General features: G+C 42.2%; 104 protein-coding genes (2 of these 104 cut by a window edge). 56 read left to right on the top strand and 48 right to left on the bottom strand.

Going from position 1 to position 115,343, the window contains the following annotated elements; translation table 11 throughout:
* Together HPE63_RS14435 and HPE63_RS14430 are read right to left on the bottom strand one after the other, a co-directional pair.
* On the bottom strand, positions 1 to 84 hold the beginning of the coding sequence (locus HPE63_RS14435) for an AAA family ATPase (RefSeq protein ID WP_188314999.1). Its footprint begins 1,341 nt before the window's first position; the window shows 84 of its 1,425 coding nt (coding positions 1-84); it begins with the start codon at positions 82 to 84; the stop codon falls past the left edge of the window.
* A gap of 175 nt (positions 85 to 259) precedes the next feature.
* Complete coding sequence (locus HPE63_RS14430; protein ID WP_188314998.1) at positions 260 to 874, bottom strand: N-acetylmuramoyl-L-alanine amidase family protein; 615 nt, start codon at positions 872 to 874, stop codon at positions 260 to 262.
* A 190-nt stretch (positions 875 to 1,064) separates the two neighbouring features.
* Here HPE63_RS14430 and HPE63_RS14425 point away from each other — a divergent pair, with 190 nt between their 5' ends.
* The 8 genes from HPE63_RS14425 to HPE63_RS14390 all read left to right on the top strand — a co-directional run bounded on the left by HPE63_RS14425 (position 1,065) and on the right by HPE63_RS14390 (position 7,951).
* Positions 1,065 to 1,352 carry a hypothetical protein gene (locus HPE63_RS14425; RefSeq protein ID WP_138658712.1) on the top strand — a complete coding sequence of 96 codons (288 nt, stop codon included), beginning with the start codon at positions 1,065 to 1,067 and terminating at the stop codon, positions 1,350 to 1,352.
* The gene (locus HPE63_RS14420; protein ID WP_188314997.1) at positions 1,352 to 1,645 is read left to right on the top strand and encodes a hypothetical protein; all 294 of its coding nucleotides are present in this window, start codon (positions 1,352 to 1,354) and stop codon (positions 1,643 to 1,645) included. Before HPE63_RS14425 ends, HPE63_RS14420 begins: the two co-directional genes overlap by 1 nt.
* Entirely contained in the window at positions 1,623 to 4,031 is a 2,409-nt protein-coding gene (locus HPE63_RS14415) for a TraG family conjugative transposon ATPase (RefSeq protein ID WP_188314996.1), read from the top strand. Before HPE63_RS14420 ends, HPE63_RS14415 begins: the two co-directional genes overlap by 23 nt.
* A 67-nt stretch (positions 4,032 to 4,098) precedes the next feature.
* Complete coding sequence (locus tag HPE63_RS14410; RefSeq protein ID WP_188314995.1) at positions 4,099 to 4,686, top strand: conjugal transfer protein; 588 nt, start codon at positions 4,099 to 4,101, stop codon at positions 4,684 to 4,686.
* Between the two features lie 2 nt (positions 4,687 to 4,688).
* Positions 4,689 to 5,531, top strand: a complete 843-nt coding sequence (locus HPE63_RS14405) for a hypothetical protein (protein ID WP_188314994.1) — start codon at positions 4,689 to 4,691, stop codon at positions 5,529 to 5,531.
* A 22-nt stretch (positions 5,532 to 5,553) separates the two neighbouring features.
* Positions 5,554 to 6,168, top strand: a complete 615-nt coding sequence (locus HPE63_RS14400) for a conjugal transfer protein TraK (RefSeq protein WP_188314993.1) — start codon at positions 5,554 to 5,556, stop codon at positions 6,166 to 6,168.
* 23 nt (positions 6,169 to 6,191) lie between these two features.
* Positions 6,192 to 7,130 carry a conjugative transposon protein TraM gene (gene traM / locus HPE63_RS14395; RefSeq protein WP_188314992.1) on the top strand — a complete coding sequence of 313 codons (939 nt, stop codon included), beginning with the start codon at positions 6,192 to 6,194 and terminating at the stop codon, positions 7,128 to 7,130.
* Positions 7,127 to 7,951, top strand: a complete 825-nt coding sequence (locus HPE63_RS14390) for a DUF4138 domain-containing protein (protein WP_188314991.1) — start codon at positions 7,127 to 7,129, stop codon at positions 7,949 to 7,951. The genes traM and HPE63_RS14390 overlap by 4 nt, the downstream gene beginning before the upstream one ends.
* Positions 7,952 to 7,966: 15 nt before the next feature.
* Here HPE63_RS14390 and HPE63_RS14385 read toward each other — a convergent pair whose 3' ends face one another.
* Entirely contained in the window at positions 7,967 to 8,740 is a 774-nt protein-coding gene (locus HPE63_RS14385; protein WP_188314990.1) for an SOS response-associated peptidase, read from the bottom strand.
* Positions 8,741 to 8,854: 114 nt separating this feature from the next.
* Here HPE63_RS14385 and HPE63_RS14380 point away from each other — a divergent pair, with 114 nt between their 5' ends.
* The 9 genes from HPE63_RS14380 to istB all read left to right on the top strand — a co-directional run bounded on the left by HPE63_RS14380 (position 8,855) and on the right by istB (position 17,131).
* Positions 8,855 to 9,121 carry a hypothetical protein gene (locus HPE63_RS14380; protein ID WP_188314989.1) on the top strand — a complete coding sequence of 89 codons (267 nt, stop codon included), beginning with the start codon at positions 8,855 to 8,857 and terminating at the stop codon, positions 9,119 to 9,121.
* The gene (locus tag HPE63_RS14375) at positions 9,118 to 9,456 is read left to right on the top strand and encodes a hypothetical protein (RefSeq protein ID WP_188314988.1); all 339 of its coding nucleotides are present in this window, start codon (positions 9,118 to 9,120) and stop codon (positions 9,454 to 9,456) included. Before HPE63_RS14380 ends, HPE63_RS14375 begins: the two co-directional genes overlap by 4 nt.
* Positions 9,457 to 9,646: 190 nt before the next feature.
* The gene (locus HPE63_RS14370; RefSeq protein ID WP_188314987.1) at positions 9,647 to 11,692 is read left to right on the top strand and encodes a GNAT family N-acetyltransferase; all 2,046 of its coding nucleotides are present in this window, start codon (positions 9,647 to 9,649) and stop codon (positions 11,690 to 11,692) included.
* Positions 11,685 to 12,104, top strand: coding sequence for an ASCH domain-containing protein (locus HPE63_RS14365; protein WP_188314986.1), 420 nt, complete (start codon positions 11,685 to 11,687; stop codon positions 12,102 to 12,104). The genes HPE63_RS14370 and HPE63_RS14365 overlap by 8 nt, the downstream gene beginning before the upstream one ends.
* A 21-nt stretch (positions 12,105 to 12,125) precedes the next feature.
* Positions 12,126 to 12,866 (top strand): cyclodeaminase/cyclohydrolase family protein, encoded by a 741-nt coding sequence (locus HPE63_RS14360; protein WP_188314985.1) that lies wholly within the window; start codon positions 12,126 to 12,128, stop codon positions 12,864 to 12,866.
* A gap of 18 nt (positions 12,867 to 12,884) precedes the next feature.
* Positions 12,885 to 13,331, top strand: a complete 447-nt coding sequence (locus tag HPE63_RS14355) for a hypothetical protein (RefSeq protein WP_188314984.1) — start codon at positions 12,885 to 12,887, stop codon at positions 13,329 to 13,331.
* A 10-nt stretch (positions 13,332 to 13,341) separates the two neighbouring features.
* The gene (locus HPE63_RS14350) at positions 13,342 to 14,097 is read left to right on the top strand and encodes an HNH endonuclease (protein WP_188314983.1); all 756 of its coding nucleotides are present in this window, start codon (positions 13,342 to 13,344) and stop codon (positions 14,095 to 14,097) included.
* Positions 14,098 to 14,815: 718 nt separating this feature from the next.
* The gene (istA, locus tag HPE63_RS14345) at positions 14,816 to 16,369 is read left to right on the top strand and encodes an IS21 family transposase (RefSeq protein WP_188314982.1); all 1,554 of its coding nucleotides are present in this window, start codon (positions 14,816 to 14,818) and stop codon (positions 16,367 to 16,369) included.
* A gap of 24 nt (positions 16,370 to 16,393) precedes the next feature.
* A complete protein-coding gene (istB, locus tag HPE63_RS14340; RefSeq protein WP_188315282.1) occupies positions 16,394 to 17,131 on the top strand; it encodes an IS21-like element helper ATPase IstB in 738 nt (245 codons plus the stop codon).
* Positions 17,132 to 17,139: 8 nt separating this feature from the next.
* Here istB and HPE63_RS14335 read toward each other — a convergent pair whose 3' ends face one another.
* From HPE63_RS14335 to HPE63_RS14305, 7 genes are all read right to left on the bottom strand, one after another.
* Entirely contained in the window at positions 17,140 to 17,682 is a 543-nt protein-coding gene (locus HPE63_RS14335) for a hypothetical protein (protein WP_188314981.1), read from the bottom strand.
* A 109-nt stretch (positions 17,683 to 17,791) separates the two neighbouring features.
* On the bottom strand, positions 17,792 to 19,384 hold the full coding sequence (locus HPE63_RS14330; RefSeq protein ID WP_188314980.1) for a type IV secretory system conjugative DNA transfer family protein: 1,593 nt from the start codon (positions 19,382 to 19,384) through the stop codon (positions 17,792 to 17,794).
* 9 nt (positions 19,385 to 19,393) lie between these two features.
* Entirely contained in the window at positions 19,394 to 20,413 is a 1,020-nt protein-coding gene (gene mobB, locus HPE63_RS14325; protein ID WP_188314979.1) for a MobB family relaxase, read from the bottom strand.
* 1 nt (position 20,414) lies between these two features.
* Entirely contained in the window at positions 20,415 to 20,984 is a 570-nt protein-coding gene (locus HPE63_RS14320) for a BfmA/BtgA family mobilization protein (protein WP_188314978.1), read from the bottom strand.
* Positions 20,985 to 21,363: 379 nt separating this feature from the next.
* Entirely contained in the window at positions 21,364 to 21,582 is a 219-nt protein-coding gene (locus HPE63_RS14315) for a hypothetical protein (RefSeq protein ID WP_188314977.1), read from the bottom strand.
* An 11-nt stretch (positions 21,583 to 21,593) separates the two neighbouring features.
* Positions 21,594 to 22,043, bottom strand: coding sequence for a JAB domain-containing protein (locus HPE63_RS14310; protein ID WP_188314976.1), 450 nt, complete (start codon positions 22,041 to 22,043; stop codon positions 21,594 to 21,596).
* An 87-nt stretch (positions 22,044 to 22,130) separates the two neighbouring features.
* Entirely contained in the window at positions 22,131 to 22,484 is a 354-nt protein-coding gene (locus tag HPE63_RS14305; protein WP_188315281.1) for a single-stranded DNA-binding protein, read from the bottom strand.
* Positions 22,485 to 23,127: 643 nt separating this feature from the next.
* Here HPE63_RS14305 and HPE63_RS14300 point away from each other — a divergent pair.
* Genes HPE63_RS14300 through HPE63_RS18535 form a run of 3 tightly spaced genes read left to right on the top strand, consistent with a single transcriptional unit; the run spans position 23,128 to position 24,309 of the window.
* Positions 23,128 to 23,511: an ArsR/SmtB family transcription factor gene (locus HPE63_RS14300; RefSeq protein ID WP_188314975.1), complete on the top strand. Its 384-nt coding sequence runs from the start codon at positions 23,128 to 23,130 to the stop codon at positions 23,509 to 23,511.
* Entirely contained in the window at positions 23,504 to 24,103 is a 600-nt protein-coding gene (gene merTP / locus HPE63_RS14295; RefSeq protein ID WP_188314974.1) for a mercuric transport protein MerTP, read from the top strand. Before HPE63_RS14300 ends, merTP begins: the two co-directional genes overlap by 8 nt.
* Complete coding sequence (locus tag HPE63_RS18535) at positions 24,100 to 24,309, top strand: DpnI domain-containing protein (protein WP_223198178.1); 210 nt, start codon at positions 24,100 to 24,102, stop codon at positions 24,307 to 24,309. The genes merTP and HPE63_RS18535 overlap by 4 nt, the downstream gene beginning before the upstream one ends.
* Positions 24,310 to 24,388: 79 nt before the next feature.
* Here HPE63_RS18535 and HPE63_RS14290 read toward each other — a convergent pair whose 3' ends face one another.
* The 11 genes from HPE63_RS14290 to HPE63_RS14240 form a co-directional block, all read right to left on the bottom strand.
* Positions 24,389 to 25,378 (bottom strand): transposase, encoded by a 990-nt coding sequence (locus HPE63_RS14290; RefSeq protein WP_188314973.1) that lies wholly within the window; start codon positions 25,376 to 25,378, stop codon positions 24,389 to 24,391.
* Between the two features lie 970 nt (positions 25,379 to 26,348).
* Complete coding sequence (locus tag HPE63_RS14285; protein ID WP_188314972.1) at positions 26,349 to 28,547, bottom strand: xanthine dehydrogenase family protein molybdopterin-binding subunit; 2,199 nt, start codon at positions 28,545 to 28,547, stop codon at positions 26,349 to 26,351.
* Between the two features lie 30 nt (positions 28,548 to 28,577).
* Positions 28,578 to 29,042, bottom strand: coding sequence for a (2Fe-2S)-binding protein (locus tag HPE63_RS14280; protein ID WP_188314971.1), 465 nt, complete (start codon positions 29,040 to 29,042; stop codon positions 28,578 to 28,580).
* Positions 29,043 to 29,159: 117 nt separating this feature from the next.
* The gene (locus HPE63_RS18530) at positions 29,160 to 29,678 is read right to left on the bottom strand and encodes a putative quinol monooxygenase (protein ID WP_223198177.1); all 519 of its coding nucleotides are present in this window, start codon (positions 29,676 to 29,678) and stop codon (positions 29,160 to 29,162) included.
* Positions 29,645 to 30,259, bottom strand: a complete 615-nt coding sequence (locus HPE63_RS14270; RefSeq protein WP_188314970.1) for a flavodoxin family protein — start codon at positions 30,257 to 30,259, stop codon at positions 29,645 to 29,647. Before HPE63_RS14270 ends, HPE63_RS18530 begins: the two co-directional genes overlap by 34 nt.
* Positions 30,256 to 31,176: an alpha/beta hydrolase gene (locus tag HPE63_RS14265; RefSeq protein WP_188314969.1), complete on the bottom strand. Its 921-nt coding sequence runs from the start codon at positions 31,174 to 31,176 to the stop codon at positions 30,256 to 30,258. The genes HPE63_RS14270 and HPE63_RS14265 overlap by 4 nt, the downstream gene beginning before the upstream one ends.
* 17 nt (positions 31,177 to 31,193) lie before the next feature.
* Positions 31,194 to 33,353 (bottom strand): outer membrane protein assembly factor BamB family protein, encoded by a 2,160-nt coding sequence (locus HPE63_RS14260; RefSeq protein WP_188314968.1) that lies wholly within the window; start codon positions 33,351 to 33,353, stop codon positions 31,194 to 31,196.
* A gap of 57 nt (positions 33,354 to 33,410) precedes the next feature.
* Entirely contained in the window at positions 33,411 to 34,265 is an 855-nt protein-coding gene (locus HPE63_RS14255) for a DUF4440 domain-containing protein (protein WP_223198176.1), read from the bottom strand.
* 31 nt (positions 34,266 to 34,296) lie between these two features.
* Positions 34,297 to 35,073, bottom strand: coding sequence for a hypothetical protein (locus HPE63_RS14250; protein ID WP_188314967.1), 777 nt, complete (start codon positions 35,071 to 35,073; stop codon positions 34,297 to 34,299).
* A 2-nt stretch (positions 35,074 to 35,075) separates the two neighbouring features.
* Positions 35,076 to 35,489 carry a nuclear transport factor 2 family protein gene (locus HPE63_RS14245; RefSeq protein WP_188314966.1) on the bottom strand — a complete coding sequence of 138 codons (414 nt, stop codon included), beginning with the start codon at positions 35,487 to 35,489 and terminating at the stop codon, positions 35,076 to 35,078.
* A gap of 2 nt (positions 35,490 to 35,491) precedes the next feature.
* Positions 35,492 to 36,418: an MBL fold metallo-hydrolase gene (locus HPE63_RS14240; RefSeq protein ID WP_223198175.1), complete on the bottom strand. Its 927-nt coding sequence runs from the start codon at positions 36,416 to 36,418 to the stop codon at positions 35,492 to 35,494.
* A 174-nt stretch (positions 36,419 to 36,592) separates the two neighbouring features.
* On the opposite strand from HPE63_RS14240, the gene HPE63_RS14235 reads away from it, so the two are divergent.
* Positions 36,593 to 37,504 carry a helix-turn-helix domain-containing protein gene (locus HPE63_RS14235; protein ID WP_188314965.1) on the top strand — a complete coding sequence of 304 codons (912 nt, stop codon included), beginning with the start codon at positions 36,593 to 36,595 and terminating at the stop codon, positions 37,502 to 37,504.
* A gap of 4 nt (positions 37,505 to 37,508) precedes the next feature.
* Entirely contained in the window at positions 37,509 to 37,865 is a 357-nt protein-coding gene (locus tag HPE63_RS14230) for an iron chaperone (protein ID WP_188314964.1), read from the top strand.
* 20 nt (positions 37,866 to 37,885) lie between these two features.
* On the opposite strand, the gene HPE63_RS14225 is transcribed toward HPE63_RS14230, so the two are convergent.
* The 3 genes from HPE63_RS14225 to HPE63_RS14215 all read right to left on the bottom strand — a co-directional run bounded on the left by HPE63_RS14225 (position 37,886) and on the right by HPE63_RS14215 (position 40,228).
* Entirely contained in the window at positions 37,886 to 38,854 is a 969-nt protein-coding gene (locus tag HPE63_RS14225; protein ID WP_188314963.1) for a zinc-binding alcohol dehydrogenase family protein, read from the bottom strand.
* Positions 38,851 to 39,546, bottom strand: coding sequence for a LamG domain-containing protein (locus HPE63_RS14220; RefSeq protein ID WP_188314962.1), 696 nt, complete (start codon positions 39,544 to 39,546; stop codon positions 38,851 to 38,853). The genes HPE63_RS14225 and HPE63_RS14220 overlap by 4 nt, the downstream gene beginning before the upstream one ends.
* A gap of 97 nt (positions 39,547 to 39,643) precedes the next feature.
* Positions 39,644 to 40,228 carry a Crp/Fnr family transcriptional regulator gene (locus HPE63_RS14215; protein WP_188314961.1) on the bottom strand — a complete coding sequence of 195 codons (585 nt, stop codon included), beginning with the start codon at positions 40,226 to 40,228 and terminating at the stop codon, positions 39,644 to 39,646.
* A 669-nt stretch (positions 40,229 to 40,897) separates the two neighbouring features.
* Here HPE63_RS14215 and HPE63_RS14210 point away from each other — a divergent pair.
* The 7 genes from HPE63_RS14210 to glgB all read left to right on the top strand — a co-directional run bounded on the left by HPE63_RS14210 (position 40,898) and on the right by glgB (position 52,023).
* Positions 40,898 to 41,923, top strand: coding sequence for a LacI family DNA-binding transcriptional regulator (locus tag HPE63_RS14210; protein WP_188314960.1), 1,026 nt, complete (start codon positions 40,898 to 40,900; stop codon positions 41,921 to 41,923).
* 118 nt (positions 41,924 to 42,041) lie between these two features.
* Entirely contained in the window at positions 42,042 to 43,559 is a 1,518-nt protein-coding gene (locus tag HPE63_RS14205; protein WP_188314959.1) for an MFS transporter, read from the top strand.
* Between the two features lie 36 nt (positions 43,560 to 43,595).
* The gene (locus HPE63_RS14200) at positions 43,596 to 45,077 is read left to right on the top strand and encodes an alpha-amylase family glycosyl hydrolase (RefSeq protein WP_188314958.1); all 1,482 of its coding nucleotides are present in this window, start codon (positions 43,596 to 43,598) and stop codon (positions 45,075 to 45,077) included.
* Between the two features lie 84 nt (positions 45,078 to 45,161).
* Positions 45,162 to 46,472, top strand: coding sequence for an alpha-amylase family glycosyl hydrolase (locus HPE63_RS14195; protein ID WP_188314957.1), 1,311 nt, complete (start codon positions 45,162 to 45,164; stop codon positions 46,470 to 46,472).
* Between the two features lie 77 nt (positions 46,473 to 46,549).
* Positions 46,550 to 48,487, top strand: coding sequence for an alpha-1,4-glucan--maltose-1-phosphate maltosyltransferase (locus tag HPE63_RS14190; RefSeq protein ID WP_188314956.1), 1,938 nt, complete (start codon positions 46,550 to 46,552; stop codon positions 48,485 to 48,487).
* Positions 48,488 to 48,489: 2 nt separating this feature from the next.
* Entirely contained in the window at positions 48,490 to 50,124 is a 1,635-nt protein-coding gene (locus HPE63_RS14185) for a maltokinase N-terminal cap-like domain-containing protein (protein WP_188314955.1), read from the top strand.
* A gap of 3 nt (positions 50,125 to 50,127) precedes the next feature.
* On the top strand, positions 50,128 to 52,023 hold the full coding sequence (gene glgB, locus HPE63_RS14180) for a 1,4-alpha-glucan branching protein GlgB (RefSeq protein ID WP_188314954.1): 1,896 nt from the start codon (positions 50,128 to 50,130) through the stop codon (positions 52,021 to 52,023).
* A 260-nt stretch (positions 52,024 to 52,283) separates the two neighbouring features.
* Here glgB and HPE63_RS14175 read toward each other — a convergent pair whose 3' ends face one another.
* The 6 genes from HPE63_RS14175 to HPE63_RS14150 form a co-directional block, all read right to left on the bottom strand.
* Positions 52,284 to 53,804, bottom strand: coding sequence for a TolB family protein (locus HPE63_RS14175; protein WP_188314953.1), 1,521 nt, complete (start codon positions 53,802 to 53,804; stop codon positions 52,284 to 52,286).
* 165 nt (positions 53,805 to 53,969) lie between these two features.
* A complete protein-coding gene (locus HPE63_RS14170; protein WP_223198174.1) occupies positions 53,970 to 56,174 on the bottom strand; it encodes an alpha-glucuronidase family glycosyl hydrolase in 2,205 nt (734 codons plus the stop codon).
* Positions 56,175 to 56,429: 255 nt separating this feature from the next.
* On the bottom strand, positions 56,430 to 58,844 hold the full coding sequence (locus HPE63_RS14165; protein WP_188314952.1) for a TonB-dependent receptor domain-containing protein: 2,415 nt from the start codon (positions 58,842 to 58,844) through the stop codon (positions 56,430 to 56,432).
* 343 nt (positions 58,845 to 59,187) lie between these two features.
* On the bottom strand, positions 59,188 to 59,859 hold the full coding sequence (locus tag HPE63_RS14160; RefSeq protein ID WP_188314951.1) for an O-methyltransferase: 672 nt from the start codon (positions 59,857 to 59,859) through the stop codon (positions 59,188 to 59,190).
* A gap of 38 nt (positions 59,860 to 59,897) precedes the next feature.
* Positions 59,898 to 60,407 carry a hypothetical protein gene (locus HPE63_RS14155; RefSeq protein WP_188314950.1) on the bottom strand — a complete coding sequence of 170 codons (510 nt, stop codon included), beginning with the start codon at positions 60,405 to 60,407 and terminating at the stop codon, positions 59,898 to 59,900.
* A gap of 206 nt (positions 60,408 to 60,613) precedes the next feature.
* Complete coding sequence (locus HPE63_RS14150; RefSeq protein WP_188314949.1) at positions 60,614 to 61,174, bottom strand: YceI family protein; 561 nt, start codon at positions 61,172 to 61,174, stop codon at positions 60,614 to 60,616.
* A gap of 427 nt (positions 61,175 to 61,601) precedes the next feature.
* Here HPE63_RS14150 and HPE63_RS14145 point away from each other — a divergent pair, with 427 nt between their 5' ends.
* The 3 genes from HPE63_RS14145 (at position 61,602) to HPE63_RS14135 (ending at position 65,863) form a co-directional block, all read left to right on the top strand.
* Positions 61,602 to 63,476: a glycoside hydrolase family 3 protein gene (locus HPE63_RS14145; protein ID WP_188314948.1), complete on the top strand. Its 1,875-nt coding sequence runs from the start codon at positions 61,602 to 61,604 to the stop codon at positions 63,474 to 63,476.
* Positions 63,477 to 63,551: 75 nt separating this feature from the next.
* Positions 63,552 to 64,670, top strand: a complete 1,119-nt coding sequence (locus HPE63_RS14140) for a hypothetical protein (RefSeq protein ID WP_188314947.1) — start codon at positions 63,552 to 63,554, stop codon at positions 64,668 to 64,670.
* The gene (locus HPE63_RS14135; protein WP_188314946.1) at positions 64,574 to 65,863 is read left to right on the top strand and encodes a glycoside hydrolase family 113; all 1,290 of its coding nucleotides are present in this window, start codon (positions 64,574 to 64,576) and stop codon (positions 65,861 to 65,863) included. The genes HPE63_RS14140 and HPE63_RS14135 overlap by 97 nt, the downstream gene beginning before the upstream one ends.
* A gap of 27 nt (positions 65,864 to 65,890) precedes the next feature.
* On the opposite strand, the gene HPE63_RS14130 is transcribed toward HPE63_RS14135, so the two are convergent.
* From HPE63_RS14130 to HPE63_RS14105, 6 genes are all read right to left on the bottom strand, one after another.
* Positions 65,891 to 66,403 carry a heme-binding domain-containing protein gene (locus tag HPE63_RS14130; protein ID WP_188314945.1) on the bottom strand — a complete coding sequence of 171 codons (513 nt, stop codon included), beginning with the start codon at positions 66,401 to 66,403 and terminating at the stop codon, positions 65,891 to 65,893.
* Between the two features lie 126 nt (positions 66,404 to 66,529).
* Complete coding sequence (locus HPE63_RS14125; RefSeq protein ID WP_188314944.1) at positions 66,530 to 67,726, bottom strand: DUF3500 domain-containing protein; 1,197 nt, start codon at positions 67,724 to 67,726, stop codon at positions 66,530 to 66,532.
* Between the two features lie 50 nt (positions 67,727 to 67,776).
* Positions 67,777 to 68,052 carry a hypothetical protein gene (locus HPE63_RS14120; protein ID WP_188314943.1) on the bottom strand — a complete coding sequence of 92 codons (276 nt, stop codon included), beginning with the start codon at positions 68,050 to 68,052 and terminating at the stop codon, positions 67,777 to 67,779.
* Positions 68,053 to 68,075: 23 nt separating this feature from the next.
* Entirely contained in the window at positions 68,076 to 69,695 is a 1,620-nt protein-coding gene (locus HPE63_RS14115) for a carboxylesterase/lipase family protein (RefSeq protein ID WP_188314942.1), read from the bottom strand.
* A gap of 158 nt (positions 69,696 to 69,853) precedes the next feature.
* The gene (locus HPE63_RS14110) at positions 69,854 to 70,765 is read right to left on the bottom strand and encodes a sugar phosphate isomerase/epimerase family protein (RefSeq protein ID WP_188314941.1); all 912 of its coding nucleotides are present in this window, start codon (positions 70,763 to 70,765) and stop codon (positions 69,854 to 69,856) included.
* A 66-nt stretch (positions 70,766 to 70,831) separates the two neighbouring features.
* On the bottom strand, positions 70,832 to 71,533 hold the full coding sequence (locus tag HPE63_RS14105) for an NUDIX hydrolase (RefSeq protein WP_188314940.1): 702 nt from the start codon (positions 71,531 to 71,533) through the stop codon (positions 70,832 to 70,834).
* A 141-nt stretch (positions 71,534 to 71,674) separates the two neighbouring features.
* Here HPE63_RS14105 and HPE63_RS14100 point away from each other — a divergent pair, with 141 nt between their 5' ends.
* From HPE63_RS14100 to HPE63_RS14065, 8 genes are all read left to right on the top strand, one after another.
* A complete protein-coding gene (locus HPE63_RS14100; protein WP_188314939.1) occupies positions 71,675 to 73,303 on the top strand; it encodes a carboxylesterase/lipase family protein in 1,629 nt (542 codons plus the stop codon).
* Positions 73,304 to 73,343: 40 nt separating this feature from the next.
* Positions 73,344 to 74,855: a DUF1593 domain-containing protein gene (locus HPE63_RS14095; RefSeq protein ID WP_188314938.1), complete on the top strand. Its 1,512-nt coding sequence runs from the start codon at positions 73,344 to 73,346 to the stop codon at positions 74,853 to 74,855.
* Between the two features lie 26 nt (positions 74,856 to 74,881).
* Entirely contained in the window at positions 74,882 to 76,867 is a 1,986-nt protein-coding gene (locus HPE63_RS14090) for an alpha-L-arabinofuranosidase C-terminal domain-containing protein (protein WP_188315276.1), read from the top strand.
* An 877-nt stretch (positions 76,868 to 77,744) separates the two neighbouring features.
* Complete coding sequence (locus tag HPE63_RS14085) at positions 77,745 to 78,797, top strand: CaiB/BaiF CoA transferase family protein (RefSeq protein WP_223198173.1); 1,053 nt, start codon at positions 77,745 to 77,747, stop codon at positions 78,795 to 78,797.
* A 142-nt stretch (positions 78,798 to 78,939) separates the two neighbouring features.
* Positions 78,940 to 80,082, top strand: a complete 1,143-nt coding sequence (locus HPE63_RS14080) for a saccharopine dehydrogenase family protein (protein ID WP_188314937.1) — start codon at positions 78,940 to 78,942, stop codon at positions 80,080 to 80,082.
* Between the two features lie 97 nt (positions 80,083 to 80,179).
* The gene (locus tag HPE63_RS14075; protein WP_188314936.1) at positions 80,180 to 80,494 is read left to right on the top strand and encodes a hypothetical protein; all 315 of its coding nucleotides are present in this window, start codon (positions 80,180 to 80,182) and stop codon (positions 80,492 to 80,494) included.
* A 226-nt stretch (positions 80,495 to 80,720) separates the two neighbouring features.
* Positions 80,721 to 81,344, top strand: coding sequence for a TetR/AcrR family transcriptional regulator (locus tag HPE63_RS14070; RefSeq protein ID WP_188314935.1), 624 nt, complete (start codon positions 80,721 to 80,723; stop codon positions 81,342 to 81,344).
* A 12-nt stretch (positions 81,345 to 81,356) separates the two neighbouring features.
* Positions 81,357 to 83,543, top strand: a complete 2,187-nt coding sequence (locus tag HPE63_RS14065; protein ID WP_188314934.1) for a beta-N-acetylhexosaminidase — start codon at positions 81,357 to 81,359, stop codon at positions 83,541 to 83,543.
* Positions 83,544 to 83,706: 163 nt separating this feature from the next.
* Here HPE63_RS14065 and HPE63_RS14060 read toward each other — a convergent pair whose 3' ends face one another.
* From HPE63_RS14060 to HPE63_RS14020, 9 genes are all read right to left on the bottom strand, one after another.
* Positions 83,707 to 84,603, bottom strand: a complete 897-nt coding sequence (locus HPE63_RS14060) for an alpha/beta hydrolase (protein WP_188314933.1) — start codon at positions 84,601 to 84,603, stop codon at positions 83,707 to 83,709.
* Positions 84,604 to 84,711: 108 nt separating this feature from the next.
* The gene (locus HPE63_RS14055; protein ID WP_188314932.1) at positions 84,712 to 85,158 is read right to left on the bottom strand and encodes a nuclear transport factor 2 family protein; all 447 of its coding nucleotides are present in this window, start codon (positions 85,156 to 85,158) and stop codon (positions 84,712 to 84,714) included.
* Between the two features lie 14 nt (positions 85,159 to 85,172).
* A complete protein-coding gene (locus HPE63_RS14050; protein WP_188314931.1) occupies positions 85,173 to 85,601 on the bottom strand; it encodes a putative quinol monooxygenase in 429 nt (142 codons plus the stop codon).
* 12 nt (positions 85,602 to 85,613) lie between these two features.
* Positions 85,614 to 86,681 carry an alpha/beta hydrolase gene (locus tag HPE63_RS14045; protein ID WP_188314930.1) on the bottom strand — a complete coding sequence of 356 codons (1,068 nt, stop codon included), beginning with the start codon at positions 86,679 to 86,681 and terminating at the stop codon, positions 85,614 to 85,616.
* Between the two features lie 48 nt (positions 86,682 to 86,729).
* A complete protein-coding gene (locus tag HPE63_RS14040; RefSeq protein ID WP_188314929.1) occupies positions 86,730 to 87,218 on the bottom strand; it encodes a cupin domain-containing protein in 489 nt (162 codons plus the stop codon).
* A gap of 15 nt (positions 87,219 to 87,233) precedes the next feature.
* Positions 87,234 to 87,959 carry a carboxymuconolactone decarboxylase family protein gene (locus tag HPE63_RS14035; RefSeq protein WP_188314928.1) on the bottom strand — a complete coding sequence of 242 codons (726 nt, stop codon included), beginning with the start codon at positions 87,957 to 87,959 and terminating at the stop codon, positions 87,234 to 87,236.
* A gap of 57 nt (positions 87,960 to 88,016) precedes the next feature.
* Positions 88,017 to 88,778 (bottom strand): hypothetical protein, encoded by a 762-nt coding sequence (locus HPE63_RS14030; protein ID WP_188314927.1) that lies wholly within the window; start codon positions 88,776 to 88,778, stop codon positions 88,017 to 88,019.
* Position 88,779: 1 nt separating this feature from the next.
* Positions 88,780 to 89,679 carry an MBL fold metallo-hydrolase gene (locus HPE63_RS14025; protein WP_223198172.1) on the bottom strand — a complete coding sequence of 300 codons (900 nt, stop codon included), beginning with the start codon at positions 89,677 to 89,679 and terminating at the stop codon, positions 88,780 to 88,782.
* A 60-nt stretch (positions 89,680 to 89,739) separates the two neighbouring features.
* Complete coding sequence (locus tag HPE63_RS14020) at positions 89,740 to 91,932, bottom strand: DUF5916 domain-containing protein (protein ID WP_188314926.1); 2,193 nt, start codon at positions 91,930 to 91,932, stop codon at positions 89,740 to 89,742.
* 176 nt (positions 91,933 to 92,108) lie between these two features.
* On the opposite strand from HPE63_RS14020, the gene HPE63_RS14015 reads away from it, so the two are divergent.
* The 3 genes from HPE63_RS14015 to HPE63_RS14005 all read left to right on the top strand — a co-directional run bounded on the left by HPE63_RS14015 (position 92,109) and on the right by HPE63_RS14005 (position 95,024).
* Positions 92,109 to 93,020, top strand: a complete 912-nt coding sequence (locus HPE63_RS14015; protein WP_188314925.1) for a helix-turn-helix domain-containing protein — start codon at positions 92,109 to 92,111, stop codon at positions 93,018 to 93,020.
* Between the two features lie 101 nt (positions 93,021 to 93,121).
* Positions 93,122 to 94,234: an adenylate/guanylate cyclase domain-containing protein gene (locus tag HPE63_RS14010; RefSeq protein WP_188314924.1), complete on the top strand. Its 1,113-nt coding sequence runs from the start codon at positions 93,122 to 93,124 to the stop codon at positions 94,232 to 94,234.
* A gap of 64 nt (positions 94,235 to 94,298) precedes the next feature.
* Complete coding sequence (locus HPE63_RS14005; protein WP_188314923.1) at positions 94,299 to 95,024, top strand: NAD(P)-dependent oxidoreductase; 726 nt, start codon at positions 94,299 to 94,301, stop codon at positions 95,022 to 95,024.
* 63 nt (positions 95,025 to 95,087) lie between these two features.
* On the opposite strand, the gene HPE63_RS14000 is transcribed toward HPE63_RS14005, so the two are convergent.
* On the bottom strand, positions 95,088 to 95,525 hold the full coding sequence (locus tag HPE63_RS14000; RefSeq protein WP_188314922.1) for a hypothetical protein: 438 nt from the start codon (positions 95,523 to 95,525) through the stop codon (positions 95,088 to 95,090).
* Between the two features lie 336 nt (positions 95,526 to 95,861).
* Between HPE63_RS14000 and HPE63_RS13995 the strand changes: the two genes are divergently transcribed.
* The 8 genes from HPE63_RS13995 to HPE63_RS13960 all read left to right on the top strand — a co-directional run bounded on the left by HPE63_RS13995 (position 95,862) and on the right by HPE63_RS13960 (position 105,721).
* Positions 95,862 to 96,647 (top strand): DUF6090 family protein, encoded by a 786-nt coding sequence (locus HPE63_RS13995; RefSeq protein ID WP_188314921.1) that lies wholly within the window; start codon positions 95,862 to 95,864, stop codon positions 96,645 to 96,647.
* Between the two features lie 353 nt (positions 96,648 to 97,000).
* A complete protein-coding gene (locus HPE63_RS13990; protein ID WP_188314920.1) occupies positions 97,001 to 98,344 on the top strand; it encodes a Gfo/Idh/MocA family protein in 1,344 nt (447 codons plus the stop codon).
* 54 nt (positions 98,345 to 98,398) lie between these two features.
* Positions 98,399 to 99,220, top strand: coding sequence for an SDR family oxidoreductase (locus HPE63_RS13985; RefSeq protein WP_188314919.1), 822 nt, complete (start codon positions 98,399 to 98,401; stop codon positions 99,218 to 99,220).
* A 30-nt stretch (positions 99,221 to 99,250) separates the two neighbouring features.
* The gene (gene uxuA / locus HPE63_RS13980) at positions 99,251 to 100,429 is read left to right on the top strand and encodes a mannonate dehydratase (RefSeq protein WP_223198171.1); all 1,179 of its coding nucleotides are present in this window, start codon (positions 99,251 to 99,253) and stop codon (positions 100,427 to 100,429) included.
* Between the two features lie 373 nt (positions 100,430 to 100,802).
* Positions 100,803 to 102,122 carry a sugar porter family MFS transporter gene (locus HPE63_RS13975; RefSeq protein ID WP_394355023.1) on the top strand — a complete coding sequence of 440 codons (1,320 nt, stop codon included), beginning with the start codon at positions 100,803 to 100,805 and terminating at the stop codon, positions 102,120 to 102,122.
* A gap of 6 nt (positions 102,123 to 102,128) precedes the next feature.
* Entirely contained in the window at positions 102,129 to 103,661 is a 1,533-nt protein-coding gene (locus tag HPE63_RS13970) for a glycoside hydrolase family 32 protein (protein WP_188314916.1), read from the top strand.
* A 67-nt stretch (positions 103,662 to 103,728) separates the two neighbouring features.
* On the top strand, positions 103,729 to 104,586 hold the full coding sequence (gene rfbD, locus HPE63_RS13965) for a dTDP-4-dehydrorhamnose reductase (protein ID WP_188314915.1): 858 nt from the start codon (positions 103,729 to 103,731) through the stop codon (positions 104,584 to 104,586).
* 304 nt (positions 104,587 to 104,890) lie between these two features.
* The gene (locus HPE63_RS13960) at positions 104,891 to 105,721 is read left to right on the top strand and encodes a DMT family transporter (RefSeq protein ID WP_262890214.1); all 831 of its coding nucleotides are present in this window, start codon (positions 104,891 to 104,893) and stop codon (positions 105,719 to 105,721) included.
* A 196-nt stretch (positions 105,722 to 105,917) separates the two neighbouring features.
* Here HPE63_RS13960 and HPE63_RS13955 read toward each other — a convergent pair whose 3' ends face one another.
* The gene (locus HPE63_RS13955) at positions 105,918 to 109,646 is read right to left on the bottom strand and encodes a beta-galactosidase small subunit-related protein (RefSeq protein ID WP_188314914.1); all 3,729 of its coding nucleotides are present in this window, start codon (positions 109,644 to 109,646) and stop codon (positions 105,918 to 105,920) included.
* Between the two features lie 275 nt (positions 109,647 to 109,921).
* On the opposite strand from HPE63_RS13955, the gene HPE63_RS13950 reads away from it, so the two are divergent.
* The 5 genes from HPE63_RS13950 to HPE63_RS13930 all read left to right on the top strand — a co-directional run bounded on the left by HPE63_RS13950 (position 109,922) and on the right by HPE63_RS13930 (position 115,217).
* Positions 109,922 to 110,644: an NUDIX hydrolase gene (locus tag HPE63_RS13950; RefSeq protein ID WP_188314913.1), complete on the top strand. Its 723-nt coding sequence runs from the start codon at positions 109,922 to 109,924 to the stop codon at positions 110,642 to 110,644.
* Positions 110,645 to 110,759: 115 nt separating this feature from the next.
* Positions 110,760 to 111,581 (top strand): sugar phosphate isomerase/epimerase family protein, encoded by an 822-nt coding sequence (locus HPE63_RS13945; protein WP_223198192.1) that lies wholly within the window; start codon positions 110,760 to 110,762, stop codon positions 111,579 to 111,581.
* Positions 111,582 to 111,608: 27 nt separating this feature from the next.
* Entirely contained in the window at positions 111,609 to 113,936 is a 2,328-nt protein-coding gene (locus HPE63_RS13940) for a glycoside hydrolase family 3 protein (protein ID WP_188314911.1), read from the top strand.
* A gap of 60 nt (positions 113,937 to 113,996) precedes the next feature.
* A complete protein-coding gene (locus tag HPE63_RS13935) occupies positions 113,997 to 114,491 on the top strand; it encodes a heme-binding domain-containing protein (protein WP_188314910.1) in 495 nt (164 codons plus the stop codon).
* A 216-nt stretch (positions 114,492 to 114,707) separates the two neighbouring features.
* A complete protein-coding gene (locus HPE63_RS13930) occupies positions 114,708 to 115,217 on the top strand; it encodes a PepSY domain-containing protein (protein ID WP_188314909.1) in 510 nt (169 codons plus the stop codon).
* A gap of 83 nt (positions 115,218 to 115,300) precedes the next feature.
* On the opposite strand, the gene HPE63_RS13925 is transcribed toward HPE63_RS13930, so the two are convergent.
* Positions 115,301 to 115,343, bottom strand: the end of a protein-coding gene (locus HPE63_RS13925) for a hypothetical protein (protein ID WP_188314908.1). 644 nt of this gene lie beyond the right edge of the window; only the last 43 of its 687 coding nucleotides appear in the window; its start codon lies beyond the right edge, outside the window; its stop codon occupies positions 115,301 to 115,303.

Raw genomic sequence — 115,343 nt, 5'->3', positions numbered from 1 at the left:
AACCACGATAAGCTCAGGCCGACTGCTTTTTAGTGCACCTTCCAGTATTTTTTTTTCACTTTCCCTACCTATTAGCTTTCCCATATAATTTCTATATCTGGCCAAATCTTGAAAAAAAACATAGTTTTGGCCACTTATAAATTTACAAACTTTGTTTCACATATTTTCTAATGAGCATGGAAACCTCTTTGCATACAACTAGAACAACACTCCCAATACTTTTTACAACCTCAAATAATAGCTCTTTCATAATCTTGATTTAAATGGACATTAATATGGATAAGGCCAATGCCTTCCTGTTTTGGCTGTCTTTTAAATAGTAGGACTCACTTGAATTGGACAAATACCCAAGCTCTAATAGAAGCGCAGGACAGTGCTCTTTTGTTTCCCTTAAAACCTGAAAATTGCCCTTCTTGGGTTTTTTAGTCATAAAGCCCAGATTTTGATTTAGCTCATTCAAAATTGTTTGGGCGTACATTTCGGATGGTTCATTATTATAATAGGTATAAATCTCTATACCTTGTATGTTAGTATCATTTATATGATTACAATGCAGAGAAATAAAAACATCAGGCTTTAGATGTTTGACGAGCTTGGTTCTATCGGTCAATGAAATCAAGGTATCCTTTCTCCTTGTCAAATAGATATCATATTTGGATTCAAGTAAAATTTTGTTCCATACTTTCATCTGCTGGACAATGTCTAGAACGACATCCTTCTCTTGAAGTCCATCTTCCGAAACTGTACCGGAATCAGTACCTCCATGTCCTGCATCGAGAACAACCACCTTTCGTCCCGCAGTTAATGTCTGCCCGATTGTGTTGTTGTTGCTCAACATCAATAGACATATAAAGAAGATTATAGGCACTCTCATCGATTCATGATTTTCAGATTCTTCATTGAGCAATATTCAACGAATCTTCCAAAACCATAAACTTCCATCAAAAATTAACGCTATTCCTAGTTAATTTTTAGGAATCCTTCGGTAAAAAGTTCATTCCACTTCTACATTTCATAATAATTAATCACAGGCCGAAAATGTTTCGACCTTAAAATTATCAGTTATGGAAAAAGCTAAAAGTCTAACGCTGGCATTCCTGTTTATGAGCCTTGCCAGTTACGCTCAGGTCGGTGGAATCGAAGATTCCGTAAACGATGTATCGGATACCATCCGTGCCATCTTTCCCATTATCCTTGGGGTCATCTTTCTCATAGGTTTCCTATTTAATGCGGGTCACTTCTTCGGTGAAAACGCCGACCTCAAAAAGGGCATTACAAGGGTACTGGTATTCGTGCTTATAGCTGGTGCCGTAGTCGGCATCTTTACCTATCTCATTTCAATAGTCGTGTAATGAGAAGCTATGAGGTTTACCGGAACATCCGCAAAGGGGCATTGATATGGGGTCTGCCCATATCGCTCTTTGCCCTTTTGATGGTGTCCGTCGTAGCCTCGCTGTTGGTCATTATTTTCTCTTTCAGCTTGATCATGGTGCTCTCGCTTTTCATTTGGAACGCTGGCCTCTTTATAGCTCTAAATAAAATGAACAGCAGCACTCAGCTTTTCAATATCAGAAAAGTATTCCCTAAAAGTATCAGTAATAAAAAAGACAATATCCTGAACCATGTCGAAGATCAATATCTCTAAATATCATCCCATAGCGGACATCAAAGATCATCTGTTGTTCTGTAACAACGGGAATGTGGTGGCTTGCTATAAGGTAGAGCTACCTGAGATCTATTCCCTTTCGGAAAAGGATTTTGAGGACCTTCATAGCAATTGGTTCCAGGCAATGAAATCCTTACCCGTTGGAACTGTTGTTCATAAACAGGACATTTATTTCAAAAAATCCTTCACTTCGGAAAACCTACCCAATAACACGTTTCTATCGAGGGCCACGCACGATTACTTTAAAGGAAGGGAGCATATGGAACACCAAGGGTATCTCTTCTTTACCCTTACCAAGAACAAACAGCTCAACAACTCAAAATATGTCAACCCCTTTCGTAAAGCGGATGCGAAGATTCCCGAAGTGCTGCAAGAAAATCTGCAGCGTTTCAAAGCGGCTGTGAACGATTCGGTTTCCTTTATCAATAATGGACGAAAGGTGTCGCTGATACCGATGAGGAGCCAAGAAATCGTATCAATGAGTTCGGATTATTTCAATGGCTATAACTACGGTTTCGATACGGCCATCGAATTGGGTAGAAAAGACATCCAAATAGGGGAGAACCATTTCGATGTGCTTACCGTGAACAGTGAAAGCTGTTTTGGCGAGAAAGTACAGACCAGTAAGATAAACGAACGTTTTACCTCGGATGATTTCAGTTTCCATCAAGGTTTTATAGATGGACTTGGGCTTTCCCTAAACGAAAACCATGTAGTCAACCAGATTATCTATCTCGATGACAAACAAAAATGGCGAAAGCTATTGGATAAGAAAATCGAGGAACTCAATAAGAGTTCCAATTTTGGTTCACAGAACAAGGTCATCCTTAAGAAAATCCAACACATTCAAGAGCAGATCAATACCGATGATAACTCCCGAATCATTCGCGGACACCTAAATGTCATCTACTGGCACCGCGAGGCGCGGAACCTAGAAAAAATTGCTTCACAAATTAAGACGGAGTTTAAGGAACTTGATATCGTTCCTTATTATCCTAGTAGCGAAGAACGAAAAAACTATTTCCTGAATAGTTATTGCTGTTTCGCTTCCAACTTTTCGAACGAAGACCTCTACGTGACCGATTTGAAGCATGCCTTGTGTTTGCTAATAAACAATACGAATTATCAATCAGATAAAACAGGAATCATATTCAACGATCGTGAACATAATATTCCCGTTTTGAAAGATGTTTGGGATGAAAAGAAGAAGCGTATCAAGGCTCGGAACTTTGCCATTTTCGCACCTACTGGGGAGGGAAAGTCCTTTTTGGCGAATAACATCCTCCGTCAATATTTTGAAATGGATGTCCGTCTGGTCATCATCGATTTAGGGGGTTCGTATACCAAGTTCGCACAGTTATACCCCGAGCAGTATACTGTTCTGCGTTATGAGAGCGGAAAGAACTTAGGTATCAACCCCTTTTATATCTCGGATGTAAACGATATAAGTCCAGAGCGTTTGGAAGATCTTTCCGTCTTTCTGTTCGAACTACTTGCATCGGACTTGAAAGTGACCAAAGCACAATCGGTATCGCTAAAAAAGATTCTTCAACATTATTACAAAACTGTTTCCGAAGCCCATTCCTTGGAGAGTTTTTATGGATTTATAAGGAATAATAGAGAGCAACTTTTGGAGACCCTTGGTATCGACAAGGCGTATTTCAACATTACCAATTTCTTGCACATCCTCTCGGAATATGTGGAAGGCGGATTGTATAGTTTCCTCTTTGAGATGAGCGAAGACCAATCCTATAAGATAGAGGACAAGCGATTGATCGTCTTCGAACTGGACGAGGTCAAGGACAACAAGGAAATCCTGTCCGTTATGCTAAAACTTATCAAAACGGCAATCCAAAGAACCATTTGGCGCAATAAGGAAGAAAAGGGAATCATCCTTTTCGATGAGTTCGCTAAGCAACTGAAATTTCCGAACGTATTGGAAAGTGTAGAGTTCTACTATCAAGCCATCCGAAAGCAGGAAGGTGCAATTGGCATTATTTTACAGTCGATCAACCAACTTCCTGATAATTCCACATCCGCAAGTATACTAGAGAACACACAGGTCATTTACAGCCTTAACAATGAGAAGGGTTATGATGAATTGATAAAGCGGCTCAACCTTTCGAGCCACGACCTGAACCAATTAAAATCCATTAAGAACGACCTTACTGGTGAACGCAAATACACCGAAATGTTCATCAAGATCGGAAAGGAGAGTAACATCTTCCGATTGGAAGTACCGCCAGAAGTATTCGCGGCCTACCTGACCGACGGCTCCGACAACGAGGCCATAATGGCGCTTTATAAGGAGGAAGACAATATGGAAATAGCTATCAGGCGGTTCTTGGAACGCAAAGCCGCATAGCATAAATAATGAATGTTGAATCAGATGACCAAAGCCATAAGCTTTGTCATCACAATACCCAGAAATCATGAAAATAGAAATCAAGAAAATACTTTTAACGACATCCCTAATCTTGGCTTTATCAATGCCCAGCTGTGCCACGGCTCAGGGAATACCTGTTTATGACAATGTGAACTTCATCTCATTTGTCAAACAACTGTTGGAAGCTGGAAAACAGACCGCCAATATCATCAAGACGGTCAAATTCCTGAAAAAGCAGAAAGAGAACATCGAAAAGGTCAGCGCGGCAATTGAAAAACTAAAGGCAGTGCAAGAACTCATCCGCAATAACAAACGACTTTATGATACGGTGCAGGGAGATTTAAGGGATATTCTTAATTCACCGCATATAAGGGCGGATGAAGTGGAGCGGATATCGACATCGTTCAATGCCATCTTAGATCAAGCTACGGAGGATTTGGAGTTCATAAACGAAATCCTGTCCAGCGACCATTTGAAGTTGACGGATGGGGAACGCATGCGGGCCATCCGTGCACATCAACAGGAGTCCAAGGGAATGGTGACCGAAATCGAGCGTAAGACTGAGCGGTATCGTGACATCATCGCCTTTCGTGAAATGCAGGACAAGATCAATAATAGGAAAACCAATTACTAAAGATGGAACTCATGATTTCCTTGAGCATAGGACTTGAATACGTGGACGCTGTCTTTGAGACGATCAAGGGCACCGACTTTTCTACCTATACCATTCGTGGTATCAAGGTCTTGGCCGTGCTGTTCTTTTTGGTCAACATCCTCAAAAAATACAATGAAGGAGTTGCCGATAAGGAAGGATATTCATGGGGACTATCCCCAAGGGATCTCGCCAAGAATTTTGTAATCGTCCTACTGGTCATATTCTCAACGCAGATCCTGGGCTTTTTCGATGGTATTTTAGTGGCTATCGAAGGACAGTATCGCGATACGGCTCCGGCCCTTATTCCTTTGCAATTGCAGGAAATACCTATCGAAGAGGATGTTGGTGCTTTCGATGCGGCCAAGAAAGCTTGGGCCTTATTATACGAAGCTTTGATCACTCCGGTATTCGGGATAAAGATGTTCAGCTTTTTCATCGGATTGATCCTATGGATGATCGATTTGTTCATTTACCCCTTGTTCTTGGCAGAGCGATATTTCCTATTAGGAATCATGCAGGCCTTTTTTCCCTTGGTCATCAGTTTGGCGGTTTTTGAGAAATTCAGAACTATGGCCTATACCTTTTTCAAATTGTATGCTGCGGTCTACATGCTCGTACCTGCTTTTTTCCTGGTAAACATTTTCGTGAACCAATTGTATTCGGAAATAAACGCCAATTTCTGGACGAACCTTTGGGGAGGGCCAACGGACAACAATACCATCAAAATTTTAGTAGAAGCCGCGACCATTGGGTTTATCGTCTTCCTAAAATTCAAACTATATAAAAGGGCGACCACTTTCACCCTAAGATTGTTCACAGCCTGATAAGGGCGATAAATAAGATGATATGAAACTACCGTATAAGAACATTTATGATGTACTTAAATTGAACCGATATGTGACGATTATAGTAACTGTTACAGCACTTTTATCAAGCGTATTTTCAGGGGTGATGGTATTCAATATGTACCAAAAAGCCATGGATAGTGCCTTTGCCGTGAATACGGATGGTTCCGTTATTCCCCTGAAGCTGGTATCCCAAAAGGAAAACCTTCAAGTAGAGGCATTGTCCCATTTGCAACTGTTCCATGAATACTTCTACGGTATCGATGACAGTAACTATGAAAGCAATTTGGAGAAAGCCCTTTGGCTGGGAAACAGCACGGTGGACAATGTCTATCGGCAGAAAAAGGCCGATGGTGTTTATAATAGAATTCTGCAATACTCCCTTGTGCAAAAAGTGCTGAACGTTGAATCACAAGTGGATTTGAGGGCTGAACCCTATCGTTTTAAAACAATTACAGTTTTCGAGATAAACAGGGGGTCTGTTATCGACCGCTATGAAATGGTCTCAACAGGAGAACTTATTACGGTAGACCGAAACTATCCCAAGAACACCCACGGGCTACTCATTACGGACTACTTCGAGAGTTCCTTGAAGAAAGTGAAGGACGAAGATTAGGATGAACTTAAGAAATATGAATTATGAAATTCGATAAAAAGAAAATAGTGTTCCTGTCCGTATTAGGAGTAGTCATCCTATTCATAGTTGGATATTCAATTGTTGTTTTGGGCGGGGATAATGAAGATACCGATATCCTGCAACAGACTTTGGTTCCGGAACTTGAAGAGGGAGTAGAAATGTACGCTTCAAAAAAAGTGGCCGTCGATGCCATTAAGGAGGAAAGGGAACGGATTGCCCCCAGCATTTATGACGAACGTTTCTTGGATGAATCGGGAATATACGATGAAGACCTTTTGGAAAAAAAGAAACAGCGTATCGTGGATAGTATATACCGAATCGGTCGTATAGATTACTCCCAAGATTCTACAGCTTCGGGAACCCGAAAACCATTACGTAAAAAGCGAAGAAAGAAAAGTGAGGTAATCGATACAAAAGACACTATTTCGCCATTGAAGGCAATGGGTCTGGAGCATCAATTGTTCTTTGCGGTCAGTCCACAAGTTTTGGCGGACGGCACCGGTGAGTCTTTGGTAGTCGAGATCGATGGAGAGCAGACCATAAGGGTAAATGACCGATTGCAAATGCGGGTAACCGAAAACACTACTATCCAAGGTTTGGAAATCGAAAAAAATACATTGCTCTACGGAATCGTAAAGTTCCGGCCCAATCGGGTCATCTTGACTGTGGAAAACATCGAGGGAATACCTCTGAAGCTCAAGGCTTATGATAATGCCGATGGATTGGAAGGCATTTATATACGAAACAGTTTTCGGGGCGATGTCTTCAACGAGGTCTTGGGCGATGCGATTTCTGAATTCAATATTCCTGGCGTCCCTGATGTTTCAGGGGCGGTCAATACTGGGGTAAGTGGAGTAAAAAAAGTATTCCAACGCAATAACCGTAACGTTAGGGTGACGGTCAACAATAATTACAAACTCATTTTAAAACCGAAGTTATGAGACATACATTCTTGATTTTTCTTTTATCTATTTTGGGTAATATCACGTTTGCCCAAGAGCCTCAACAATTGGATACCATTTATGCCAATGAAAAAATGAACCTAGCACTTTTCTTCCCTGCGAACATACGTCAGGGAATCGTCGGGGCAAATAACTATGTCTTCAGTTACAATCGGGAACGCGCACAACCTTTGGGCCTTTTAAAGGCAACCAAGGGAAAACAAAGTAATCTTCTTGTGGTTACCACAGATGGTAAGGTATATTCATACATCATCAAGTATGCCGATTCATTGAAGGAACTGAACCGTTTTGTATCCTTTTCAGAAAGTATCGGACATGAACATCAAAGGGAGTCTCTTGTAATTCGTGATACGCTAAAACAGGATTCCAATTTGATTGTACACAAACAGTATCCAAAAGCGTTTTTGGAAAAATCATCAAAAGCAATGCTCAAACAACCAGAGCGTAAGAAAATTATAAAGCGAAAAGAAGGTATGTCATTGGCCATCAAGAATTTGGTTTATTTCGAGGACTTGGTCTTTATGCAGTTTGAAATCAAGAACGAATCGGGTATTGATTTTGATATTGATTATCTGAAAGTAGGGATGGTCATCGGTAATGAAAAACGCAGAGCTTCATATCAATCCGTACCGCTTAAGCCTCAATATGTTTATAAAATGCCTGACAAAACTAGGCATGCGGAGACTTCAAGGTTTGTTTATGTACTACCGAAATTTACTTTGGGGGACAATGAAAAGTTACAACTAAGTCTCAAAGAGTTGAAAGGGAATCGGGAATTGATACTAAGAAGAAGATTGTAAGTAAATAGAACGGAATCAAAAATCGATTGCCAACTCTTCGTACACAACCTTCTCGATAATGTCAGGTCTATCACTTTCGGCCTTATGTAGGTCCTTGCTTATGGGCCATGTCTTAAATTCAAAGTCGGGCAGGTCGTTGTCCAGAATATCGATTAGGTCATCTTTGTCCAGGTCATCCTCTAGCCAGTATTCAGCTTCGCCGTCTTCAAGTACTACAGGCCTTCTATAATCTCCATATTTGTTACTGGGTTGATTATGTATGTCTTCGAACAAAGGGGTAGCCTTTTTGGTAAAAATAGAGAAAGTGACCATTTTATCTTTGGTAACATTATAAATACCTGCAAGGTTCATAGGTTTGTCTTTTATTCTTCTAAAGTAGAACGGAACCTTAAAAGGTTTTCCTTTGACCTTTACCGGAGTGGTATGTGGCTCGAAAAAACCATCAACGGGAATTATGCATCGCTTGGTAAAAACATTGTCGCCGTACATGTAATGATGGAATACATCTTCAGACCTGAGATTTAGTCCACCGTAGGCCCCACGGTTTTTCTTAAAATACTCTTTCAATTCAGTACCTTCTGCGGTAGAGGGCATAATACCCCATTTTGCCGGAATCATATGACCCTTTCGCTGTTGAGGAAAAATCCACATATTGGGGTGTGCCCAGCCGTTGGCATGATTGTATATTAATTCGTATTCTTTTTCTTCCTGTTCCCCTAGCAGTCTTTCAATTTCATAATAATCCTCTAACTCTCCGACCTTTCTTGTAGCTCTCGTACTGTAGCACATAACAAATCGTGTTTATTTAAATTTCAATTTACTGAAAATTGTTAAAGTTTTAAAAGTATAAAAAACGATTGATACATTTGGAATAAATCCATAAATAAGGAATATATCCAAATTATGTTTGTTTACAATATTGTTTTTAGAAATAATGATCGGTTCGCCATTACTACCCTTTTACGGGAGATAGGCGAAAATACCTTGAACCATCATTGCTGGAACAGGAAGCTCAATAAGCCCAGACGCCTCAATCAATTCTTTTTGGAGGCAAACGAGCACGGAACAAGGCTAAAATATAGATACCCCCAAAAAGGAGTTCATACCATAATGGAAGTCGATAAATATGAACTTCCTGAATGTGGATGGATCAGGGTAAAAGTCAAATGAAAAAGAAAACAGATGTTAGGACCATTTATATTGGAATGCGAAAACTAGACTTGATTGAAGGGCTTACGATTAAAAAGTATCTACCTGAAGGAATACTAAAGAGGGTCCATATGGCCATGGATGATCAGGGAATGGAATGGAGGGATGAAATAATCGAAGACTGCACTATGGTTATTTCTAATAAAGTGCATATTTCGGTCATGTACAAATACGACGCGCTATACTTTAAGGGCTTGTTGCTTTTTTGTTTTATCGATGAACCCCAAAATGATTATCGGTTTTCGTTTCCATTGAAGCAATTTCATATTGAGGAGTATACTAAGAAACCTCCATAATAAAATGCTTTTGGGAGGTTTATAAGTTAATGGGCAGAAATGTACAGACTACTATAATTTTGAAATCGTATAATATTTCCTACATTGCGATGAACCAAACTTAGTTGAAATCACTACCATTAACAAAATAGAAGCTCGAGCTACATCAAGCCCAATCACTAGAATTGAGATAATTGGTCGTAACCATGACTTGTTAGATGAAGTAATCTCATTAGGAACAAAAAACTCGAAAACACTTGGGCATTTTCCGAAAGGAGCTTTTCAAGAACATGCGAAGAAAGGTAACATAATAGGAGCATTTTCAAATGCAAACGATTTATTAGGATACCTTCTATTTTCTGTTACTGTTAGCAAAAGAACCATTAGGGTAGTTCATTTATGCATAAGCCAAAATCATAGAAATAAGGGCGTTGCCAAACTCCTTGTTAATGAACTAAGAGATAAATTTTCAACTAGATTAAAAGGAATTGTACTCAGTTGTCGTGAAGATTATGTTGAGGCGACCAAATTCTGGAGGACATACGGTTTTAAGGCCCTAAATCGGATTAGAAGCAGGTCTAAGAAAAAGCATTTTCTCGTTATATGGTGGTACGATTTTGGAAATCACGATTTATTCTCTCTGTCAAATACCAATTCTGATAAGGTAAAGGCGCTATTAGATGCAAACATCATTATTAAGCTTAGAGATAAAAATTCGGATGAGCAGACCGGTGCGAAATATCTCATGGCAGATTGGTTAGTTGACGAAATCGATTACTATTATGCCCCTGAGTTCTTCAACGAAATTCTACGAGATAAGGATACTGATCGCGCAGCAGAATCAAGAAGTTTTGTTACCAAATTTTGCGAGGCAAAATTTAATCCAGTCCGAAGAGATGATATTTTTGAGACTGTTGAGACAATCATAGTTGGACGTACTGAGAATGATATATCAGATAAAAAACAACTATCTGAATGTATAGCTTGTGACATAGAATACTTCATTACAACCGATATCAATTTACTAGAAGCAGAGGAAAAAATATTTGAAAAATTTGGTGTTCAAATTTTGACTCCAACAGATTTCATTCTGATGCTGGACCAAATAAACAACCGTTCAAATTATATAGCTACTAGGATTGCTGGAGTAAATGTGCAATACAGACAATTAGAATCAAAAGAAATCAATCCTTTAATTGATTGTTTTTTAAGAAAGAAACAAGGAGAAAAAAAGCATGAACTTCGAGGAATACTTACATCTATTACGGGTAATGTAAACGGGGCGAAGGTAAAAATCATTCATGACAAAGAAGGCGTTAAACTAGGTTTTTGGTGCGCCGAATTCAAGAAAAACACTTTAATTATAACGGCCATCCGAACTGGCGACACAAAAGTTTCCTTGATACTTTTTAAACAATTGGTGTTCGATTTAATCAATTACGCAATTGAGAATCATAAATCAATAATAAAAATAAAAGACCAATTCCTCGGCGATTCCGATAAGGAAACATTGGAATCACTTAGTTTTTCCTTGAAAAAAGGAATTTGGACAAAAATTGCTTTGACAGGAATAACGAATTCTACAGCCGTTCTTTCGGATAGCAGGATACCTAGTAAGTTCTTACGCAGCGACAGCTTTCGCGAAAGATTAAGTAAAGAACCAAAAACATTTGCCTATAGCCTAGAAAGAATGTTTTGGCCCATAAAATTTACAGATTTGGATATCCCGACCTACATAATACCAATTAAGCCGTTATGGTCAGGTCAGCTTTTTGACTTTTATAGATCTAGATCGAACCTATTTGGAGCACCACCAGAGTTGGCGTGGAATCGAGAAAACATATATTATAGAAGTGTCAATCCTGTTTCTGAGAAATCTCCAGCAAGAATTTTGTGGTATGCAAGTTCTAGTACTAATCGAAATAATTCCAGCCGATCTCAATCGATAGTAGGTTGTTCCTATTTGGACGAAGTCTATATAGGGCCTTCAAAAATCCTTTTTCAAAAGTTCAAGAATTTTGGCATATACGAATGGAAGGATGTCTTTCGACTAGCCAAAAACGATATAGAAAAAGTGATTAAAGCCCTAAAGTTTAGCGATACAGAAGTTTTTAAGAATGCTGTACCTTTAAATGAAGTCAATAAAATATTAGTGGATAACAATAGAAAGAAAAATACTTTTCCTTCTCCGTTGACAATTGATAATAATATTTTTTTAGAAATTTACAAAAGAGGAGTATCCGAGAATTATGAGTAAAATAATTGTAATATCAGTTAAACCAGAGTTTGCGAATCTAATTTTTGATGGTTCAAAAAAAATAGAGTTGAGAAAATCTAGACCGAAGGCCAACCCGGGAGATCTGATGATTGTATATAGTACTTCTCCAGAAATGGCTGTTCTTGGAATTTGCAAAATCAAAGAGGTTCTTAAGTCCACACCTGATGAAATTTGGATTAATCATTCCGAGATACTAGGAATTGATAAAGTTAGGTTTGATGAATATTATTCCGAAACCGAGAACGCCGTTGCGATAGTTTTGGATAATGTCCGTCGTTTTAAAACTAAAATGCCTTTGAAAAAAGTAAAAGAGGTTTTTCCATCATTTACACCTCCTCAAACATTTAAATATTTTAACAGAAGCTTTATTCTCGAATCTATGAAAGCGTAGTTCCAATTAGCTAATTCTATTATGTCAAAACAAGGAAAACTTGAATTAATTGAAAAGGAGGAAGCAGGAGATAAAGATTATTTATCAGTTCCGGCATTAGAATTAATCGAGGCTTTCGGAGAGGGAAACCATATTCCAGGCTCTGGTAGTGCCTCAGCGTTATCGGGATTGATTGGCGTAGAACTTATGAAAACTGTTCTTAAATTGTCGATAGGCCGCGAAGGCTACGAAGATAAAAAGAAGGAATTTGAGTTTATCCTTAAAACGATTGAAGAACAGTTCATAGACACATATAAAAACTTATTTAATTCTGACATCAAGATTTTTCATGATGTCTCTTACTACCGAAGGTTAAGAGACAAAGCTGCTGAAGGAAGTACTGAGAAAGAAAAATATGGGCAAACAGCCGTAGATAAGTTGAAGGAAGCAACTGACATCCCAATAGAAATTTGCGAAACCTCTTTGCAACTAATGAAAAATGCATTTTTCATTTTTGATAATGGTTATAAAGCCACTAGAGGAGATTCTGGTGTGGCAATTAGTAATCTACTGTCCTCAGCTCAGGGCGCTTTGTTCATAGTTTTCTTAAATCTTAAAACACTCAAAAAGAGTCAATGGAAAGAGGACAAAATGAAAAAGGCCGTCAGTTTAGCACTGCGATTTACCCAAATCCAAAAAGAGGCTTATAGAAGAGTTATTTCACTTTACAACGAAAGCTCGGATGATAATCAGTTAACATTGGACTTTTATAAAGAAGATTAGATTTATTGAAACATGAAAATGTCAGAGTATCCAAACAAACTTTTATGGGATAAAAGACAGAAATGGATAGAGAATAAAGTTGAAAAATTTACTGATAAATCTAACTACCTCATTAGTGAGCATGCGGTAGCCTTATTTTTTGAAGCAAAAGCTTGTTATTGCCTTGGAGCTTGGATAACTGTCGTTATTCTATCGATATCAATAATTGATGCCCATCTTAGAGAAACGGAAGCGCAATGTGATAAGATAGGAACGGCCAGATTATTAGAAAAATATTGCAAAGGGAATGAGGATATTACAGTTCTTAGGCAATTGAGGAATAGTTACGTCCATTGCCATACGGATAAACAGGTACTAAGTATCTTAAACGAAGATGATTTGGAGAGGAGACAACAAAAGGATGCAGAAATAGCTATTGATATTTTAATCAAAGCTTTATTTCAAAGTCCTGATATAGGAACCTAATTATTTATTTGTGACCCGACCCAAATGTATATTTTGTAGAACCACTGATTCCTCAGTTTTCAATACAAAAGAACATATTATTCCAGAATCGTTGGGCGGGGGCGATTGGGCACTATTGCCTGATGGCTTATTTTGCGACAGCTGCCAAAATAAATTCGGCTCAACAATAGAGCAACAAGCACTTGGAACACATCCGCTTTCAAATTTCAGAACACTTTTAGGCATACCAACTAAAAAAGGGAAAGCTCCCTGGTTTTCCTATTGGGAGGGTAAATTAACCTCTGGTGGTGGTTTAGGGAAATTAATATATGAACCAAATAGTTATTTTAAGGAATCAACACTAAGTGGACAAAAAAAAATAACCATAATACCAACGATGTCTGAGAAAAGAGATATGCTTTTACGAACTTTGCTAAAAATAGGTCTTGAAACTTTTGCAGCTGATTTAACAACCAAAGATGAAATTTTCTTAGATAAATTTGATGCAGCAAGAGTGTTTGCCTTAACAGGCAAAAAAAACAATCCTTGGTTCTACATTCAGAAAGAGAACACTGACAAGCTAAATTATTATCTTAAAAACGGAATAACACATGAGGAATGGAGCGACAATTTCTATGCGGACGTGCATGAAATAGGGGAATTAATATTTTTGCATTTTAAATTAATATATATTGATTTGGTAACTCCCTTAATAGACAATGTAATTCCAGAAGACAAACTCATTAAAAATATTGAGGACTCAAAAGCCCAACTGGTCTATGTTTAAGGAGTATTCTTCAAAATAATTATGAAATTGTTTTAACTGTGTTTCTCATACTCGTCCAAAATTCTGTTACTAAATCCGGTAAAATTTCGTTCAGCTTTGTATCGTTGTTAAAAAACCTATTTCGATTCTTATAACTATCAAAATTACCATCAGTAGTATCCGGTATTAATATGAACTTTTCAACTATTTTATTCTCTTCAAAAAGTTGATATACCTTAGGAATGTTTTCAAATGAAGAATTGTGTATAATTTCATTTCTTAAATTTAGTATTAAACGGATATTATTAGTTTTATGGAAAAGGGTGTTGACTCCTTTGTTTTTTTTAATTTTCTTCGAATCGCCATACAAAATATTAGAACACTTGAGTTTTGGATAGTCACTAAAATCATGTGGTAAGTTCTCGAATTGGTATACAATTTTGGTAATGAAATCCAATTGACTGGCTAAATTTATAAATAGGTGGTTTACCTTGGAAAAGATATTCGTTACAATTGATCCCGACGCAAATGGCTAATTCGGTTCGGATTGTGCCACCGATTTCGGAGTCTTTGTGCCAGTGATTTCGGTTCAAACCGTGCCAATGTTCTCGGTTCGATTTGTGCCAGTTGATTTTGGGCAAGCTTAAAAAGGTTTCGATCTGTGCCAGTCGTAACGTTTCGTTTTGTGCCACTTCGGGAGATCAAGTAATACCTTATCGCGCTAACATAAAAGCACGATATGGCCAACACACTTGATCCAATGGACCTAAAACAGATTATCACTTTACACCTTGACGGTTACAGCAACCGCAACATAGGGGTTTCCCTGGGCATCTCCCGCAATACGGTAAATACGTATATGCGCCTGTTCAAGGGGAGCGACTATACCTTCAAGGAACTGCTGACCTTCGAGAATGCCCGCCTAGAGGTACTTTTCACTTCCCGTACCACCATCGACAATGAAAGGTACGATGCGCTAATGCTCTATTTCGAGGGGATGAACAAGGCCCGGAACCATCCCGGCTTTACCTTTCTGTTCCATTATAACGAATATGCGCAAAGGGCAAAGGAGCCGTACGGGTATACGCAGTTCATGGAACACTACCGTCGCAAATACGCAAAGATCAAGGGTTCGATGAAACTCGAACACGAGGCCGGTAAGGAGATGTTCATCGACTTCGCGGGCAAGAAATTGCATGTCGTGGACAAACGCACCGGTGAAGTCGTTCCGGTCGAGGTATTCGTGGCGATACTCCCCAATAGCCAGTATACCTATGTAGAGGCCTGCAAGAGCCAAAAGCGGGAAGACCTGATCGGCTGCTGCGACAACGCCCTACGTTTTTATGGGGGCGTACCCAAGGCCATCGTGTCGGACAACCAGAAGTCCGCCGTCACGAGATCCAGCAGGTACGAAGCGCAGATCAACCGCAGTTTCAAGGACTTTGCGCGCCATTACAACTGCGTGATCAATCCTGCACGGGGCTATTCGCCGCAAGACAAGGCCTTGGTGGAGAATGCCGTCCATCTCGCCTACCAACGTATCTATTACCCCTTACGGGAGATGACCTTCTTCTCCCTGCAAGACCTGAACCGGGAGATAAAGAGCCTATTGGAACGCTATAACGACCTGTTGTTCAAACGCAAGGAGGCCAGCCGCCTGGAACTCTTCCAGTCCGCGGAACGCGGATACCTGAAGCCCCTGCCCGCCGCGCGTTACGAGCTCAAGGACTACTGTAGGGCAAAAGTGCAGAAAATAGGATATGTCTATTTTTCCCCCGACAAATCCTACTATAGCGTTCCCTATCGTTATATCGGCAGGGAGACCGTTATCCATTATACCAAGAGCGCGGTAGAGGTATTTTATAACCGCCAGCGCATCGCGCTGCACCAACGCAACGGTTCCAAAGGGTTCTATACCACCAACAAGGAACATCTGGGCAGTACCCATAGACATTATAGCGACTGGAGCCCGGAATTCTTCAGGAACAGGGCGATCCCCCACGGCAACAACGTAGCCGCCTGTGTGGAGCAGATCATCGCCCGTGTCGATTATCCGGAGATAGGGTACAAAAGGGCCATGGGCGTCATACAGTTACATAGGTCTTACGGTTCACGGCGATTGGACAATGCCTGCAAACGGGCCTTGCAGGCCGATGCCGTCAGCTATAGGCGCATCCGGAATATCCTGAAGAACAACCTTGACGAAAGCTCACTGTTCTTCCAAGATCTGGAAGAGGACAGGCCCCATATACCGGAACATCAAAATATAAGGGGAGCTTCCAACTACAAGTAAAACGTATAACTTAAAACCGATATGATGAACAACAATCAGACCGTCGAAAAACTGAAACAGATGCGCCTGGGGGCAATGGCGGAGCTGCACCTACAACAGCTAAAGGACAACCGTATCGAAAAAAGCACCCCCGACGAGTACCTGGCCCTGTTGACCGACCATCAATGGGAGGATCGCCAGAACCGCAAGATCCAAAGGCTCCTGAAACAGGCGGGGTTCAAACAACGGGCCGACCTTGCCGACATCGACCATAACCAGAACAGGAACCTGGACAAGAACATGTTCGATCGTCTGGCAACGCTCGATTTTATGTCCCGAAAGGAGAACATCATCATCACAGGGGCTTCCGGGACAGGGAAAAGTTACTTGGGGCAGGCCCTGGGGCACCAGGCGTGTATGATGCAATACAGGACCATATACTCCAATACCGCCAGGCTCCTCAAAAAACTAAAGCTCAGCAAAGTGGACGGCACCTATCTCAAGGAACTGAACAGGCTCCTAAAGGCGGAGCTCTTGATATTGGACGACTTCGGCCTGCAAAGCTTCGACAACCATGCACGGGAAGCATTGATGGACATTATCGACGACCGCCATAACAAGACCTCTACCATCATAGCATCACAGATACCCGTATCGGCATGGTACGATATTATCGGGGAAGGAACCATCGCCGATGCCATTTTGGACCGGATAGTAAACTCGTCCCACAGGATAGGCCTGAAAGGGGAGTCGCTAAGAAAAGGAATTTTAAAAAAGGAATAAAACAAATTTTAACTATAATTGCAGTATCTCTCAAAGTGGCACCATTCGACCGAAACGGGTGGCACCATCACTCCGAAATAGCCAGCAAACATTAGTCCGTTTGGACTAAGAGGGTTTTGAGTGGTCATAAAGGTGTTCACATTTAATGTTTTATAAAACTCACAAAAGATATATTTCGATTCTTGTATTAAATTTTGCAAAGAACTAATAATATTCAAAAAGTCATAATAGTAGAGTAGCTTGTTATTATCAATCGATTTCTCTTTTTGCGAAATTTTTTCAAATTCCACCTTCGAAATCTTAATTTCTGCATCAATTCCTGCATATGGATAAAGGGTAGATGTTGTCAATAACAATTGATGATATTTTTCGGTGCTCCCAAAAATCTTTTTAGCAACCAAATAAGTTAGCTTAACAAAATCCATGTCTAAATCGAATGTAATATCATTTTCTTTTAAAGAAAATTGATCATTCCACTCGAGAACCCAAAACTTAGATGTAATCGGTTTTTTTGAAGTTATACCATTCAAATTATAAAAAATTCCATCCATGGTTAAAAGTTATATTATCTAACTTAAGTTGTTAGCTGATTCTGCTCTTATCTTGAAGATTATAAAGTAAGTAATACTACAATTCTAATCAAAAGATATTTTTCCGCATTTATTTTTCGTCAGTCAATCCTTTTACCTCCCGATGAATCTTCTCAAAGTTCTCCTGAAGTTTTTCTTTTAAATTCCGCTCCGGCAAAGGCAATTTCCTAATGATTTTAGGTGTTTTAAATTGCACTTTCTTATCCTTTCCATCTGCCAACACAATAAAAGTCCCTTGTTTCAAGCCATAGAAAACATCGGCACGGGTCTTCGCCACTTCCCTTTCCCCTTTGGTGACACGGGTATCAAAGTTGAGGTTATAGCCCTTGTTCACACTTTTGGTCTCTTTCTTGACGATTTCAAAAAAGCGTTCATAGTACTTGGCGGTATCGGGGTCATTGGCCTTCCCAAAAAACTGATAGGACAGATTGGCCAAAATCGCCTTGCTGGCCATGGGCCCATAAATCATGTCATTTTGAATCTTGTCCTGCAATACATAGACCGTGGCAATATCATAGCTACGTAAGGTAGCAGGAATACGGTGCATATTCAGCAATCGCAAGGTAGCCGCTTCCTCCATCAACAAAAAAGAGGGGTTTTGATTGCGTACGCTCATCTGTTTGGTCATGGTATGAATGATGGTCGCGATAACAGGGGAGAGGGACGTTTCGATTTTTGGGTTATTGACCACGGAGACTACCGCCAAATTATCCTTGCGATTGATGTTCAAATCGACTTCATCGGCAGAGAGCGCCATAAAGATCCGTTGAGTACTTATCTTTTTAAAGGCATTGGCCAAGGTACTCTTGACCCCGGCCGTCTGCCGTTCGGAATCCACCCCACTGATAAAGGCATCCGCCATTGCTTTTGAAGTAACATTGTCCGATAGGAACCCAATAAGTTGGGCAGTATCCAGATGTTGATAGAGGGCGATCAAATGGGGCAGGGTACAGAATTTTTCAAAATCGGTCTTCAAACGCCATATCATGCCACCCACTAGACCTTCTACCACATCGTTAAAGAACCGCGTAGTGGCGTTCATATTGTTGTCCTTTTGTTCCAATAGATTTTCCACCAGTACCCGTGAAAGTTCGTTGACACTTTCCTCATCGGGCAGGTATCTTGGTGCAATGGGATTGACCCTAGAATGAATGGTGTCGAACGAGATTATAAAGAAGGGAATGTCGCATTGACTGAATAAGGGGTAGGCCATTTCGGTAATTTCAAAGTCTTTGTAATCATAGATGACCCCACTAAAGTTCCACTGGCTAAAATGATTTAAAAGGGGATAGACCACACTTTCCGTTTTACCACTTCCAGCGGCACCGATAATGGCGATTCCCCTACGGATGTTTTCCAAAAGCAGATTCCCTTTTGAGACTTGCAATTTCACTTTATACCTACTATTGGTATTCGATTCGCTCTCCTTGGGAAAGAAAACATAGAAAAGGATATTGACAAACAATAGGGGCAATCCAATCAACAACAAAATCAACAGAAATCGATTTGTATGAGGAGCATTTGACCAAGCCCAAAAAAGGCCGAGTCCAATCCAAAGGATATTGATAAAGAACCCTTCTTTGACAAAACGCACCAAAAGAAAGCAAAGGCTGCTTCCAAAGAGAAGGGTAAACATCACACTACTAAAATTCAGTTCTTCCATGGCTTTGATTTAAATTCCTATTGATCCCGATTCGATTGCCCGTTGCATTCCCCGTCTCAATCTGTGAAACACTTTTAAGGCCAATTGCACTTTGTTGGTGGGTATGGATGGAATGCGCATTCCCGATTTTGAAAGTAGTTTCAAGGCAAGGGCTTTTTCGTTGGTTGGTAGGTTTCCCAAGAGCATCCGAAACATAGCGGGATTCTTGACCAAGGTTTTCTTGGCGGTATAGGTTTCCACAAAGTTGCGGTCATAGCCAAAAACTCTATCAAAGGTCTGTTCGGCTTTTTCAAAAAACTGATCCCGATGGAAACCCCGTTGTACCTTTTTACCATGCATTTCAACTTCCGAAGCCTTGTACTTCGATCCAGGGGAAAGGCTAAAGGTATTGGTCACATCCTTGCGGCTAACGATGATATGTATGTGGGATTGATTGCCCTCTTTTTTCATTCCGGCCACAATCATCTGGCCGTTGATTTGATGTGGTGCGGCTTCTTTTAAAGCTGCGATTTCTTGCTCCAATTTTTTGATAGTTCCCTTCAGTTCACCTCGCGCTACTTTTCGGATATCGTTCTCCAACTTGGCGATGCGTTTTCGATATGGCGCATTCTCCAAGACCTCTTTTTCAAATCCGCGATAGGTACGTTCATGCTCTATTTTGGCGAAGTATTTTATCTGATCTACCGTTACCGGTTTCTCCCGGTAAAAGGACTTGGCGTAATCTTTCATTAACTCCCTTGTATAGGTTTTTAAAGCCTCTGGATTGTCCGCTATTTTTTTGAGTTCACGTTGACTTGGACTGACCACGATCGAATAAAATTTGGGTTCGGTTTTTTTGAGTTTTGCGGTATTGGCATCGATTTCCGAAATGACTTTATCAGGAGTAATTCGGTCCTCCGTCTGGTTGAAAAAGTGTTCCTGATTTTCTTGTTCCAAACCCTCGTTTTCCTTTTCGAGATAGGCGACATAATCCGCAGCGCTGTTCGAATAAGTTTGACCCATTTTTTGTGGTGTGATCGCTATATACATTTCATGAATCTTTTAAGCCCCTTTTGAATCGGGCGAGTTCTTCTCGAGTGATTTCCAATTTTAAAAAGTCCTTACCAAAACGGTTACTGACCAGTTCTGTCCGTTCCAAAACGTATTTCAATCGGTCCCGAGTTTCGGATAGTTTTTCCTGGATTCGGTCATAGTCGATTCTTGAAACGGTAGTCTTTTCGGCTTTGGGCTTTTGTTCTGATTTAGCAATCTTTTTCGGCTCCAATAATTTGGGCGCGTACTTTTTTATTTCCTCTTTAAAGAGCGATTTCAGCATGGCCTCGATATTCATAATTGGAATATTCTGAGACTTCTCGACAGACTTAATGATGGCGATTACGGCGTCTATTCGCTTGCGGTTTTTCTTCTGTCCGGCGATTACATCTTTACCGAAACGTTGGTGCGGCGAGTAGTTGTGCCATTCAAAAAAGTCCATCATAACGGTCAAGGTTTCCGCATGGGAACGGGTCACTTTTTTGGAGAAGGCACGAAAGCGAACAACGACATTCGCCCGTAAGTTCAAGGCTAGATAGTCGTACTTGTATTTGTTTTTTACCTTCATTTTGCAACAAACTTTTTCAATGTTTCAGGGGTCTACCGAATGTTTTGCAACAAACTTTTGACCTATTCCTAGGCCGAATTCAAGCCTATGACAGCTATAATCAATTCATTTTCAAGGCATTGAAAAAGAAATCAAACATCATAACACCGCCTTAGCGTGTTATCCTCTTGCTATTCCTTTTTCCCCCGCAGGGGTCAAAAAAATACCTTTCCCTCAAGGTAAAGGCTCTTATAGCTACTAGGCTTGAAACATGGTTTTTTAAGAATGAGAAAGATTCATTTTTAAGGAATTCATATTGAATATTGGAAAGTGTTACATTTCCTTAAAAGGAAAAGGGCAACTTTGACAAGTCGCCCCAATTTTTCTAAAACCTCCTTCTTTAAATAGTGAACATGAATTTGTAATTGTAAAGGTTCTTGATGGCCTCCTCTTCCAAAATTTCTTGATAGTCCAAATGATTTTGTTTAGCATATGTTTTCATTTCAGGACCGAATTTTAGTTCTACTTCTTTCTTGGATTGTTCCATAAGTTTTTTCTGTGTATCTCCGTCCAGATTATTGAAATTCAGACGAAACGGTATATCTATATTGATGTACATAGCGTTTGATTTTACATCAGGCCGTTATCCGCAAAACTGTAATAGTCGCCATTGGGTACCATAATCAAATGATCCAATACTTTAATGTCCAGAAGTTCGCCGGCCTTTTTAATTTTCTCCGTGATGTCCTTATCGGCCTGACTAGCTTTCAATGTTCCACTGGGATGATTATGGGTCAAAATAATCGCAACGGATAATGATTTTAAAACCACTGCGAACAAGATTCGTATATCAATTATTGTTGCGGTAATTCCACCTTTGGAAAGTTGATAGATACCCTTCACTTTATTGTTGTTGTTCAAGAGTACGACCTTAAAGGATTCATGTACTTGAATGGTCTGTTTGTCCCAATTTTCGAACAGCAGATTCGCAGCGTCTTTTGAGGAATTTATTTTTCTCCAAAAAGAGGAGGGGATACGTTCTTTATAGCTTATTCGTATTTCGTTAACTTTGTCTTTCATTGCTTTTGATTTAAACGTTATTAGTAATGAAAAAGAGGGCAGAACTTTTGCGAGAGATGCCCTCTTTAATTTTAATCAATCAATACATTAGGCTGCCCTGTTTTCGTTCTTTGCACCTAATAACAAAACCTCGCTAACGATTACTTCGGTGATGTAACGTTTTTCGCCTTCCTTGGTTTCATAGCTTCGAGAAGTCAATTTGCCCTCGATGGCGATTTGCTTGCCTTTGACGGCATACTTTTCAACGATCTCGGCCGTCTTGCCCCAAGCCACCATATTATGCCAGTCCGTACTTTGTACTTTCTCGCCTTTGGCGTTCTTGTAGTTTTCATTGGTCGCCAATGAAAAACGGATTACTTTTTTACCACTTTCCAAAACGGTCATTTCGGGGTCGTTCCCCACGTTGCCAATTAGTTGGACTTTGTTTCTTAGATTACTCATAACTGAAATATTTAAAGGATTTATAATTGAACCGCCCGAACCCTTCGAGCGGTTTTTGAATGATTTACTTATTATATCCGGAGCGTTTTCCCTTTTTTTGATCTTTAACTTTTGTTCCGCTTCCTTTTTGTTGATTCCGTACGATTTCATCTTTTTTGTTTTTGATTTACTTCCCATAGTGTATCCTATGGTAAATCCAAATTTTCCATCATAAACTTTTTCTATAACAACCGAGTTTTTTGCGTGTAGGCTTTCAATCGATTTACTTATTATATCCTGAGCGTTTTCCTTTTTTGATTTTTTTCGTACCGTTTCGTTTTTAAGTTTTGGATTCGCTTTCATGATATTCGGATTTGATTTACTTCCCATAGAGCCTTCACGTTACCTTTTTTTGATGCTTGATGGGTCACAATATCCAGGCTTGGTAAGGCGTATAAATAGTGGAGCGAAGCGCAACGGTTTATGCCGCCGTCCAAGAATGGATGTTGTTGTTTTGCTGTCAAAAAAGAGGAAACGGTATGGTGCGTTGGTAAGTCAAAGCCTTCTCTTGAAAGAAACCGAATGACTACGAAGCGGCACCAAATGCATCATTTGATGTATTTTAGCATTTGCTTAAATACGATAATAGGCTTATATTCGTACCATGAAAAATAATATCTGTATCCGGCTGGAAGCCGATGCCAAGCAAATAATGGATTGCAGGGATACCGTCCGGAAATTGGATAGTTCCTTCGATTCCCTATCCGGCATATTAAGTTTAGCAGGGAACTCGGTACGGCTAAAAATCCTTTACTTATTGAACCAAGAAGACCGGTTGTGTGTATGCGACCTGAGCGATATTCTGGAAATGAACGTGTCGGCGATATCACAACATCTTAGAAAATTAAGGGATAGGGGCCTCACTGAGTCGAGTAAGGAGGCGCAGGTAATCTTTTATTCGATAGTAGCTGACAAAGCACCTATCCTTGCCCCGTTTTTTGAAACAATAGACAAAAGAGAATTATTGAAAACGACGGACAATGGATAACAACAAAAGTCTAATCGGGACTACGGTCATTACCGCTCTAGCGGCTTCCCTATGTTGCATAACACCGGTACTTGCCTTCCTGGCAGGAACAACGGGTGTCGCCTCGACCTTTTCCTTTATTGAGCCTTTCCGGCCTTATTTAGTAGGGATTACGATTTTGGCACTCGTATTTGCATGGTACCAAAAGATGAGACCTAGGACACAGGAGGAAATCGATTGTGCCTGTGAAGCAGAAGAAAAACCTTCTTTTTGGCAATCCAAAAAGTTCCTTGCCGTGGTCACTATATTTGCCGTAATCATGCTAGCTTTCCCCTATTATTCCCATATTTTCTACCCAACGACAGAAACGAGCAAGGAAGTGGTCTACGTATCGGAGAACGATGTTGATGAAGTGAGCCTCTCCATCAAGGGAATGACCTGTTCGGGATGCGAGGCCCATATTGAGAGCGAAGTAAACAAACTGGATGGAATCCTTATGGTCAAGTCCGATTATCAAAAGGCAAACACTGTAGTTAAGTACGATGGAAGCAGGACAACTGCCCAAGAAATAAAAGAAGCCATTTTAAGGACAGGATATACAATTAACAAATGACAGAAGTAATGCTAAAATCGACAATTACCTGTCCAAACTGTGGACATCAAAAGGAAGAGGAAATGCCCACTGATTCTTGCCAGTTTTTTTATGATTGCCAAAGCTGTGGGGATGTACTGAGACCAAATGAAGGGGATTGCTGTGTATACTGTTCCTTTGGAACCAAACCCTGTCCACCCGTTCAAAAAGGCTCGGGCTGTTGCTGAAATACCGTTTCCTTCATGGCAAAAGAAAGTATGCTCCCGTAAAACGGAAGTGAAGCCAATTTTTCCCTTGTACATTTGGCTATGAGGCGTATCCCATCGTGTTCACATAAGGCGTTCCCCTGGCCACCACGGCAAAGGCCCGTGACACCAGTTTGTTCCTGATAATGTTCAACGTGCTCATCTTGCTCTTTCCGATTTCAAGCCTTCGTTCATAATATGCTTTCATCTCCGGATTGCATTTTACGGCCGATAAGGAACATTGGTGCAACAAGGCCTTACCTTCCCTATTGGCCAATTGGCTGACCTTGGTCCTTCCCCTGACACTTGTGCCGGAAGTATGGGAAAAGGGCGCTATTCCACAGTAGGAGGCAAACTTGCGCCAGGTAGAGAACGAAGTAAACCCTACTGTATACACGATCATAAAGCGGGCGGTCACTTTACCGATTCCCTTGATACCCGTTAAAAGGGCGAGCATCCGTTTCAGCTCAATATCCCCTTGTATCAATTTGTCCATTTCCCGTTCAAGGTCGTTTATCCGCCAACTCAATAAGTTGATGATATCCTCCTGAACCCAGAACAGGAGCGAATCCTCTTCCAGTACGCTTTTTTGCTCTCGGAGGGTCGCCATATGACCCGCCCGTTGACCTACCAATTTCCTTCGCATGGACATTAACCGTTTCAACCTTGTCAGGGTAGAACCGGGAATCCTGCTTGGAAGGGTCTCTTCCCTTGTGCGATAACCGTAAAGGGCTATCCGTTTTGAATCGGCCCTGTCATTCTTGCCCCTGATGATTCCAAGGGACCGTTTAATTTCGAGACCGCTGACTATTTTCATTTGGTAATCGCCGCGATCCAGCGACCGAACCAAGTAATCCGAGTAGAGACCGGTATGCTCCAGTACAAAGAGAATATTCTCCTTATCGACCTTACTTTTCCTTAAGGACCAACCTATCATTTTCGAGATTCCTTCTGAATCGTTCTTGAACGTTTTAAGTTCTTGGCTTTGGTGGATACAACAATCCACTGTCAACTTACTTACATCGATACCGATGACTTCCTTGATTTCCATATTTTTACTTTGCTTTAATAGGGTTGTTTAAACTAAGACCTTTACTAGCAAGGGCTAAAATCCTATTTGGTTCTGGCAACCCGGTTATAAAGGACAGGGACTGGTACACTATAAAGGCCTTGAACCTGGCCGTCGCTAAAGTTCACCCCGTCCTTTTTTCAATCTATTCCATATAAATATCCGTAATCCCTTATAAAAAGGTAGGGCCCATTACTCTATGAAAGCCTGATGCCTAGCCGTCGCCTTGGTTCGCCCCACCTTTTTTTGACTTATCAACAAAATCATGAGTTATGAGTCTCCCCCGGACCCCCTCTTTTCAAAACCATCATCATAATAGATCTCATCTATAGAACAAAACTAAAGGCCGTCCGCTGTTACCCTTTTTTTGATGCTGTACGGACTACAATATCCGAGCTTGGTAAGGCGTATAAATAAGAGGGAGCATAGCGAGCCTGGTTTATGCCGCCGTGCAAGAACGGATGTTGTTATTTTGCTATCAAAAAAAAGGGTAACGGTGGCGGTACGGGAGTATGTCCAAAACCGATTTGGAAAAGTACAGACCCAACAGGAAGCGGTACGAAATGTAATTACATAATTCCTATTAGGAGACTTGATACTGAAGTTATGAACTAGTCTGAAATTTTGTCCTGAAGGTAAAAGCCGTAAAGTAAATATAAAACTCGATTACCTTATCTGGATAAAGGGCTACGGCGACTATATCAAATTTCATTTAAAAAACGCCGAGCATTCGTTTGTAGTACGCAACAGTTTAAAGAATTGGTAAGGGAACTGCCTACGAAAAAAATATTCCTATCCATAAAAGCTATTCGATGGCCATCGATGCGATTAAAGTACTACGCAAAAACAATGTTTTTACTAGAGATAGGTATCTTTCCGGTTGGGTGACGTTTCGTAACAATGTGGAAAAGCTGCTTTAGCGTATCAACATAATCATCCTCCGCTAATCAACTTACCCTACAATTTGTTTTTCGGAAATAAAGGGTTGATGGTAATGCCCCATTCCTTTAGCTTTATATAGTGCGTTGGCCAGTGCCCCAATAGCTGGCGGCAACCCTGGCTCTCCCAAACCGGTCGGATCGATTTCATTTTCAACAAAGAAGACCTCAATTTCCTTTGGTGCCTGTGAATGCCGGATCAACTGGTAGCTGTCGAAGTTCATTTGTTCCGGGGCCCCATTTTCAAACGTCAACTGACTGTACATGGAATGACCGATACCATCGATTACCCCGCCTTCAATCATGTTCTTGGCCGCATCTTTATTTACAACGATACCGCAATCCACAGCGCACCAGACCTTTTGGACTACCGGATTATCATTTTCCAAAACGATATCGAATACTTCGGCGACATAGGTCGAATGGCAGAAGTAGGCCGCTACCCCTCGATGAACACCGGGCTCCGTTTTGCCCCAATTAGCCTTTTCCTTGACCAATTTCAAGACACCCGCATAGCGTTCCGCTTCATATTCATGTTCCTCCCCTACAGGATCGTTAATTGCCCGGTCAAAAAGTTCCAACCGGAAATCAATGGGGTCTTTGCCCGCTGCTTCGGCGACTTCATCTAAAAAGGCCTGCTCGGCACCGGCCGTAAAATTGGATCGTGGTGCCCGCCATGCCCCTGTTGTCACATTGGTTTCCGATTTTATCTTTTCTGCGGAATAGTTCTCGACGGTTCCTGCCGGGAAACGATTGGGAAACACCGGTCCTTCCGGCAACCCTGCCCCTTTTACGGTAAAGGCGATCAGGTTATTATTCTGGTCAAGACCTGCTTTGTATACCGAGCGATAGGTTGGGCGATAGGTACCCTGGGTCATATCGTCCTCTCTTGTATACATAAGTTTGACCGGACCACCGATCTTTTTGGAAATGGCGGCCGCCTCAACACCAAAATGCACATAGAGCCTTCTTCCAAATCCCCCTCCGATCCGGGTCATGTTCACCGTTACATTTTCTAGGGGTAGGCCCAGGAGTTTAGAAACGGACCCTTCCAAGGCTTCCGGTGTCTGGGTCGGCCCGATAAGTTCCGCTGAATCTTCCGTTACGTTTGCAAAGAAATTCATAGGTTCCAAGGTATTGTGGGCTATGAACGGTGCGGTATAGGTTCGTTCTATCACTTTAGCCGCTTTTTTGAAGGCCGCATCAGGATTACCATCTTTCCTGCTTTCCTGCACCTCACCGGACACTAAGGCCTTTTCTAGGCGTTTTGAATGCATCCCCGAACTTTCGAGTTCACCAACGGTCTCATAATTGGCTTTGAGCGCCTTTTTTGCCTGTAATAACTCCCAAATGGAATTTCCAACAATAGTTATTAGCTGTAGAAAACCTTTTTCATCAAATCTATCACTGTCCTCAAAGGAGGTATCCACAATAAATGCATCATGTACCCCCGGCATACCTTTTATCTCGTCTTCATTGAAATCCTTCACTTTCATTCCAAAAGCAGGTGGATGTTGAATAACCGCGAGTTGCATGCTCTCCCTATGGAAATCCAGTCCGAATAGCGGCTCCCCGGTTACAATTTTTTTACCGTCGACATTTTTTTGGCTTGTCCCTATCAATTTGAAATCCTTGACAGCCTTCAATTCAACTTCTTCCGGAACTTCCAAGCCCACGGCTTTTGAGGCAATTTCCCCATAAGAGATGGTACGTTCACCATTGGATTCTTTTATGATTCCTTCACTAGCGGCCAGGTCCGAAACTTGTAGGCCCCATTCTTTCGCAGCCGCTTCCATCAGCATTCTTTTTCCTGTAGCCCCCGCCATTCGTAGCGCGTTCCAACTCAATCGAATGGAAAGACTTCCTCCTGCAAATTGATTTTGATACCACCCCGTATTTAGCGGTGCCTGCTCTACGATCACGTTTTCCCATGGCACATCGAGTTCTTCGGCAACGATCATGGGCATTGAAGTTCTTACGTTTTGCCCGATTTCAGGATTAGGGGAATATATGGTAACCTTGCCGGTATCGCCTATTTTGATATAGCCGTTGATCTCGAACCACTCATTCGGCACTGCAACACCAGGTTCTGGTTCGGGGGTATTGGGTTTACATCCGTTCAGCCAACTAAAACCGATAAGCATACCTCCTCCAGCGGCGGCAGATACCTTTATGAACGAACGACGATTATATTGTGTTTTTATCTGTGTCATGATTTTTGTTTTAAGATGTGCCGGATGATTTTAAACGTTTTTAGAACTGGCTGCGAGTTTGACGGCCTTTTTGATTCTTGTGTACGTTCCGCAACGACAGATATTTCCGTTCATGGCCGTTTCGATTTCAGTGTCCGAGGGATTCGGATTTTTTTCCAATAGGGCCGAAGCGGTCATGATCTGTCCGGCTTGGCAATAGCCACATTGGGGAACGTCTACTTCTAGCCAAGCCTTTTGTACGGGATGGTCGCCGTTTTCGGAAAGTCCCTCGATAGTCGTAATCTTCTGTTCGGCCACCGCGGATACCGGCAACTGGCACGAGCGAACCGCGTTGTCGCCCAAATGGATGGTACAGGCACCGCATTGCGCAATACCGCAGCCATATTTGGTGCCTACCAATTTCAGGTGGTCCCGCAATACCCAGAGCATGGGAGTTGCTGGGTCAACATCCATCTCTTGTTTCGTTCCGTTGATGTTTAGCGTAAAGTTTGCCATGATATTCTTGTTTTTAAAGCGATTGTTCTAAAGTTACTGATTTTATGGGATTTGGAATTTCAAAACCCTCTTTCATTCTGTTAATTTTTTGATACTAAGTCATCATTTTTAGAAATCTCATTGTGTATTTATCTTTTTGAAGATGTTTGCCATAGTTTTTTGGTCGATAGACTCCATATCCACCAATTGCAAGGATTTTACCATAGGGAGCGTGGACTCTTTGTAATGTTTGAAATGCGGGGTTTGCAAATGCGATTCATAAGAGGTATTGTCCGCATAGATTTCCAATAAGCGTATTTGGTTCGGATTTTCCTTCTGAAACATGGGATAGATACAGATGACACCGGCCTCCAGTCGAACGGATGCTTCCGCTTCCTCTTTTAAAATGGAGATATATTCCTCGAGATAATCCGGTTCCACTTCAATTTCGGCGATTCGGACCATCATATTTTCCAAGAGGTTTGTATTACCATCAGGCCCTTTTTCCTGCCCAAAAGTGATAACGAACATAATACTACATACTGCTGTCAACCAAAATCTACGTACCCCTGAACCTTCCATTTTTTCGTTGTTATGGATTTTTATCGCTTTAAGGTAGCATTTTAATCCTTTAAGGCCATTATCTGCTCCAGCCATTTCTGCACCGCTTGCCCGACCTCTATTTCGCGTTTTCCTTCCATCACGAATAGAATACCGTTCCTTTCCACGCCCCCCTTTACCGAAAATTCATCAAGAATGGTACTATTAGGACATAGTTTCCGTATGGTTTTTAAACTGCTGCCAAGTCCGTACCCGGCATTGGTATTAAAGGGAATTAGCGTCTTTCCTTCCAAATCGTGCTCGTTCAAAAAGCTTTTCATGGGCGGCGGCAGTTGCATGCCCCAGGTCGGGAACCCGAAGAAAATGGTATCGTATTGCGCCATGTCCACATTCGTTTTTAAGGGAGGTAAAAATCCGCTTGCATTTTCCTCGGCCACTTGTTTTACGATGGCATCATAATCCTCCGGATAGGGGTTTTCCAATTCCACGGCCACCAAATCGCCCCTGATTTCTTTTTGGATCATCTTGGCAACGGCCTTGGTGTTATTGGTGCGGGAGAGGTAGAGAACCAAGGTCTTATTGGAATCGGAAGTAGAATGATTTGGCGCATCTTCCGGGCCGTTTTGAAATGCCGAACAGGTCGAACACCATAAAAAGAATACCCAAACCACTTTCATTGTAAGTGTTTTTCCAAAAATGACAATACCTTGGTCCGTATATCTTCCACATCGAACATAACCCCAAAATGGGGCGCATCCTTGAGGATAATCAATTCGTTTTCCACCCCTTTAGCTGTTAACCAAGAACTTAGGAGCTGTGAGTGCCTTGGGGAAACCAAATCATCTTTTTCGCCATGTATAACCAGGAAAGGGGGGTCGTTTTCATCGACATAGGTAACCGGACTCGCCACTTTTGCCAAATCAGGACGGTCCAATGGAGCGGCACCGATCAAAAGTCCCTCGGGTGATTTCGGGTCATTGGCACCGGGAAACAGAATTAATTCGGTGGGACCGTAAAAATTGACTACCGCCTTAAATTGAAAAGAGGCACTGGTATCGGGCATAAAAAAGTCTGGTACATCATTATTCTTCGACAATCCCATCATCGAGGCCAAATGCCCACCCGCTGAAAAACCCATGACGGCCATGCGATTCGTATCGAGTCCGTATTTTTCGGCATGATCCACCAAATAGGACACGGCCCTGTTACAATCTTGAATCTGTGCCGGAAAAATGGCCTGGGTCGCAAAGCGGTAATCTATGGATGCCAAGGCATAGCCCTTGCCCAAGATTTCGGCCACGGTCTTTTTCATGTAACCGATATCGGCATATTTGTCATTGACAAGCCATCCGCCGCCATGCACAAAAACCACTAAGGGCACTTTTTTCTTGGTATTCGAGGGCAGATAAATATCCAACAGATGTTTTTGGAGGGTATCATTGTTGTAATTGATATTTCCGTGCAAGACGGTTCCTTCGGGAAAAATATCGATAACCGGATTGGCCTGGGAAAACCCCAGATGTGCAATACATCCAAATAATAAAAGGAATAGCAGTTTATTTGTTTTCAAAATACCGAACTTTTGTTTTCGCATATTAATGTAACTTAACATCATTGCGGTAATGCAAACGCCATAATGGAACCCGAAGGATTTTCCTCTGTCCCACCTACGGAGAGGGCGATGTACTGTTTCCCTTCCAAAAAATAGGAACATACATTCGCGTTGTTGGCAGCAGGTAATTCCTGCTCCCACAACATTTCACCGGTTTTCTTGTCAAAGGCCCAAAGTTTTTTATCGGCTGCGCCACTGATGAAAACCAATCCACCTGCGGTTACCATAGGTCCTGAACGTGCCAGTAAACCTGTATCCGGGCCACCTTCTTTCTGTAATTTCGCATCATTGCCCACAGGTATTTGCCATTCGTATTCCCCGGTGGACAGATTTAAAGCGTTCAGGGTATTCCAAGGTGTTTTTAAGGCCGGGTTGCCACTGGGGTCGCTCCATGTCCTGTAAGGCGTGATGTTCATATACCTCGTGGGCTTTTCTTCGCCCTCGGTTATCTGAGGGGCATCGATCGTGGCATCTTTCATATCGTATAAAAAGGCAATCAGGCCGCGCTCTTCCTGTTCGGTAATCACCCCTTTATAGCCTGGCATTTTCCCCCCGCCTTGCCGTATTTTTTGAAGGGTCTCATTCTCGGAAAATCGATCTTTTAAATCGACCAAAGAAGGTACATCGTCCATCATTCCTTGCTTATCGAGACCGTGACAGGCCACGCAATGTTTTTCATAGGTTACCCGGCCCAATTCAAAACGTGTATTGTTTTGGGCCTTGAAATGTTCGTCGGCATCTACGATGGTCTGGATTTCAGGTAGGTTATTTCCCCTGATATATAGATAATCGGTATCCGGGTCGTAGGCAGACCCTCCCCAATTGGCTCCCCCTCTTGTAGCCGGTAAGGATATCGTTCCTTTTAAATCGGGCGGTGTGAAGAGACCTTCATAGCGCACTGACCGAAATGTCTTTAAAATGGAATCATGGTCGGCCTCGGAATAATGGTTAAGGTCATCTTCGGTCATAAACTGTCTTACAAAAGGCTCTGGTTTTAAGGGAAAAGGTTGCGTCTCGTAGGCCACCTCCCCTGGAAGGTTGGAAGCCGGAACTTTACGTTCTTCAACAGGATAAATAGGATCGCCCGTGGCGCGATCCAAAATAAAGACAAAGCCTTGTTTGGTCGTTTGGGCGACCGCATCCACTTTTTTTCCGTCTTTTTGAAGGGTCACCAAAGTTGGGGGTGCAGGCAGGTCATAATCCCAGATATCATGGTGTACGGTTTGAAAGTGCCACTTATAATTTCCAGTTGCGGCGTCGAGGGCCAAAACACAGTTTCCATAGAGGTTGGCACCGATCCTGTCCGCTCCATAAAAGTCATAGGATGGGGAACCCAAGGCCAGATACACCGTACCCCTTTCCGTATCGATACTCATACCTGCCCAACAATTGACACCCCCTGCATATTTGTAGGCATCCGGAGGCCAAGTTTCATAACCCGGTTCCCCTGGGTGCGGAATGGTATGGAAGGTCCAGGCCAGTTCGCCGGTCTTTACATTATAGGCACGGACATAACCCGGTGGCGCACCATAAAAATCGGGCAATCTGGAACCAATTATGACCAGATCTTTAAAAATACTTCCAGGAGTGGTCAATGTTACCGAAATTTTTTCCGGGTCATCGCGAACACCTACATTGAGATTGACTTTCCCATTTTTTCCAAATGAGGGAATCAATTCGCCCGTTTCGGCATTGATCGCCATCAGGGAGGTTCCGGCCGAATACAAGATGCGTTTGTCGTTCCCTTCGGCCCAATAGGTAACGCCTCTACTGGCCGCCGTCGGTTCTCCCTCCTCTAGAGCCTTAAATTCCCAAATCTGCTCGCCAGTCTTTGCGTTAATGGCGTAAACGGTTTGGTTCCTTGAGTTGGCATATAAGATTCCATCAATAATAATCGGATTTGCCTGGCTCGATGCGGCAGGTTCCTCCCCGTCGGGAACATCATCAGCATGGAACGTCCAAACATTTTCTAATTGTGCCACGTTGGAAGCATTGATCTGGTCCAAAGGGGAATAGCTTGATGCGCTTGGATCCGCTTTATAGGCTGTCCAAGTATTGGTATTTAGCTGATTATCCTTTTTACAGCTGGCAAAAAGAAATACAAAGGCTATCACAATATGGATACATCTGCAATAAATTAATTTGAGTTGCTTTTTCATTATTTTCTTTATAGCCATCTAAGATTCGTAATTCTTTGCTTAAAACTACTATATAATTTATTTCCTGACCAGCAATTTGCTAAAAGTCAAATCGGCCAGTTTCCATTTGTCGTTTTCTTTAACATAGACTTCCGTGACCATGAAGGGAGTGGTTACCTCATTCTCGCCAACCACCGCCAATAGTGTAATTTGGTTCCAAAGTATTACAGTATTTTCGTTTAGTACTTCCAACATTACTTCATGGACATCCGCATTTTTGTAATGGATAAATCCACTTCTGATTATGTCTACCTCTCTGTCTTTTCCCCAAGTACCACCCATATGAACAAATTTTGCCTTATCATGAAAAAGTTCGGCAAGCTTATCTGCATTTTTGTCGGCCATCCATTGCCATTTTTGTTGGGAAAGTTCCTTGATTTCGGTTTCGATGTCGGCATCTTTCAACTCGGGTGACGGAATGGCATTATAGGCCTCATCGGTCAGTTCATCCGTCCACTCCGTAGGTGCGTCGCCGCTTATGGCCAGATAGGTTACCGGGCTATTGGGAGCCGCACCGTGCCAATGCTCCACATTCGGTAGGCACTTTACCACATCACCGGCCCGAAGCACTTGCACTTCCTTGCCTTTTTCTTGATAAAGTCCCACGCCATGGGTAATCAACAACTGCTGCCCTTTGGGATGAAGGTGCCAGTTCAGTTTCGCTCCGGGAGCGGATACGGCCTGGGCCACGCTCCAATCAAACGTTTCATCGGCATCGATGACATGCCGCAGCCAGATATCCCCTGTATGGTGAATGTTCGGGGCTTTTTCGCCAATTGGAAAAATGGCATCCTGGGCATTTGTATAGTTGAGGAAGGCCATAGCCCATAAAAAGGCCAGTAGGAAGGCAATTCGAAATTTTGAAGGATTCATGGTTTTGATTTTTAAAGATTTAATAAACTTTTTATATTTTTCGTTTACCATTCACATTTCTTCTTCCCGAGGGGAAACTATAGTTCAAAAGGATACTCCACGTAAAATCGTCATCAGGTAAAATCTGTGTGTCGATACCCTTGTTGACCATGGCCGTAATCGAAAGCGGAAAATCCTTTTTAGCCAAGGTCAGGAAACCTGCGGTGTAATATCCTGTGAGGTCATCGGTGGTAAGGTAGTAGACTTGTGGCGTAAAATTGAAATAGTAGTTTTTTGAAATGGGGATGTTGCTAAAATTGGCGTTCAAAACCAAAAAATTGGTTTCCTTGACCCCTTCGTCAAAACCACGGCCGTGCAAATAATACATTCCGACACTTACTTTATCTGAAACCTTATAATTGGGCACCACCTCTGCGGCCACATACCTTCGTGATTCCAAAAGTTCCTCGGTCTGGCCATCGCGAATGATGCTCACTGTTCTAAAGTTCAATGCCGGGTGCGCCCCCACGCGTAATGAGAACCGTTCCTTTTCAATGGCCTTGTACCGAAACCAAAACAGAAATGACCAAGGTTTTCCTTCCAGAGCAAAACGCATATCGGGTTCAAAACTCAATCTTCCTTTGGTAAACTTTAAATCGAAAAGCAAAGCTGGATCACCTAAAGAAAAGGAGGGAACCAACGAAATACCGTTATGGGTAACGCTGGCCGTTCCCCGAAAATCATCAAGGAATTTCCCGTCCTCTTTTTGAGCTTTTCCGATGGCTATACCCAAAAATAAGAATAGTAGTATGTGTAAAGTGTTTTTCATTTTTACCGATTATCCTGCAAGCCTGGAAAAAACCAATGTTCCTTCGCCAAACCATCGTAATAACGTGTAACCTCTATACCTTCGATTAAAACAGTAGGGTTGCCACCGGTAAAACGCACCCAATTCGAAACATAGTCATCATTGGCCATTTTCGTTATTACCTCCATCTTCAGATTCTTCATGTTCAGATGAAAGCCTTTTATTGAAAGCTTTAGGCTATCCAGGCCAACTTGCCCTTCTCTTGAATGATTTACAAAATCATCGGCAACGATTTTATCGAGCTTATCAACATCCCCGGATTTAAAAACGTCCATCAATACCGTGTCAGCCTCCCCATTAATCTGTTGAACGGAGTTCGAACCCCCGCAGGCACCAAGTAAAATAGCAAGTGCAGGCAAAAGAAAATACTTCATCATAATTACTTTTTTAAGCGTTCGAGGGTAAATGGTTCGCCGGGTGCCAATACCACAATCCTTTCCGGATTGACCACAACATCATTCAAGTCTTTCGGATCGGCATTAAAAGGAGGAAAATCGGGAGCGTCGACCGACCCCCAATGATTGAGTAGCAAGATGGTATTCGGGTAGGCATTTGCCAATTTTACGGCACCTTCAAAGGTAAAATGCCATTCGCTATCCGACCAATCGAACAGAATAGCATCGGGTGTGGGCATGGTAAGGTGTTCGGGCATCAATTTGGAATCTCCCGTTGCCCAAATGGTGCCGTCAGGGGTTTCTATCCAAAATCCACAGGAATCCTCATCCTTAAACTTTCTTGGGCTTGTACCCGGATAGGCATTTTGCCATGCGTGGTCTACAGGGGTTACCGTTATCTTTACGGGCCCAAACTTAAAAACATCGCCAATATCATGGCCCATGCCCGGCAAACCTTCATTTCTTAACAACGAGCCGACAAATTGGGTACTGTGGTAAGCCTTGGTAACTTCTGACAAATCGTTAGTTGTTGGTACACTATAATGATCATTGTCCGCATGGGTGACCAATACGGCATCTAAACTGGGAACCTCTTCGGTTTTTATTGGATATTCTATCATTACAGGCATATCAAAACCTTTGAGAAGTGGGTCGATCATCATGGTAGTGCCCCTACTGTTGATGAAAAAGCCCCCCATGCCAAGCCATCGCAAGGTGGTCTTGTCAGACGGATCAAAGGCCTCCGCTCCAAAAGCTTGGGTCGGGGGTGCCTTTGCTTGGTATTTTTTATTTTCCGTGCTGTCAGTGGTTACTTGGCTCTGCAAACGTTCCATTACCAGTAGCAAGGCAAGGAAAGTCAACAATACGGTTGACCTATCATATTTCGATGCTTTAATCAATAGTGTTTTCATACTTTCTTTGTTATACTCTACAGGTTTTGAATTCCATGACACGAAAGTAAGACCGAAGAAGTCCAATAGAAGTACCTAGATTACGGATAATCATACCATTATTACGGATTTTCGCCAAGCCTCTTGATTTACTGTAAATCAATCGCTTATCTTTAGTTTAAAATCGAAAGTGAAATGAAGAACATTTTGGAAATCAAGGCGGTATCGGACTATTGCAAGCTGCGGCATTATGAAGTGTTACATCCTTTGGTCAGTATTGTGGATTTTGATAAAGTCGACCTTACCAAATATACCAACGAACCCTATGATGCCTTTCGCTATCATTGTTATGCCGTTTTCCTAAAGGATGCCAAGGGCTGTAAGCTACATTATGGTGGCAAGGACTATGATTATGATGAGGGCACACTCGTCTTCATGGGACCTGGGCAACTGGTGGAACTGGGCGAATACGATCCCGATTATGTCCCTATGGGATATGCGCTGCTCTTTCATCCCGATTTATTATTGGGCACCGAACTGGCCAAGAAAATGCACCAGTACAATTTCTTTTCGTATTCCACTCATGAGGCCTTGCACCTATCCACTAAGGAACGTAAGGTAATTTTGAGCGTTTTGGACAAGATCCAGTTCGAACTGGAACAGAACCTGGACAAGCATAGCAAAAAACTGATCGTGGCCAACATAGAACTGTTCTTGGATTATTGCCTTCGGTTCTATGATCGGCAGTTTTTGACGCGCGAAGTTGCGCATCAGGGTTCTTTGGAAAGATTCGATGTTCTGCTGAACGAATATCTTTCTTCGGAGAAACCTAAAACCCACGGACTGCCTTCCGTAGGCTATTTTGCCGACAAACTACACTTGTCTCCCAATTACTTTGGTGACTTGGTGAAAAAGGAAACTGAAAAGTCCGCCCAAGAATATATTCAAACCAAGCTTATCGAAGTGGCCAAGGAAAAGGTTTTTGATCCCAACAAATCGGTCAGTGAGATCGCCTACGAGCTGGGTTTTAAATATCCACAGCATTTTAGCAGGTTGTTCAAGCAGAAAGTGGGGCATTCGCCTCAGGAATTCAGGTCGTTAAATTGATTTTATGAAAAAAGCATCCGCCACGGTTGACGAATACATCTCCGAATTTTCAGAAGACATCCGCGAACGGTTGAAACTGACGCGGAGAATCATAAAGGAAAATGCCCCCGAGGCCGTGGAAAGTATCTCGTATGGCATGCCCGCCTACAAACTGAACAAAAAGCCCTTGGTTTATTTTGGTGGCTATCAAAGCCATATCGGGTTTTATGCCACCCCATCGGGACACACAAAATTTAAAAAAGAACTTTCCTCGTACAAACAGGGCAAAGGCTCGGTGCAGTTTCCTTTCGATAAACCCCTTCCCATTGACCTAATTGCCGAGATGGTAAAGTTTCGGGTGGCGGAAAATATGGGGATATGATTCACTTTTTCTAAGAAATCTCAAGTCAACACCACAATCTTGCCATTAGCGCTATTGCTTTCCATAAGTTGATGAGCCTGAACGATTTCTTCAAGCCGAAAGACCTTTCCGATGCCCAGTTTGACCTTGCCTGTTTCCACATCGTGGATAAATTCCTGAAAGGCGGTAGCCGGGCTGCGGACTTGTCCACTGTCATAGACGGTCAGCTTGACGGTAGCGGGAATGAACTCCATCGGAGAAAAATCCTTTAGGCTCCAACTTTCGGAAAGCATGCCGGTCATACAGGCAGTACCGCCTTGCCCGACGCATTGCAGGGAGTCTTTTAATACTGAGGCTCCAACCAATTCCAATACTTTGTCCACTCCATTTGGAAATAACTTTCTGACTTTGGGAGCGATAACCCCATTATCGATAACGACCTGTGAGACCCCGTTTTCCAGCAGCAATCGTTCCTTTTTCGGATTTCGTGTGGTAGCGATTACAGTCAAACCAAGGTTTTTGGCCATTTGGGTGGCGAGCATCCCTATCGAGGAAGTACAGCCCCGTATCAACAACGTCTCCCCGGGCTGTATGCCTAACGCCAAATGCAAGGACCCGTGAACAGTCTGGAACATTTCGGGGATGGCCCCCAAGGTTTTCCATGTCAAGGTACTTTCAAAGGGATGGACGATGTGTTTCGGTACGGCCGTATATTCCGCATAGCTGCCGTCATAGGCCCGGCCCATTTCGCCCATCAAGGCCATTACTTTTTGGCCTTTTGGATAGTGGCCCGAAGGATCCTCTTCCACCTCGCCCACACATTCGATACCCAAAACCCTTGGGAATTTGACAGATGGCGAAAGTCCCTTTCGGGTCATCAACTCCGAGCGGTTTAGGCCAAAGGCACGCACCCGTATCAACACCTCGTTTTCCGAAGGTTGGGGAATCGGCCGTTCCTCGATTTTAAGGTTTTCGGCTTGGCCGGGCTGGTGTAGGACTACGGCTCTCATTGTTTGATTTTTAAATCCTTGAAGTAACCAACAGTTCCAATATCCACCCAAAGTGCTATGCTTCCTGAAGTCGTACTTCCCAACAATTCATCTACAATAAATGCCGGGGCTTCCTGATCGTTCAAATAGAGTTTTGCTTTCTTATCCTGAAACTCGATACGCACGGTAATCCATTCATCCAAGGCGATATCCGCATACGTTTCATATTGCCCCCTGTATTCGGGTTCGCGAAGTTTGTCGAACTTAAAATCCGGGTAGGCATAATATTGAACCACATGATTCCGTGCGAACTGATCCCCTGACCTACCGACCCTGGGTCTAAGATAAATCGATTCAAAGGCTGTGTCATCATCATTGATGCGGAAAGCCAGTCCGATAAATCCTTGCGAACCTTGAAAAGGAGATGGTGTTTGTAACCTACTGAGGACTTTGACCTCGACCACGCCATTTTCCAAATTCAAACCTTTAAGCTTTACATAGGTCGGCTCATCCACAGTGCTTCCCAATTTTTTAATATCGAAAGGAAGGGCTTCCAGATCGCGCTCTACCTTTATGACCTCCTCTCCTTCAAATTCGACCACAGAGGCGTGCACGGCTACGATTTCGAAAGTACGATCGTTATAGGTCAAAGTTTGACCGTAAGACTTTACAAATTGGCCCAAGACCGCTATGAGTAAAAGATATTTTTTCATGTTTAAGTGTTTTATTTATTTGCAGTACAAAGTTTGGAAGAATTGTGAAGTGCAACCCTTAAACTAGTTTAAGAAATTCGGCTAGCGGAACTCGTGGTTAGTGCCCTAGGGTTATTTCCTTGCGGATCATACTCAAAAATTCGGGCGTAATGCCCAGATAAGAAGCGATTTGGGTGTTCGGAAGTCGGTTTGCCAAGTTGGGATATTGTTTTAAAAAGGACAGATACCGCTGTTGTGCGGTGGAGCTGATGTTCTGAAACACTCGGTTTTGGAGCTCCACATATTTTTCCTCGGTAATAACCTTAAAAATACGGTCGAGCTTTAATATATTGAGGTACAGATGGTATAGGTCTTCCTGGGCGATTTGGATAATTTCGGAAACTTCCAAGGCCTGAATATTGGAGTGGCTTGGAGTGGTGGCGTGAAAGCTGTCGATATCGGAAATCCAATCGCCCTCGGCGGCAAACAGGATGTTGTGCTCCTTGCCTTCGGCATCGGTGATGTACATTCGAAAACAACCCGAAACGACAAATGTGTAATACCTGCAAATCTCGCCGGATGTAAGAGTCAGCTCCCTGTGCCTTACCTTACGACGCGAAACCCTACTTTCGATCAATGCTTTTTCGGCCTCTTCAAAAGGGAGGTAGGATTCAAAGTGGGCTATGAGGGGTTTGGATATCACTTTATTTTTTGGGATAAGGACTAGGACCTTTTAAAACTAAGCCTAAAATAGGGTTTTTCGTTTAGTGTTAACGGACCCTAATCGAAAGATATTTAGTTCTTTCCTTGTTTTTAAACAGAGAAGGGTGTGCTTTTAAACTGCCATTTTAAGGGACAGTTTACTCAAGGTACAATGTCATATTTTAAATTTGCCCCATTTCCAATCTCTTTCCAATAGTTTAGTTTAATTGACCCTTTACAAGACAGTACTATATCTAAAAAATCCGCTATGAAATGTTTGAAATTTTCAATATCCAAAATAACCGCTTTTGAGAAATCATTTTATGTAGAAGAACCAGAAAAAGAAGTAGGAAATCAATTAGTGAAGATGGAATATTAGAATTTATTAGAAGTCCACAAATCATACAATAAATTGCGCACTCCGCCTAAAGGTAAAGTGGGCTATTTTTACTCAAAAAACTTAAACTAAACAAACGCTATCGATTTTGAACAGTTAACTTAGTTGTTGCCAAAACCTTATATTTTTACTTCTCCCCTTAAAAATATATAAATATATTGTTGTAAAAAATACAGAATTCTTAAATTCTGAATTGCAAACGTTTTCGTGTTGATAAGTAATTCGAAATGTGTTCCTGTAATGATTAAGTTCGCTTGAAGTAGGCATAAACTAATGAAAAAGCTCGTTACCTTAAAACAAATTTCCAAGGAATTGGATATTTCGATATCTACGGTTTCCAAGGCCATTAGGAATCATAAGGAAATAAGCTTGGATACCCGCAAAAAAGTTCAGGCTTTTGCAAAACTGCATAACTACCGGCCCAATAGTATCGCAGTAAGCCTTAAAAATCAGCGCACCAAAAACATCGGCGTAATCATTCCTGAAATCGTACATCATTTTTTTACGACAGTCATTGAGGGAATTGAAAAAGTCGCGAATTCCAGAGGTTATAACGTCATTGTTTGTTTATCGAGCGAATCATTTGAAAAAGAGGTCGTCAACATGCAAACCTTGGTCAACGGTAGCATTGATGGTTTTCTTGTATCACTTTCCAAAGGAACTCAGGCAAAGAAAGACTATCACCATCTCAACGAAGTCATGGATCAAGGTATGCCCCTGGTCATGTTCGACAGGGTGGTGGACGACATTGATTGTGACAAGACCATTGTAGATGATACACAAGCTGCTTTCGAAGCGGTTAGTTTTTTACTGGAAACCGGATGCCGAAAAATCGCGTTGATTACCACGGTCGATTATGTAAGCGTTGGAAAGCTTCGTACCGAAGGCTATGAAAAAGCCTTGCAAAAACAAGGTATTCCAATAGAGCCCAATTTGACGATCAAAATTGAAGACATCGAGAATTGCGAAATACTAATTAACCAACTTTTTGATTCACAGCATTTTGATGGCGTTTTTGCCGTAAACGAATATTTTGCTGTGGTGGCTATGAAAATAGCACAAAAAAGAGGGTTTAAAATCCCTGATGATATTTCTTTCATAGGCTTCACCGACGGAATCCTTTCCAAGTGTGCGACCCCCTCGCTTTCATCGATCGCGCAGCACGGTACGGAAATGGGGGAAATCTCGGCAAAAATGCTCATTGATCGACTGGAAGAAAAGGAAGATGAATTTACCCACCTTACTCAAATCATAAAAACTACCTTGGTTGAGCGTGAATCTACCAAAAGGTTATCCTAGATAGGAGATTCCAAAAAATTTGTTATATTTAGAATCTGTCAAAACTTATATTTTTACTTCTCCTCTTAAGTTTTGACAAGTTTTGCTTGTCAAAATAGTATACATCAGCCATACTATTATGAAAAAGCGCAAATTAAGTTTTTGGGAAATCTGGAACATGAGTTTCGGTTTCTTAGGTATTCAATTCGGTTTCGCCCTCCAAAATGCAAATACATCACGGATTTTCGAAACCCTTGGAGCCAATGTCGACGACATTCCCATTTTATGGATTGCAGCTCCCGTTACGGGTTTGGTCATGCAACCTTTGATTGGATACTTTAGTGATCGCACTTGGACGAGGCTCGGTCGACGAAGGCCTTATTTTTTGGCCGGGGCTATTTTAGCCTCCCTCGCCCTTTGTATCATGCCCAATTCCCCTGCTCTTTGGGTGGCCGCAGGCATGCTTTGGATAATGGATGCCTCTATCAATATTTCTATGGAACCCTTTCGCGCTTTTGTAGGCGATAATCTGCCCTCAGATCAGCGCACCTTAGGGTTCGCCATGCAAAGTTTCTTTATAGGCATCGGAGCGGTTGTCGGATCCATGCTTCCCTATATGTTTACAAATTGGATGGGCATCAGCAACACGGCTCCCGAAGGGGTCATTCCCGACTCTGTAAAGTGGTCCTTCTATGTAGGCGCCTTTGTTTTTCTGATGGCCGTGCTTTGGACGGTAATTAAATCCAAGGAATATAGCCCGGAAGAACTGGAGGCTTTTGAGGAAAACAAGGCCGTGGCCGCACCTCCGATAACGGAAGAAGAAAATCTAAAACGGATCAAAAAACTAAATGCCTTCGGAATTCCTATGGCAATAGTAGGTGCGTTGGGTACTTTAGGATTATACCATGCACAGCTTCACAAAGAACTGTATGTGCTCTCCGTAGGTATTTTTATAGTTGGCCTTTTATTCATTATCGCATCTTGGGTAAGACGCGCAAAAGGGAGAACCGGTTTTGTTGTCATCATGACCGACTTGCTCTATATGCCCAAAACCATGAAACAATTGGCCTATGTTCAGTTCTTTTCATGGTTCGCCTTGTTTTCAATGTGGATCTATTCCACCCAGGCAGTCACAAGTCATGTGTATGGCACCACGGAAACTACCTCCCAAATGTATAATGATGCGGCCGATTGGGTTACCGTGCTTTTTGCGGTATACAATGGGGTGGCAGCTCTCGTTGCTTTTTTGCTTCCCGTTTTGGCCAAAAAGACCAGTCGGAAAATTACACACCTGATTGCCCTGATTTTGGGTGGCCTAGGTCTGATTTCCATCTATTTTATCAAATCGCCGGAACTCCTTACTGTTTCTATGATCGGGGTAGGAATTGCCTGGGCGAGTATCTTGTCGATTCCCTATGCGATGTTGGCCGGTGCCTTGCCTGCCAAGAAAATGGGCTACTACATGGGGGTTTTCAATTTTTTCATTGTAATCCCACAGATGGTTGCTGCCACTATATTAGGTTTTATGGTCAGTGGGCTTTTCGACGGGAAAACTATTTACGCGCTGATAGTCGGGGGCCTTGCCATGATCATTTCCGGGCTGCTGACCTTATTGGTGGATGATAAAGCTACCATTGAAGTGAAAGAGGTCGGTTAATACAACTTTGATAACGAACAATTAAAAAACTACAAAATGAAGAGCCTAACAATATCATTACTTTTTTCACTCCCGATAGTATTTGTCTCCTGCAAAGAAAGGGCAAAAGAAGTTGCTGCCGATCAATCGGTAAGCCAAACGATATCCAACGAAAAGCCAAATGTACCCGATTGGCACAAAAATGCCACTATCTATGAGGTCAACCTTAGACATTTTACCCCCGAGGGTACGTTTAAGGCTTTTGAGGCGCATATTCCGCGTTTAAAGGAAATGGGCCTTGATATTCTTTGGTTTATGCCCATACATCCGGTAAGCGTAAAGAATCGTAAAGGCGAATTGGGCAGTCCGTATGCCGTAGCCGATTATTATGATACGAATCCCGATTTTGGGACTTTGGATGATTTCAAGCATATGATGAAAGCCGTTCAGGATGCCGGCATGTACGTCATTATCGACTGGGTGCCCAACCATACGGGGTGGGACAACAAATGGATAACCGAACACCCCGATTGGTATACGAAGGATAAAGATGGAAACATTACGGATCCCATAAATCCTGAAACGGGCGAACCTTGGGGCTGGACCGATGTAGCCGACCTGGATTACGACAATCCCGAAATGCGCAAGGGAATGATTGATGCGATGTCATTTTGGATAAAGGAGGTCGGGATAGATGGTTTCCGGGTAGACGTGGCCCATGGCGTTCCTGTCGATTTCTGGGAACAATGCTCGGATGCACTGTACGCCATTGAACCCGTTTTTATGTTGTCGGAGGGGGAAGTTCCCGCCATAGTCAACAACGGTGCATTTGTTATGGATTATGCATGGTCTATGCATTCCTTGTTCAATAAGATTGCAGCGACCCAAGGGGTAAATCAGGTAGAAGCGGCCTTGGAAAAGGGAAACGTGGTAGAGGGAAAAGAAGCCGAGCCCGAGAAAAAGACCGCCTTGGATATTGACCGTTCCCTGGCGCATCGTGATTCGCTGTACAATAGAGGTTACCAAATGCAGTTTACCTCCAATCATGACGAAAACGCTTGGGCCGGAACCGAGTTTCAGCGTTTTGGAGAGGGCCATTTGGCCTTTGCCGTTCTCGCCGCGACCTTCGATGGCATGCCGTTACTATACACGGGAATGGAATCTGCCGTGGATAAGCAATATGAATTCTTTAAAAAGGATGAAATCGAATGGGACGATTTTAAATATGCCGGTTTTTATAAAACACTTTTCGACCTCAAGCATCGCAACAAAGCCCTTTGGAACGGGGAACATGGTGGTGATCTGGTGAAAATCCCGACCGGTAACGACGAAAATGTGTATGCCTTCCTCCGTAAGAAGGATGGGGACAAGGTTGTTGCGATAATCAATCTTTCGAACGCAAAGCAAAAAATTACATTGGAGGGCGATGCTTATGTTGGGAGTTTTACGGATGTCTTCTCCGGCGAGAAAACTGATTTGGCCCTAGAAATGACCAAACAATTGAACCCTTGGGAGTATTTGATTTTCTCCAATAAATAGAAAGTAATGCAAAGGAAAAACAATATCCGTATTTTTTCTTCATTGATTTGTCTCGCCCTTTGTTGTTTTTTAAATGGACAGACCATGGAAGAGAACTATCAACCCCAGGAATATGTAAAACTGGAACATCCTGAATGGAGCAAAAATGCTACTATTTACGAAGTGAACCTCCGCCAATTTACGCCCGAAGGCACATTCAAAGCTTTTGAGGGTCATTTGCCCCGTCTTAAGGATATGGGTATCGATATTATTTGGTTGATGCCAATTCATCCCATCGGAAAAAAAAATCGGAAAGGAACGTTGGGAAGCTACTATTCCGTACAGGACTATTACGGGGTGAACCCCGAATTCGGAAACATGGCCGAATTCAAAAATCTGGTCAATAAAATTCATGACATGGGCATGTATGTGATTTTGGACTGGGTAGCGAACCACTCCGCTTGGGACAATCCTGTTGTAGCCGAGCATCCCGATTGGTACATCAAGACCAAAGAAGGGAATTTCATGTCAACACCTTGGCGGGATTACGACGACATCATCGATTTTGACTATAGCAAACCAGGCCTTCGAAAATACATGACGGAAGCCTTAAAATATTGGGTCGAGGAAGCTGATATCGATGGGTACCGCTGTGATGTCGCCAGTTTTGTTCCCATTGAATTTTGGGAAAACGCGAGAAAGGAACTTGACGCAATCAAACCCGTTTTTATGCTTGCGGAGGCCGCAGACCGTGATTTACACAAATACGCCTTTGATATGACCTATTCCTGGAGCCTTTGGGATCATTTGCACGCTATAACCACTAAAGGCCAAGGTGTTCACGGACTCACGGAAGGTTATCTTGCGGAACACGTAAGCATTTGGCCACCGAATGCCTATCGCATGAATTTTACCGACAATCATGACAAAAATTCTTGGGAAGGCACCCAGTATTCAAACTTTGGTGAAGGTCTTCATGCCGCCATGGTCCTGATGACCACAATTGATGGAATGCCCATGGTCTATAGTGGTCAAGAGGCAGGCTTGGACCGATCACTCGATTTCTTCGGAAAAGACCCCATTGAATGGAAGGACCATGAAAACGCCATCATTTTCAAAAAGCTTTTTGACCTAAAACACAAAAACCAAGCCCTATGGAACGGTAAATGGGGAGGTGAAATGATACGTATCAAAAATGACAAAATGGGCCAAGTCATCGCTTTTTCCAGGGAAAAAGAAGGAGACATGGTGATTTCTATTACCAACCTCAGTAAAGAATCAGTAAACACAACCCTAGAAAGTAAGTACCATACAGGTACCTATACCGAACTTTTTTCAGGGAAAAATTACCAAATCAAACAGAATGAGTCAGTGCAACTAAAACCTTGGGAATATCTCGTCTTGGTAAAGGAATAAGCTTATAAATCGGCAAGGAAAAAGACAAAAATAACCTTGAAACCCTTAAAATTGGAACAAACGATCAAAAGAGAATTATGTTGAAACAGGAACGTGTTATTATTGAAAATATCAACCCGCAATTGCAGTGTGGGGCTCATTTTATCAAAAGGGTGGTCGGCGAGAAAATAATAGTGTATGCCGATGTACTTCCCGACGGCCATGACATCATGCAGGCCGAGGTACTCTACAGGCATGAAAACGAAAAAACATTCTCCCCAGTACGTATGCAACATTTGGGGGATGATGTTCATATAGCCTCGTTTACGGTCAAAAAGCAAGGTTTTTATGATTATAAAATCCAAGCTTGGGTAGATCATGCCCTGAACTGGAAACATGGTATCGAGGCCAAACTAAAAGATGGCCGGCACGTGAAGAGTGAGCTTCTCGATGGCGTACAATATTTAAAATTCTTACTGAAGAAAGTTCCCGCGAAAGATAAGGCCGCATTAAAAAATTGGATTCAAACATTTGAAGATGACAAACGATATGATGATGCTATTGCCCTAGCGACTTCTGAAAATCTGCACGAGCTGTTTTTGAAACATCCACAACGCTTTTTGGCCAATATCAGCAAGCCGTTACAGGTATATGTGGATCGTAAAAAGGCCAATTTTAGTACTTGGTACGAATTTTTCCCTCGGTCTTCATCTCCTGAAAAAGGGAGGCACGGTACGTTTAAGGACTGTGAAGCCCTTTTGCCCAGAATCGCCGATATGGGGTTTGATGTCATTTACTTTCCTCCAATTCATCCTATTGGCGAGAAAAACCGAAAAGGAAGGAACAATTCCACCGAGGCCCGAGAAGGGGATTCAGGGGTTCCATGGGCCATTGGCTCTAAATTGGGCGGACACAAATCGATTCATCCCGAATTGGGAACGGAGAAAGATTTTAAGGCCTTGATTAAAAAAGCTAAGGCCCTAGGTATTGAAATGGCGATGGACCTTGCTTTTCAGGCAGCACCAGACCATCCTTACATCACCGAACACCCTGAGTGGTTCAGGAAGCGGCCCGACGGCACCATCCAATACGCGGAAAATCCTCCTAAGAAATATCAGGATATCGTCAACTTTTATTTTGAAAATAAAGAGTATAAGGCCTTATGGGAAGAATTGTTGAGTGTGGCCCTGCATTGGGTAGAATGTGGGGTGAACATCTTTCGAGTTGATAATCCGCATACGAAACCTTATTTCTTTTGGAACTGGTTGATTGCCGAAGTCAAGAAAAAACAACCGGACGTACTGTTTCTGGCAGAAGCCTTTTCCCGCCCGAAAGTAATGCAGCAATTGGCCAAACAGGGCTTTTCGCAGTCCTACACGTATTTTACCTGGCGCGTGGACAAACACGAACTCGTCGAATATATGAAGGAGCTTACCCAGACTGAAATGAAGGAGTATTACCGTCCAAATTTCTGGCCGAACACACCCGACATCAATCCGTACCATTTACAAGGGGCCAACGAGGCCATGCACCTTATCCGCTACGCCCTTGCAGCGACACTTTGCGGGAATCTGGGAATCTATGGGCCTGTATTCGAATACAGAGTTTCTTCAGCCTTACCGGGCAAGGAGGAATATTTGAACTGTGAAAAGTACGAAATAGGCCATTGGGATTGGACGGTCGAAAATAAGATTACCTATTTGATTAAAAAGTTCAACACCGCACGTAGAACTCATGCATCGCTGCAGCAGACCAATAATATTCATTTTTGCACTATTGAAAACGATGCACTTATCGCCTTCTATAAATGGAACGACGACCGAACGGATGAGACCCTTACCGTTATCAGTTTAGATGCGCATCAAACGCAACAGGCATTGATTCAAATGCCTTTGCATCAGCTTGGGGTAAATGAAGGGCACGAGTTCAAAATGCGCGATGTGATTACGGATAGTACCTATCATTGGAATTCGGAATGGAACTTTATCGAGCTAGGTCCGACATTGCCGTTTCATTTGTTCCAAATAAATAAATAAGCATGGCAAAGAAGAAAAAAGAATCCGTTTTACAGCCTCATTATACATTCGATACCCCTTGGGAACGATTAATGGAGGATAAGACCTTTGTAAAAGTCTTTCTTTCTGATGTTTTGGAAAATTACATTTTGCAACAGCGCTGGTATGGTGGTAAATCGAGCAAACTGAAATATATTGAACTTCAAGAATATTTCAGGATCCAACAAAATGAGGAAGTATATTATGGCCTGCTACTGGAAGTAAATTTTGAGGAAGCTTTTTACCAACATTATTTCTTGCCCATTGCGTTTGTATCCGACGAAAGTTTTGCGGAGAAAGAGCGAATCTTGCCATTGGACATTAAGGAGCAGGAAGGTTTTATTATCGATGCGTTGAATTTGGAGGCCTTTCGGAAATTAGTATTCGAGCGCATCATGACCGCAGTTCCCAACGACACTACCAAGGTCAGATACCATAAAAGTCATACGTTCGGCGCGACCGAGTATCGTTCTTCGAAGTTTATGGGGTTGGAGCAGAGCAACACATCCATCATTATCAACGATGCGTATGTGATGAAATTTTTCAGGCGTATCTATTCCGATACAAACCCCGATTATGAAATGAGCCGGTTTCTGTCCGAAAACAAGGGCTATAAAAATACGCCTTCCTACCAAGGTAGTATCAATGTTATCGATGCCGATAATGTTAATATTACCATTGCCTTAATGCAGGAACTCGTTCCCAATCAAGGGGATGCTTGGGATTATATGCTTAAGGAACTCAAAACGGTGTTCCGTAATTTAGAAGTAAAACATATACGAATTGATCAATTGCCCGAAACCCAGATATTTTCAAGTCTGGGAATCAATGATGTTCCTCCCCGGATAATCGATTGGGCGGGACTCAATATTTTTCTTAAGATACAGACTTTGGCAAGGCGAACGGCCGAAATGCATATCGCCCTAGGATCGGAATTTAGCGATACCGCTTTTACCCCCACCCATTTCAACGGTGATTATGAGGTCTGGCTGAAAAACCGATTGTTGTACCAGTTCCAGAACAGGCTCAATATCGTAGAAAACAATATGCACCGTTTGGAGGGACTCTCCTTAAGCCTTGCCAAGGAGTTTATAGATAGAAAGAACAAAATACGCCAACGGTTCGTCAATTTCGATTGGACCAAGCTGAAAGGGGAACGCATTCGCATACATGGCGATTATCATTTGGGGCAAGTCTTGGTGCAAGGCGATGACTTTTACCTTTTGGATTTTGAGGGTGAGCCTGAAAGCACGATAAGGGACAGAAAGGTAAAGCAACCACCGTTAAAGGATGTCGCGGGCATGTTCCGTTCCTTCCACTACGCCATTTATGCCACCATTTTCAATGATGGCGAAAATTATCCACAAAGCCAAGAAGAACTGTTCAAGGCCGGGGAGGTACTCTATCGGTATTTCATTGGTCTGTTTTTGGGCAGTTACGTAGGTCTTATGCAAGAAAACAACCTGAATATCGGCTACATACAGGAGCGGATTTTTATATTAAAATACTGTATGCTTGAAAAAGCGGTCTATGAACTGGGTTATGAAATGAATTCCAGGCCCCTTTGGGCGGTTATTCCATTGGAAGGAATCATGGGCATAATCAATGAAAACAACTAAACTATGGGAAAAGTAGTACCGCACAGTCTATTTAGCGATTTCGATATCGATCTTTTTAAATCTGGAAAGCACTTTCGATTATATGAAAAACTGGGATCTCATCCCATCGAGATCAATGGGGAAAAGGGTGTTTATTTTGCAGTCTGGGCACCTACGGCCAAGGCGGTTTCCGTAGTGGGCGACTTCAACTATTGGTTAGAAGGTGACCACAAGCTGAACGTACGCTGGGATTCCAGCGGTATTTGGGAAGGCTTTATCCCCGGAATCGATAAAGGTACGCTCTACAAGTATAAAATCCATTCCAACAATCACGATATAAAGACCGAGAAAGCGGATCCTTTTGCCCGTCTGTGCCAAGTTCCGCCCCATACTGGTTCTGTCGTTTGGAATGCCGACTACCACTGGAAGGACAAAGATTGGATGGGCTACCGCGCCAAAAAAAATGGGCTGGACAGACCTTATTCGGTGTACGAGGTGCATCTAGGCTCATGGAAGCGTGGTGAAGACGACAAATTCCTGACCTATGCAGAACTGGCCGAAGATTTAGTAGCATATGTAAAAGAGATGGGGTTTACCCATGTGGAGTTCATGCCCATTATGGAGTTTCCATATAATCCGTCTTGGGGCTACCAATTGACGGGCTATTTTGCACCGACATCCCGGTTCGGGAAGCCGGAAGACTTTAAACTCCTAGTAGATAAATTGCACCAGAACGATATCGGGGTCATCTTGGACTGGGTACCTTCCCATTTTCCGGAGGATGCTCACGGACTTGGAAATTTCGATGGCTCCCACCTGTACGAACATCCCGATAGAAGAAGAGGATATCACCCCGATTGGAAAAGTTTGATTTTCAACTATGGTAGAAACGAAGTACGTGCGTTTTTGATCAGTAATGCGCTTTTTTGGTTGGATCAATACCATGTGGATGGATTGCGTGTCGATGCCGTAGCATCAATGCTATATCTGGATTATTCTAGGGATGACGGGGAATGGGAGCCCAATATATATGGCAACAACGAGAACCTGGAAGCCATGTCCTTCCTAAGGGAATTCAACGAAACGGTCTATAGTAATTTTCCGGATGTCCAGACCATAGCCGAGGAATCGACGGCATTTACAGGGGTCTCAAGACCTGTAAAATACGGAGGATTAGGTTTTGGAATGAAATGGATGATGGGTTGGATGCACGATACCTTGGAATATTTCAAAAAAGAACCCATTTATAGAAAACACCACCAGAACGACCTCACTTTCAGTATGACGTATGCGTTTACTGAAAATTTTATGCTGCCATTTTCACATGACGAGGTAGTCTATGGCAAACAATCGCTGGTATACAGAATGCCGGGCGATGAATGGCAGCGATTTGCCAATCTTAGATTATTGTTCGGTTATATGTTTACCCATCCCGGCACCAATCTTATTTTTATGGGGGGTGAATTCGGACAGACCTCGGAATGGAACTTTCAAAAAAGTCTCGATTGGCATCTTACCGAGTACCCCGTTCATTCGGGGATTCAAGAATTGATAAAAGACTTGAACCATTTTTATAAGTCGTATCCAGCCTTATACGAGAAACAGTTCAGTCCCGAAGGTTTTCAATGGATCGACTACGGAGATCACGAAAACTCCGTACTCACATACATCAGAAGAGGGCATGACAAAAAGAACGATATCATCATTGCTTGTAATCTCACTCCCGTTCCTAGAAAAAACTACCAAATAGGTGTTCCAAAAAACGGGATACTAGTAGAAGTTTTGAATAGTGATGCCACTAAGTATGGGGGTAGTGGTCTAGTTAACAACGATGTGAGCACCACGGATACTCCATGGAACGGTTATGAAAATTCGATTACCATAGATATTCCGCCTCTTGGTTTGGTCGTTTTTCAGTAAAAAATTAAAGCTATCTTTTTTCAATAAGCTTCATTCTAGAAACAACGGCTTTTGCGAAGGACATTTGCTTGATTTTGAACTTTTATTGCATGTCTTACCGTTTTGATACACGACACTTTCCTTAATAGATTGCTTTTATAATTGTCTCGTAAACTACAACAGTGAGAATTTAGATATTCCTTTTTCAATCCCTGAAGCGGCAGTTTCATCGAAATGGGTGCTAAAACTAGTCGATTTAGTAAATTCCCTGTTTTAATGTACTAGTGATAACCCATATTAGTATTGGTAACGAACGCAATTTTCTTGCTATCGGGCGACCATGAGGGAACGTTAATTGTGCCCTGCCCTCCATAAATGTAGGCAATCACCTTGGGCGTTCCACCTTCGTATGGCATTATCCGCAACAGACAATGTTTGTAGAAAGGGTGGTCGCTCGGGTCAACCTCCTTCGGAAAGGAAATAAATACGATCCACTTTTCATCCGGACTGATGTGCGGGAACCAATCATTGTGCTCATCGAACGTTAACTGTATTTGATTTTTGCCGTCCGGATCCATCCTCCAAAGCTGCATGGTTCCGGTACGGGCGGAATTGAAAAAGATATAGTTGCCGTCCGGGCTGTATTCCGGCCCATCGTCCAAGGTATCCAGGTCGGTCAGCTTCTGTTCCTTTCCGGAAGCAGTATCGATGGTAACGATGTTATAGGCGCCGTCCCTGTTTCCGGTAAAGACCATCTTTTTACTGTCGGGGGACCATCCGTGAAAATAGGAGGCACCTACTCCGGGTTTGGTGACCATTTTAGGCAAGGAATCCCCTTCCGTAGGCATATAGTAAATGGCTGAGGTTCCATCGTTCTCTTGGTTGTGATTGCTTATCCCCAATAGTTTTCCATCCAAGGTCAATACATGGTCGTTGTTATTGTTTACCGCAAAACCGGTGTTCAAGGGTGTTATTTTATGGGACGCCAATTCGTAGTTGTACAGGTGGCCCTTGGAATTATAGATCAACTTTTTTCCGTCCACGGTCCAGTTGGGCGCCTGAATCGAATGTGCCGATCGATAAATAATTTCCCGGTTCCCTGTGGCGACATCCATAATTTCAAGGTTACTGCCAAGGTAATCACGATACGGCACATAGTCGGAATCTACGGGTCGGATGATCCGAACATTTCTATACGTCGCTCTTTCCAGGACATCCGGATTATGGGAGCAAATGTAGATCCCCACGTACACCTCGTTATCCAATTGTACCGAAGGTAGCTCAACGCTCGTAAATTCTTCCCCGAATTTCGCTGTGGACATGATGTAGGTGTCGCCCCGACGTTCAAGCTGAATGACATCGGGGGAGGTATTGGACGAAACAACTTCTTCGGTGTCCGCCCCGACCTCTTTCCGGTATTGTAGGGACGTCAGGCCGTCGCCATGGGTGGAGGCATTTACGTGCTTTGAATTCGTATCCAGGCTGTTCTTCACGATCCATCCTACCTTGCGATGTGGGTCTACACCTTCCCCTATGAAGGAAACCTCCGCCCGTAGGATAAAATCTCCCTGGATGGTCGTCCACAGATATTGGAAGTCATCCTTCCCGAACCACATATTGGTCCCTGAACCGTTCAGAATGTAGGTTTGGTCAGCCTCGGAATATTTCGCAGAACCTGTTAGCTTGCAGCTACCAATGTCTAAGTTGTTCTCAAAAATACCTATTTGGTTCTGGGCGTTTCCTATCAATGTTCCCAGAAAAACGACCAGGCATCCCATTAAAATTCGTTTTGGATTTTTCATTTATGCCATAGATTTAGTCAACTTATTTTTTTTGCGAATTCGATAAATGTGGGTCAGTTCGGTACCATGGTATGTCCTTCGCTATGCTCGCTAAAGGCGACATCGCGAGAGAGCAAGACCATTAAATTCACAAAGCTTCATTGGAGCCGATATTCCGGTCGCCCGCTAATCCCAACGGGGCCTAATCCCCGGTGCAAATAGGAATTTTAAGGATTTGAAATATTCCAATGTTCGTGTCGGTTTTTCTACCCCCTCGGGCAGTTCTTTTTTTGAATAGGTCTGGAAATAGAGCAAACAGGCATCGCGCCACCATCTGGCTTCCTTCAACTGTATTTCCAAAAGCATCCATACTTCTTCGTGCTGCGCTTTGGAAATATAAGGTTCCATGTTTTTCCATGTAGTGCGCATATCTTGGACTTGATCTACTCCTTCTTGATATTTCAGGGCGATACCATCCCAAAGGGTATGGCCGTTCCTTAAGGTATAGTCCCACGGAAGATGATGAAACCAAAGTAGGTATTCTTCCGGACAGGTTTTGGGATCGTTCAACATGGACCTCAAGGGTTCGGCATATTGCTCGGTAGCGTTACTCCCGGTTGGGGTACGGTCAAATCCTATTCCATATTCATCGGCTTTATGGTAATAGGTAGGGTTCCATTCGGGCCTGCTGAGTTCACTTACCCAAGGCCCTGGCCCATAATGGTGGCCGGTATCAAAGATATGATGAAGCCCTAACGGATTCATATAATTGACCACCGCTTCCCTTGATGTCAATAGCATCTTTCTAACAGGCCCCACAAATTTCGGGTCGTTGGAAAAGGTGGCACGTATCCATTCATCGGCTATGGTTTCGGAACTCAAATAGGGGTCCCAGGCCAAGCGTCCAAATCCGTACCAGTTGGCCTGGGCGAAGGGATGGCCTGTCCAATTGAGGTCAGTTCCGATATTGGCAACTCCAGCCATTCCGGTCATCTTTTTATCGTGAAGGGAACCATCGATCACTTTTGCCACCGTCGAACCCTTTCCCTTTAGGTAAGTATCCGCATCAAGTACCTCCTCAAAAAGTTTGGGCAAAAAAACCAAATGGGTGCTGAATCCCAAATATTCCTGGGTAATCTGGAATTCCATCATCAGGGGAGTATTGGGCATGGCCCCGAACATGGGATGAAAGGGTTCCCGCGGCTGAAAATCGATGGCCCCGTTTTTGGTCTGTACCAGGACATTTTCCATAAACTGGCCATCATAGGGAACAAATTCACTATAGGCCTGTTTCGCCCGGTCGTCGGCATCATGCTCGGAATATACAAATGCCCTCCAAATAACCTTGCCGTCGAAAGGCTGTAATGCCCTTGCCATCATGTTCGCTCCGTCTACATGGTTACGGCCGTAGTTTTGTGGCCCGGGTTGACCTTCGGAATTCGCCTTTACCAAAAAGCCCCCAAAATCGGGAATTTGGGCATAGATTTCTTCCGCCTTGTCGTTCCACCATTGCTGCACTTCTGCGTTTAGCGGGTCAGCTGAGCGTAAACCTCCAATTTCAATAGGTGCGGAAAACCGTGCGGTCAAATATACCTTTATGCCATAGGGTCGGAAGGCCTCGGCCAGTGCCCGTACCTTCTCCAAATACATAGGAGTCAAAATTAAGGCATTGGCGTTCACATTCGTTAGGGAAACGGCATTGATGCCGATGGAAGCATTGGCACGAGCATAATCGATGTAGCGCCGGTCGATATATTCCGGTAATTTTTGCCAGTTCCATAGTGAAAAACCGGCATAGCCGTGTTCTACGGTCCGGTCAAGGTTGTCCCAATGGTTGAGCATACGAATGGCTATTTTCGGGGCATCTACAAGGCTAATTGAACTTAGTGTTTTGTGGCCTTGCATAAACCGCAATAACCGGAAAACCCCGTAGAGAATGCCTATATCTTCATTTGCGGAAATAACCAATATGTCTTTGTCTTTTAGCTGCACCGACTTGATAACAAAGCCTTCCTTGCCGATTCGGTCAAGATCGGCCGCGACCGATTTCATAATAGCTTTGTCAAGTCCGGCTTTTTTAGCGATTACCATGGAATTCGCAGTACTAAAAGAATCGGTAAAATCGACCGCTCGATCTAGCATCGAACCTAGACCCCTCTTGAGCTCCTTTTGGGCGGCTTCCAAAATCTCGCTGTTATTTTGGAAATAAATCGAAGTTGCGGCCTGTTCATATTGGCGCAGTAATTCTACATTTTCAATCTTGCCATAACCCAACCATAAGTCATAGCCAGATGGAACCTGACCAAATGTTTGTGAGGTACAGCACAGGATCATTACCCCTATCGTCATCAGGGAAGTGAGCTTCGACTTCAGGTTTCTTACCGTTGGCATGTCGATCATTTGCTAGTAGTGGTGGATTTTGGTGTTTCAAATAGGCCGGAGAGCGCGACATTGTTTTGGAAGATACGAAATAAGCGCTATCCTAATGATTTTGTGGATGATTAGGTGTCGACCTGGAAGTTTAGTTCCAAAGGCCTTGTTCGAAAAAATCTACTTGAGGCTAACCTTATTTTGATTATTTACTTTTTTCCACATTTGGTTAGGCCTACGCGCTGCCTGAGGTTTTAGGGCCCGTTTTGAACTGCTTCAAAACCTGATTTTTGTTCCCAGACGAACGACTTGGGTTTCATAAAGATTTTCATAGCGGGCAGTAAACCCTTCTCCGTTGATTTGTTGGCGGATACCGAATCGGTTAAAAAGGTCGGTCGCCGATAGGGTCAGTTCCCCTTTGTTTTTCAAGAACGTTTTTTTAAAACCGAGGTCCACAGATGCCCTTGCCAACTGTTTGCCTTGCGGGATGTTTCTATCGGCAAAGTAAACCGCCGTCAATTGTGCTGTTAGGTCGCTACCGAACTTGAATTCGCCGGAGAGCTTGGCATCCCATGTCGTATCGGAGGATTCCTTGATGGTAAAAGATCTTTCAAAGGGAAACAGCAAGGTTCCCAAAAACGGATCAATGGTGTTTTCATATCCGTTGAAGCTGGTCGAAAACTGAACCTTGCTCCCAAAATCCTGGCTAAATAGTAGTTCGATGCCCGAATTTGTGGCACGGCCCGTATTCTGGTAGATACGGTTCACAATTTGATAATCGGGATTAGAATCATCGATACTGAATATACGCATATACTGATCTTTGATAATCCTGTGATATACCGCCGAAAAGAGAGAACCGCTGTCCCAGGAATATTTATGGGCAATTTCGAAGGCATCCGTAAATTGTGGCCTTAAATACGGATTACCGACCTTCAACAGCTCGGGATCGTCATATTTCGGAAAAACCCGTAGTTCAGGCTCGCCCGGGCGATCGATGCGTCGGTTGTAAAATGCAGATAGCTTATTGTTTCCGTTTAATTTATAGCTAAAACGCATGCTGGGAAACAATTCGAAATAATCGTATGCATCGTTATTTGGATAATAAATATTGATTGGATCCAAATCGTAAAAAACGTTCGTTTGTTCTGCACGTAGACCAGCTTCAACATCGTATTTTTCTTTCTCCAGCACGTAATTGACATAGCCCGCATAGAGATTTTCGCCCCAATCGGAAAAAATTCCCAAATTAGGATAGATGATGGAATTCTGCCCGGGCGTAATGGTATAATCAACGGGGAGGCGGCGGATTCGAGCTTTAGCACCCAGTTCCATCCTTCCGTTTTTCAAGGGCCTTACATAATCGGAGGAAAAACTCGTGGTGTTTTCAATGGCAAGGATATTCGTTTTATCCCTACCTATACGAACCGCAGAGCTATCGTTCAGGGAATAGGTTTCATCTTCGAGCCCCTGTGTATATTGGACATTGGTTGTTAGTGTATGTCCGACTTGCGGAAAATTGTGTTTGTAGTTCGCGGCCACATTGATGTAACGGGTTACCTCGCTTTCCTCCCAAGTATAGAATCGGTTTCTGCTATCGGAATTTAAATCGATAAAGGCGACCTGGGCCGTATCAATATGTTTTTCACGGTCGTAAAGACCTGAAATCGTGAGGCTATTGTTCCCGTCAATTTCCCAATCGATGCCACCGTTGACTATAGTACGAAATTGCTTCCTGTTTTCAGGAACTTGTGATATAATAGTTCTCCCATCATCATAATTTCGGGTCGTGAACTCGTTGTTCGGAAGGGCTTCCTGGACAATAAATTCCGATTGCATAAAATAGTTCAACTTCCCGGTCTTATAGTTCAGGTTCAAACTTGGAATCAATTTCGGATTTACCGAAAAAGAGCCCAGATCGGTTTGTGTATCTTCTTTTCGTTTGCCGAGGGCGCCCAATCCAAATGAAAGTCCGACATCGCCATTGAAGCCTGTTTGTTTTTCTTTTTTATAAATGATATTGACAATCCCCGCAAAACCGTTTGCATCATATTTTGCAGATGGATTATTGATGATCTCGATTTTTTCAATATTGGAGGCGGGAATATTCGCCAATCCCTTTTGATTGCCAAAACCCGTTAGGCTACTTTGCTTTCCGTCTATAAGGACCACTACTTTATCACTGCCCCGTAGAATTACTTTGCCATCTTGGTCAAAGGCTACCCCCGGCATGGTTTTCATGGCATCTAAGACCGAACCCCCCGACTGCGCAATCGTATTATTGAGATTTAAGGTCTTTTTGTTGAGGTCTGAATTGGTGGTTTCCTGTTTTCCGACGACCTCTACTTCGGTCAGGGCTTCCGCACTGGGGGCGAGTTCGATTTTTCCCAAATCAAAAATAGTGTTCAAGCCATCTGCCACTAGAGTTCGTTCAGTAGTCGTATATCCTAAAAACGAAAAATAAAGCCGGTATTTACCAAGGGGAATCTCCAATATTTCAAACCTGCCATTATCATCGGTAATGGCTCCCGTTAACAATATATTGTCGTCAAAACCGTGTAAGGCTACATTTGCAAAGGGCATGGTTTCTTCGGTTTCCCCATCATAGAGCTGTCCTGAAATAGTAATATTTTCCTGCGCAAAACCACAACTGCAGATCAATAGTAAAAAAATTGTAATTACGTATTTCATAAGTAATCTGTTTAACCGGTTCAAGGTCGGTAGTTTTTTTTAAAATAAGCAAAAAGGATATTCCGATCTGTACGGTCAGCAATTCGACCGAGGATTCGGCCGGACGTTCAAAAAAGGCCATTGTCAAAATAAAAAAGTTTACCGACAGCTATAAGAGCTGTACCCAATGATAATCGGGAAGCTTCAGGACCGACCGGCTAGACCTTCGCAATTTGAATGCGTCGATTACACCCAGAATGGGAAAAATACTGGTCCTGATCAGATTGGCCAGCACTCTGGTGATCAGGAGGAAAAGCCTTAGCTTTCTTGATAGGCCCATCTTCCCTTAACTATGCACTTGAGATCAATTTTTGTAGCTGATGGCCAGACCGCTCCCAGAACCGTCGACCGTAGTGGTGTAATTATCAAGACCTTGTACGTATTTCAGATACTCCTGCGCTCCCGCCATTCCCCTGCGACTGCTTTCCAACGGACGGACATTGTGGGCGGTAAAGCAGCCTCCCGATTCCAATTTTGGGTCGACCGCTATAAAATAATTGGTGTACCAATCCTTATCGGCATCGCTGAAAACGAAATCAAAGGGACCTTTAAGTTCGTTTACCAGTTCATGGGCATCGGCTAAACGGGCATCGATATATTCCGACAATCCGGCTTCCCTAAAATTGGCAAGTGCCTCTTTATGGCGTGATTCATCGATTTCGATTGTGGTCAATTTACCTCCGGTCTTACTAAGCGCCCAAGCGATCCAAATGGAGGAATGCCCCGTAGAAGTACCGATCTCAAGGGCTTTGGTATATCCCTTCTCCACGATGATATCGTAGAGCAACTGCCCGTCAGAGGCTGGGACATTCATATCGCGCCAACTGTTATTATTCTCCTTGAGAAATGTTTTTACTTTGGAATCCAAGTCTATATCTTTGGCTGTTTTTTGCCCATGAGCAAAATTCACAAGAAAAAAACTTGAAAGAATGAGCAGGGCGAAAAGAGGTCTATAAGAAAATACGGACTGTTTCATATCAACATATTTTTAAGAATAGAATTTTTTATGACCCATTAAACATAGAGCAAAATAATCGTCAACGCAATCCCGCCAATGGTAAAGTACATTCCCTTTTTAAATACCGAGGTGGTGGGCCTGAACATCCAAAAGGCGGAAACGGCAAAGAACAAAAGCGAGACCCCGAAGAAAATACCCAACCAAAACAGGGGATGGCCAGAATGCATCTTATGGATCTTGTTCATGTTCTCCAACAGCAGCGGCAGTTTCTTCTCGGTATAATCTGCAACTCCTGTTTTTTTATTATAGGTTCCGCCTCTGAAGTACATGAGGTCGCCTTCTACCTTATCCACTTGAAACCGTCCCATGCCCAGGGCGCGGCCTAAGTCCTCGGCGGCAATGTTCGGCTCCAAGGTCTTTTCAATATGGATTTCCTTTTTCAGATAATCCGTATTCCTAAAAGTGAGCACGATACCGCTGATAGCATAAACGATCATGATTCCGGCCAGAAAGAAGCCCAAATACCGATGGACGACCCTAAAGGCCTGTTCTGTTTTTCTTCCCATAATTTAATTTTCCGCTAGTTGGTAGTGACGATCCAGATCAATATGCCGACATAGATCATATACCAAATGATGAACTTGAAATATTTTTTTCCATTTTGAACTGGACTGGCCATTGTACTATTATTTTTCTTAAAATTCGCGTTTGTTGGAAACGGCCCAAGGTGCAAGCCCCAAGACCATTTCAACTAACAAACATCAACTATGCTTTATTGTTGCGCCATTTCGAGATTAATGGTCATTTCAACATCGTCGCCCAATGTCGGGGTATCGCCGCCAACTCCAAATTCCAATCGGTTTACGGTACCGGTCAATTTTAACCCGGCTTTCAATTTTTTACTGCGCTGATCGGTAATGATTCCGTTAAGCTTGCCTTCCAAGGTTACGGGTTTGGTCACACCGTGTAGGGTCAGGTCGCCGGTTAGTTTGAAGGTTTTGTCCCCGGTTTTTTCAAATCCTGTGGTGGCAAAGGACAGGGAAGGATGCGTCTCCGCATCAAAAAAATCGGCACTGCGTAAATGCTCGTCCCTCCGATCGTTATCGGTGTCGATACTGGCCGTTTTGATATCAACGGTAAAATCGGGCTCGCTGAAAGTATCATCAGCGGTAGCTGTAATATCAAATTCCCCGAAATGCCCTTCGACCTCCGAAATCATCAGGTGGGTTATGGCAAAACCTACCTTGGAGTGTGCGTTATCGGACTTCCAAGTCGATTGTGCGGTTAGCGTGGCACAAGCAATTAACAGAAAACTAAAAGCAACTTTTTTCATAGTGTCAAAATTTAAATACTAGTTATGAATAATTAATTAAGGGTTTACGTTGATAATATTATGAATTGACAATGAATGTTTATAGGGTATCTACATTTGTTAAATTCAAAATCCCGGGGGAGAAGAATGGCACAAATATTATTAATGATATCCGCTGGATAAAATTGACTGTTTAAAATTTGGGCTTTTGTTCTAAATACCATTTTTATTTTCTGTAAACGACAGAAACTGTTCCTCAAACAACATTGTCGGATAAAATTGTCATTTGTTGGACAAAATCTGTCGATGACAGGTTTTGCAATAAGTGTTGGACTAAAAACCTTATTTTTAGCCTACGGCATTATCAATCAATAGAATCAATTGTCCGTACGTTCAACGATGGATCTTTGAAGCATGTAAAAAAGCAAAAACCAACTCAAATTCTTAGATGAAAAAAATAAATAGTTCTTGGCGAAAAAACGGAAAACTGGCGCTTAGTCTATTCCTTGCCATCTTTCTATTGGGCTGTAATTCTAAAAAGGAAAATCCCGCGACCGAGTCGTTTAGAGACCTTAATAAGAATGGCAAGCTCGATAGCTATGAAGACCCGAAAGCTGCATTGGAAGATAGAATCGAAGACCTGCTGTCCCAGATGAATACGGAAGAAAAGGCCGGATTGCTGTTCAATGCCATTTCGGGAATCGATATGGGCGAGGATATGGGGCGAGTCGATTCTTTGATTACCAAGGTAATGATCAACCATTTGGACATGCCTGGCGCTGCGACTGCAAAAGAACTTTTGGAACTAAACAATACAGTCCAAAAAATTGCTGAAGGTACTAGACTGGGAATTCCGGTTACCTTCTATTCAGACCCTAGACATAGTCTTCGTTTCAGTGAAGCCGCCGGGAAAGATAGGTATCATTCACGGTGGCCCTCTGAATTGGGTTTCGGGGCCATTGGTGATCCTGATTTGATACGAACGTTCGGCGATATTTCACGTCAGGAGTATACTGCACTCGGTATTCGTTTGGCCTTACACCCCATGGCTGATCTCGCGACCGAACCTCGTTGGTTCAGAACCTATACTACTTTTGGGGAAGATGCCGAATTGAGTGCGAAACTGACAAAAGCCTATATTTTGGGTTTCCAAGGAGATACCTTGAACAATTCAAGCGTATTGACCATGACCAAACACTTTCCTGGTGGCGGCCCTCAAAAAGATGGTATGGACGCACATTTTGAAACCGGAAAAGAACAGGTTTATCCGGGAGGTATGTTCGATTACCATTTGAAACCTTTTGTTGACGGAGCTTTACCCGCCAAAACTGCTCAAATAATGTTGTATTATGGCGTTCCCGTTGGTATTACTGAAGAACAAGTGGCCTTCGGTTTTAATAGAGAAATCGTTACAGATCTGCTAAGGGATTCATTAGGCTATCAAGGTGTTGTTTGTACCGATTGGGCGCTGGTTTCCGATAACCCCGCGAAAAAAGCATCGGCTTGGGGTGTCGAAGATCTTTCACAAAAAGAACGGGTAAAGAAAATACTGGATGCCGGGGTCGATATGTTCGGAGGGGAATCTTGTGCCGACCTTGTAGTGGAGTTGGTAAAGGAAGGCAGTATTAGCGAAGCGCGTATCGATGCTTCGATTCGACGAATTTTGCACGACAAGTTTGTCCTTGGGCTTTTTGATGACCCTTATTTGAAAGAAGAGAATCTCAAGGTTTTTGAAAATGAAAGTTTTAAGGAAAAAGGGAAAGAAGCACAACGAAAATCATTGGTCTTATTGAAAAATGAAAAAAATATACTGCCCCTTTCAAAAAATATCAAAGTGTTTTCAGAAGGATTAGATCCTGAAGCCTTGACCGGGTATGCGACCGTTGTGAAAACCCCTCAAGAGGCCGATATTATTCTCTTAAAATTAACAACACCTTATACCCCTGTAACCGATACTAACTATTTTCTGGAGCGAATATTCCATCAGGGAAGATTGGACTTTCCGGATGCCGAGAAAAGGAAACTGTTGGATTTGATCCATACAAAACCAACCGTTTCTATATTGACGATGAATCGGCCAGCTGTCATTCCGGAAATCAATACCGCCAGTAAATCGCTTATTGTAGATTTTGATTGTGAGGACGAAATTCTAGTAGAGATGATTTTTGGAGAATTTAATCCGACAGGGAATCTGCCTATTGAACTTCCGTCGAGTGTGGAAGCAGTAGAGAATCAAAAGGAGGATGTCCCGCATGATTCGGAAAATCCCTTGTATCCATTTGGACATGGATTGAGTTATGAAGAATATTCGAATTTTGAATAAGTATGAATTTGCAATTTGTTCATCAAAAAAAATGATAGGAACACCTGGTAGCTACTGCTGAGTATGAAATTTAAAATGAAATATCTTTTTTGGATTATCGCCCCATGCCTTTTCATTTTTGGTGCGTTTTCCGTATTACAGGATAATACTGACACAGGAACCGATGTTTCGGAAAATGATTCCATCCCCACCCGTCGACAACTGCGGCGGAGCTTTTTTCAAAAGAGGGAAATCTTGGTCGTTTATGGTGCGGAAAACAAAAAACTAACGGAAAAATACCAGACTATACTGGATTCATTGTCCAAAATCCCACAAGATGATTCCTGGAGAAGTGTTGCCGTCCGATTTAAAGAAGCTTCCCAAACAATCGATTCCGATATTGAAAAAAACATCATCTATCTAGTAGGCACCCCCAAAGGCAACCCAATACTAAAACGGATGACCAACAATATCCCATTTCAATTAGAGGTGGATAAAATCCGATTCAATCAAAAGGAATATACCTCGGATAATACCGTGCTATCCATAGGCTCGTATCCGAATATGGAAAACGATACCTTGCCCATTAATGTTCTAACCGGTATGGAAGAATCCAAAATCTATGATTTTTTTGAGAACAAGGTCAAGGAAGGAGGCCGTTCCTTTTTTCGACAAAACATGGATTATGAAATCTACCGCAACAATACAAGAATCGTGATGGGCGATTTTGGTTCAGATTGGAAATTGGACGAATCGACCTTATTTGATTTTTCTTCAGGAAACGATTTGATACATAATTCTACGCATTTCGATTTTATAGACCATCAGAATGCCCTTAGTCCTGAAGCTGTTCTTTCACTTGCGACCAAAATTGAAGAAACGACAAATTCTATTTTAGACTTCTTTGGGAATAACCGTCAGCTTCCGACAATGACCTATCATACGTATAAAAGTGCCGAGGAAAAAGGATTGATGACCGGCAATACAATGCAAGCTCATTTTGACCCTATCGACAATTCGGTACATACCGTAATCAACGAAAAGTACACCGAAAACTTTATCGAAAAGGAAAACGCACTTGCGGTGTATCATTTAATAGGTGCTGAAAAACAAAGGCTTTGTTGCGCGGATTGCCTATCTATTTTACCGAACAATGGCAACGGAAAGGGTATCGATATTGGACGGCTCGTTTGTACAAATCCGGTAACGCTCTAACCTTGACCGAACTTTTGGATAACGAAATAGTGGGGATTGAATCTCCCTTGGTCGTTGATTGTTTGTCGGCCTCCCTAACGGGTTTTCTATTGGAAACCTGGGGCAAGGAAATTTTTTTGAAAAAGTATCCCGATTGGATTCCTTCCAAAAAAGAAATCCGAGATTTGGAAACCGGATGGCAGCAGTTTCTCTTCAAGAATGCCAAAAACGTTGAACTCGGAAAAAAAGACGATACCTCAATACCCTATCTCAAAGGATTCAATTTTGCCCACGAAGGCCACGGTATCTATAACGGGTATGTTTCCAAAAAAGCAACGGAGTCCATCAAAAAACAAATTCAAATGGGCAGCAATGCCTTGGCCTTGGTGCCCTATACCTTTATGCGTGACAGTAAAAAACCCGAACCATTCCGATTTAGTGATAGTGCCAATGATGAAAATGACGAAAGTTTGGTGCATTCGGCCTATGAAGCCAAAATTTTGGGCATGTTTACGGTATTGAAACCTCAAGTCTGGGTAGGCGGAGGCAGTTGGCCCGGCGATATCGAGATGTCGAACGAATCCGATTGGAAGCTATTTTTTGACCAGTATTATCGGTGGATACGCCACTATGCTTTTTTAGCGGAAATCCATGATATGGATGCCCTCAGCCTTGGTGTTGAATTTACCAAAGCAACGCTTGGTCACGGGGATGCTTGGCGGGAAATCATACGAAAGACCAGAGGTTTGTATAATGGAAAAATTACCTACGCCGCCAATTGGGGTACGGAGTTCGAAAATATCGACTTTTGGGACGAACTTGATTTTATCGGCCTCAACTGCTACTACCCACTAAGCAAAAAAGACGATCCCACGGTCGAGGAGCTGAAAGCGAAATTCGATACCGTCAAAACAAAGATCAAGACCGTTTATGAAGAGTATAAAAAACCAATCGTATTTACCGAAATCGGTTTCCGGAGTATCAATATGCCCTGGAAAAATCCACATGCTGATGGCGATGACAGTTTTAACGAAGACCATCAGAAACGCTGTTATGAAATAATATTCGAAGGCATTGAAAACCAACTTTGGTGCCAAGGAATTCTTTGGTGGAAATTCCCGAGTTATCTCGAATATCGCGGGCGTGAGAACAATGCCTTTACCCCAAACAATAAAATGGCGGAGGAGACGGTCCGAAAATGGTTTTTGAAATAGTTCTAATCGAATACTTATTGGATTTAATCAACCTTTCGGCGGTGCCGCATCTCTTTTTGGAAAGACCAAACTATCTGCTGGATAGTTATTCTTCAAATAATCCATTTGTATCTTTGCCCAATCCGTAATCATCTTACGTTGTTCATCGGACAAATTCGCCTCTGAATGAAGCCCAAAATTAGTGTACGAAGGCAATGGCATTTCCTTATCGTCTACCATTTCGATGATTTCTTCAAACTTATGGTTTTGAACGAAGAGCGGTATTTTGGTAAACTCAGAAAAATTTAAATGCTTTTTGCCGTCATCGACATGATGATCGAGCCACCACGCAACAGGTTGCACATTCGAATACCAAGGATATTCAGTTTTGTTGGAATGGCAATCGTTGCAGGAAACCTGTAACAGATGGTTTACATCGTTGGGTATCATGTATTTTGTGGAAATATCATAAGTGAGATCGTTCGATTCGTTTTTGTCAGTGCGTATAAACTGAATAGCGATCAGTACAATTCCTAACCCGATTAGGATTTTTTTTAGCATGATAAATTATGTGTTCGTTAAACTGTTGTTACCCATTAGCTGCAACATGATATTGAAGCCATAACTTTCTTTATTGCAAAACCGCCCTCTTTTTTTTGAACGGTTAGAACTTCAGGTTTCGCATTTTTATTCATGACCATGATGCGCCTTCAAATGTTGCTTTAATAAATCCTTTCCATAGTCATTTCCATTAGGAGTTCGAACCATGGTATGGATATGGTTTCTTGTGGGCTCACGACCCTGGCCTTGAATTCCGATCGGCCCTTGGTGGTCGAATTCGATTAAGACGACCGGACTGTGGATCCGATAATAGAATACCGCATCCTCATCAGTTTTACCGATCCAAGCGAACCAAGTGTTATCGAGTTGTTTTTTGATGTCTTCCATTTTAACCTTGGCATGACCTTCTTCCATATTTGAAATGTATTGATGGGCAAGACCTAACAATTGCTCTTTTTGTGTTTTGGTCATTTTACTGGCCAGTAACCCTTGGTGGTCTACCGTTTTATTATCCGAAAAGGCTTCTGCAGCAATATTGTTTCCTCTTTTCCCCTCCGGTAAAGTAGCTTCCTTTTGCTGTTCGGGGGAAAGGGATTGCATGAACTTCAAGCCTATGTTCTGTTCATCCTGAAAGATGGTGTTACCCTTATATTTTCCGGAAATGGTAATGATGGGTTCGCCACCCATGAAGGTCGGGGTCATCACAACTTGGTCGCCCAAAATAAAATAATTGATGACCAAATGATGCCCATCGATCTGCCAGCCCCAAGGCTCGGTCATCGAGGGCTTCCCCATAAGCGTAAAAAAGTACAGTTCCTCATCATAAATGGGGTCGTCGTTATTGAGCTCCCGCAGGGTTTGGTCGGTTTTCATGATGTCTTTGCTCAGTTGCAGACCTTTTGCACTTAGTGCCTCCTGCATTAATTTAAAGGCCAATTTTCGTTGTTCTTGCGACATTTCCTTGATGCTGACTCCTTGCCGTTTGTACAGTCCATTGTCCACATTCGCCCATTTTTGCCATTCCTTGTCCTGAACTTCAAATTGGGTCTTTGCCAATTGTTCATTGCTCAACGACTTAAAAAAGGTTTCGGCGGCATTTTTGATGGGTTCTGTCGATACTCGCGTCGAAGCGATGGGGAAGAGCCCTTTTTGCAATCCATCCGAGGTAAGAATGCCTTCATAGGTTTTGTCTAGGTTTTCTTTTTCCATTTGGGCAAACCTTTTCTTGAAATCGGCCAAATTGGGTTGCGCCTTTATGATATGGGTGTGCATGCATATTATAAAGAAAAGTAGAATTACAGTAATCGGTCTTGTTGTTTTCATATGTTTATGTCCAGTTTGTTTCAAAATAGCCTAAATTATTTAGCAAAATATTATTCTCGATACTTCTTGACCCGTTCATCTGCCGATAATCGCCAATCTTCATAGGCGTCCAAGGTTCCGTTTTTATTCAGGTCCTTAAAAGCGTATTGATCTAACGTTAACAATTTTATCCCGGAATTGGGGTTGTAACCCAGGGTACTTCCACCCTCATTTTTTACAAGGTTAAAATCAGTTTTGGCCTCTTCGGAGAATTTCGGGCTACAGGCCGTTACCAGAACAAGTAGGGCCAAACACATTAGTTGTATTGAATTTTTTATAGATTCCATTTTGAGTTAGTTTGTGTTTTCTATTATTGGTTGTTGACCAAATCGAACAATTCCTTGTCCAGCTGCGGCTTGACCGCACAGCTAGTATCGAAGTGCATGGTGTCCGTACCGCTAGTAGTATAGGCAGGCCAATTGGGCAATCCGCTATGATTCGGGTTTCCGGTCTTGGCAAAATTGATCCAGGCCTGGCTTACCTTATCGGCAAGTTTGTGTGCTTCCTGTCCGCCCCCGGTCATATTTTTGGCGCGTTCAATATTGTCGAATACGAAGGGAAGTTCCATACAGTGTAGGGATTTGTACTTGCCATCAAAAACTGGGGATTGCCAAGTAAACAGATACATATATACTGGAGCACCATCCTTTAGGGAGGACTTCTCGTTGGCCTGAACAACTGCCCCAGGCCTGAACATGGTATCTACGTCCAACAAGTCTTTAGGAGCAGTATCAGTGGGATACGCCTTTTTAACCGCCTGAATGTAGGCATCGGATTTCTCTTTATAAGTTTCCTTGATATGGTTCATAATCGTTTCTTCGGAAGCCCCGACAAAACGCATGTTGGCAAAAGGCGCAAACTCATTTTTGACCGTGCCGATCAACAAGGGGATGTTTTTCGACAGTGCAAATGCCTCCTCGGAAAACAGCTGATAGGGAAGGTCCTTCCCATCCACGCTTGGTCCCCAACCCAATCCGAAGCCCGAAAGGGGCTTGCCTTCCGCTTTCATTTTTTCCTCTACCTTTTTAAGGGCCTTGGTGCCAGCTGCGCTCAATTTTTCAAAAGGGACGGTCTGAAGGCTATCCACCTGATCGGTAGATAGACCCAATTCCGCAAGTACCTCGGCGCCGATAGCTTGGGTATCCTCTTTTTCAAGAATGCCGGTACGAAAGGAGCCGCTTTGGTTGACCGCTTTATGAAAAAGCCCTTTGGCTTTAGGCATCGCCATTAAGGTATTCACTTTGGCACCCCCGCCCGATTGCCCAAAAATCATCACATTGTTCGGGTCGCCTCCAAAGTTGGAAATGTTGGTCTTGACCCATTCGAGGGCCGCGACCATATCCAAAATACTATTGTTGGCCGAATGCTCGTATTTTTCTCCGTAGGCGGATAGATCCAGAAATCCTAAAATATTCAATCGATGATTGATGGAGACCACGACCACATCTCCTTTCTTGCTGAGGTTTTCGCCATCATACGAAGGTAGTTCTTGACTGGATCCTGCAGTAAAGCCACCACCATGTATCCAAAAAAGCACGGGTCTTTTTTTACCGTCGTCAATGCTGGGTGTCCAGATATTGATACGAAGGCAGTCCTCGTTGGTGTAACCCCAATCGTGATCGAAAACGAATTCGGGTTCGTCCTGTACCTCCGTTGTAGGCGTCATCAAAGGCGCGACCGGGCCATAGGTCGTAGAACTTCGAATCCCCTCCCAAGGCTTGGCCTTTAGCGGGGGCATAAACCTTTCCGCCTGCGCGTAGGGGATGCCTTTGTAGGTATAAACACCGTTGTGGATATATCCACGGACTTTCCCGGATTCGGTATTGGCTACGGCGATATTTTCCCCTGTCATGACTTGGGTCTGGGCAAGTAGATTTGGGCCTGAAAACAAACAGGTAAATATCAGTAAGACAACGATATATTTTTTCATGATTATATAGTTTAATGGTTTTTCAGCAATGTTTTGCTCCTATTATTTCTGCCAATAAATTTATCTTTTAGTCAATAGAACGATTCTAATAAATCCGTCAACGACATTTTTTGTTGAGTGAACAACAGGTAAATCGATCGAATTAAAACGAGAAAGAACTATTCAAACCCGATTTCCCTCAATCCCTCATGGCTTATCTTAATGGCTTCCAATGGTTCCAATCCTTCGTAGGTCATGTCCTGTTCCACCATATAGTATTCCATGCCCGATAATTCTTTTTCCGCAAGGATTCGGGAAAAGTCGATGGTTCCTTTTCCAACAGGGGCAAACCTGCCTTGGTCGTCCATATCCTTCACATGCCATATCTTAAAGCGTCCCGGATATTTTTCAAAATAGGCCACGGGGTCGGCCCCTGCCTTGGTAACCCAATACAGGTCCATTTGAAAGTTGACGAATTCGGGATTGCAGTTTTCCAATAGGTGATCGATGATGACCACACCGTCCTTATCCGTCTTAAACTCGAAGTCATGGTTGTGATAGAGTAATTTGAGTCCGGCTGCGTTGGCCTTTTCTCTTAAGGTATCCAATATATCCGCCAATTCTGCTGCGGTACCTTTCATGTTCATGGTGCGTTCCTCCATATTGAACTCGAACATGCCCATCGGTGGAACGGGAATAACAAAATATTCAAAACCGGCCGCCTTCACATCGGCCATCATGGTATCGGCATGGTCAAGGGTCACGCTGCCTTGATGGGTACTGATGGGGGTTAGCCCCAATTCGTTCACATAGCTTTTAAAATCCGTAGGGGACATATTATAGAATTTTCCATCGGCATAACTCGCTGCCTCTATGTTTTTGTAGCCCGCCTCGGCCACTTTTTCTAGGGTGGCCTTTGCATCTTCGCCCATGGCATCACGGACCGTATAGAGGGCCAAGCCACCGAAATTTGAAACTTCCTCGCTCATGCTTTCGGGAGTTTCCAGGGTCTGTTGTGTTTTTTTGCTTTCTTCTTTGCAGGAATAGAATACACTCAAAACAAGTGCTAAAATTGAAATTGATTTTTTCATGTTTATTTGATTTAATTTTTTAGAAAGTTCATACTGATTTTTATCGAAAATGCCCTGTCAGCGAACTCATACCTTTTCTGGCTCTTTGACTATTTTAGATTTGAAACTATATAAATAAGGTGCTTTGTGGGCCCCACCGTTAAATAATTTTTCATGGCGTACCAGAATGTCTTTGGACAACATTTTACGCTGAAAACTGGTACGGCGCAATTTTTCCCCTAGCACGGCCTCATATACTTTTTGTAAATTTTTCATCGTGAACTTTTGGGGAAGTAAGTTCATGCCTACCAACTTCTTATCTAGATTTTCGCGTAAGGTTTCCAAGGCCTTGTCAACAATCTGCTGATGATCCATCATTAATGAAGGTAGTTCGTCAAGGGAATACCAGTTGATGGAATCGGAAAGTTCGTCCGGTAGTGGACTTACCTCCTCATAATTGATAAGCGCATAATAGGCAATGGACACAAAGCGGTCGAACATCCAGTAATCGTGTTTGACCTCGTAGCCATTGTTCATTAGAATGGTCCGCATCACATCCGGCGCCGGACGGGAAACATCCCCGAAAGTGTGGAACTGTTCCAGATAGATGTTCTCTAGACCGGTTCTTTCCCGTAGCCCCCTTTTAACGGCATCGTCAACACTTTCGTCCCTTTTGACAAAACCACCAGGAAGGGCGAAAAAGTCGGTATTGTGATATTCCAACACAAGGATTTTTAGCTGTTTTCCATTAAATCCGAAAATGACCGAATCATACGCCAAGTGAGGCATAAATTCTTCATTTGATGGAGGTTGCCTTTTATTTTTTTCTTCCAAAAATCAAATTTTTTTCAAATGAAGGTTAAAAATTGGTAAAAACAAAGTATTATTGTAACAAATTGAGACAATAACTATTTAATCTTACTTTTTCCGATGAAACAAAGCCTAATCCTAAGCCTGTTCATGTTGATAATCCATCAAGAGATTATATCCCAGAACGGAAACTCCTTTCCCGTTCAGGTAAAAATCGAAAATGGGACTATCGAAGGCAATTACAATACCCATACGGGCATTCAGACCTATTTTGGTGTTCCCTTTGCGAAACCGCCCATTGGAGAACTGCGATGGAAGGCGCCCCAACCATTGGATAATTGGGAAGGCGTAAAGGAGACCAAGGTCTTTGGCCCTCGCCCCATGCAGACACTTGTATTTGGCGATATGAAGTCGCGCTCCAATGGGGTCAGTGAAGATTGCCTGTATCTGAATGTCTGGACTCCCGCTAAACGCAGTACCAAAGACCTTCCCGTATTGGTCTATTTTTATGGCGGTGGCAACGTAGCGGGCGATGCCTCCGAACCGCGTTATGACGGGGAGAGTATGGCAAAAAAAGGAATGGTCGTCGTGACGACCAATTACCGATTGAACGTTTTCGGCAATCTGGCCCACCCCGAACTCAGTGCCGAGGCCCCATACAAAGCTTCGGGCAATTATGGCCAATTGGACCAGAACATGGCCCTGCAATGGGTGCAGAAGAATATCGCCGCATTTGGGGGAGACCCCAAAAAAGTGACCATTGCTGGAGAATCGGCAGGTTCCATTGGTGTGAGCGCACAAATGGCATCGCCACTTTCTAAAAATTTGATCGCGGGAGCTATTGGCGAGAGCGGGGCCGCCATCCATCCTACAATGGCACCCGTTCCTTTGGCTGAGGCCGAAAAACAAGGTGAGGAATTCCTGAAAAATGCGGGGTATTCCAGTATGTCCGATTTTCGGAAATTAAGTACACGAGAAATCTATGAGATTTACAATGAGTCGAAACGCTTCGGTTTTCCCATGGTAATCGATGGGTATTTTTTGCCGAAGTCCCTTCCGGGTATCTTTGAAGCCGAAGAACAGGCGCAGGTTCCGTTGTTGGTCGGATGGAACTCCGCCGAGATTCCGGGCATGGCCTTTACCCAGGGACCAGTTACCAAGGAAGTTTTCATCGCAAAAGTGCAGGAAGCCTATCCCAAAAAATACGAAGAAGTACTAGAATTGTATCCTCATAGCACACAGGAGGAACTCCAATGGGCGGCCACTAATCTGGCTTCCGACCGGTTTATCGTTTATAGCACTTGGAAGTGGTTCGACCTGCATAGAAAAAACAGCGATCAACCCGTATATCGGTATCTGTACAGCAAGTTGCGCCCGGAGTTAAGAGACAAAAGCCTAACTTCCGGACTTGCAGGCGGTACTGTCGAAAAAAGTTCCGACGCTCCGGAAGCACCCAAACCTATTGGTGCTCCCCACGCCGCCGAAATCGAATATGCCATGGGCAACCTTCATTTGGTGGATGATTACGCATGGACGGCCGACGATTATAAAGCTTCGAAAACCATGCAAGATTACTTTGCCAATTTTATAAAGACAGGAAACCCCAACGACGATAACCTACCCGAATGGCCCAAATCCGATTCCAATGATCCGCGACCTCCCGTGATGATTCTTGATACTGAAAGCAAGATGCAAAAAGCCGAGAACGATGCACGATATTTGTTTTTGGACAAGACATACACCAATTAATTTACCGGAGCAAGTGCAAACGAAATCACTATACATTCCTATGAAACAGAGAGCGATACAATTGAGTTTAATTTTCGGCTTCCTATTTTCCATAGGAATCGCAAAAGCCCAGGAACAGCTCGAAAAACCTCGTACCATAGTGACCACCGATGGCGAAATCGATGATGTCGACACTTTTATTAGATTCCTTTTATATACCAATGAGTTTGAAACGGAAGGTTTGATATATTCCAGCTCCATGTGGCATTGGAAAGGGGATGGCAAGGGTACCAAGTTCACCTCCGAAATGGAGATGACCCGAAATATCTATGGCGAAAATTTGACGGATTTAAGATGGCCGGGTACGCAATGGATAGAGGAACTTTTGACAGAATATGCCAAGGTATATCCGAACCTTATCCTTCATGATGAAAACTATCCAACGCCCGATAAACTATTGAGCTTGGTTCGTATCGGCAACATCGACTTTGAAGGCGAGATGGCGAAACGTACCGAAGGATCGAAGCTGATCGCCGAAAAATTATTGGATGATGACGAACGGGAAATCTTTTTGCAAGCCTGGGGCGGCACCAATACCATTGCGCGTGCCCTAAAATCGATTGAGGAAGATTATTCAAAAAGCCGGGATTGGGAGGCAATAAAGGAGAAGGTTTCAAAAAAAGCGATCATCTATACCATTATGGATCAAGATGCCACCTATAAAAAATATATCGGCCCCAACTGGCCTAATATCCGTGTATTCTACAATGCCAACCAATTTTGGTGTTTTGCATATCCGTGGAAACGTGTAGTTCCTAAAAGTCAGCAACCCTATTTGGAAGGCAGTTTTATGGGGCCGAATATCATCAACGATCACGGTCCGCTCTTAAAAAAATACTATTCTTACGGTGACGGGCAGAAACAGGCGGGGGACCCTAATCATTTTGAGGGCGACATCTTAAAGATTGTAAATACGGAGCGCGGTAGTTTTTCAAAATATGATTTTATTTCCGAAGGTGATAGTCCCGCTTTTTTACATCTCGTAGATGTCGGGCTCGACAATTATGAAGACCCTTCGCGGGGCGGATGGAGCGGTCGTTTTGTCCTTTCCGATGAAAATCCATATCGCTATGAGGATGGGGACAAGGCAGCGGACCTAAATCCGGAAACCGGGGAAATGGACAAAAGCTATCCACAGACCCGATGGATAAGGGCTATGCAATTGGATTTTGCCGCCCGTGCCGATTGGTGCATAGCGTCATTTGAAGACGCGAACCATGCCCCTTCAATCTTAGTAGAAGGGGGAATGTCGATCAGTGCCAGACCTGGAGATACATTGACGCTAACCCTATCCGCCAAAGACCCCGATAATCATCCTGTGGCCCTAAATGCTTGGTGCTATGATGAAGCGGGCAGCGGAAAGGCCGAGGTGACATCCAAGGAAAACATAGCTACCGTACAAATTCCCGAAACGGCTAAAACAGGAGACCAATTCCATATTATCGTGGAAGGTACGGATACCGGTTTTCCTGCCTTGACTAGATATCAAAGGGTGGTACTAACGGCAGAATAAAGCTTAAATATATTACGATGAACCAGATGAAAATTAAACTATCCAAGGCATTTCGTTTCACAACGCTACTTATTTGCATCAGCACGACGACCGCTCAAGAAATAACTCTAAATGTAGATATGAAAAATTCCATTGCCAAAATACAACCTACTATGTACGGAATTTTCTTCGAGGATATCAACTTTGCAGCCGATGGCGGATTGTATGCCGAAATGATAAAAAACCGTTCTTTTGAGTTCGAGGACCCCAAAATGGGTTGGACAGAACCCAATAGCGAAAAGTACTATATGAATACAAAATCCGGATTTGCACATGTTACCAGGTATTCCGGGGTAAACACCAACCGTAATTATGTGAGCATAAAAGTGGAAGATGAGCAGGGGTATTCATTAATAAACGAAGGATTTCGTGGAATGGGTATCAAAAAAGGTGCGCACTATAACATGTCTCTTTATGCTGCTATCGGTGAAGGTAATATTTCAAAAATAAAAATAGCCTTCATTGATGCCGATGGCAAGGATTTGGGAAATACAAGTATATCTATTCGAGGAAGTAATTGGAAAAAGTACGATACGGTGTTGACTCCAACTATAACCGAGGCAAAAGCCAAATTGTCCATTACGTTCCAAGGTACGGGAACTGTCAATCTGGATATGGTTTCCTTATTTCCAGAGGATACTTGGAAGGGAAGAAAATATGGAATGCGTAAAGATCTTGTTAAGCTTTTGGATGATTTGGATCCCGGGTTTTTACGCTTTCCTGGGGGTTGTATCGTAGAGGGCCGCACCTTGGCACAAAGGTATCAATGGAAAAAAACCGTAGGGCCACTTGCCGATAGGGAGTTATTGATAAATCGGTGGAATACGGAGTTTGCCCACAGACCTGCACCCGATTATTTTCAAAGTTTTGGATTAGGATTCTTCGAATATTTTCAGTTGGCCGAAGATATGGAGGCCGAGCCATTACCCATTTTAGGTTGCGGAATAGCTTGTCAATTCAATACAGGTGAATTGGTTCCTTTGGAAGACTTAGATCCCTATGTGCAAGATGCTTTGGATTTAATCGAGTTTGCAAATGGTGATATCGATACCCCTTGGGGGCAGGTCAGAAATGAAATGGGCCATCCAGAACCTTTCAATATGAAATATATCGGTATCGGTAATGAACAATGGGGTTCAGTGTACATAGAGCGTTATAAGGTTTTTGAAAAAGCGATCAAGGCAAAGTATCCAAACATGATTATCGTCTCCGGCAGCGGACCCGCGGCCGAGGGGGATTATTTTGAATATGGCTGGAAGGAATTAAAGAAATTGAATGCAGAAATAGTCGATGAGCATTTTTACAGCAGTCCCGAATGGTTTAGGGAAAATGCTGCTAGATACGATACCTATGACCGTAACGGACCAAAAGTATTTGCGGGCGAATACGCAGCTCAAAGTGTAGCCATAACAAGTCCGGACAATAAGAATAATTGGGAGTGTGCCCTATCGGAAGCGGCCTTTATGACCGGATTGGAACGGAACGCCGATGTAGTTCATCTGACATCCTACGCACCGCTCATGGCGCACTCGGAAGGTTGGCAATGGACTCCTGATATGATTTGGTTCGACAATCTCGAATCCTACGGCACTCCAAATTACTATGTTCAAAAAATGTTCGGAACGCATAGAGGTACGGACGTATTGTCCATACAGGAGAACGGGAAGCCGTTAACCGGACAACACGATTTATATGCCTCTGCCACAAAGGATACCGATTCAAGGGAAGTATTGATCAAATTGGTCAATACTTCGGATAAAGATCAAACACTGAACATCGATTTTAAGGGACAAAAATTAGCGGATTCCGGAAGAGGTCTTGTTTTACGCGCCAACAATTTAGAGGAAGTAAATTCCTTTGAATTCCCTAAAAAAATAAGCCCACAACCCAGTGAAGTAGCATTGCGTAAAAACAAGACGAAGGTAGTTCTACCTGCTTACACGTTTATGATTATTAAGGCCAAAATGGAGTAGCGAGTAGGCTTTAATTTTGAAGATTATTTCAATAATAATTTGCTAAGAAAGTTCACACCCTATTTCTAATGCTCAAAAGAATATACGGCAAAAAATCAATGTCTTATAAATCGTGGCTTTTTGCAAAGCGTTTAGGTTTCTCTTAAAATATCGGTTTTAATGTATAACTTTTGAAAACGCAGCATCCTTAAAAATTTTTCCGATTCATGAGTCTTCTTCATGGTTTTGATAATTCACTAATCTGAGACTCATCAAGTATATTTTTATTTCCAATTAAATTTGAACTGATTTGTACTCGTCTAATACAACTTTTTTATCTTTGAAGTACGAAAGCGTCAAAACGCTTATATAGGTGTCCTTTTAGGTGTCCTATTTAGAAAATCGAATTGTAAAATATTGATTTATAAGGGAATAGGGTAGGATTTCAGATCCTGCCACCCCGACAAATTATAGTATCATTCTATACCAATGACCTGTTAATCGTGCGATTAACAGGTTTTCGCGTTTTTAAGGATATCAAAGCAAATCATTTATTCCAGATAAAAACGTCAACAATTCGGATAACAAATTTAAAACTGCAGAAGTGTTGACCGATTTGTAAAAATGACGGAATGACGGCCAAATAAATGTATCTTTATAAGTGATGAAAACGACAAACACTTTTAGTATCCTACTACGGATTTAAAAGAAGATATAGGGGGAAAGTTGAGTATTGGTTTGTAAGGAAATAGAATCTCGCTATGATATATTTCTTATTGAAATAGGCTTGGTAAGATCATATGCGTTCTAGGTGCATCCTTTGATTGAAATACCTTATGAACCTACATTAAAAGTTATCAGACAGATATAAAATCGCGGATGTTTAAGATTAAATAAGATGGCAGGTAAAATGTTTAAAGACCTTAAAATAGTAGAATTAGCAAGCGTGTTGGCCGGGCCGCTTACAGGTTCTTTTTTCTCGGAATTAGGTGCTGAAGTCATTAAGATTGAAAATAAACGCACCAATGGCGATATAACCCGAACATGGAAACTTCCTTCGGAGGATAAAAATGCAACTGCTTCGGCATATTATAGTGCTGCTAATTATTCAAAAAAAGTACTACTACTGGATCTTACAAATGCATCTGATTACCAAACCTTAATCTTGCACCTAAAAGAAGCCGATATCGTTATTTCAAATTTTAAACCGGACTCGGCAAAAAAATTAAGATTGGATTATGACCATTTAAAAGAATACAATGAAACCATCATATATGCAGAACTTACGGGCTTTGGATCGATGGATTCAAGACCCGCTTTCGATGTAGTTTTACAAGCTGAAACCGGTTTTATGTATATGAATGGCGAGCCTAATGGTAATCCGGTAAAAATGCCTGTCGCTTTAATTGATATTCTTGCAAGCCATCATATGAAAGAGGCTATTCTTTGCGCAATAATCAATAAGTTAAAAACGGGAAAAGGAAAACATATTGAAATTTCACTGTACAATAGTGCTTTGGCTTCCCTAGCAAATCAAGCTACTAATTGGTTAATGGCTGGGCATATCCCTGAAGCTATGGGGTCACAGCACCCTAATATTGCTCCATACGGAGACCTATATCTAACCAAAGACAATACATTTATTGTATTAGCTGTAGGCACAGATAAACAATTTATAAAACTATGTAGTCTTTTGCAGTTGCCTATTGCTGGTTTTGAAACCAACGAACAACGCCTCATGCAAAGAAAGATATTAAACAGCATGATCGGGGATTGTTTTAAAACGGAAACAGCTAAATATTGGAGCGCTAAGTTGGAGAGAAGTAATATACCTTATGGAGTTGTCAAGAATATGAAAGAAGTATTTCAAGATGAAAAATCAAAAAATATGCTTGTAAGCGAAAATATTGAAGGATTGGAAGCCATAAAAGTAAAAACCGCTTTAATTTAAGAATGAAACATAGTAACACTTCGAACCTTAAAATTGTTTTTTTGGCCATATCCATAATTCTATAATAGCCGTTTTAAGCAGTGAGGAAGAAAACCGTTGGAGTTCCCAATGACAAACGCGATTATAATTAAATATTTTTGGAATGGATAAGCACGTTAATATCATAATTGCCGGGGCTGGGGGTATTGCCGAAGCAGCTGGTCTGCTCCTTATGGAATGGAGTAGAGTTCCGCCTACCATTTTTATCGGAAACCGAACACTTTCAAAAGCACTAAAGGTGGCCAGATGGATCGAGGAGGGTACGACCAAACCCTGTTCCATCACCGCATTTCATCTTCCTGAAAAAGGAATCACGGCAGAAATGAAAGAAACCCTGGAACAGGGTGATATACTCCTAGATTGTCTCCCTGGTAGCTTGGCCCCAAAAATAGCGAAGCTTGCCAAAGACTTTCACCTGCACTATGCAAACCTGACCGAGTATGTCGCAGAAACCAATGAAATTATAGCATTGGCAAAGGATGCCTCAACTGGTTTTGTGCTTCAAACGGGTCTCGCACCCGGCTACATCAATATCCTCGCCAACCAACTTTTCCAACAGTTCTGTAGCGATTTTGAAGTGGACAAAGTGGATAAGTTGGAGTTTAAGGTAGGTGCCTTGACAGACCACGCCGTTGCCCCACATTATTATGGATTCACCTGGAGTCCGGTCGGGGTAGCTACCGAATACCTAAAAGATACCTTAGTGCTTCGGAATTTTAAAAAAACAAGACTTCCTTCATTGTCAGAAAGAGCCCTGATAATTATCGATGGCATTGCCTATGAAGAGGACCTTACTTCCGGAGGGGCAGCCGACCTGCCGGATGCCTTAGCTAAAAAGGTGGGTTTCCTCGACTACAAGACCTTGCGGTATCCCGGTCATTATGCATGGGTAGAAGAACAACTTGTCGGTTTGGGAAATACACTTGAAGATATCTCCACCTTGCAGCAAAAAATGGAAGCCTCTATTCCACACGTCGAAGATGATAAGATCATTTTGTATGCAGCTGTGGAAGGTAAGGATACAAAAGGCATTTTACACAGACGAGAGATTGCCAAACGAATACAACCACAAACCGTCGGAAAACACCAATTGCGGGCTATACAAATGGCCACGGCAGTCCCATTGCTTCAGTCTGCCCAACTATTGCTCGAATCAGCTAATAGTGGGGTTCTACTTCAAAGCCAAATAGATCCCAAGCGGTTTTTAAAGGGGAATTTCATTGAACCGGTTTATGGAAAAGTGTAGTATGTAGTAATGAATTATAGAATAGGACTTTTGATTAAAACTGATGCTCTTATAAATCTATTCGGAATCCCGTTTTGGATGGGAAAGTAGGGTTCCAATGCTTTCTCGGGTTATTCCACCGGATGATTCGAACAAAACCCAAGATATTGTTTCCAGCTCGTTATTGGATTTTGATTTACCGAATTTAATCCTTGTTAGTGCTAGGCCTTTGTCTGGTGATAAGGGGGTGCTTCTTCATCTTCGGGAAACAGAAGGGGATCATGCTATTCTTGATGTTCCAAGATTACTTGAGCAAACTGGGGCGGTAAAGGCCGTTGAGACAAATGTACTGGGGGAAGAAATAAAAGAATTGACCAAACCAATCCTTATTGAACATTTTGAAACCAAATTCCTATTGTTGAAGATGTTATAAATCAGATGCATCACAGCCTTATCAGAAAGGAAAGGTTGATGATATTGCCGCTTGCCAGTTGCCTTATACGTGGCATTGGCTACAGCTGAGAAAATAAGGAGGCATTGGTTCTCAAGGGCACGTAGAGGTTTTGCTTTTTTGTTATTATTCTATCTATTAGGAAAATTTGGAATGAAGTATATTTTCCATTACATTTAAAGAAAATATAACTCTTTATATATTTTCCATGCCCACAACTGAAATTACGAAAGCTGAAATAGTAGAATTCGCATTGCAAAAATTCCTGCTTAATGGTATTCAGTCCACAACGATTCATGAAATAACCTCGTTTTCCGGCATTTCGTCCAAAACGGTCTACAAGTTAATTGGTAATAAAAGTGAGCTTTTGAGATTAAGTCTCCAGTTGCATTATTCCCGTTTTTTCGATCATTTGGTTCAACTGGGTACTGAATCTAAAGATGCCCTCGAGACTCTGCTAAAACTTATACACCATGTACTGGAGATGGAGTTTGGTATAAACCACAGGTTTTACCAAGACCTGAACAAGTATTATCCTGATATGCAAGATGAAATCATTAAATCTGGCGCAAACGAATTATCATTTTTTACTGATGTAATTGATCGGGGAATCAGGGAAGACTTGTTTTTACCGGAAATACAATCAGAATTGATCTGGATAAGTCTGCAACGGTTATATAGTGGCCTTACTAGGGATTCTATTTATGATACCAAATATTCAGAAGATACCCTTTTGAACAACACGGTAATAGTTTTTATACGTGGAATGTGTACTTCCAAGGGATTGGCACTAATGGCCAAATATGAACAGTTTACAAAATCAATAACCTAACAACAAATACCAATGAAAAGAATACTCAAAATCACGGGATATATTCTATTGGGACTGATCGTTTTAATCGTCGGAATTGGTGTCTATTTAAATGCACGCTATAATAAAGCCAACGAAGAATTGATAAAAGAAGAAACGAGCCTGTCGGATAGCAACGCATCCTTTTATCATTTCGAGTTTGAAAATGACTCCATCAGTGAATGGTCCATGCTTCCCAGACCCAAAAAAGTCATTCCGGAAAAAGGACAATTTAGATGGCCACAACGTTGGCAAGTCATATCGAATGAACCCGAAGCAAAGGATTGGGTGTCCCGGTTACTCGGGAACGGGAATAATGAAGACAGATCCGAAGCACCGATCAAATTTATCAAGAATGAATATTTGGCCACCGAAGGCTATACCTTGCGAATTTTGCCAGCTGGGATAGAAATTATGTATTCAAGTTCAGCGGGGGCTTATTACGCTTTAGTGACCCTACATCATCTTAAAATTCAATTTCCGGAAATAATGGAATGCGTCACAGTGCAAGACGAACCAGATCTCTCCATAAGAGGGGTAATGCTTGATATTAGCAGGGATAAAGTCCCAAAGATGAACACCTTAAAGGAAATTGTGGATATCATTTCATTATTAAAATACAATCATATACAACTTTATGTTGAAGGTTTCTCGTTCGGATATCCGAGTTTTAAGGAGTTATGGGAAGGCAAAGAAACCCCTATCACCCCAGAAGAAATTAGGGAATTGGATGCCTATTGTAAGGAGCGTTTTATTGAGCTTGTTCCCAATCAAAACTCTCTTGGCCATATGCAGCCCTGGTTGGAAACTGAACAATATGCACATCTCGCAGAATGTCCGGAAGGATATGACATTATGCCCATGCGAAAAATGAAAACCACTTTAGATCCTACCAATGCGGAAAGCATTGAATTGATCGAACGAATGATGCACGACCTACTACCCAATTTCAGCTCCAATAAATTCAATGCCAATCTCGATGAACCTTTTGAATTGGGCAAATGTAAAAACGCAACACTGGCGGAAGAAATAGGAATCGGCCAGCTTTATCTCGATTATGTGATGAAAGTTTATGACTTGGCCAAAGCAGAGGGTAAAGAATTCTGGATGTGGGGCGATATCATAGGAAAACATCCCGAACTTTTGGATATGCTCCCTAAGGATATCACTGTTTTGGAATGGGGTTATGAAGCGGAGCATCCTTTTGACCTAAACACGAAGGGAATAAAAGAACAGGGACTGGATTTTATGGTATGTCCTGGAACCAGCAGTTGGATGACCCTAACAGGCAGGACGGATAATATGCTGGGAAATATTGAAAATGCCGTATTGAGTGGTCTCAAGAATGGGGCCAGGGGCATGCTGTTGACTGATTGGGGCGATATGGGGCATTGGCAATACCAACCTATCAGCTATCCGGGATTTGCTTACGCCGGTGCCATAAGCTGGAACAGTCGTACTTCGAGAAACCTTCCCTTGAAAAGGTATTTGAACACCTATATCTTTGAGGACAAAAATCAAGAACTTGCAAATGTTGTTATGGAAATGGGAAGATCTTACCATTTTGAAGAAAGCCATTTGCCCAACATGAGCCATAACTTCATGGCGTATCAATTTGGTATTGCCGACCCCGTCTTGGAAAATACTATTTACAGCGCCATTGAGAAAAAACTACCGGAATTCGTAGGGGAAGCTTTTATTGAGAAGATAAAAGGACGGTTCGAGAACAAAAAGATGTTTGAAATTGAGGCTTTGAACAAGCATCTTGATAATTTGGAAACCGAATTGAATGGGCATATTGATGAGGGAAGTATAACTTCAACGAATGGAACTAACAATGAGATACGGAACGAACTTAGAAATGGCATTGAAATGGTTCGTTTGGGTGCTGAAATTAGAAATTATGGACAACAAAAGGAAAACCGGACCAGTGAGGAACGAATTTTCCATTTGACCGAAATGCAAGAACGCTTGGCCTTGATTCAAAAAGAACATCGCAGGTTATGGCTACTAAGGAACAAAGAGGGAGGACTGGATAGAAGTATGAAACCCTTTCAAAATCTCGAAAATCAGATAAACAATCTCTTGAAAATCGAACATGGAGGGGAATTTGGGAAGCAAATGGAACGCATGAAAGAAAAGCTTATTTCTGGAGGGGCGAACTGGTATCTGGAAAAGTAAAATCGGGCAGGTTCAAGGGTCTTGGTTCCTTTAAAAGAACCCATGTGCAACCATATCTTTAAAGAAGTAAGTTCATATATTCATACTACGCGACGTATTTTTAAGCTGTACTATCCGTTCATGGCTCTTTTAAATTAGTGTATATTCTTAATCCTATGAATACTCAATTCAGATGTTTGCCAAGAAAATCCAAAACTTTAGTTCTAATCTCGTCTACATCGAACATCTCCCCATAATGAGGTGCGTCCTTTACAATGACCAATTCATTTTCGACCCCTTCCACAGTCAGCCAGGCACTCAGGAGTTGAGAGTTTTTAGGGGAAACCATTTCATCTTTTTCGCCATGTATAATCAAAAAAGGTGGATCATTTTTGTCTACATAGGTCACCGGGCTGGCGGCCTTTGCCAAATCGGGACGTGTTAGTGGGGCAGCCCCTATCAATAAGCCTTCCGGGGATTTGGGGTCGTCAGCGCGGGGGAATAAAATCAGTTCGGCCGGACCATAAAAATCGACCACTGCCTTGAAATCGAATGACTTTGTCGTTTCGGGCATAAAAAAGTCTGGGACATCATTATTTATTGACAAGGCCATCAACGAAGCCAAATGACCCCCTGCAGAAAAGCCCATTACGGCAATACGATCTGTATCAAATCCATATTGATCAGCATGGTCATACAAATAAGAAACTGCCTGATTACAATCCTGTATTTGGGCCGGAAATATCGCCTGGTTCGCAAATCGATAATCTATGGATGCCAAGGCATATCCCTTATCAAGAATAGCTGCCACCGTTTTTTTCATATAGCCAATATCGGCATACTTATCATTGACCAACCACCCGCCGCCATGCACAAAAATGACCAGTGGAATTTTCCGTTTTGCAATTGAGGGTAAATAGATGTCCAACAAGTGATTTTGTAGTGTGTCATTGTTATAATTGATGTTTCCATGCAACATGGTGCCTTCAGGAAAAATGTCGATTACAGGGTTGGTTTGTGAAAAACCTTGGGTTACGAGAATTAAAAATAGAATGAAGATTCGATAATGGATTTTGCTCATGGTTTCTATGTATAACTAACTGGACATTGAATTATTCTGTTTCAGCACAAATATTATACTGATAATATAGTAATTAAGTGGTTCACAAATCTATTAGACCTCGTAAAACTATTCACCACCACGAACAAGTACTTTGGAGAATGTCAAATCGGCCAATTTCCAGTTCCTATCTTCTTTTACATAGACTTCCGTGACCATAAAAGGGTTAGTGACTTCATTGTCACCAACGACCGCCAACAATGTAATTTGGTTCCATAGAATAACGGTGTTTTCATTAAGGACTTCCACCATGACTTCATGGACATCCGCCTTTTTGTAATGGATGAATCCATTTCTAATGATGTCTACCTCCCTGTCTTTTCCCCAAGTACCGCCCATATGCACGAACTTGGCCTTGTCATGAAAGAGTTCCGCAAGTTTGTCTACATCTTTATCGGCCATCCATTGCCATTTGGCTTTGGAAAGGTCCTTGATCTCTTGTTCAACCGTCGCTTCTTGTGCAAAAGAAGGTGCGCTGAGTAGCATTATAAAGATTCCGATTACAAGTGTTCTCATTTTATTTTTTTAAGTTATTGTTTCAGTTTATTAAAAATAATGGCCATAGATTCGGGGTCAATTGCTTGCATATCAATGAGCTTTAAATCTTTGACCATAGCTAAGGTCGATGTTTTGTACTTTTTGAAATGAGACGTTTGTAAATGTGATTCGTAAGCCGCTTTATTGGCATAGATTTCCAAAAGCCTTATTTGCGTCGGATTCTCTTTTTGATACATAGGATAAATGCAAATGACCCCAGGCTCCAACCGTACCGATGCTTCTGCTTCCTCTTTTAGTATATTAAGGTACTCGTTAATAGCATTTGGGTCAATTTCCAATTCGGCAATCCGAACCATCATTTCTCCTTTAGCAACATCTTTTTTTTCCATATTGGTATCTTGTCCAAAACAATTTATTGATATAGCGAAAAGAAAAAATAAGCTGATATTTTGAAATTTCATCGAGGTCTTGTTTTAGTCCAGTTCTTTTTCTTTTAACCACGCCGACATCATGTCGGCAACTTCCACATTGTTTAGATCTGAAAACGGAAAATGGGTATTCCCTTTTATTCCAATTTCAGGTAAGTGAACGACCGTTACATCGCCACCATGTTTGTTTACAACATCGCGCCACTTTTTTGCCATTTCTAAACGTACGCGCCAGCCATCCGTTCCCGGGTTGGGGTCATACACTTCAGGGATAAAATCCCCATAGTAAATAACTATGGGAATCTTGGTCAGTTTCATGAACTCATCTTTCGAAACACCAACGGCTTCCAACGGCCCAGCAGAACTTTCCAATGGTAGGGGCACTTCACCCTCTGGAAATGGGAAACCCGATCCAGGTTCATAAGAAACAATCGCCTTAATGTTTTGGTTTTTCATGGCGGTTGCCCAACCAAAGCCGCCAGAATGGGAATGGGTCACTAGAATGCCTTCCCCAATTTTATCAAAAAGTTGTGATGCGGCATCCGTAATGACTTCGGTATCAAATCCCCCAATATTGGGGACCATTTGGCGGAAATACTGGTTCAGCGATTCCTCGTCTTGGGCAAATTGTACACCGCGGAAATAATCGGGCCATACCCCTATACGAAAGATGTTGAACCAGAACTGTTCATCGGGTGTTGGGGTTATCGTTGCTTCGACCATGCTGCGACTTGCCCTACCACGTCTGGGCTGATCCATGAGATAGGTGCTAAAACCGCGTCTTACAAAAATGTTCTGGTAACCTTCCCGTCCATCGGGCGTGGTTTCCCATGTTTTTGAAAACTGCCCAAAACCGTGCCACATAACCAGAGGATATTTACGGGCCTCCACGGGAATCTGGTAAAATACATAGGCATGGTCGCCATGAAAGGTCTGACCTTCAGGGGTTCGTTTGATAGCGTCAAAATTGCCCGGGTTTTCAATAACGCTGCCACCCACCACAAAACTGCCCTGATCTTGGATCATCATGGGTTCTTTTTGGGCAATGATGCCCGACATCATCAATATTAAGAAGCCAATTGATAGTATAAATGTTGTTTCTGCGAATTTCATAGCTAAGATTTTATTTCTTTAAATGGAATTGGGATTCATTCCCCTTATTTATCGCTTTGTGTACTCTTGATCGGTAACCGCTTCAAGCCATTCCGTTGAGCCGTTTATCCTGCTTGTAATCGCCACTTGTATAAATTCGGTATCCGAACTTGCTCCGTGCCAATGCGGGATGTTCGAAGGACATTTTACAACATCCCCTTTGCGTAGTAATTTCTTTTCACTTCCTTTTTCCTGGTAATAACCTTCGCCTTCCAAGGCCAAGATAATCTGTCCGTTTGGATGCGAATGCCAGTTGGTTCTTGCCCCTGGTTCAAACGTAACGCTGCCAACGGAATTTTGGTTGATACTATCTGCAAACACAAGCATTTCCAACCAGGCATTTCCGACAAAGTTGTCATTTGCGATTATTTTCCCCTTGGGAAAAATCAGTTCTTGTTCCGCGGTTGAATTGACTGTAATATTTTTTTCCTCCGAAGGTTTACAAGAAAAGATGATTGTTACAATCAAGATTACTACTAAAAGATTTTTGTTGTTCATAGGTTCCAAGTTGTGTTAATCTTTAGATGCTAACAATTCGCCCAAAACTTCCTTGGCCGAATCGATTTTTGAATTGTCCACATTATTCTTCAAAACATCGACCAATTCTACTAATTTTTCTGGGGTAATTCCCTGTATTAAGCAGATATTCATATGCGAGCGGAGCATAGGTTCAACATCGCCGATCGTTATCAAAACGGAAACCGTGACCAGTTCCCTTTGCTGATAGTCCAAAACATCGCGTTCAAAAATATCGGCAAACAAGTGTTCCTTTAAAAAGACTTCGATAACAGGGGCAAACTCTGCATAATCGGCTTTTGGACCATCCAACTTCTTTTGCACCAAGTCTTCTAATATCGATTTTCCCCTGTCGTATTTTGGACGCATATCTTCAATAGGAGTGGCCTCTTTTCCCATAGTATCTTCAATTCCTTGTTCCTTGCGTTCATCCAATACGTTGATAAAACTTCGTAAACCTCGTAGGCTACGTGGAAATCCGCAGTAGGCATAGAGATGTACCATGACCTCCTTGATCTCGTTAACGGTCAGTCCTGCCTCCAAACCTTCGACCAAGGCCGTTTCCAAATTTACCAGATCGCCTTTTGCGGTCAGTGCCGAAATGGTCACTATCGATTTTTCTTTTGCCGATAATCCGTAGGGTTCAATTGCAGCCGAAACAAGGGTAAAGTTTAGCAACAAAAACAGGCAAAAAAGTGATTTTAAAAATGGTTTATTTATCATGATGGCTATGTTTTATATCAAATTATTTTCTAATTACAATTTAGGCTTTTTATCTATTTATGGCCCTCCAAAACTATATACCAATGAAACGTTCCAGGTAAAATCATCTTCGGGCACAATTTCTGTATCGATGGCTTTATTCAAAATAGCCGAAATGGACCATGGAAAGTCTTTTTTGGCAAAGGTTATAAAGCTTACAACATAATAACCTACATCATCGTCTGTGGTCAAATAGTAGGCCTGTGGTGATATATTGAAATAGAGCTGTTCTGAAATGAATAAATTAGTGAACGATGCATTCAATACCAAAAAATTGGTTGTTTTTACTCCCTCGTCAAAACCTTGGCCTCGCAGGTAATACATGCCCATACTTGCCTTTTCGGATATTTTATAGTTCGGAGCGATTTCAGCAGCCAGATAGCGTCGCGATTCTAACAGATTTTCAGTTTGCCCATCCCTAATAATGCTCACAGTTCTAAAGTTCAATGCGGGGTGCGCCCCGATACGCAGCGAAAATCGTTCCTTTTCAATGGCCTTGTAGCGAAACCAAAACAGGAATGACCAAGGTTTTCCTTCCAAAGCAAAGCGCATATCGGGTTCAAAGCTCAGCTTACCTTTGGTAAACTTCAAATCAATGATCGCGGCAGGATCGCCCAACGAGAAAGAGGGCACCAATGAAATCCCGTTATGGGTTACGCTGGCCGTACCGCGAAAATCGTCCAGAAAGGGCTCATTTTCTTCTTGAGATTGACCAAAAAATGAAAAAGAAAGTATTACACCAACTGCAAAAACTTGAAACACGGTGTATTGGTTTTTCATTTTAATTGGTTTTCAAACGTTCAAGTGTATAGGGTTCTCCTGGAGCTAATACCACAATCCTTTCCGGATTGACCACCACGTCGTTCAGGTCCTTTGGGTCCGCATTAAAAGGCGGAAAATCGGGAGCGTCAACCGACCCCCAATGATTGAGTAGCAAGATGGTATTTGGGTAGGTATTTGCCAATTTTACGGCACCTTCAAAGGTAAAATGCCATTCGCTATCCGACCAATCGAAGAGAATCGCATCGGGTGTGGGCATGGTAAGGTGTTCGGGCATCAACTTGGAATCTCCCGTTGCCCAAATGGTGCCATCAGGGGTTTCTATCCAAAACCCGCAGGAATCCTCGTCTTTAAACTTTCTTGGGCTTGTACCAGGATAGGCATTTTGCCAAGCGTGGTCTACAGGGGTTACGGTTATCTTTACGGGACCAACCTTAAAAACATCGCCAATGTCATGGCCCATACCCGGCAATCCTTCGTTTTTTAACAGCGAGCCGACAAATTGGGTGCTGTGGTACGACTTTGTAACTTCTGCCAAATCGTTGGTTGTTGGTACACTATAATGATCGTTATCGGCATGGGTGACCAATACGGCATCCAAACTGGGCACGTCTTCAGTTGTGATGGGATACGTAATCATTACGGGCATATCAAATCCTTTTAAAAGTGGGTCGATCATCATGGTAGTGCCCCTACTGTTGATGAAAAAGCCCCCCATACCAAGCCATCGCAAGGTGGTCTTGTCGGATGAATCAAAGGCCTCCACTCCAAAAGGTTGGGTCGAGGGCGCCTTTGCTTGGTACTTTTTGGTTTCTGTACTTTCAGTGGTTGTCTGTGCCTTTATTGATAGAATTAGTGTAAAAAACATTACTATACAGAGCCAAATCTTTTGATTTTTCATTCTTGAAATTTTTATGATATGGATTGTTCTCAAGTTATCTATCATGTCTTGATATTTTTCTTAAAGGTTAAGCCAATAAGTGAGCTTCAAGTTAATTGATCTAAACCGTGGCCCAAAAGTATCGGTAAAATAGTTGTCGTTATATACGAGGTACAAATCCGACAGTGGGGCAAACCGCCATTGCAATCGTGAGTTGATTCCCAAATTTTCTTGTTGGTTACTGTATTGTACAAGGGTATTCCAAAAGAGGCTTTTGCTAAAGGTGATATCCGACCGAAAAGTGGCGAAGAAAATATCGGCATCGGCATAAGGGTCAGGTAACCGTATTCCGTTGTAGTCGAGTGCCAAACTGAATTGTGCCTTGGGTTGTATACGCATTCCCAGCAGTGCCCCAACAGCGGTGATGTTACCATTGAAAAATTGGCCAAACTTGGCATTTGCCCCGTAGGTAAGCAAATTGGTATTGTTTGATTCGTATTCAAATTCAAATTGATTAAAATGATAGCCTTGATTTCCGGGGATAGGTATTGCCCCTTCGGATCTTGTGGGGTCAAATGGAGCGGTCAGGAATATAAAGTTGTTCGTAAATGTTGCCTCGGCAGTGGCCTGATCTTTAAAAGCCACTTCCCAACTAAGATTGTATTCATGATCTGTTTTTTTGTAATCCAAAGTAGGTCTCCAATACATCAGCGACAAGAATTGAATCGCATGAGTATTGATAATACCCTTCTTGGGGTAGAGGATCCGTTGTAAACCATTTCCCCACTTTAGGATATCATTTCTTGGGACAAATCCCAAATCAGCCCTAAAATCTTCATCGATATATACTAAATCTTCGATTATGCGCCATCTTCGTGGACCATAAGTGACTGTGGCCTGTGTAGAAAGATTTCCATTATGGTCACCCGGTTGAAAGGATTTGTGCACATAGAATTTACCATTCCAAATGTTATTTGCCGATGCCAGGTTATAGTCGGCCCCGATGACCCGATTGTAGTTTTCATCAGGCGTTATATAGGCTTCATTCCCCATGGCCTGGCGGTTCACCCAAAAAACCCCGACATTCGACCGGCTGCCTACTTTACGTTGTAGGGCCAACATCAAGTTGTTATTGGAGGCAATTTCATTGGCCTCATCTTTGGCCGTCTGAATATTGAGTACACCCAATCGCCAATCTTTATTGAGTTTGCCACTAAGCCGTACCCCACCGATAATATCATTTTGGATCAGGTTGCCATCGGCGTCCCTGGCCAAACCGATACGTCGGGAGAAAAAGGGTTTTGCCTCATTGAACGTATTCCCAAAATTCTCGAACAGGTCGCTATTATCGATAAAAAACTGGCGTTTTTCGGGAAGCCGAACCTCAAAACGGGTAAGGTTGGTGAAAATATCATCGATTTCAACATTTGAAAAATCGGGGTTTATGGTCAGGTCCAAATTCATTCCGTTCCCGATTGAAACTTTGGCATCACCCCCGGCTTTAAACTGTGTATTCGATTCATCAGAGGTGTAATCTTTATCGGCTAAAGCATTGACATAAGGGATAAGCGCTATGGGTGTACGTGATTTCCCCAAGGGTTTTTCAAAAACCAATTCACCCATATCGGCCAAGCTAGAGAGCATCTGGTTCTGTGGTACCCTGACCCAGGTATCCTGCTGGTTGCTTTGGTTGTTCCAGCGGTAAGGCCGGAATCGCCATGAAGTACTGCCCTCGGGAAATTTCAAGGAGGTAAAGGGAATGGCGACCTCAACGACATAATGGTCGTCATAACGGGTCGCTTCGGCTTGCCATTTAACGTCCCAGGTGTTGTTAAAGGAGGTTCCACCATCGGAGACCAAACCTTCGCGAAGTACCCCGTATGGGGTGACTCCAAAAAAATAGGCCGTGGTCCCATCACTGAAGGTATCGAACAATAGGGAGATATTGTCATTGGTCAGGGCCCCGAAGTCTCTTTTTAAGGTAGATACGACATAATTACCAGCGGCCTTTTCAGAAAATATACCTACATACAGATGGGAGTCCGAATACAAAACCTTCACTTCGGTCTTATATTCGGCGGTTACCTGATCCGAAGGAAAAAACTGTTGGAAATCACGGGCTACTTCCGCAGTTTCCCAAATAGCTTCATCCATGGTTCCGTCTAGGGCAATTTCGTCCGTGATGTATTTGGCCGTGATACTTTTGGGGGTATTTTGCCCTAATACAAAACCACCTAATGCGAATAGGAATCCGAATAATGCCACGTTTTTCATATACAACGTTGATTTAAAACGACCTTGATAATTGCTATAGCTCAAAAGTACGAGGTAAATACCCGCCAAATCATACCCGGATTACGGAATTGCCTACCATTTTTACGGATTTTGTCCGAACTACTTGAATCACTGGAGATCAATGCCTTATCTTTAATAAAAATTTAGTATTTACCATGAAAAATGTTTTGAAAATCAATACTGTTGGTGATTACCTGAGACTCCGAAATCAGGAGGTCTTACATCCATTGGTGGGAATTGTTGATTTTGATAAGTTGGGTGAGGAGAATTATTCAAACAAAGATTACGATGCTTTCCATTATAAGTGTTATGCTATTTTTCTGAAAGATGCCAAGGGATGCAAAATGCATTACGGAGGCAAACCATACGATTATGATGAGGGAACACTTGTTTTTATGGCGCCAAACCAGACCATTGAACTTGGTGGTTTCGACCCTGATTACGTACCTAAGGGCTATGCCATGTTATTTCATCCAGATTTGTTATTGGGTACCGATTTGGGCAAAAAAATGAGTGCCTATAATTTTTTCTCGTATTCCTCCAACGAGGCGTTGCACCTTTCGGCAAAAGAACGTAAAGTGATTCTGAGTTTGTTGGAAAAAATCCAATTCGAGTTGGAGCAGAATCTTGATAAGCACAGTAAAAAACTGATTGTGGCCAATATTGAACTTTTCCTGGATTATTGCACACGTTTCTATGACCGACAATTCTTGACCCGTGAAATGGAAAATCAAGGTTCTTTAGAGAAGTTCGACAATTTGTTGAACGAATATTTCGGATCTGAGAAACCCCTAAAACATGGTACGCCTTCGGTGGGTTATTTTGCCGACCGGTTACATCTATCATCCAATTATTTTGGGGATTTGGTCAAAAAGGAAACGGGAAACTCAGCCCAGGAATATATTCAGAACAAGCTCATAGATATTGCCAAGGAAAAAGTTTTTGACCCGAACAAATCGGTCAGTGAAATTGCCTATGAATTAGGTTTTAAGTATCCACAGCATTTCTCAAGGCTTTTTAAACAGCGTGTCGGGCATTCACCAAGTGAGTTTAGGAATTTGAATTAAAACTTCTAGCATGTAACGATAAGCATTGATTTTCGGACCTAATGGGATAAATATTTAGGATTATATATTATTTTCAATCCTAACTAAAGAAATCCATCGCAATGTTATCCCCAAAATCAAAAAGAAACATTTCACGAATCATTCCTTTTGGGGTGATCTGGCTTGGTTTAGGATGGTTTATCCTCTTCGTTGAAGGGGCGGCCACCCAGCACCAAAATTTGAATCCTTCTTCTGCGATAACCTTGACTACCGAGGTTTTCATTTTTGCCAGTATTGCAGTTACGGTCGTAGGATTAATCGTAGGAGCGGTTGAAGTCCTATGGATGGGCCATCTGTTTAGCAAAAAGAGTTTTACGCAAAAGCTGCTGTATAAGGTGGGATTTTATACTTTTTTTCTGTTATTGGTCATACTTATAACCTACCCGCTTGCGGCCGGGGTCGAATTGGATGTATCCCCTTTTGATACCCAGGTTAGGGAAAAATTTTCAAACTTTTTAATGAGTATCGAGTTTGTAAGCACTTCGGTCTCTATTTCACTCAGTCTTTTTCTTAGTCTTTTTTATTCAGAAATTAGCGATAATGTGGGTCATGGGGTGTTAATGAATTTCTTTACCGGAAAATACCACAAACCCACCGAGGAAAAACGAATCTTCCTTTTCTCCGATATGAAGTCCTCGACCACGATTGCAGAGCAATTGGGGCACATTAAGTATTTTGAATTGTTGCGGGAATACTATTCGGACTTTTCGGATCCCATCATACGGCATGCCGGTGAAGTCTATCAATATGTTGGGGATGAAATCGTTATTTCATGGAAATACGAAGACGGTATAAAAGCCAATAATTGTATCGAATGCTTTTTCGCCATGAAAGCGGACTTACAAAAAAGAGGAGACTGGTATTCGGCAATTTTTGGCGTAGTACCCACGTTCAAGGCAGGTCTTCATGTAGGAAAAGTGACCACGGGAGAAATAGGCGCCCTCAAAAAGGAAATCATTTTTACTGGGGATGTGCTCAACACTACTGCAAGAATTCAAGGTCTTTGTAATAAATATAACGTGGACATCCTGGTTTCGGAGGATTTAATAACAGCACTACAATTGGGAAATGAGCTTCAAATCGAATCTTTGGGAACAACCGCATTGAAAGGAAAAGAAGGAAGAATGGAGTTGTTGACGATTCAGAAACGAGTTTCAGTACTTGGGAAAGGTTAGTCTTATAGCGAACAAAACATTGACCCTTTTTTCTAAATTATAATTACATCAAAAATCCAAAAATATGACAACACTAGTAGTAGGAGCAAGTGGAGCAACAGGGCGGCTATTGGTTGCACAACTTCTCAATCAAGGTCAACATGTAAAAGCCATTGTACGTTCCGCCGAAAAACTACCGGAAGCCATAAAAAACGAAAGCCGTTTGACAGTTATCAAAGCCAGTATATTGGAACTTAGCGATGCGGAAATGGCCGAACATATAGCCGGTTGTGATGCGGTGGCCTCTTGTTTGGGCCACAACCTGACCTTGAAGGGTATTTATGGTAAACCGAGAAGATTGGTAACCGATGCGACCCGTAGATTATGTAACGCTATCAATGCGAATACACCGAAAAAACCCATAAAATATGTACTGATGAACACTTCAGGGAACAGAAATCGCGATTTGGACGAACCCATTTCTTTCGGTCAAAAATGTGTTATCGCATTACTTCGATTATTATTGCCCCCGCATGTTGATAATGAAAAGGCCGCAGACTATTTACGGACCAATATCGGTCAAAATGATACTATGGTCGAATGGGTTGCAGTCCGCCCCGATGGTTTAATCGATGAACCGATGGTAACGGAATATGAAGTATATCCTTCACCAATAAGAAGCGCGATTTTTGATGCAGGAAAGGTCAGTAGGATCAATGTTGCTCATTTCATGGCTACCTTGATCAATAATGATGACCTATGGCAAAAATGGAAAGGACAAATGCCCGTCATTTACAGTAAAGCAGAGTAAAGTGGCGATGGATTTTAAACTTTAATATTTTTAAGAAAGGGCTATATAAAGCCTAGATTCTCTTTAAAAATAGTTGAAGTAAAACTCAATGGCATTTCCCATAATAAAGCTTGCTATGGCACCTAAGAGTGTGATCCTTCCCAAATTAAAGGCATTCGAAAAGGCTATCCATAAAGAGATTAGGGCGCAAATGAAAAAAAGTACCATGGCATAATAGGGAACGCCACTTGAAAACATCCCTGTCAGATTGAAAAAAATATCCAATAACGCGGTAAAGGCAAATAAGGCCAAGGCAAAATTGGACTTTACGTTTCCCACGAACAGGTAATAGGCGGCAATCAACAACTCAATACATATGGCCAAAGACCCAAACTGTCCATAGTACGATTTTTTGAAATAGCCTTCAAGGGTCTCGGGAAAATCGACTTGCAGAAAGAAGATAACCCCAAGGACCAATGATAGTGCAATAAAAATTGTAGCAATAGTCTTTCTGTTTTTCATTTGTGCTTAAGTTAAAAAACCCAGATTAAGATAAGATAATCTGGGATTAAGAAAAAATAACCATACAAGATATATGGAATTGCCCTTGTAGGGAATGCTTAGAAATTACGTTCCAATTTCCTAAATTTAAAGTGTCATATAACAAATAATCATTAGGAAATACGATTTTGAAAAATAGAAGGTAAAGCGATTCAAGAAAAATGTAGCCTATGAACACCATTCAGGTATTAGTCTGTAGTAAACCAACACCTTATTACCCATTATCGTATTCGTTAGATACCTTACGGCATGTACTGGTTGGGGGCTGTTAATGTTATTGCATCAAAATAGAAGACCATGATTAAATTTTTTAGGCGAATTAGACAACAATTGTTGACCGAAAACAAACCTGCCTTGCCGGCAGGCAGGTTCAGCAAGTATCTTATTTATGCTATTGGAGAAATCATACTAGTCGTCATAGGAATTTTGATTGCCTTGGCCATCAACAATAGCAATCAAAATCGGGTGACCAAAGAAAAGGAGCAAATTTATTTGGCTGGATTAAAAAATGAATTTGAAACCAGTAGATTGAAACTAATACAGTTGATTGAAGTCAATAGGCAAAACTATGAAGGAGCGAAAGAAATAATGGGTCACATGTTCATGGATACCGTTTCTATTACCGAAGTACAGTTTTCAAAATTGCTCTTCGGTTCGTTTGCCTCGGACATTGCTTTCAATCCGAACAACTCGCTTCTAAATGAAATGATCAACTCCGGAAGTTTAAAAGATATTTCAAATACCGAGTTAAGAAAACAGTTGACTAATTGGATTTCAACCCTAGAAGATATTGCCCGACAAGAAAATGAACTTGGGGTTCACAGGGAAAAGGTTGTCGATATAATCAGGATAAATGAAAACAGCATAAGAACTATAATGGACCTTTCAGGTGTAAGTCAAGAATTAGGATTACCCATGGCAAATGTCAAAATGAGTAATCTAAAGCTCTTAGAGTCGACGGAATTTGAAAATAATATGCTGATTTTTATCCTTACTAGCTACTCAACGGAAAAAAACCACTATAATCCTTTAATGCACCATCTAAATTACATTTTGCAATTAATCGAGGCGGAAATAAAATAACGTGGCCCTAAAATTAGGATGATCAAATGATTGTTTGGCTTCCTTTTTAGGAAATCCTTCAGCAATCAATCGTGGAATATGGAAATCGCTTCCAATTCATTTAAAAAAGACAAGGCCTTTTGGCTTTATTCCCTATTTTCAAATACACGTGAATCGACCAGTTTGATTTTTTCCCTACCGCCGGAACTGTAAAATCGAATAGTTGTATTAAAACCGGGTTAATGTTGCTTTCCACGAGGCAACAAACATAAAAAGTACTTCGTCAACCTTAATGTTTCTAATTAATAGTTTTAAATTGCATCAATGTCGTTACCTATAAAAATTAAGGGAATCACAAAATAAAAACTAAGAATATGGATTCAAATCGGAGAGGGTTTATCAAAAAGGCAACTGTTGGTGCTGTAGGTTTAGGTTTTAGTAGTAGCATTAATGCCATGTCCGCCATAAGTTATTCCAATATTATCGGGGCCAACGATCGTATCAATGTGGCCATTCAGGGATTGGGAAGAAGATATCCAGGGTTTAAACCCCCGATTATAGCCAAGGAAAACAACATTAAGTTGCTTTATCTATGTGATGTGATGAAAAGTCAACGGGATAAAGCGGCAGAAAATTTCGGTAAGGATCTGAATTATAAACCCGCCTTGGAAAATGATATTCGAAAGGTCTTGGAGGATAAGGAAGTTGATGCCATTTTTATGTCTACACCAGATCATTGGCATACTCCAGGAGCCATTATGGCCATGCAAGTAGGTAAGCACGTTTATTTGGAAAAGCCATGCAGTCATAACATGCATGAAAACGAATTGGTTGTAGCTGCCCAAAAAAAATACAATAAAGTGGTGCAAATGGGGAATCAGCAACGGTCCTCTACTGAAACCGCACAAATTGTCAAGGATATCCATAACGGCATCATCGGGAAGACCTATAAGGCCACTGCTTTTTACATCAATACCCGAGGTGCGGTGCCAGTTCAGACAAAAGCGGCCGTACCGGAAGGATTGGACTGGGAACTATTTCAAGGGCCATCACCAAGAAGGGAATACACCCACGATACCTTTGATTATAATTGGCATTGGTATGGGTGGGATTTTGGTACGGCCGAAATGGGTAACAATGCAACCCATGAATTGGATATAGCGCGTTGGGCTTTGGGTGTTGAATTACCAGAACACGTTGATGTAAGAGCCGGAAAGAACCAATATTTGGATGACGGTTGGGAAATGTACGATTCTATGGAAGCCCGTTTTACCTTCGCCGATGGTCAGGTTATCGAATGGGATGGTCAAAGTAGAAACGGATACAATAAATATGGAAAAGGAAGGGGAACGATAGTTTATGGGTCCGAAGGGTCTGTTTATGTCGATAGGGGAGGCTATGAATTGTTCGATCTTAAGGGTAATTCGATTAAGAACAGTAAGTCCGATGGTTCAGAAGGTGGACTTGCCCTTGGCGGCGGCGGGGATTTAACGACCCGACATGCAGTGAATTTCTTTGAGACCATTCGTGGTAAGGAAACCTTGACATCGCCCATAGATCAAGGAGCAACAAGTCAAGCCATGACCCATTATGCGAATATTGCTTCGCGGATCGGTAAATCGTTTGAGGTCGACGCAACCACCGGTAGAATATTTGACCGGGAAGCGATGAAATTATGGTCCCGTACCTATGAACCAGGTTGGGAACCTACTCTATAAGAAAGACTATCAGTTTGGAAATTCAGGAAAAAAATATAACGGATTGTACTAGGAATGGGAAAGGGTGAATTATTTGATATTACTGAAAAAATAATCGTCATCACCGGTGGTGCTGGCGCATTGGGAGGCAGTATGGCCGCATATTTGCTTACACAAGGTGCCAAGATCGCAATACTAGACCTATTTCCTGAAAGCGTAGAAAACCGGGTGATTGAACTTAAAAAAATAAATCCTGAGGTCCTAGGGATTCCAGGAAGTGTTTTGGATAAAGACCATCTTGAAAAAGCCAAATCAAAGATTATCGCTAAATGGGGTAAGATCGATGTATTGATCAATGCGGCTGGGGGCAATATGCCAGGGGCCACTATAGGTGAAGACCAGACTATTTTTGATCTTAATATGGAGGATTTCAAGAAAGTGTCCGAATTGAACCTCAATGGTTCGGTTTTACCGTCCATAGTTTTTGGGGAAGTGATGGCCAAGCAACGTGCCGGTAGTATCATCAATATCTCATCGATGACGGCAACCCAAGCGGTCACAAGGGTCGTTGGATATTCAGCATCCAAGGCTGCCATTGATATTTTCACCAAATGGATGGCCACGGAAATGGCCCTTAAATTTGAGGGTAGTGTACGTGTAAATGCAATAGCTCCTGGATTTTTTATAGGGAATCAAAACCGTGCGCTCTTAACTAAACCAGATGGCAGTTATACCGATAGGGGAAATACGATCATAGAAAACACCCCGATGAAACGATTTGGGGAAGCCAACGAACTCAACGGGGCCATACATTGGCTTATAAGTGATGCTGCCTCTTTTGTAACGGGGACGATCGTTCCGATAGATGGTGGTTTCAGTGCCTTTAGTGGTGTGTGAAACCTATATAATTCCGATCTTAAAATGAAAATGCAACAAACATGGAGATGGTATGGTCCCAAGGACCCCGTCACTTTAAACGATATTAAACAGGCAGGGGCAACGGGAATCGTCACGGCATTACATCAAATCCCCAATGGGGAAGTTTGGACCATTGCCGCTATTGAGGAACGTAAACGACTGATTGAAGCTGCCGGCCTTAGATGGACTGTAGTGGAGAGCATTCCGGTACATGAAAACATAAAGACACGTACGGGGGATTTTCAACCGTACTTGGAAAATTATAAAACCAGTATCCGAAATTTGGCCACGTGTGGTATCCATATCGTTTGCTATAATTTTATGCCCGTTTTGGATTGGACCAGAACATCGCTGGATTTTGAGGTTGAGGATGGGTCCAGGGCATTGCGCTTTGATGTCACTGCATTTGCCGCTTTTGAACTCTACCTCTTGCAAAGGCCTGGTGCAAAAAACACCTATACAGAGGCACAACAGCAGCAAGCCAAGGCCTATTTTGAATCACTTTCAAAAAAGGAGAGGACCTTATTGGTGAATAACATCATTGCCGGATTGCCTGGGGCCGAGGAAGGCTATACCCTAGACCAATTTCAACAGGCCTTGGATACATACGCCCAGATTGATGCCCGAAAGTTACGCGAGCACTTAATCTTGTTTCTAAAGGAAATTATTCCGGTGGCAGCAGAAAATGAAGTGTTGATGTGCATTCATCCAGATGATCCACCTTATCCCATTTTAGGATTACCCCGTGTGGTGAGTACGGAAAAGGATTATGCCCATCTTTTCGAACAAGTTCCGAATATCGCGAACGGGATTACCTTTTGTACCGGTTCTTTGGGGGTTAGGCCGGACAATGATTTGGTACGGATCTTTAGACGATTCGCAGACCGTGTACATTTTTTGCACCTAAGAAGTACACAGCGCGATGCACAGGGAAATTTCTATGAGGCCAATCATTTGGAAGGCGATGTGGATATGTTCAGTATCGTAAAAGAAGTATTGGTCGAACAACGAAGAAGAGCGGACGAAGGAAGGGCAGATGCTGCCATACCCATGCGTCCGGATCATGGACATCAAATGCTCGATGACCTTACAAAAAAGACCAATCCAGGCTATTCGGCTATAGGTCGGCTACGGGGTTTGGCCGAGTTAAGGGGTCTGGAATTGGGAATTGTTAGGTCAATGCACTAACATAACATTTCATAACGCCTTGGATAAGAAATATGGTCACATAAAAATATGATTGAAATTGTTCCGAATTTATCCAGGCACTACACGCTTCTCATCGGTATTTAAATTGGGTTTTCATAATTAATGTTCTACGCGTGCATCGATTTTAAGTCCCTAATTTAGGGGCACGATAGCATATTAAACAGGGTATAATAGCAACTATTGCATATTGTCTCCCCATACAGCACTAAGAAAAGGTGTCATAAGCAAAGCAATGAGGTAAAACAAAAAATAAATACTATTTTTAACCGCAATGGAATCGATTCAGGTCGCTTGATTTGTTATACTTACTCGAACCGACTCCTCTAGATTACAAATACCTAAAAGTTTGTTGATGAAAAAAATATGGATTTGGTCGATTACAGCGGCTTTGGCAGGGTTTCTTTTTGGTTTTGATACTGTGGTCATTTCAGGGGCCGATAAAAAGCTGCAATTATTATGGGATTCCTCCGACGTGTTTCATGGAACGGTCGTAATGGCCATGGCTTTATGGGGAACGGTCATCGGAGCTATACTCGGCGGAATACCCACCAACAAATTAGGACGTAAGAATACACTCTTATGGATCGGTGTTTTTTATACTGTTTCGGCTTTGGGATCTGCACTTGCAAATGACCCTATTACCTTTGCAGTGTTTCGATTTATCGGAGGTCTTGGGGTAGGGGCGTCGACCATTGCGGCCCCAGCGTATATCTCTGAAATCGCACCGGCCAAAGACCGTGGCAAATTGGTGGGACTATATCAGTTCAATATCGTCTTCGGTATTTTAATCGCCTTTTTCTCTAACTATCTTTTAAACGGCATCGGGGATAACGATTGGCGTTGGATGATTGGAGTAGAAGCCATTCCCGCTGTCATTTATACCATTTTCGCATTATCCATACCCAAGAGCCCTAGATGGTTGATATCAAAGTCGAGATTCGATGAAGCAAAAAAAGTATTAGGTGTAATCTATCCCGGCTCCGATGTTGAACAATTGATGTTGGAAATCAATACCGACAATGAGGGCATTGTGAAGGGAGAGAATATCTTTATAAAAAAATACCGTTATCCCTTGATCCTGGCATTCTTGATTGCCTTTTTTAACCAATTATCGGGCATCAACGCATTTCTATACTATGCGCCCCGCATTTTCGAAGAGGCCGGACTAGGGGAAAGTACGGCACTTTTAAGCAGTATCGGTATAGGGGTCACGAACATGGTATTTACCCTAGTTGGGGTATTCCTCATCGATCGGTTGGGCCGTAAACAATTGATGTACTACGGTTCCGCTGGGTATATCATTTCATTATCCTTGGTGGCATGTGCTTTTTTCTTTGATTGGGGAGGGTTGACAGTTCCTATTTTTCTGTTCCTTTTTATTGCCGCCCATGCCGTTGGCCAGGGTACAGTAATATGGGTGTTCATTTCCGAGATTTTTCCGAATCATCTTCGAGGTGCTGGACAATCTTTCGGGAGTTCGGTACATTGGATTCTAGCGGCGATCATCCCATCACTTATACCCATATTGTTCACTACCATTGGTGCAGGCACCGTATTTGCCTTTTTTGCCTTTATGATGTTCCTGCAGTTGCTATTTGTAATATTTATTATGCCGGAGACCAAAGGGGTCTCCTTGGAAAAATTGAGTAAAAAACTACTTAAAGAACACTAGGGAATTATGAAAAATATCGGATACCAACTACTTCTGGCCTTATTGGTTCTCGGTTGTAAAGAGACGACCAAAACAACCGATCAAATGTCGACTTCTAACCTTGATAAGATGGACACTTTTGAAAAATACCGTCCGCGATTCCATTTTACCCCGAAAGCCAACTGGATGAACGATCCCAACGGATTGGTGTACCACAACGAATACTATCATTTGTTTTACCAATATTATCCCGATAGTACCGTCTGGGGCCCTATGCATTGGGGACATGCGAAAAGTAAGGATTTAGTGCAATGGGAGCACCTACCGGTGGCTTTATTCCCCGATAGTTTAGGCTATATATTTTCCGGAAGTGCTATCATCGATAAAGACAACACTGCGGGTTTTGGTAAGGATGCCATGGTCGCCATATATACCTATCACGACCCCGTAAAAGAAAAAGAAGGAAGTGAATTATTTCAAACCCAAGGTATTGCATACAGCACTGATGACGGTGAAACTTGGACGAAATATGCTGATAACCCAGTGATTGAAAATCCCGGGATAAGGGATTTTAGGGATCCAAAGGTATTTTGGAACGAGGACCGGTCAATATGGCAAATGGTCTTGGTAGCCAAGGACCATGTTCAAATTTATGATTCCGATAATTTAAAAGAGTGGGCAAAAATCAGTGAATTCAGATTTGCGGACAATCCGCCTCTAGGTGTTTGGGAATGCCCTGACCTTTTCAAGATTAAGGTGGAGGGCAGCGAAGAAGAAAAATGGGTAATGATCATAAGCCATGGAACTGGGGCACCCAACAGTGGCTCTGGCACAAGGTATTTTGTTGGGGATTATGATGGCACCACCTTTACGACCCAACAAAAAGAAAGTCTGTGGATCGATTACGGCACGGATAATTATGCCGGGGTAACCTATAACAATACTCCGGATGGGAAGCGCATATTTATCGGATGGATGAGTAATTGGGAGTATGCTACCACCACACCAACAGAAACCTGGCGTAGCGCAATGACATTGCCTAGGGAACTAAAACTCATAAAAAATGGAGATAACTATTTGGTACAAAGCATCATGATCGATGGTTTTGAAACCAGGTATTCAACGGTATCTGCCGAAAAAGTATCAGGATCGTACCCTTCGAATTTTGAATATGCGGATTTACAATATAGTGCTATCTCCTTTGACGTGATGATCAAGGATGAATTGAAAGTAGTATTGTCAAACTCTCTTGATGATAAATATACTTTTGGGTACAAAAAAGATAGTGGTGAATTCTATATAGACAGAGGGCAATCCGGTCTTGTGGATTTCAATGCGAATTATAAAAAATCGTCGTTTCAGACCATGAATATCGGTAGTTGGGATAAGCTATCCCTGAACATCATTTTAGATGCCTCATCCGTCGAGATTTTCGTGAATGATGGGGAATATGTCATGACCACTCAGGTATTTCCCCAGACTGATTTCACAAGATTCCGAATTGAACAGCCTGCCGAAGTAGATGTAAATAATTTTAATCTTAACAAGATAAATTACTGATTCTATTTTTATGATCTTTACAAAGTATAAATTATCGAAAAATAGAAGTTAAATCCCAAAATGCATTATGCTTAAGATATTGGTCACTGGCGGTAATGGACAATTGGCGAGATGTATAAAAGTGATTTCCTCAAAATACCTCGATACCCATACATTTAGTTATAAATCGTCAGCTGAACTCAATATTACCAATAAAGCAGCGGTACTTCGGGAATTTGAATCGGGAGCGTATGATTATTGTATAAATACGGCAGCATTCACCAATGTTGATGGCGCTGAAAAGGATAAAGATCTTGCCGATCTGGTGAACCGCCAAGGCGCAAAGAACCTGGCCGAGGCCTCTAATATATATAACGTCGTATTGGTACATATCTCCACGGATTTTGTTTTCGATGGTGCCCAAAGTGTACCCTATACCGAAAAGGACCCTACGAATGCCTTAGGAAGCTATGGCAGTTCTAAGTTAAAGGGAGAACAGGCAATTTCATTGATTTGCCAAAAGTATTTCATCATCCGCACTTCATGGTTGTATTCCGAATTTGGTTCCAATTTCTTGAAGTCCATGTTGAAATATGGTCGGGAAAGAAATGAGCTATCCGTAGTCTTTGATCAGATAGGCACCCCTACTTATGCTATGGACTTGGCTGAGGTCTTAGTATTGTTCTTAAAGCCGAATAAGGTTGATTATGGCATATATCACTACAGTAATGAAGGGGTAGCGAGTTGGTACGATTTTGCCAAGGCTATTTTCGAAATCAATGGAATTTCTGTTCACCTACAGCCCATACGAAGTGATGCCTATCCACTTCCTGCCAAAAGGCCAAGTTTTAGTGTGCTTGATAAATCAAAAATTAAAAAAGCGCTCCAAATTGAGATTCCCTATTGGAGGGATAGTTTGATCAAAGCATCCAAAGCACTTAAGTAAACATTTAAAACGAGAACTAAATCATTTCCTGATTTTAAACATTGCCAAGAACATCCAAACGTATTATTTACTGTAATTTTGAAACTTGAAAGTTTTGGCACAATACCTTAAATGTATTTTAGGCCCGTCTATCGCAAGAATCCTCGGTAATAGCTTGGCATATATGTTATGATTGCCCTGGGGAATTGATTGAATAGGTAAGTCTAGTATATATATGCTGTTTGCTCGAACTTTCAAATGATCAAATTATCCAACCACAAATGTCCATCGGCTTTTTTGGCTGAATACGGTTTAAAGTGAACTCTTGAAGAAAGCTATCCTTTTTATGATTATCAGTACCTTCTCGTTCACCTTGATGAATGCTGTTGTAAAATACCTCTCCCATTTTCCGACTTTTGAAGTAGTTTTTTTTAGATCTCTGGGTTCTTTGGTTTTGGCGACTTCATATATTTCGATTAAAGGAATCAATATCTTAGGGAATAGGAAAGGATTATTGATACTAAGGTCGTTTTTAGGATTGACCGCCATGAGTCTTTTCTTTATGTCGTTAAAATATTTACCTGTGGGTACCGCTGTCTCCCTTAGATATTTATCCCCCATATTCGCCACCCTGTTTGCCGTAGTGTTATTGGGAGAAAAGCTTCGTGCCATGCAATGGCCGTTATTCTTTATTGCATTTTCAGGGGTGCTCGTCCTAAAGGGATTTGATGGTGCTATAAATAATATTGGATTGATCCTGATATTGACCGCTTCTGTTTTTAGCGGATTGGTCTATGTCGCCATTCGGAGGATAGGAAGTAGTGACCATCCCATTGTCATCGTGAATTATTTCATGTTTGTGGGCACTGTCGTCGGTGGTCTTCTGAGTATTTTCGATTGGAAAACGCCCATAGGCAATGAGTGGTGGTTATTTCTGAGTTTAGGTATTTTTGGATTTTTCGGACAGGTATTTATGACGAAGGCTTTTCAAATCGCCAAAACCAATGTAATTGCCCCATTAAAATATATCGAAGTGATTTTTACGGTTTCCGTAGGTATATTATGGTTTGGTGATGTGTACAGCCTATGGAGTGTTTTAGGTATACTTATGATCGTTGGTGCTCTTGTGGCCAATGTTTGGGTCAGTAAGAAATAATGGTCATAAAGGATATTGGCGTTTCATAGTGCATTGACCTAGTTGTATCTTTGTAAAGGTAAAATTGTTTAAGTATGGACCTATCTACCATACTCTTTAATAATTTAGGGTAAGTTAACCTAGGATACCCCCAAGCCCTCGTATTTGCCTGTTCGGAATAATTTTCTTCAGAAGACCATTCTTTTGGGTGGTATTTTTAAAATGGTTTTATCCTTAGATGGTATCGACCGCTTGTAGCCTTTTCCCGGTAGGTCTCTAATTGCCGTAAAGCGGTGCCTCCTACACCTGATACCTTATGGTCAATATTTAAAACTGTAAAAGGGGCCTCCTTCAATTGATAGGTATAAACCGCTCTTGAAAGGTTATCCGTGTCGTATTTATGAAGACTGAAATTTATAGGTTGATCTCCTGAGATCAGAAGCCCTTTTCCTTGCGCATTTAAAATCCGAACCCATCGTACATCGGTTCTATTGCCATAATCCTGCGGTAGGATATAGGGTTCGTACATGGCATCGGCATCCGAATTGTAAACCCCGAATTTGGCCCCGGTCTTTCGATCCGGATAGGTTTCAAAAGGTCCGCGCCCATACCAGGTAACCTGATTGAACGTTTTGGGTAATTGAAACTGTAGCCCTTCCTTGGGTAGCATTTCGGGCATAGCCCCATGTGGGGTTACCTCCTGATCCAATTCCAAGGTACCATCGGAATGTATTGTCCAAACTTCATCACGTTCAAAAGCTGAATAGTCAACGTCTGGGTACATGATCAATTCTGGGTCTAAGGAGCATGTTGACCAAATTTTAAGCTTGACTTTCACCTGATTTTTACTGTTAACAAAGCTAACCTCATCAACGCTAGTCTGCAGGTCACGTAAGCCCAAAGTTCGTAGCTGATTATCTATAGAACGGCCAAAGCCCGGGGTCATCTTGTTGCTGTAAAATTTATAAGAACCCCAGGGATCTACATCATTGGCCAGTGGGGCACGCCATACCATGAAATCCGGACCCCCTTCCAAATATTCTGTTCCATTATAGCGCAAGGAGGTCCATTTACCATCATCCTTATTAAAAACATAGGTAAAGCTATCTCCTGAAATCTTGAGCTCAGCTGTGCTCTCCTCAGCACGTATTCTTTTCTCATCATGGGCTATGGCAACAGGAACCGATGCCGTTTTCAGGATAAACTGTTCCCAAGCAACCTCATGACCTTCCATGGCCCAGCTCTGTTTTTCCTTTAGGGAAAATCCAATCGTAAGGATCAGTTCCCCATTCATACTGCTCTTTTTAAAAGGAATGGTTATTTCTTTCGATTGTTGTGCTGGCAAATCCAATGAAAGTGACCCTTTTTCCAATTCTTTTCCATCTTCCATAAGCGACCAGTACCCATTCAACATGTTCAGGTCTTTAAAATGATGGTGATTGCTGATTTTCAAAATTCCCTTTGCTGGATTAAGCAATTCGAAACCAATGGGTTGTCCTGATTTTTTTATTTGATGTATTTCGGGCTGTACCGTACGATCGGGCCATATGACCCCATAGGTTCTTCCTCCCAAACCTATGGCATAAAAATCCTCACCTAGGGTATCATTTTCAAAATCAAGGGCCAACACGGCGTCGGCTACTTGGGTTTTCAATTCGGAAATGGAAACAGCGTGGTCAAAAACCCGTACATCATCGAGTACCATACTTGACATACGCCCGCTAAACTCCCCTTGGTCTTGTTTTTCGGCCTCACGGCCCAAACACAACGGGAATGGTGTTGTCTTGAGATTTCCAGTGAATTCGGTTTCTTCCACCATTTTTTCATCTACATACAACATCAATTTTTGCCCGTTATAAATACCTGCGACATGGTGCCATGCTTCATAGAAATCCTCACCGACCTTCGTTCTAACAGAAATTCGTTTGTGATCGGCCTTGGTATTGACATAAAACTCCAAAGTATCCCGGTCTTTCATTTGAATGCCATAGTCGTTCAACCCTTTGCTCAGAAAGACATTGGGTTGAGGGATTTTTGATGGTTTTACCCAAAACCCGATGGATAAGCCACTACCGGTAATATCCAATGAGGAGTCGCGATAAAACTCCACCCAATCATCATGCCCAGAGAACGCAAGACCCCTGCCTGAATTACCTTCCACAAAAGTGGGTCTCCCCATAATTTGGCCATCGTTCTTTTTTGGGGACCGGTCCGGGATAATCCAACGTGGGGTGTTGATACCTGGGCTCACAAAATCCCAAATGGCACCACCCATAGAACGGGGAGAGCGTCTAATAATTTCCCAGTATTCATCCAATCCACCTAGACTATTGCCTGTAGCGGCCAAATATTCATCCATAAACGAGGAACGGTTATCCCCTTCGGGAAGCACATCGCCATTGACGATGCTTCGTAACCAAAGTGGAATAAAATACCGTGGCCCCACAATATCCTCAAAGGGGATGTAAAAGGTATTCCCGCCATACATCCAAGCAGGTCGGCTCGGATCTATTTCCTTACCGGTTTCAATGACCGCCTTAATATTTTCGCCACTTCCGGATTCATTGCCCGCACTCCACATAATAACCGAAGGATGGTTTCTATCCCGATATACCATTTTCCGAGAACGATCCTTATACATTTCCCTCCATGCAGGATCTTCGGAGAGCTGAATATTGGCATGGGCCTCATCACCAACTTCGTCAACTACATAAATGCCCAGCTCGTCGGCAAGATCCAAATATTCGGAAGTAGGAGGGTAGTGGCTCGTGCGTACGCAGTTCATATTGAACTGTTTCATGATTTCAAGATCTTTTCGAAGCGTGGCAAGTGGAACGGCCTGTCCTTTTTCGGGGTGGTGCATATGACTATTGATTCCATTTAATTTAACAGGGACTCCGTTTACGGTCAAAATTTTGTTGGTATATTCCACCTCACGAAATCCTATTTTTTCGGTAAAGGATTCCAATACACCGCCATTTTCATCCTTTAAAGTGACTAATAGGGTATACCGGTTCGGGAGTTCTGCCGACCATTTTTTTGGTTTGACAACTGATACGGATAGCTCGACTTTTTGGGAAGCTTGGGAGGGAACATCCAGAATGCCGGAAGAAGCCTTACGACCCAATAAAGAGTTGTTGTTCGCGTCAAGTAGATCCATTTCCAATTGCACCTTATTTTCCCTATTACCCACATTGCCTATGATGGCTGAAAGGTTTAGGTCGGCGTCCTCATAGTCCGCAGCTAGATCGGTGACCACATAATGGTCTTTGATTTGGGTCTTGGGTTGGGCATAAAGTTTTACATCCCTGTAAATACCGGATAAACGCCACATATCCTGATTCTCCAAATAGGAACCATCACTAAATCGAATCACTTGGACCGCCAACGAATTTTCCCCAGTTGTAACGAACGGGGTAAGGTCGAATTCCGCAGGTTCAAATCCGCCTTGGTTATAACCCACACGCTTGCCATTTACCCATACATACGTAGCCGATTTAACGCCCTCGAAGCGTAATTTAATTTGTTTGTTTTCCCAAGATGGAGGGACGGTAAAGTTACGCCGGTAGCATCCTACTGGATTGTAATACTCCGGAATATGAGGCGGATCACTCTCAAAAGTCAGACTGATATTCCTGAATTTTGGATGACCAAAGCCTTCCATTTGCCAATTGCTGGGCACTTTTATCTTGTCCCAACTTTTGGTGTTGAATTGTGGCTGCCAGAATCCTTCAGGAACTTCATCCACTTTTGATACCCATTTAAAATCCCATTGTCCATTCAGCAATTGATAATTAGTACTTTCTGCCGGGTCATTGCGCAGCGCTGACGTTTCAGAATCAAAGGGAATATGAAAGGCATGAGGTGCGGTTTGGCCCTTTTCAAAAATTGCGGGGTTTTGCCAATCGCTCGGGTAAAATTCGACCTCTTGCGAAAAAAAAGTCATGGGAAAAATAATAGTACAAAGTAAAAACAAGGTAAAGCGATGCATGTTCGGTCATTTTAGCAGGGATGAAGATAAAACTTCAACCTTGGAAATTCGTAATTAAAGAAGTCTAAGGTACTACTAAACATTAAATTTCCAGTATATTTCACGTAGGCATTTTTGCATCGAAACCCGGTTAATATAGCTTTTGATTTTTACCTTGAGTATCTTATTGTCTCATTTTGTTACAATAAAACTTTGTTATCTCACAGGTTTGTCTTTTATTTGATGTCAGTATGGATTCGAATTCAAAAAAGGCTATAAGAAATATTGAAGATGAGGATTATATCCCCAATCTATCCTATGATTCCGTCATTTTTGGTTTCAACGGCGAACAATTGAAAATATTGATCTTAGAATATCATAATACGGGATTGTTCGCATTGCCAGGCGGATTTGTGAAACGGCATGAAAGTTTGGATGATGCGGTTAAAAGGGGGGTGTTGGAACGTACGGGCTTGGATAAAATATATTTTGAACAGTTCCATACGTTTGGAAGTTTAACGCGTTCAGATTCCGATGTCATGAAACGTATCTTGTTAGGGAATAGCTTTGATTTGGATACCAATAAATGGATGTTAGATCGGTTTATCTCCGTTGCCTACTATGCATTGATCAATTACGACAAAGTTACTCTCAAACCGGATTTGTTGTCAGATAGTATTAATTGGTATGCTATTGATGAATTGCCCCCATTGATGATGGACCATGAAAAAATGGTGGATAAAGCCTTGAATGTACTACGGAACAATATTGAGAAGAAGTTGGTGGGTATGAACCTGTTACCATCCAAATTTACCATGAAACAACTGCAGCAGGTGTATGAGGCCATCTTAGGGGAAAACTTACGCAGAACAACCTTTCAACGTCGTATTTTAGGTATGAACATCTTGGAAAGACATGAAAAGCTATATCAGGGTAAGGCCCACAAAGCTCCATATCTCTATAGCTTTAAATAAAGGATGACCACCTTAAAAGAAAATAGAATACTAATAAATACTAAAACAATTAGATAAAATGAGAAAATTAAAATTCAACGATTTAGTGAAGGGATTTGTGCTTTCCTTTATTCTTATGGGCGTTTTAACGACGCATGCACAGGAAAAATTTGGAGGATTGGCCTTGTATACCGTACGTGATGCTATGGGTGAAGACGCACGGGCAACCTTAAAGGCCGTTGCCGATGCCGGCTACAAAAATATAGAAGCGGCCGGATATTCTGATGGCAAATTTTATAATATGACTCCGGCTGAGTTCAAAACCTATGTCAAGCAACTTGGACTCAATCCTATAAGTACCCATCAAGGTTCGGTTACCTTGGAAAATGCCGATGCGATGATGGCCGATGTAAAAGCTGCGGGTTTTCAATATTTTGTGATTCCAGTACCACCTATGGGGCTTTTTAAAGTAGATAGTGAAACCAGGACCATGGGCATGACCGGAGGTGCTGAAAATTTGGCCAACATTCTGACAACATTAGGCAAGAAGGCCAAAAAAGCTGGTTTGAAATTACTCTACCATAACCATGATTTTGAATATTTAAAAGATACGGAGGGTATTGTCCCCATTGATTATTTATTGGAGCATTGTGATCCTAAATATGTGAACTTCCAAATGGATCTCTATTGGGTGACCAAGGCAGGTGCGGATCCAGTGGCCTATTTCAATAAATATCCTAAAAGATTCAAGATCTGGCATGTCAAGGACATGGATGACCAAGGTAGATTTGCACCGGTGGGCAAAGGTCAAATCGATTTTGCTAGGATATTGGCAAATAAGGAATTGTCTGGCATGAAATATTATATGGTGGAACAGGACAGAACCTTTGATGATCTAAAACCATTGGAGGCTATTAAGATCAGCCATGAGGGTTTGAAGGAGATTGGTTTTAAGTAGGCCTTGTATATTCTTAGAAACAACTTTATGAAGTCAAGAATAGTATTTTTAGCGACCTTGATCCCTTCTTTAGCGCTTTTATTGTTCAGTTGTGGTGAAAAGTTTACTAACGAACAACATGACGGGTACATAAGCATTAATAACAAAGATGGGAGTATGTTGGGTTATCACCCAGAATCAGGGGTAAAACTTTTGACCGTTGACCGATACGCCTTTAAGGACCTTAACAAGAACGGCGAATTGGATGCTTATGAAGATTGGCGCTTGCCAGTCGATGAGCGGGCGAAAGACTTGGCGTCCAAAATGACCGTTGAACAAATCGCAGGTTTAATGTTGTATAGTGCCCATCAGTCCATTCCCGCAAGACCCGATGGCTATTTTGCGGGAACCTATGATGGCCAATCTTATAAGGAGGGCGTAACAGATCCTTCGGCCCTTACGGATCAACAACGGAAGTTCTTGGAAACTGACAACTTAAGGCATGTTTTAGTTACCACCGTCCAATCTCCAGAAGTTGCCGCAAAATGGAGCAACAAATTGCAGGCCTTCTGCGAAGGAACCGGATTAGGAATACCTGCCAACAATAGTTCTGACCCCAGACATGGCACAAAGGCCAAAGCGGAATATGATGCCGCGGCAGGCGGGGAAATTTCCATGTGGCCCAGTTCATTGGGAATGGCCGCTACTTTTGACCCTGAAGTGGTTCGACAGTTCGCTACAATCGGTTCAATGGAATATCGGGCCTTGGGCATTACCACGGCATTATCGCCACAGGTAGATATCGCAACCGAACCCCGATGGGCCCGTTTCAGCGGTACTTTCGGCGAGAGTCCGAAACTATCCGCCGCAATGGCACAGGCTTATTGCGATGGCTTCCAAACTTCCACGGGCGATAGTGAAATCGCGAATGGCTGGGGCTTTCACAGCGTCAACGCCATGGTAAAACATTGGCCGGGCGGCGGCTCGGGCGAAGCTGGTCGGGATGCCCATTACGGTGCGGGAAAATTTGCCGTTTATCCAGGCAATAACTTTGATGCCCATCTGATTCCGTTTACCGAGGGTGCCTTTAAACTGGATGGCCCTACAAAAATGGCCTCAGCGGTAATGCCCTACTATACCATTTCCTGGAACCAGGATACCAAAAACGGGGAGAACGTGGGGAACTCGTACAACAAATATCTGATTACCGATTTGCTGCGCGAAAAATATGGTTACGACGGCGTAGTTTGCACCGATTGGTTGATTACCCGGGACCATAAGGCTATGGATATCTTTATTGACGGAAAATCGTGGGGCGTTGAAAACTTGAGCATTGCTGAACGCCATTATAAACTATTGATGGCAGGTGTAGACCAATTTGGAGGAAACAATGATGCCAAGCCCGTATTGGAAGCCTATGTAATGGGTGTAAAAGAACATGGCGAAAACAAAATGCGCGCTAGAATGGAGCAATCCGCCGTACGCCTTTTGAAGAATATTTTTAGGGTCGGTGCTTTTGAAAATCCATATTTGGATCCTTTGGAAACCAAAAGTATCGTCGGCAAACCCGAATTCATGAAGGCAGGGTACGAGACCCAAATAAAATCAATCGTTTTACTAAAAAACACAGACAATCTACTCCCGGTTAAGGACAAGAAAACGGTATATATTCCCAAGCGTTATGTGCCTGCAAGCCGAAATTTTTTGGGGATGGAAATACCGGCTTCAACCGATTATCCTGTGAGCATCGAACTAGCGAAGAAATATTTTAATGTAACCGACAATCCAGGGGAAGCGGATATGGCTTTTGTATTTATCCAAAACCCGGTCGCCACTATCGGTTATGATAAGGCGGATGTGGAAAAAGGGGGCAATGGCTACATTCCCATTAGTCTCCAATATGGCGATTATAAAGCGACCGAGGCACGCGATCATAGTATTGCTGGCGGGGACCCCTTGGAAAATTTTAACGATAGGGGCTATAAGAACAAATCGACCACAACGGCCAATAAGACAGATGCCCAATTGGTTAAGGAAACCAAGGCTAAAATGAAAGGTAAGCCGGTACTGGTTTCGGTTACCACTACGAACCCCATGGTGTTCTCGGAAATTGAAAAGGACGCCTCGGCCCTCCTGTTGAATTTCGGCGTGCAAGATCAGGCACTGTTCGATATTATTTCCGGAATGGTGGAACCTTCGGCACTTTTACCCATGCAGATGCCCGAGAATATGCGTGTAGTCGAAAAACAGTTCGAAGATGTGCCTTTTGACATGGCTGTATATACTGATTCCGCAGGCAATGAATATGATTTTGCCTTTGGCATGAACTGGAGTGGGGTCATAGATGATGAAAGGGTCCAGAAATACAAGAAGTGACTAATCCTTGGGAATCATCCCAAGTCAAATAAAAGTAGTGTTTAACCAATCAAAAATATCATGTTGAAAAAAATCTTGATAGGATTAGGAATTGTGCTTATCATCATACAGTTCATCCGGCCCGAAAAAAACGAATCGAACGACCTTACCTATGACATTTCAACCAAATACGAAGTATCTAACGATATCAACCATTTGTTGCAAGTGTCCTGTAACGATTGCCATTCTAATAAAACGGAATATCCCTGGTATGCCAACATTCAACCGGTTGCTTGGTGGCTTAACCATCATGTGGTAGATGGAAAGAAACATTTGAATTTTTCCGAATTCACCAAAAAGCCACTTTTTGTCCAAAACCATAAATTGGAAGAGACCATAGAAATGGTGGAGGAAATGGAAATGCCCTTACCATCATATACTTATTTTGGACTGCATCCCGAGGCAAACTTAACCGAAGAGCAGCGACAAATGATCATAGATTGGGCCAAAGCACAAATGGATTACTTAAAACAAACCTACCCTGCGGATAGCTTGGCATTTCCAGAAAGAAATTGAGCGATATCCTAAAGTTGACCTGAGTGTGATTTGGATTTGTATTCAACTAGCCCAATTAACTTCACTTTAATTGAAAAGATGCTAGGTTTAGACTAAACCTTTTGAATTACAAGATGTCTTATACCCAACAATAAAAAGTAACTTTTTAGGCAACGGGTAATAAGGGTTGGCAGCCATTTTTAGCTATTGTATTTAACAGTAAACCAGTATGCAATTATGGGAAGAAAATCTGAAAAATTATTTAGGGTTATTCATAGGTATTTAGGCTTTTTTTTAGCAGGTATCATGATTGTCTATGCCATCAGTGGCATTGTTTTGACTTTTAGAAATACCGACTACCTAAAGAGCGAAGTCCATGTCAATAAAATATTGGAGGCGAATCTCACGGCGGAAAACCTAGGTGGGGCTTTGGGAATGGGTCGCTTTAAGGTCGATAGGGAAGAAGGGGATGTATTATATTTCGACGGAGGTACCTATAACAAAAATACCGGTGTGGCGGATTATACCATAAAACAACTTCCCATACTGCTCGAAAATATGAACAAGATACATAAGATGCATTCCGGCCATCCACTTTTTTGGTTAGGGATTTTCTTTGGTGTGGCCCTTTTATTCTTTGCAGTTTCGGCGTTCTGGATGTTCAAGCCCACTACTTCGGTCTTTAAAAAAGGACTCTATTTTACCTTAGGGGGTGTCATTTTGACCTTGGTTCTATTATTTGTTTAAAACCGAGCTATCCCAACAGAACTTAAAATGAAAAAGTCCCGAAGAAACATCGGGACTTTACATTTTTAAATTATTGTTTTACGCTATGCCTTCTCCTCAACATCAGGTAGATTAATGCCTTTGGTC

Source organism: Maribacter arenosus (genome assembly GCF_014610845.1).
GTDB classification, from domain to species: Bacteria; Bacteroidota; Bacteroidia; order Flavobacteriales; family Flavobacteriaceae; genus Maribacter_A; species Maribacter_A arenosus.
The sequence above is the reverse complement of the archived record's forward strand: the minus strand, read 5'-3'. Positions and strand labels throughout refer to the sequence as shown.

Coding starts and splice junctions, on each gene's coding strand:
- HPE63_RS14430 (WP_188314998.1), bottom strand. CDS start 874: ATGAGAGTGCCTATAATCTTCTTTATATGTCTATTGATGTTGAGCAAC.
- HPE63_RS14425 (WP_138658712.1), top strand. CDS start 1,065: ATGGAAAAAGCTAAAAGTCTAACGCTGGCATTCCTGTTTATGAGCCTT.
- HPE63_RS14420 (WP_188314997.1), top strand. CDS start 1,352: ATGAGAAGCTATGAGGTTTACCGGAACATCCGCAAAGGGGCATTGATA.
- HPE63_RS14415 (WP_188314996.1), top strand. CDS start 1,623: ATGTCGAAGATCAATATCTCTAAATATCATCCCATAGCGGACATCAAA.
- HPE63_RS14410 (WP_188314995.1), top strand. CDS start 4,099: ATGAAAATAGAAATCAAGAAAATACTTTTAACGACATCCCTAATCTTG.
- HPE63_RS14405 (WP_188314994.1), top strand. CDS start 4,689: ATGGAACTCATGATTTCCTTGAGCATAGGACTTGAATACGTGGACGCT.
- HPE63_RS14400 (WP_188314993.1), top strand. CDS start 5,554: ATGAAACTACCGTATAAGAACATTTATGATGTACTTAAATTGAACCGA.
- traM (WP_188314992.1), top strand. CDS start 6,192: ATGAAATTCGATAAAAAGAAAATAGTGTTCCTGTCCGTATTAGGAGTA.
- HPE63_RS14390 (WP_188314991.1), top strand. CDS start 7,127: ATGAGACATACATTCTTGATTTTTCTTTTATCTATTTTGGGTAATATC.
- HPE63_RS14385 (WP_188314990.1), bottom strand. CDS start 8,740: ATGTGCTACAGTACGAGAGCTACAAGAAAGGTCGGAGAGTTAGAGGAT.
- HPE63_RS14380 (WP_188314989.1), top strand. CDS start 8,855: ATGTTTGTTTACAATATTGTTTTTAGAAATAATGATCGGTTCGCCATT.
- HPE63_RS14375 (WP_188314988.1), top strand. CDS start 9,118: ATGAAAAAGAAAACAGATGTTAGGACCATTTATATTGGAATGCGAAAA.
- HPE63_RS14365 (WP_188314986.1), top strand. CDS start 11,685: ATGAGTAAAATAATTGTAATATCAGTTAAACCAGAGTTTGCGAATCTA.
- HPE63_RS14360 (WP_188314985.1), top strand. CDS start 12,126: ATGTCAAAACAAGGAAAACTTGAATTAATTGAAAAGGAGGAAGCAGGA.
- HPE63_RS14355 (WP_188314984.1), top strand. CDS start 12,885: ATGTCAGAGTATCCAAACAAACTTTTATGGGATAAAAGACAGAAATGG.
- istA (WP_188314982.1), top strand. CDS start 14,816: ATGGCCAACACACTTGATCCAATGGACCTAAAACAGATTATCACTTTA.
- istB (WP_188315282.1), top strand. CDS start 16,394: ATGAACAACAATCAGACCGTCGAAAAACTGAAACAGATGCGCCTGGGG.
- HPE63_RS14335 (WP_188314981.1), bottom strand. CDS start 17,682: ATGGATGGAATTTTTTATAATTTGAATGGTATAACTTCAAAAAAACCG.
- HPE63_RS14330 (WP_188314980.1), bottom strand. CDS start 19,384: ATGGAAGAACTGAATTTTAGTAGTGTGATGTTTACCCTTCTCTTTGGA.
- mobB (WP_188314979.1), bottom strand. CDS start 20,413: ATGTATATAGCGATCACACCACAAAAAATGGGTCAAACTTATTCGAAC.
- HPE63_RS14320 (WP_188314978.1), bottom strand. CDS start 20,984: ATGAAGGTAAAAAACAAATACAAGTACGACTATCTAGCCTTGAACTTA.
- HPE63_RS14315 (WP_188314977.1), bottom strand. CDS start 21,582: ATGTACATCAATATAGATATACCGTTTCGTCTGAATTTCAATAATCTG.
- HPE63_RS14310 (WP_188314976.1), bottom strand. CDS start 22,043: ATGAAAGACAAAGTTAACGAAATACGAATAAGCTATAAAGAACGTATC.
- HPE63_RS14305 (WP_188315281.1), bottom strand. CDS start 22,484: ATGAGTAATCTAAGAAACAAAGTCCAACTAATTGGCAACGTGGGGAAC.
- HPE63_RS14300 (WP_188314975.1), top strand. CDS start 23,128: ATGAAAAATAATATCTGTATCCGGCTGGAAGCCGATGCCAAGCAAATA.
- merTP (WP_188314974.1), top strand. CDS start 23,504: ATGGATAACAACAAAAGTCTAATCGGGACTACGGTCATTACCGCTCTA.
- HPE63_RS18535 (WP_223198178.1), top strand. CDS start 24,100: ATGACAGAAGTAATGCTAAAATCGACAATTACCTGTCCAAACTGTGGA.
- HPE63_RS14290 (WP_188314973.1), bottom strand. CDS start 25,378: ATGGAAATCAAGGAAGTCATCGGTATCGATGTAAGTAAGTTGACAGTG.
- HPE63_RS14285 (WP_188314972.1), bottom strand. CDS start 28,547: ATGACACAGATAAAAACACAATATAATCGTCGTTCGTTCATAAAGGTA.
- HPE63_RS14280 (WP_188314971.1), bottom strand. CDS start 29,042: ATGGCAAACTTTACGCTAAACATCAACGGAACGAAACAAGAGATGGAT.
- HPE63_RS18530 (WP_223198177.1), bottom strand. CDS start 29,678: ATGGCTGGAGCAGATAATGGCCTTAAAGGATTAAAATGCTACCTTAAA.
- HPE63_RS14270 (WP_188314970.1), bottom strand. CDS start 30,259: ATGAAAGTGGTTTGGGTATTCTTTTTATGGTGTTCGACCTGTTCGGCA.
- HPE63_RS14265 (WP_188314969.1), bottom strand. CDS start 31,176: ATGCGAAAACAAAAGTTCGGTATTTTGAAAACAAATAAACTGCTATTC.
- HPE63_RS14260 (WP_188314968.1), bottom strand. CDS start 33,353: ATGAAAAAGCAACTCAAATTAATTTATTGCAGATGTATCCATATTGTG.
- HPE63_RS14255 (WP_223198176.1), bottom strand. CDS start 34,265: ATGAATCCTTCAAAATTTCGAATTGCCTTCCTACTGGCCTTTTTATGG.
- HPE63_RS14250 (WP_188314967.1), bottom strand. CDS start 35,073: ATGAAAAACACTTTACACATACTACTATTCTTATTTTTGGGTATAGCC.
- HPE63_RS14245 (WP_188314966.1), bottom strand. CDS start 35,489: ATGATGAAGTATTTTCTTTTGCCTGCACTTGCTATTTTACTTGGTGCC.
- HPE63_RS14240 (WP_223198175.1), bottom strand. CDS start 36,418: ATGAAAACACTATTGATTAAAGCATCGAAATATGATAGGTCAACCGTA.
- HPE63_RS14235 (WP_188314965.1), top strand. CDS start 36,593: ATGAAGAACATTTTGGAAATCAAGGCGGTATCGGACTATTGCAAGCTG.
- HPE63_RS14230 (WP_188314964.1), top strand. CDS start 37,509: ATGAAAAAAGCATCCGCCACGGTTGACGAATACATCTCCGAATTTTCA.
- HPE63_RS14225 (WP_188314963.1), bottom strand. CDS start 38,854: ATGAGAGCCGTAGTCCTACACCAGCCCGGCCAAGCCGAAAACCTTAAA.
- HPE63_RS14220 (WP_188314962.1), bottom strand. CDS start 39,546: ATGAAAAAATATCTTTTACTCATAGCGGTCTTGGGCCAATTTGTAAAG.
- HPE63_RS14210 (WP_188314960.1), top strand. CDS start 40,898: ATGAAAAAGCTCGTTACCTTAAAACAAATTTCCAAGGAATTGGATATT.
- HPE63_RS14205 (WP_188314959.1), top strand. CDS start 42,042: ATGAAAAAGCGCAAATTAAGTTTTTGGGAAATCTGGAACATGAGTTTC.
- HPE63_RS14200 (WP_188314958.1), top strand. CDS start 43,596: ATGAAGAGCCTAACAATATCATTACTTTTTTCACTCCCGATAGTATTT.
- HPE63_RS14195 (WP_188314957.1), top strand. CDS start 45,162: ATGGAAGAGAACTATCAACCCCAGGAATATGTAAAACTGGAACATCCT.
- HPE63_RS14190 (WP_188314956.1), top strand. CDS start 46,550: ATGTTGAAACAGGAACGTGTTATTATTGAAAATATCAACCCGCAATTG.
- HPE63_RS14185 (WP_188314955.1), top strand. CDS start 48,490: ATGGCAAAGAAGAAAAAAGAATCCGTTTTACAGCCTCATTATACATTC.
- glgB (WP_188314954.1), top strand. CDS start 50,128: ATGGGAAAAGTAGTACCGCACAGTCTATTTAGCGATTTCGATATCGAT.
- HPE63_RS14175 (WP_188314953.1), bottom strand. CDS start 53,804: ATGAAAAATCCAAAACGAATTTTAATGGGATGCCTGGTCGTTTTTCTG.
- HPE63_RS14170 (WP_223198174.1), bottom strand. CDS start 56,174: ATGCCAACGGTAAGAAACCTGAAGTCGAAGCTCACTTCCCTGATGACG.
- HPE63_RS14165 (WP_188314952.1), bottom strand. CDS start 58,844: ATGAAATACGTAATTACAATTTTTTTACTATTGATCTGCAGTTGTGGT.
- HPE63_RS14160 (WP_188314951.1), bottom strand. CDS start 59,859: ATGAAACAGTCCGTATTTTCTTATAGACCTCTTTTCGCCCTGCTCATT.
- HPE63_RS14155 (WP_188314950.1), bottom strand. CDS start 60,407: ATGGGAAGAAAAACAGAACAGGCCTTTAGGGTCGTCCATCGGTATTTG.
- HPE63_RS14150 (WP_188314949.1), bottom strand. CDS start 61,174: ATGAAAAAAGTTGCTTTTAGTTTTCTGTTAATTGCTTGTGCCACGCTA.
- HPE63_RS14145 (WP_188314948.1), top strand. CDS start 61,602: ATGAAAAAAATAAATAGTTCTTGGCGAAAAAACGGAAAACTGGCGCTT.
- HPE63_RS14140 (WP_188314947.1), top strand. CDS start 63,552: ATGAAATATCTTTTTTGGATTATCGCCCCATGCCTTTTCATTTTTGGT.
- HPE63_RS14130 (WP_188314945.1), bottom strand. CDS start 66,403: ATGCTAAAAAAAATCCTAATCGGGTTAGGAATTGTACTGATCGCTATT.
- HPE63_RS14125 (WP_188314944.1), bottom strand. CDS start 67,726: ATGAAAACAACAAGACCGATTACTGTAATTCTACTTTTCTTTATAATA.
- HPE63_RS14120 (WP_188314943.1), bottom strand. CDS start 68,052: ATGGAATCTATAAAAAATTCAATACAACTAATGTGTTTGGCCCTACTT.
- HPE63_RS14115 (WP_188314942.1), bottom strand. CDS start 69,695: ATGAAAAAATATATCGTTGTCTTACTGATATTTACCTGTTTGTTTTCA.
- HPE63_RS14110 (WP_188314941.1), bottom strand. CDS start 70,765: ATGAAAAAATCAATTTCAATTTTAGCACTTGTTTTGAGTGTATTCTAT.
- HPE63_RS14105 (WP_188314940.1), bottom strand. CDS start 71,533: ATGCCTCACTTGGCGTATGATTCGGTCATTTTCGGATTTAATGGAAAA.
- HPE63_RS14100 (WP_188314939.1), top strand. CDS start 71,675: ATGAAACAAAGCCTAATCCTAAGCCTGTTCATGTTGATAATCCATCAA.
- HPE63_RS14095 (WP_188314938.1), top strand. CDS start 73,344: ATGAAACAGAGAGCGATACAATTGAGTTTAATTTTCGGCTTCCTATTT.
- HPE63_RS14090 (WP_188315276.1), top strand. CDS start 74,882: ATGAAAATTAAACTATCCAAGGCATTTCGTTTCACAACGCTACTTATT.
- HPE63_RS14085 (WP_223198173.1), top strand. CDS start 77,745: ATGGCAGGTAAAATGTTTAAAGACCTTAAAATAGTAGAATTAGCAAGC.
- HPE63_RS14080 (WP_188314937.1), top strand. CDS start 78,940: ATGGATAAGCACGTTAATATCATAATTGCCGGGGCTGGGGGTATTGCC.
- HPE63_RS14075 (WP_188314936.1), top strand. CDS start 80,180: ATGCTTTCTCGGGTTATTCCACCGGATGATTCGAACAAAACCCAAGAT.
- HPE63_RS14070 (WP_188314935.1), top strand. CDS start 80,721: ATGCCCACAACTGAAATTACGAAAGCTGAAATAGTAGAATTCGCATTG.
- HPE63_RS14065 (WP_188314934.1), top strand. CDS start 81,357: ATGAAAAGAATACTCAAAATCACGGGATATATTCTATTGGGACTGATC.
- HPE63_RS14060 (WP_188314933.1), bottom strand. CDS start 84,603: ATGAGCAAAATCCATTATCGAATCTTCATTCTATTTTTAATTCTCGTA.
- HPE63_RS14055 (WP_188314932.1), bottom strand. CDS start 85,158: ATGAGAACACTTGTAATCGGAATCTTTATAATGCTACTCAGCGCACCT.
- HPE63_RS14050 (WP_188314931.1), bottom strand. CDS start 85,601: ATGAAATTTCAAAATATCAGCTTATTTTTTCTTTTCGCTATATCAATA.
- HPE63_RS14045 (WP_188314930.1), bottom strand. CDS start 86,681: ATGAAATTCGCAGAAACAACATTTATACTATCAATTGGCTTCTTAATA.
- HPE63_RS14040 (WP_188314929.1), bottom strand. CDS start 87,218: ATGAACAACAAAAATCTTTTAGTAGTAATCTTGATTGTAACAATCATC.
- HPE63_RS14035 (WP_188314928.1), bottom strand. CDS start 87,959: ATGATAAATAAACCATTTTTAAAATCACTTTTTTGCCTGTTTTTGTTG.
- HPE63_RS14030 (WP_188314927.1), bottom strand. CDS start 88,778: ATGAAAAACCAATACACCGTGTTTCAAGTTTTTGCAGTTGGTGTAATA.
- HPE63_RS14025 (WP_223198172.1), bottom strand. CDS start 89,679: ATGAAAAATCAAAAGATTTGGCTCTGTATAGTAATGTTTTTTACACTA.
- HPE63_RS14020 (WP_188314926.1), bottom strand. CDS start 91,932: ATGAAAAACGTGGCATTATTCGGATTCCTATTCGCATTAGGTGGTTTT.
- HPE63_RS14015 (WP_188314925.1), top strand. CDS start 92,109: ATGAAAAATGTTTTGAAAATCAATACTGTTGGTGATTACCTGAGACTC.
- HPE63_RS14010 (WP_188314924.1), top strand. CDS start 93,122: ATGTTATCCCCAAAATCAAAAAGAAACATTTCACGAATCATTCCTTTT.
- HPE63_RS14005 (WP_188314923.1), top strand. CDS start 94,299: ATGACAACACTAGTAGTAGGAGCAAGTGGAGCAACAGGGCGGCTATTG.
- HPE63_RS14000 (WP_188314922.1), bottom strand. CDS start 95,525: ATGAAAAACAGAAAGACTATTGCTACAATTTTTATTGCACTATCATTG.
- HPE63_RS13995 (WP_188314921.1), top strand. CDS start 95,862: ATGATTAAATTTTTTAGGCGAATTAGACAACAATTGTTGACCGAAAAC.
- HPE63_RS13990 (WP_188314920.1), top strand. CDS start 97,001: ATGGATTCAAATCGGAGAGGGTTTATCAAAAAGGCAACTGTTGGTGCT.
- HPE63_RS13985 (WP_188314919.1), top strand. CDS start 98,399: ATGGGAAAGGGTGAATTATTTGATATTACTGAAAAAATAATCGTCATC.
- uxuA (WP_223198171.1), top strand. CDS start 99,251: ATGCAACAAACATGGAGATGGTATGGTCCCAAGGACCCCGTCACTTTA.
- HPE63_RS13975 (WP_394355023.1), top strand. CDS start 100,803: ATGAAAAAAATATGGATTTGGTCGATTACAGCGGCTTTGGCAGGGTTT.
- HPE63_RS13970 (WP_188314916.1), top strand. CDS start 102,129: ATGAAAAATATCGGATACCAACTACTTCTGGCCTTATTGGTTCTCGGT.
- rfbD (WP_188314915.1), top strand. CDS start 103,729: ATGCTTAAGATATTGGTCACTGGCGGTAATGGACAATTGGCGAGATGT.
- HPE63_RS13955 (WP_188314914.1), bottom strand. CDS start 109,646: ATGACTTTTTTTTCGCAAGAGGTCGAATTTTACCCGAGCGATTGGCAA.
- HPE63_RS13950 (WP_188314913.1), top strand. CDS start 109,922: ATGGATTCGAATTCAAAAAAGGCTATAAGAAATATTGAAGATGAGGAT.
- HPE63_RS13945 (WP_223198192.1), top strand. CDS start 110,760: ATGGGCGTTTTAACGACGCATGCACAGGAAAAATTTGGAGGATTGGCC.
- HPE63_RS13940 (WP_188314911.1), top strand. CDS start 111,609: ATGAAGTCAAGAATAGTATTTTTAGCGACCTTGATCCCTTCTTTAGCG.
- HPE63_RS13935 (WP_188314910.1), top strand. CDS start 113,997: ATGTTGAAAAAAATCTTGATAGGATTAGGAATTGTGCTTATCATCATA.
- HPE63_RS13930 (WP_188314909.1), top strand. CDS start 114,708: ATGGGAAGAAAATCTGAAAAATTATTTAGGGTTATTCATAGGTATTTA.